This is a genomic window from Streptococcus sp. k-402 (assembly GCF_013277515.1).
In the GTDB taxonomy this organism is placed as follows: Bacteria; Bacillota; Bacilli; order Lactobacillales; family Streptococcaceae; genus Streptococcus.
This window is the reverse complement of the sequence record NZ_VMNB01000003.1, coordinates 78,437-193,779: the sequence shown is the minus strand read 5'-3', so window position 1 is coordinate 193,779 and position 115,343 is coordinate 78,437. Positions and strand designations below refer to the sequence as shown.

The window sequence follows — 115,343 nt, the reverse complement described above, 5'->3', positions numbered from 1 at the left end:
GGAACCAGTATAACAAAAAAAGCGGGACTACCCACTTTTTTGTAATATATTTTTTTGAAAATAGAAACTCTAGCGCCTAGAAACTGCTAATTATCAATCCATCTACAAGCCTATTTATTTTTCATCAATAGATGTAACGAGAATATATTACAAATCTTCATTTGAAAGCTGATTTGCAAAATAGTTTTCATAATATCTTGCACCATCTACATACTCTAAATCTTGTAAGATTGTAATGCCTCTCTGAATTTTTTCAAGACCCTTATTTTTTACATTAAAAATAGTATCATAATACCCTTTAGCAATCATATAAATGATTTTAAGATAAGCTTGAGATTCTGGCAAGTCTCGTTTTTCAATCTGAAAGATAAAATAATCTGCTTTTAATTTATCCTTTTCCTCTATCGCTTTAAAAAGTCCATTCATCAAAATGGTATCAATACCAGCTTTGTTACTAGGTAAAGAGCCTAATAAATCCGTCTTTTGTAACATCTCCCTAGAATATTTAAAATAGAGGGGCAGAGGAAACAAAGTAGAAATCGTTGAAAATAGTTCCAATTCATAATTTCCCCAGATGTCAATAGTAAAAAAATAGTCATAGAGAAAAGTCAGTTCTTCATCCGTTGCCCTTATTTCTGAATCAAAAAACACAAGAAGGCTTTTGATACGAATCATTTGTAAAAGATAGCTTGTTTCACCACTTGATCTATACTTTTGAGTCATCTCTTCATACAAGGAATGGAGAGAATCAATCCCTTCTCTGTCATATAAATCCCAAAGATTTTCTTGAAAAGCCAAAACCTTTTTCTGAGAAAAACCACGTACCAAGTACATAAATTCATTCAAATCAGAGTGGATGTTATCTAAGGCAGTAATCAATTTCATAGATGATAAGTCTGCTTCTCCACGCTCAAATTTGCTCAGCATGGAATAAGTAAACTCTCCTCCCGTCGCCTCCTGTAGAGATACATTCCGACTCTTTCTCAATTCTTTAAAAACTTCTCCCAGATTTTGCATATTGACTCCCCACAATGCTTAACTCTCTTACTCATAAAAGTAACGGTTGATAGCAACCAGTACAGAAAATTTCAAGTCTTGACGATAACGACAACTCCTATGAATGATGTACAGATTTCCTAGCTCTTTTTTATTTATGGCTCAATTTCTTGGTCAAGAAGTCTCCCAAGAATTGGATTGCAAAGATAATCAAAATGATAATGATTGTTGCCAAGATGGTCACATCGTGATTGTAGCGGTTAAATCCATAAGCGATGGCTACGTTACCGATACCACCAGCTCCAACCGCACCAGCCATAGCTGTTTCCCCAACAAGGGAAATCAAGGTCACAGTCGTCACGCGAATCAAATCTGGAAGACCTTCTGATAGGTAAACACCCACGATGTCCCAGAAAGTCGCTCCGCTCGCTTGAGCCGCCTCAATGACACCACCATCTAGCTCAGCCAAGACAACCTGCACTTGACGGGCAAAGAAGGCAAAGACTGCAAAAGATAGCGGTACGATAGCCGCATTTGGACCAATGCTTGTTCCTACGATTAGATGAGAGAAGGGTGACAAGACTGCCAAGAGAATGATAAATGGTACCGCACGGAAAATAGAGGTAATCTTATCCAAAATCCAAAAAACAACTTTATTTTCCAAAACACCACCCGGCGCTGTCAAGACAAGGAAGAGACCTGCCACCAGTCCCAAGAGCCCTCCGATGATAAAGGAAAGAACTGTCATATAAAGGGTTAGGTAGATGGCTGTTCCCCAGCCTGCTTGACCAGCCCAGCCCATCTTATAGACATTTGGTAAATAGGTTTGAATCAATGATTCCATCTTACTGTCCTCCCTTCAATACTTTTAGTTGTACACCTGCTTGACGAATGGCTTCTTGGGCACCTGCCAAGGCTGCTTTTTCACCTGACAAGACTACAACCAATTCTCCAACAGGAGTGCCATCGAGAATTTCGATATTTCCATAGAGAATATTAGCCGTTACTTGGTAATGCTTGTACAACTCATTCAAAAGTGGCTCGTCTGTTGAAGCCCCTGCGTACTTGAGCTGCACCAAAATGCTGTTTTCAGACAAGTGTTCCACAATTTCTTGCTTCTCGATTTTTACCATGGCTTCATCAATGCCTGTGGCTGTTGAGATAAAGTCTTGAGTCAAAGGCTGTTTAGGATCTGAGAAGATTTCAAGGACACTACCCTCTTCAATCAAATGCCCGTTCTGCATAACCGCCACACGGTTGGCAATGTCTTTGACAATCTGCATTTCATGCGTAATCAAGACAACAGTCAAGCCTAATTTTTGGTTCAAATCTTGCAACAAGGCCAAAATCTGCTTGGTTGTCTTAGGGTCAAGGGCAGACGTTGACTCATCTGAAATCAAGATTTTTGGATCATTGGCCAAGGCACGCGCAATGGCCACACGCTGTTTTTGCCCTCCAGATAATTGTGAAGGGTAGTTTTCAGCACGGTCTGCCAAGCCAACCAAGTCCAACAACTTAGCTACTTTAGCCTTCTTTTCTTCCTTGCTGAGTCCAGAGTGTTTGAGGGCAAAGGCTACATTCTCCTCTGCTGTCTTTTGGCTCATCAGGTTAAAATGCTGGAAAATCATCCCGATATCTTGACGTTTACGACGCAACTGCTCGGCCGTCAAGGTCACCTTATCATCAAAAATCACATCGTCGTCAATGGTAATTTTTCCTGCAGATGGTTTTTGCAAGAGGTTAATCACCCGTACAAGGGTTGATTTCCCTGCTCCAGAATATCCAACGATTCCGTAGATATCCCCTTCTTGGATATGAATGGTCACATCCTTGACCGCTGTGATAGTTCTCTTCTTTTGGTGAAAAGTCACATCGATCTGATCTAACTTGATAATATCTCTACTCATAGCTTCTAATCAGCTCCTCTACTAATTCAATATGGGTGTAATAATCGGCGATTCGCACATTTTCATCTCCACCGTGATCTCGGCTATTAGCGTTTCCTAGACCGAAGGCCACCATTGGTACCTCTAGGGCATCAAAGACCGTATGCATAGGCCCTGTCCCAGCTGTAGTCGGCAAGACTGAAACGCCCTGTGGATAGAATTTCTTGGCCAACTCGATTACATTGAGAATGGCTGGCGCGCTCATATCGCTTCGATAGCTCATCTCTCCCAAGGTATAGTATAATTCTACCTTATCAAAGCCATTTTTGTCTAGCTGTTTCCGAATTTTTTCCAGAACATCATGCGGTTCTAAGCCCGGAACCAGACGAACCTCTAGCTTGGCACTGGCTTCTGCTGGCAAAATCGTTTTAACTCCTTGTCCTTGATAACCTGACTGAATCCCTTCGATATTAAGGGCTGGCTCGAAAAAGAAACGTTTTAGAAAGGCCATCCGCTCCTCCTGTAAGAGAGGCAACTCCAAGCCATAAATCCGACTGACTTCCTCTGGGTTTCGTTGACCATAAGTTTCTAGCAAGGCCATTTCTCGTTCATTTGGCTCTTGCACTTCTTCGTACAAGCCTTCAACCAAGATACGGCCACCTGCGGCACGAAGAGACTGTAAGGCTTGAAGGAGGTACCAGGGAGCTGATTCCACAACCCCACCATAACTCGAATGGATATCCACATCGGCACTTTTTACCTTGGCATCAAAGGTCACAATCCCCTTATTTCCACCAGAAATTTCCAGCTGTTCCAAGGCATTTTTAGTTCCTTGTTCCCAGACCAACAAATCCGCCCCACGGAGTTTATCCGCATTCTTTTCCAAATACTTATCCAGGTCTGTCGAAGCCGATTCCTCCGCTCCCTCCATGATAAAACTGATATTGACAGGCAGGTCATCGTGGTGCTGCATGTATTTTCTCAAAGCACTCAAACGAGCTGTGATATGACCCTTGTCGTCATCAACCCCACGTCCATACATGAAACCATTGCGCACCGAAAGCGTAAAGGGATCCTCTGTCCAGACCTGATCTCCGTCCGCTGGCACAGTGTCATAGTGGTTATAGAAAATCAGGGTCTTGGCATCTGGACGTGAACTCTTGAAATGCGCCATGACAAAAGGCGCCGTGTAAGTCTCATCAATCTCCACTTCAGCCCCCACACGCTTGAAAATCTCACCCAGATAGTTTGCGACTTCCTTAAGTCCAACCTGCTGGGCAAAGACCGACTTCTTAGAAATCAAGGTACGCAAAACCTCAAAATAATGCTGGGCTACATGATCCTTTTCAAATTTTTCAATCTGTTCTTGTTCGCTAGGAAAAACCATATTCTCTCTACCTTTCTATGAACTACTCTTCCTGACAATCCATGCTCTATACAAAAGCAAGAGGTGGAATCTTCTCTCCCACCTCCCTGTTTCTTATTACCAAACTGGTTGATCCAAACCGTCTGATGTTTCTTCGATAACTTTTTTCACGTCATCTGTGTGGTAAGCTGCGATCACTTTCTTGATAGCATCAGCTTTTGGTGATGTTTCCCAATCTTTTTTCGCAACGATGATGTTGTACCATTGTTTTGAATTTTCATCAGCTTGTTCTTTGAAAAGTGCTTTCTTGTAGTCCAATTTTGCTTCTGTAACGAAGGTATTGTTTACAACGGCAGCGTCAACTGATGATAATGAACGAGCTGTTTGGCTAGCGTCCAATTCAGTGATTTTCAAGTTCTTTGGATTTTCTTTGATGTTAGCAACTGTTGCAAGAGCAGTTCCTGAAACGTCCAATTTAATCAAGCCAGCTGATTGAAGCAAGTAAAGCGCACGGCTTTCGTTTGTAGCGTCGTTCGGTACAGCGATTTCTCCGTTTGCTGGGATGTCTTCTACTTTAGTGTACTTGTTGTCACTTCCATTCAAACCTGAGTAAAGGCGGATTGGAGAGATGTAAGTATCTGCAATCGCTACAAGGTCTTTCCCGTTTTCCTTGTTCCAGTTGTTCAAGAAGTTATAGTGTTGGAAAGCGTTCAAGTCTACTTCGCCGTCAGCAGTTGCCTTGTTTGGTTGTGAGTAGTCTGTGAACTCTGTAAATTCCAAAGTGATACCGTCTTTTTTAACCAATTCTTGGACCTTATCCCAACGCGCTTCTTCAGAACCGCTACGGTTAACAGTTGCAATTTTGATAGTTGTTGCATTGTCTGCTTTCTTTTCTGAGTTTCCGCAAGCTGCAAGAGCCAAACCTGCGACTGTAGCAAGGGCTGCTAGGCCAAGCCATTTTTTAATTTTCATGATTCTTTCTCCTTAAAAATAATACCGTACTAGTATCTCATACTTTCTTCAATTGCACAAATTGTTATTAGATAATCAGATATATAGTTTAAAACTATATCCCTAAAAACTGAGAAATCACCCATCTTCATCAGAATGGATGATTTCAAGAAATTATTTAATATCAGCCTCTGCTGGTAGATAAGTATCTCCGAAGAATTGTTTAGACAATTTTTCAAGAGTGCCATCTTTGTAGAGTTCTTTAATGCGTTTGTCTACAAATGATTTCAACTCATCTTGACCTTGAGCAAGAAGTGGGTAAACGTACGGTTGTTGGTCGCTTGGAAGTTCAATGACTTTCAAGTTATCCAAACCTTGGTTCTTGATCACTGTTTCAACACCGATTTTATCAAAAATCTTGTAGTCAAATTGGCCATCGCTCAAACGTACCATGATTTGTTGGAAGTCTGCCTTAGTATAGTTAAGGATAGTTGGGTTGTCCGGGTGTTCAGCGTTGTATGCTTCTAACTGCTTAGCTGATGTAGTGGCTTGAACGACTTCCGTCGATTTTCCACCGATATCAGCGAGAGACTTGATGCTAGAGTCGTCTTTCTTCACTACAAGGACATTAGGGTTTTGGGCAATTGGTGCGGCATAAAGGTATTTCTCCGCACGTTCTTTAGTGTAGCTAAGATTGTTGACAGCCATATTGTAACGGTCAGCGTCAAGACCTGCAAAGACACCTGACCATTCTGTCTTTTCAAACTTGACATCATATTTGTCAGAATCTTTAAAGATAGCGCGAACGACTTCAATCTCGTAACCAGTCAATTCTCCATTTTCTTCATAGATAAATGGTTTTGGCGAGCCATTGGTTGCAACGATGATTTCTTTCTTGCTAGTCGCTTCTCCTTCTTTCTTAGCACCACCTGAGCAAGCCGCAAGCACACCTGCAGCAACAAGCGCAAGGGCCGCAAGAGATGAGTATTTAACGATTTTTTTCATGTCATTTCCTCCAAAATAGAATACCTTATAATCTTAACAGAAAAAGACCATTTACGCCATTATATGATATCTATCTCTGTGATAAGTTTTCTTTATAGCTAATTTAAAAGACCAAACGTAAAACTGCAATTAGGACCACTCCAAAGAGAACCGTACCGACTAGATTGCGGTAACGAAAGGCCACCCAAGCTGTTGGAAAGACGGCTAAGAAGTCTAGCCATTTAATTTGAGGAAGGCTCCCAACCTTACCTGTCACTACGCTTGAAAGAATCAAGGCAAAGATAATAGAAACAGGCAAGAATTTCAAAAAACGCTCAACGATCGCAGGCAAACCCTTATACTTGACCAAGATGAAGGGAATCATACGGGGAATCCAGGTCACCAAGCCAGAGAAAATAACTGCTAATAAAAGATACTTACTGACCATCTAAAACCACCCCCATTGTACAACCAAGTAGCGTCGCAAAGAGAACAGCTAGTGACTGAGACACCACTGTCAAGAGTAAAAAGAAGGACACCGCAACAACTGCTAGGATAATGAGCAGATTGCGGACAGGAATCCGTCTTTGCATAATCTGGAATTGCGAAGCAAAAATTCCGATAAACATCCCAACTAGGGCAAAATCTAAACCAAAGATTTCTGGATTTGGTAACAGACCACCCAGAGCCGTTCCGACAACTGTTCCCACAAACCAAGCCACATAGCTGTTGAGATTGTTTCCGTGCATCCACATCGGATTGACCTTGTCTGTATGGGCTAATTCACCCATCAAAACGCCGTAAGTCTCATCTGTCAAGATGCTAGACATACCGATATTGTGCCAGAGACTGGTATGACGGAAATAGGTCGACGCATGCAAACTCAACAAAAAGAGACGCAAATTGATCAAAAAAACCGTCATAGCAATAGCTGCCACAGGTGCTTGAACCGCAATCAGTGCCAGCATGGCAAACTGAGCACTCCCAGCATAAACAAAGAGGCTCATCAATCCCATCTCGACAGGTGTCACATAAGGCGCACCGATAATCCCACAGGCCAGACCGATACTGACATAACCAAGGGCTGTTGGCATAGCTGCCTGCGCCCCCTCCCAAAATCCTTTTTCTTTCATCTTTCTCCTCGTATTGTCTTAATAGGTGGGCTGAAAAGGCTCCAGCCACAGCATGGACTATTATAACACATTCAGGAAAGAGAAAAAAGTCTGCTGATTGTAATCAGACAGACTCCATTTTATTCCATCGTATCAAAAGCAAGACTTGGTTTGGCATTGAGATCCAAGTTTGCAAAGTTTTCTTTGTTCCACTCGCTGACGCTGGCATAGGCAATCATACCTGCATTGTCTCCGCAGAGGCGCAGAGGTGGAATGATGACCTTGACGTCAGTGATTTCAGTTGCTAGGCGTTCTCTGAGACCTTTATTGGCTGCCACACCACCTGCCACGACAAGGGTTTTAACAGGATATTTTTCCAAAGCCTTCTTGGTTTTTGCCATGAGAATATCCAGTACAGCTGCTTGGAAGGACGCACACAAATCCTCTGTGGACAAGCTTTCTCCCTTTTGCTCAGCATTGTGGTGAAGATTGATAAAGGCCGATTTCAAACCTGAGAATGAAAACTCCAGATTATCTTCCTTAATCATGGCACGAGGAAAATCATAAATATCCTGCCCCTGATGAGCTAGCTCGTCAATCTCACGACCGGCAGGATAGGTCAAGCCCATGACACGGCCGACCTTATCATAAGCCTCACCAACCGCGTCATCTCGCGTTTCTCCAACAATCTTGTAATCACCAGCCTCCGAAACATAAACCAACTCTGTGTGTCCACCGCTAACCAAAAGGGCTAGCAAGGGAAACTCCAAAGGCTTCACACTCTGAGCGGCCATGAGGTGGCCAGCCATGTGGTTAACGGGAATCAGCGGAAGTCCATGTGCCCAAGCAAAGGCCTTAGCAGCTGACAAGCCAACTAGCAAGGCTCCGACCAAGCCCGGTCCATAGGTAACCGCCACAGCTGTCACGTCCTCTTCCGTAATCCCTGCTTCTGCCAGTGCCTCCTCGATACAGGCTGTAATGACCTCGACATGGTGACGACTGGCTACTTCCGGCACTACGCCGCCAAAACGTTTGTGACTCTCAATTTGACTAGCAATGACATTGGACAAGAGCTCATCGTCGTTTTTCAAGACGGCGACACTGGTCTCATCACAGGATGTCTCAAATGCTAAAATATATCTATCCTTCATCTATTTCTCTCTTCATGATGATGGCGTCCTCGACTGGATCATGGTAGTAGGCTACTCTCTCCGCGATGACTGCCATCTTTTCTTTCTTGTAAAATGCTTGCGCTCGTTGATTTGACTTTCTGACTTCGAGGAAAATCTCCTTGTCTGTCGGCAATTGAGCAAACAAGGCTGACGCAATTCCCTGACCCTGATAGGCTCCTTTGACAGCGATTTGCAGGACTTCTGCCTCAAAGAGATTCTCCTGTACAGCTAGAAATCCAAGCACTTCTGCCCCATCATAAGCCAGAGCATACCAGGTCTGGTCTTGGGACAGGTCTGCTTGGATTTGCTCCAGCGTCCAAGGACTGACTGGGTAAACAGCTGCCATCACAGTGTAGATGGCTTGAGCCAAGTCAGGCTGCTGTTGGATTCGTTTGATTTCTATCATAGGCGTTTAATGTAAGACTCGCCAGATTCGGTGTGGTTCTTGAGCCAGTTCTCCTCAGCCTCGACACGCTTGAGGTAGTTCGGCACAAAATCATGCAAGGAGTCTGCTTCCTTATCCCAGGCCCAGAGAGCTAGATTAGCTGCATTTGGCAAGGTTTCTTTGAAATTAGTCCTTGGCAAGTGTTCTTGAATCTGCTCCACAAAGGGGCCAACTTCTCCGACAAAGGTTACCTGACTAGCCCCCTTGATTAGCTCAATCACTCGTTCAAAGGGCAGGTGTGCTTCTGGAATGACAGGTTTGGCATTTTCATAAAATCCTGCGTAAACATTGTTGCGACGCGCATCCATCAAAGGGACGAACAAGCCTTCTTGTTGGTAGGGCACCAGAGCCAAGAGGCTCGACATACCAACTAACTCGATGTTTAGAGTGTGAGCTAAGGTCTTGGCAGTTGCTACCGCAATTCGCAAACCTGTGTAGCTACCTGGCCCTTCCGCCACCACGATTCGGTCCAAGTCCTTGGGGGTCCAGTCCAAACTTGCTATCAAAAAATCGATGGCAGGCATGAGGGTAATACTGTGATTCTTCTTTATATTAATCGTCGTCTCGGCAAGAACCTGCTTGTCCTCTAAAATAGCGAGAGAAAGAGCCTTGCTGGACGTATCAAAAGCTAATACTTTCATAACACATTCCTATCTTTTTGTCTGCTTACTATTATACTACAAAAGCTGGCACATGGGAATTTTCTTTACCCCCACACAAGAGTGCCCACACTTAACTAAAAATAATTTAAAAAAATGCTCACTTTTCCTTTTCTTTTCCGAATATAAAAGTGAATAAGAAAATTGAAAGGATCTCCGTAAAAAGTTTGGTAAGTCATGCTAGATAAGAAACACATTTTTAGAAGGATAAATTTTATTGTCTTCATCTCTTACAGTTTTCTCAGCATTCTCAATGATTTAAACATTACTACTATCCCTTTACCAATTGGTTTATCTGTTTGTATTGTTTTATTTTTATGCTTCAACTCTATTTTTGAACAGAAGAATTATTAACATAAAACTAATAAGCTCTGGAAATTCCATTGTCATGTCATTTTAGAAAAATGCAAAGACCACCTCGTCTTGATAGATGGGGTGGAATTTTCGTGTCGTAAATCTACTATCTCTATATCCCCAAACAAAAATGCCCCAGCATGAGCAGGGCATCTAAGCATTTAATCCAAAGTAAAATACAAACCAAACGACATAGGTCACGAGGAGGAGAAAAAGCGAGTAGAGAGTCACAAAGATAATTTTCCACAAGAACTTGGTTTGTCGTTGTTCCAGTTTGGCAAATAGAAGATTTCCTCCATAAACGCAAGCAACAAAAACAATAAAAGCTACCAAGCGAACTCCGATAGCAAAAGCAAATAAGTTATACATAGGGCAACCTCCTTGACTTAAAATCTATATGGAATTATGACAAGCAATAAATTTCACTCCCATTATCAATATAACACATTTTCTTTATTTTTTGCAAGCGATTACTAAAGAAACCGACCTGTGACTTTCTCGTTTCCGTCTTTTACTAATTTTTCATTTTGTGGTATAATTGAAATAATTGTAACGAATCAAGGTCAATCTAGACACAAAATGGAATGAAATCAAGCAAATATCTGCTAAAAGTTTGGAATAAGCTGACCTGTAAATAGAAAGGAACTATATGATTTACAAAGTTTTTTACCAAGAAACAAAAGAACGTAGCCCACGTCGTGAAACTACACGCGCACTTTACCTAGACATCGATGCCAGCTCAGAACTTGAGGGCCGCATCGCTGCTCGCCAACTTGTCGAAGAAAATCGCCCAGAGTACAATATCGAATATATCGAACTCTTGTCTGACAAATTGCTAGATTACGAAAAAGAAACTGGCGCCTTCGAAATTACGGAGTTCTAATATGGCCTATACTCTTAAACCTGAAGAAGTCGGCGTTTTTGCCATCGGTGGTCTGGGAGAAATCGGGAAAAACACTTACGGAATTGAATACCAAGATGAGATTATCATCGTCGATGCTGGGATTAAATTCCCAGAAGATGACTTGCTGGGTATCGACTATGTCATTCCTGACTACTCTTACATCGTAGACAATATCGACCGCGTCAAGGCTGTCTTAATCACACACGGACACGAGGACCACATCGGTGGGATTCCATTCCTACTCAAGCAAGCAAATGTCCCTATCTACGCTGGGCCGCTTGCCTTGGCTTTGATCCGTGGGAAACTCGAAGAACACGGCCTCTTGCGCAACGCCAAACTTTACGAAATCAACCACAATACTGAGTTGACCTTTAAAAATCTCAAGGCAACTTTCTTTAGAACGACTCACTCTATTCCAGAACCTTTGGGGATTGTCATTCATACTCCTCAAGGGAAAATTGTCTGTACGGGTGACTTCAAGTTTGACTTAACACCAGTTGGTGAACCAGCAGATTTGCACCGTATGGCAGCTCTTGGTGAAGACGGTGTACTCTGTCTCCTGTCTGACTCGACAAATGCAGAAATTCCAACCTTTACCAACTCTGAAAAAGTCGTTGGCCAGTCCATCATGAAGATTATCCAAGGCATAGAGGGACGTATCATCTTTGCATCCTTTGCCTCAAATATCTTCCGTCTCCAGCAAGCAACAGAAGCTGCTGTTAAGACTGGGCGCAAGATCGCTGTCTTTGGTCGTTCTATGGAAAAGGCCATTGTCAACGGAATCGATCTTGGCTACATCAAAGCTCCTAAGGGAACCTTTATCGAGCCAAATGAAATCAAAGACTACCCTGCAGGAGAAATTCTGATCCTCTGTACAGGTAGCCAGGGTGAGCCGATGGCAGCCCTCTCTCGTATCGCCAACGGAACCCACCGTCAGGTACAACTCCAACCAGGTGATACAGTTATCTTCTCTTCTAGTCCAATCCCTGGAAATACGACTAGCGTCAACAAGCTGATTAACATCATTTCTGAAGCTGGTGTCGAAGTTATCCACGGTAAAGTGAATAATATCCATACATCTGGACACGGTGGCCAGCAAGAGCAAAAACTCATGCTCCGCTTGATTAAGCCAAAATACTTCATGCCTGTCCACGGTGAATACCGCATGCAAAAAATCCATGCTGGACTAGCGGTAGATACTGGTGTTGAGAAGGACAATATCTTTATCATGAGCAATGGTGATGTGCTTGCCCTTACTGCTAACTCTGCTCGTATCGCAGGTCATTTCAACGCCCAAGATATCTATGTCGATGGAAATCGTATCGGTGAAATCGGCGCAGCTGTCCTCAAAGATCGTCGTGATCTATCTGAAGACGGTGTCGTTCTGGCAGTCGCAACTGTTGACTTCAAATCGCAGATGATTCTATCTGGCCCAGACATCCTCAGCAGAGGCTTTGTCTACATGAGAGAGTCTGGAGACTTGATTCGCCAAAGCCAGCGTATCCTCTTCAATGCAATTCGTATCGCACTGAAAAACAAGGACGCTAGCGTGCAATCAGTCAATGGTGCCATTGTCAACGCTATTCGCCCCTTCCTCTATGAAAATACAGAACGTGAACCAATCATTATCCCGATGATCCTCACACCAGATGAAGAATAAATTATAAAACAGCCCCGTCTTAGGAGCTGTTTTTTCTATGCTTTCTTTTCTTGATTTTTAGAAATACTACGGTTTTTACCTTCCAGATACACCATCAAAATAGAAATATCTGCTGGGTTTACTCCCGAAATACGGCTGGCTTGGCCGATGGTTTCTGGATTGATGAGTTTGAACTTCTGACGGGCTTCCGTTGCGATAGAATCAATGTCATCCCAGTCTATATTGGATGGAATGCGTTTTTCTTCCATGCGTTTCATCTTAGCAACCTGGTCCATGGCTTTGGAAATATAGCCTTCATACTTGATTTCTGTTTCAATCAATTCGATAATCTTGTCATCCAAGTCCTCTGCAGCTGGTCCGATGAAGGCCACCACATCTTGGTAAGAAACTTCTGGACGGCGAAGGAATTCCTTAGCTGTCACTGCATCTGTCAACGGCTTGAAGCCCATCTCCTCAACCTTAGCATTGGTTTCCTTGACTGGCTTGAGTTTGATGCTGTCTAGGCGTTTCATCTCATTTTCAAATTGATTTTTCTTGATTTCAAAGCGAGTCCAGCGTTCATCATCCACAAGACCAATCTCACGGCCCATCTCAGTCAAACGCATATCAGCATTGTCATGGCGGAGAATGAGGCGGTATTCAGCACGACTGGTCAAAAGGCGATAAGGCTCAATCGTTCCCTTGGTCACCAAGTCATCAATCATCACCCCGATATAACCGTCACTGCGCTTCAAAATCAATTCAGGCTTGCCTTGGATTTTCAGAGCCGCATTGATCCCAGCGATAATCCCTTGGCCTGCTGCCTCTTCGTAACCTGACGTTCCATTAGTCTGACCAGCAGTGAAAAGTCCGGAGATTTTCTTGGTTTCCAGAGTCGCACGCAACTGGTGAGGCAAGACCATATCATACTCAATGGCATAACCTGTCCGCATCATCTCTGCATTTTCCAAACCTTTGATAGAATGAACCAAGTCACGTTGGACATCCTCAGGCAGACTGGTTGAAAGTCCTTGGACATAGACTTCCTCTGTATTGCGCCCTTCTGGCTCAAGGAAGAGTTGGTGGCGTTCCTTGTCCGCAAAGCGCACAATCTTGTCCTCAATCGATGGACAGTAACGAGGCCCCACTCCCTTGACCACACCTGTAAACATAGGCGCACGGTGGAGGTTATTTTGGATAATTTCATGACTGGTACCATTGGTATAGGTCAACCAGCATGGCACCTGATCCTTGACATAATCCTCATCACGTGAAGTGTAGGAGAAATGATTAGGCGCTTCGTCTCCTGGCTGAATCTCGGTCACATCGTAATTGATAGAAGAAGCCTTGACACGTGGGGGGGTTCCTGTCTTGAAACGACCCATTTCGAGGCCCAATTCCTTGAGATTATCAGCAAGGTTAATAGAAGCTAGGCTGTGGTTAGGACCTGATGAATACTTAAGATCTCCAATGATAATTTCCCCACGGAGGGCCGTCCCTGTCGTCACGATAACAGCCTTAGCAGCATACTCTTGATGGGTCGCTGTACGAACACCGACAACTTTGCCGTCTTCAACCAAAATCTCATCAATCATGGTCTGACGAAGAGTCAGATTTTCTTGATTTTCAACCGTCTTGCGCATCTCCTTAGAGTAAAGCTCCTTGTCAGCCTGCGCACGAAGGGCACGAACGGCAGGACCCTTACCTGTATTGAGCATCTTCATCTGGATGTAAGTCTTGTCAATGGTTTTGGCCATTTCACCACCGAGGGCATCAACTTCACGCACAACGATCCCCTTGGCAGAACCACCGATAGAGGGGTTACAAGGCATGAAAGCCAGCATTTCAATGTTGATGGTCGCAAGCAAGACCTTACAACCCATACGACTAGCAGCCAAGGAAGCCTCAACCCCAGCGTGTCCCGCACCAATTACAATAATATCGTATTCTTCAGTAAAATTATAAGTCATGTTTCTCTCCTATTCCTCAAGATGGATGTGTCTTAGTTGGCCGTCCCAATCTAGTAGGGCTGTTTTTAGAAAGGCTGGAACTAGCTGGATATTCTGGAGCTTATCCAAATCAATCCATTCGCAAGGTTGCGTCTTCTCATCTTCCTGCATGGTCAATGGGGCATCTTCAAGCAAATTCACCAGATAATGAAACTCAACGTTGTGATAGGAAATACCGTCCTGTTCAAAACAATTTTCAACCACAAAAGCTAGCTGTCCAGCTTGAGCTTTGACACCCAGTTCTTCCTTCACTTCACGGACTACCGCGTCTTCCGTGCTTTCATTGACTTGAATCGCACCGCCAATAGTATAATACTTGCCCTTATCTTTGGTAACTAGGAGCTTGCGATTTTGGACAATCAAGGCTGTCGCCCGAACTCCAAAAACTGTATTTCCTGTTTTTGTCCGAAAGTCTTGTTGAATCATTCTTGTCCTTTCCCTTAAACGACATAAAAACAGTCAAAACTCCAAAGAAGTGCAGGACAAAAAAGCCTGCAACATCCATGAGCTTTGACCATCATTTCTATTGCTTTTATTATTGTAGCAAATTGAGAAAATTTGTCAATCTAAATGTACTGACAAACTTGTCCATCTCGATAAGCATTGTCAATCAAACCGCCACCTAGACACTCTTCGCCATCGTAAAAGACAACTGCCTGTCCTGGTGTAATCGCGCGTTGTGGTTCCGCAAAGATAACCTCTGCCTTATCTCCTTTGACATGGACGGTCACCTTAGAATCAGGCTGACGGTAGCGGAATTTAGCCGTACATTCAAGCGTAAACTCCTCTGGCATCTCACGAGTAAAGTGGACTTGGCTAGCCTCTAGGCTGGTTGACATGAGCGAATCATGGTAGAATCCTTGTCCTACATAGAGAATATTCTTGCTCAGGTCTTTTCCGACAACGAACCAAGGTGCATTGTCACCACCGTGTTGCCCACCGATACCGAGACCGCCACGCTGACCAATCGTATAGTACATAAGTCCTGCATGCTCGCCCATATCGCGACCATCCACTGTCATCATGCGACCAGGCTGAGCTGGCAGGTAGTTACTGAGAAAGTTTTTAAAGTTCTTTTCTCCGATAAAACAAATCCCTGTCGAGTCTTTCTTCTTAGCAGTCGCAAGTCCTGCTTCTTCTGCTAGTCTGCGAACTTCAGGCTTCTCCAAATGTCCTAGTGGGAACATGGTTTTTTGAAGTTGTTCTTGCGAAAGTTGACTGAGGAAATAGGTCTGATCCTTGCCATTGTCCACGCCACGAAGCATGTGAACGATGCCATCCTCATCACGCGCCACTCGGGCATAATGCCCAGTCGCTACATAGTCTGCCCCCAAGGTCATGGCATAGTCCAAAAAGGCCTTAAACTTGATTTCCTTGTTGCACATAACATCTGGATTTGGCGTGCGTCCCGCACGGTATTCCGCTAGGAAATACTCAAAAACGCGGTCCCAGTACTCTTTTTCAAAGTTGACAGAGTAGTAGGGAATGCCGATCTGGTCTGCTACCGCAGCCACATCCTTGTAATCTTCGGTCGCCGTACAGACGCCGTTTTCATCTGTGTCGTCCCAGTTCTTCATGAAGATACCAATCACATCGTAACCCTGCTCCTTGAGCAAAAGAGCCGTCACCGACGAATCAACACCACCACTCATCCCCACAACAACACGTGTTTTAGAGTTATCACTCATGGTAAGTCTCCCATCTATTCGTTTATTCACGATTGAAGGTCGTGTGTGCTTTAACGATTGAAGGTCGCTTGAGCAGTATTCATTATAACATGCTTGGTTGGAGAAGACAAGAAAGAGGCTGTCAATAGACCAACCTCTTATTCTGAACCTATCACTCTAGCACTTTCTAGCTTCATTCGCTTTCTTAGCGACTGCAATTTGGTATCTCACTTGGTCAAACCCTGTACCTCCCAAGGAATTTCGTCTTTGAACAGCAGTTTTAGGTTGTAAGTAGACATAAATATCCTCGGCAATGAGGGAATGATAGGTTTGTAATTCCTCCAAAGTCCAATCTTGAATATTTTTAGCAGACTTGATAGAGTCTAGCACTAATCTTCCCACAACCTCATGAGCTTCTCTAAATGGCAAGCCTTTCCCTGCCAAATAATCTGCCAACTCAGTTGCATTTGAAAAGTCCTTCTCTGTAGACTCTTGCATTTTTTCCTTGTTTACCTGCAAGCTAGATAACATACCGGCCAACACATCAAGGGAATTTAAAATCGTTTCGACCGTATCAAACATCCCTTCCTTATCCTCTTGCAAATCCTTATTATAAGCTAAGGGCAAGGACTTCATGACTGTCAACAGTCCAAACAGATTCCCATAAACTCGACCAGTCTTTCCTCGAATCAACTCAGCCATATCTGGATTTTTCTTTTGGGGCATAATAGAGGAACCTGTTGTAAACGTATCTGACAAGGTAATGAATTGGTACTCAAAGCTACACCAATTGATCATTTCTTCGCAAAAACGGCTCATATGCATCATGAGTATACTGGCATTGGATAGAAATTCTAAGATAAAATCGCGGTCACTAACAGCATCCAAAGAATTTGTATAAGGTTGCTTAAACTCTAACAAATCGCTAGACAATTGGCGATCAATGGGGAAAGTCGTTCCTGCCAAAGCTGCCGCACCTAGAGGGCATAGATCTGTATGCTTCTGGTTAAATTCAAAACGTTCACTGTCTCTTTGAAACATATTGTAGTAAGCCATCAGATGGTGGGCAAAACTAATCGGCTGGGCATGTTGCAGATGGGTATAGCCCGGCATGATCGTCTCCACATGATTTTCCGCCAAGTCTAATAAAACACCCTTGAGATGAGCCAGTTTATCTAGGACATGGCCTAGTTGCTCCTTGAGATACAAGTGCATATCTGTCGCAACTTGGTCATTTCGAGAACGAGCTGTATGTAACTTCCCTGCAAGAGGACCAATTTTTTCTGTCAGCAACACTTCCATATTCATATGAATATCTTCGTTTGCGATATCAAAGACAAGTTGGTCTGCCTCTAGCTCTTCTAAAAGCTCTTTCAAACCTTCTTGAATCTTTTCTGACTCCTTCAAACTCAAAATGCCCGTCTGACCCAACATCTGAACGTGGGCTAAAGAACCAATCAAGTCAAATTTAGCTAATTTCTGGTCAAAAGATATACTCGCACCAAAGCGCTCTACCCAGTCTTCGACAGTACCTTCAAAGCGACCACCCCATAATTTTGTATTCTTAGCCATATCACATCCACCTCTCTAGTCAATCGTCCTATTTGGCGCTTTTTTGAACCTCAGAATGAACCTTGGTTGGAAGTCCCCACAACTTAATAAAGCCAACAGCTGCATCTTGGTCAAAGGTATCCGCACTGGTATACGTCGCCAAATTTTCATCGTAAAGTGAATTTGGTGATTTCCGAGCCACGACCTGAGCGCTTCCCTTATAGAGTTTGACTTTTGCAGTCCCATTGACAACTTTTTGAGTCTCTTTAATATAAGCAATCAAGGCTTGCGTAGCCGGACTAAACCACAAAGCATTATAAATGAGATTTGATAATTCATTTTCTATGATTGGTTTAAAATGAGCCACTTCTCTCACAAGCGTCAAGTCCTCAATTTCCTTATGAGCTGTCAGCAAGGTCACTGCACCTGGACACTCATAGATTTCTCTTGATTTAATCCCAACCAAACGATTTTCCACGTGGTCAATCCGTCCGACCCCATGTTTTCCAGCTATTTCATTGAGTTTTTGAATCAAATCTGCCAATTTTAACACTTCTCCATTGAGGGAAACTGGAACACCTTCACTAAACTCAATCTCAATGTATTCTGGCATATCTGGAGCTTGCTCTGGAGAAGTTGTGATGCCAAAGGCCTCTTCTGGAGCCTGATTCCATGGATTTTCCAAAATACCACACTCATTGGCACGTCCCCAAAGATTTTGGTCGACAGAGTAGGGATTGTCAAGGTCAGCAGGAACAGGCACCCCATTTTCCTTAGCATAATGAATTTCTTCCTCCCGAGACCATTTCCATTCACGAACTGGCGCAATCACTTTTAAATTGGGATCCAAGGCTGCAATGGATACTTCAAAACGCACTTGGTCATTCCCCTTACCTGTACAACCATGAGCAATTGTAGTCGCTCCTGTCTGATGCGCTATTTCAACCAATTTTTTAGAAATAAGAGGGCGGCTCAAGGCAGATACCAAAGGGTACTTTTGTTCATAGTAGGCATGTGACTGGAGAGCCACTAGCACATAATCTGTAGCAAATTCGTCCTTAACATCAATGACATAAGATTCGACTGCCCCAACCTTGAGAGCCTTATCATGGATGAAATCTAAGTCTTTCCCTTCACCCACATCCATACAAACTGCAACAACATCATAGTCTTTCTTTAACCAGGTAATAGCAACTGATGTATCCAAACCGCCAGAATAGGCCAAAATTACTTTTTCTTTACTCATGTTCTTTTCCTTCTTTCTATTTTTCAATGGACGCTTTAAAGGCATCCTCAATGAGTTTGTCTAATTCTCCAGACTCCTTCAACTTTTGAATAGTTTTATCAACTGCTTCTTTCAATTCCTTGCTATCTTTTTTCATGGCGACCGCGTAGGAATCATCTTGCTCTTTTTCAAAATTGAGGTCTGCGATTGCTAAATCAGGATTATTTTCCACAAATCCCTTGGCAACTGGTTCTTCAAAGATAACGGCATCCACTTGTCCTGATTTTAAATCTGTGATTAAATTCCCATTTTTAGGCAGAGATACGAGGGAAGAATTTTGTAGCAAATCTTTCGCCATCGTCTCTTGAATCGAACCTTTCTGTGCTCCGACCTTTTTCTGCGCCAAGTCGTTGACAGACTGATAAGTGGCCAAGTCAGATTTTTTGACAATGAGTTTATTTTTTGCAGTATAGTAGGGAATGGAAAAGTCAAACACCTTGCTCCGTTCATCTGTCTTAGAAACACCTGATATGGCAAGATCAGCTTTTCCTGATTGAACACTAGCCAGTACATTGTCAAAACTCATGGGAGATAGTTCCAATTCGACACCTAGTTCTGTTGCGATAGCCTTGGCTAATTCGATATCTGAACCCACAATCTGATTTTTCCCATCAACCACTTTTTGGTATTCAAATGGAGCAAAATCTGGATTGAGGGCTACAACCAATTTTCCTTTGGACTTGATGGCTTCAATTCCAGCCGATTGATTGTTACTACAAGCAAATAGTAGGGGGAGCATCACTAAACCAAACATCGTCATCAACACCTTCTTCATCTTATTCATAACAAAGCCTCCTTTATGTTTATTCCTTTTGCTTGTATAAATAATACACCTATCTTCATCCTTTGTCAAGCCTAAATTGTAATTTTTTTCAATTTAAAACAAAAAAACCTAGGAAAATTACATAAAAATTTCATTCCTAGGCGTATTTATGCTATTTCTCTTTGAAAAATATGAGTATTCAGTCAGTCAAATGAAGCTGAACGAACTCATTTTCCCTCGCCCAATTCAATGATCCGATGACATTGTTGGGCTACATAAGCATCGTGGGTCACGATAATGACTGTTTTCCCTTCTCGATTCATCTCTAAGAGAAACTTCAAGACCAAATCTCTATTTTCAGGATCCAGCGAACCTGTCGGCTCATCGGCTAAAATCAGCTGGCTAGGTTTTAAGATGGCTCTAGCAACTGCAATTCGTTGTTGTTCGCCCCCAGACAACTCGGAGACCTTTTGGTGCAACGTAGCTGACAAACCTACTCTCTCTAAAATCTCTTCCACCTTTTTGAGCTTGTCTTTCTTGGACAATTTCACATATTTCAGCGCCAGCATAAGATTGTACTCGACCGTTTCATCATCAATCAGGGCAAAATTTTGAAATAGATAAGAGATATGTTCACGGATTATTGTTTGCGACTTAGCAGAATTGACCGCTAGATTTGTCTGACCAAAAATCTCATACCGTCCGCTATAATCACCATCTATCAAACCTAATAAATTTAACAAGGTCGACTTACCACTGCCACTTTTTCCAACAATGGCTACCAAATCCCCCTGATCAATCCTGAGAGACAAGTGATCCAAAATCACTTTTCCCCCAATGGTTTTGGTAATATTTTCCAACTCAATCATAAGATGCCCCCTTTCAATAACTCTACTAGACTTCTTTTCTCCATCCTAGAAGCCAAGGCTAGCACAAATAGTATATCCAAACATGTAAAGCCTGCAAATAGCAGGAGTGGCAAGAGCGCATGGGCAAAGAAAATCAAGACTAGAAGAGGGAGACTATAGCCCAGCAAGAGCAGAACGAGGAGAGGACGGTAGCGATCGACCAGTTTCCACCCCATAAACTTCTTGGTAATGATATCCCTGCGCTTCAACAAGAAAGTGGTAACGAGTAAAAAGTAGGAGACAACCATACTGAGAAGAGCAAATAAGACAAAAAGAACGTTAAAATTGCGAACAGAATCCCGATAGGTATCAACCATCCCCTCTTGAATTGCTTGAATAGATGAAAATTTTAAATAATTTCCATCTGACAATTTCTCAACTAACTCTGTAATCTCTTTTTGATGTTGAACCGTATTTTCAATTTTAATCGGATTATTTAAGCCAGTTGTTGACAGGGAGGCTTTCTCATCCCACATCATATCAGAATCATTGACCAAGCTAATAATTGGATTGGAGAGATTTTTCTTTCGCTTATCACTATATGGGAAAAATGACCAATCTCCTTCATAATAGGCAATCTCGACATCCATCTCCTCTATCGTTCGTTTTTGCTGCTCTTCATACTTCATCGAATGAAAGGCAATTAACTTCCCCAAGAGCTGATTTTTATCTTCTTCACCTTTCGTACTTGCTGGCATCAAAATAACTTTTTTAATACCGGTATCTGGTAGCTTGAATCCCTTGCTCTTTAGAAAATTGCGATTGGCATAGTAAACATCCACCGTATCTGTTAACTGATATTGCTGAATCTGTTCTGATTGGACAAAATTTTTTACAGGAAGACTGCTACTCTGCACATAGCCCGCCTGCGTTTTTTCTACCAAATCCTGATAAAATCGATAGAAATAATCTGTAGATTTCCCTGACCCTGCTAGCTCTTCTTGCCACAGATTATCATTGAGTTTGAAGGTTTCTAAGGTCAGGTAATTACCTTGGCTTACCCACTGTTGCTGATAAGCAAGTTCTTTGTTTTCTTGTTCTAAACTTCTGCCCACCCCAATCAGTAAGGCCGTCAGTAAAATAGTTGTCCCTATTTTCATCACATAATTGAAAATGAGACCAAGTTTGACAGATGAAAAACCTTTCAACATGGAACTGACTGTCATTTTCTGAATCATCAGGTAGGTCAGCCAACTGATGAACAAATACAACTGTAAAAGCAGAAATTGGGATAAGAGTAAACTTGGGAACAGAAGTTTTGGTCTGTAGTCCAGCACTAAAAATAGTCCCAAGTCAATGATAAGACTTCCACCCAAGAGAAGATAAAAATTAGTCTTTACAAAACCAGCTAAAATCGCCCTGCTTTGGAAACCAAGTAACTTTTGAACCCCCACTCGTTTCATCTCCATCATCGGCTGATAAACTGTCATTAAAATCACAAGCAAGATTGCCAAGATAAAGATAATGATAGATAGTAACAACTCTTGATTTAGCACTCCAACCTGACTTCGGTAAGTGGGTTCTAATAAAATCGTCTTATCTATCTGGAAAAAATCACTCCACTTTTGTAGAATGGTATCGCGATCTATCTCTTTGCTGGAGGTAATCATGTAGCGCCCATTTACAGTATGGGATTTATCCTCAATATAGGATTGGAAGGTCTGGAGTCGAATGAGTTTCACCTTTAAAAAGGTGGGAATGGTTCCTAGATTATTGGGAAGATCCTGGTTGCTGTAGACCCCCTTCTCATTCTTTGAAAAATCAAGAGAAGTCAGACCGAACTCCTGATAGGGGAAGGTTTCCTTATTAAAAACACCAGCCTTGACGGCTTCATCGCCATTATCTACTTTGATAATAGAGACCTTGTCTTGATTTGCAACCTCTTCAAAAAACTGGAGAATAGTTTCTGTCGGTTTAGTGACATCTTTCAAGTACAAGTCAAATGAATAAGTTGTCTTGCCCATCTCCTGAATCCGCACTATTTCTCGTGTAACATTTACATTCAGGACAAAAAACGTAGTACACAGCAAGAGCAAGAGCATACAAAGATGACTGATTTTTTTCATAGAGATACCTCCCGTGAAGAGACGAAAGCGAGATAGGTGCAGGTACTTTTTATTTTTTACTAAATTTTAAATAGGTGTAAATAAATCCTGCACTTATAGCCAGAGTTGTCCACCATTTAAAATCAATATTCAAAAGTGAAAAGATTATAAAACTGATGATTAGCGAGGCTAAAAGATAGACAATGATTAAAATTTTATTTTTATTTTGCATAGGAATTGCCTTTCTGAATAGATTCTAGTGTTTACAGCTCATTTGTAAAGTTTACAATAAGCCACTAGGGCAATTGTCAATCAGAATGTTCTTTTATCTGTCAATAATCCGAGAAAATCTTGTCGTTTCAAGTCGGAGAAGTGTTTGGTAGAAAGACTTCCTTTTTGAAGTCCATCATCTCTAACCTGCAAATAATAGCTATGTTGGCTTGTTTTAATTGTCAAAAAATCGCCAAATATAAAAACTCTTTTCCAGTTGCGAATCTCAAATTCTTTCATCTCTAATTTTGGAATGCGGATAAGTCCTTGTCGCAAATCACGATGGTGCTCACTTGTGAAAGTCATCCCATTCCCAAGATTTCTTATCAGCAGTTCATCTGGAGTCACCATCACCAGCGCTATTTTAGTTAAGAAAATTTCAACTGTTGGTGGTAAAATCGCTAGATTAAACCAGGGATGCAGGTAGCGATAGGCTAAGAAATAATGAGGCTCCTCACCCAATCCTAGTTGTTTATATAAGGCCTTGACCTCACTATCTAACCTCGCTTCAAAAGACACATCCGAATGCTCTTCTTCCTTCCTCTGATTAAAATAACGCATCCAGACTAGGAAACCTATAAAGACTATAATAAATATTCCTGATAAGAGATATTTTAAATTGTAGTTCATTACTTAACCTCCTGATTCACACCTCTGCCTAAAACAGAGTCGTGTTTATTTTGAAAATAGTTCCATAACAACTTTAAATAAGACTGGTGTCATTAAAATTAGGATAGTTCCTATCACAAATATCATGACTACTCGAAAAAGCTCCTTATTTTTAAACATTTTTCCACCCCTTTTCTAGCTACATCATAGTACTATTAAGCCCATTTTAAAATTACACCAAACTTATTTTAGCTTTCTTTTTTACTATTCCTGTTATTATGATACAATATTTTTAATAGGATTTTATTATTTGTTAACTTTTTTCACAAAAAGGAGAAAGCCCATGCGTTATGATTTCGGAAAAGTCTATAAAGAAATACGTGAGTCAAAAGGATTGACCCAAGAAGAGGTCTGTGGAAATATCCTCTCAAGAACCAGCCTATCAAAGATTGAAAGTGGCAAAGCAACTCCCAAATATGAAAACATGGAATTTCTTCTCCGGCAAATCAATATGAGTTTTGAAGAGTTTGACTACATCTGCCATCTCTATCAACCGAGCCAACGAACAGAAATCATGCAAACTTATCTCAATATGACTTCCATCATTGGTAGTAATAGTCTAGTTGATTTTTTTGAAACATGCCAAGACTATCTCAAGACCCACCACGACCTGCCTATAGAAGAAATAAGGGATATGCTGGAAATTGTCATTCATATCCGTCAACATGGTACAGAGCAACTGTCAGACCAAGTGAAACAGACTGTCAAAAAACTTTGGGAAAAAATTGAAAAACAAGATACATGGTATGAAAATGACCTAAAAATCCTCAATACCATCCTTTTCAGCTTTCCCATTGATCACCTCCATCTCATTACTGGAAAAATCTTGCAACGCTTGGAAGTCTATAAAAACTACCAACATTTATATGACTTACGAATGGCAATCCTACTCAATCTGTCCACCATTTACTTATACCATCAAGACAAAAACATGTGTCAACAAATCTGCTATACTTTACTAGAGGATGCCAAGAAAAAGAAGCACTACGATAGACTCGCTATCTGCTATGTCCGTATCGGGATTTGTAGGGATGACGCTAGACTTATCCAAAAAGGTTTCTCACTTCTGGAGCTGACCGAGGAAACTTCTATGCTGTCTCATCTCAAAAAAGAAGTAGAGATCTATTCTCAACCGAAGGAAATATAAAAAAGTCGAGGGATTTCCTCGACCTTTTCATATTATTCTGTTCGTTAGTTCTTAATACCAGCCATTATTAAGCCAGAAGTTTTTAGCGGCTGTCCATGAACCATAACGTCCTGCAACATAGGCATCTGCTACACGTTCTTGGTTTTCAGCTGAGTAGTCACCGTTCAAGTATGAATCGGTCAATTGGTAACGTCCGATATAACGTCCATTTGTAGCTGTATAACTACCACCTGATTCTTTTTGAGCGATCCATTCTTTGGCTTCTGCTTCAGATCCGCTTACAGTTGAAACAACTGTTTCTTCTGCTACTGTTTCGCTTACTACTGGAGCTTCTTCTGCTACTTCGGTAGTTTCTGTCACTGTAGCTGAAACAGCCTCATCTTGAGCTGCTGGAGCTGCATAAGTCGTTGAAGCTGGTGCCACTGGCGCTGCTGGACCGTCGATAACCAACTCTTGACCAACATAAATCAAATGAATGTTGTCAATGTGATTGTTTTCTGCCAATTTTTCAACAGTTGTGTTGTGAGTTTCAGCGATTTCTGAAAGTGTATCACCTTCTTTAACAGTGTAAGTTGATGATTCTTGAGCAGATACAAATGATGGAGCAAATACTGCAAACAAGGCAGCTACTCCTGCAAGAGTTGTTTTAATCTTTTTAGTTGTTGATTTCATATTTGAAAATTCTCCTTCTTTCTATACTTCTATGATACCCTTTAAATATTACTGTTTCTTGACACTTTTATGTAGAAATATTACAAAATTATTTTTTATTTCCCTAAATAAGGTGTTTTTTGTCATAAAAGATACTATTTTTATGCTATTTGAGGTATTAGAAAGGTTTTCATCCGCAATTAAAGTCAAGACCCTCATTCTTTGATATAATAGAGATAAGAATTTTTATAAGGGGAAACTGATGAAATCACTTCGTTTTCAATCTGTCTTTGATATCATCGGACCAGTTATGATTGGCCCATCTAGTAGTCATACCGCTGGTGCTGTTCGTATTGGGAAGATTGTCTCTTCCATTTTTGATGATACTCCGACAGAAGTCGAATTCCAGCTATTTAACTCATTTGCCAAGACCTATCGTGGTCACGGAACAGACCTAGCCCTTGTTGCAGGTATTTTAGGCATGGATACAGATGATCCTGAAATCCCAAATAGTCTGGAGATTGCCCACAAGCGTGGCATCAAGATTGTCTGGACTATTCAGAAAGACAGTAATGCTCCTCATCCAAACACCACTAAAATTACCGTCAAAAATGCTCACAAGACCATCAGCGTAACTGGTATTTCTATCGGTGGAGGGAATATTCAGGTCACCGAACTCAATGGCTTTGCCGTCTCTCTCAATATGAATACACCGACTATCATCATTGTTCATCAAGATATTCCAGGTATGATTGCCCTCGTAACAGAAGCCCTTTCACGCTATGGTATCAATATCGCCCAGATGAATGTTACTCGTGAAAAAGCTGGTGAAAAAGCCATTATGATTATCGAAGTTGACAGTCGCAACTGTGATGAGGCTATCGAAGAAATTCGAAAAATCCCTCATCTCCACAATGTCAATTTCTTTAAATAGGAGGAAGCATGTTTTATTCTATCAAAGAATTGGTCGAGCAGGCAGAACTAGACTTTCAAGGAAATGTCGCAGAACTCATGATTACAACAGAGTTTGAATTGACAGGTCGTGAACGTGAAGAAGTCTTCCTTCTCATGGAACGCAATCTGGAAGTCATGAAAGCCTCTGTCCAACTTGGCCTCAATGAAAATAAATCTCGTAGTGGTCTGACAGGTGGAGATGCTGCCAAATTGGATCACTACATAAAAAATGGAAAAACTCTATCAGATTACACGATTCTCTCTGCTGCCCGAAATGCCATTGCAGTCAATGAACACAATGCCAAAATGGGCTTGGTTTGTGCCACTCCGACCGCAGGAAGTGCTGGCTGTCTGCCTTCCGTTCTAACAGCTGCTATTGAAAAATTAGACCTCAGCCACGAGCAACAGCTGGATTTCCTCTTTGCTGCCGGTGCCTTTGGACTAGTCATCGCAAACAATGCCTCTATCTCAGGTGCTGAGGGTGGCTGTCAGGCCGAGGTTGGTTCAGCCTCTGCTATGAGTGCTGCCGCCTTGACTCTGGCTGCCGGTGGAACACCTTATCAGGCCAGTCAGGCCATTGCCTTTGTCATTAAAAATATGCTGGGCCTCATCTGTGACCCTGTTGCCGGCTTGGTCGAAGTTCCCTGCGTCAAGCGCAATGCTATGGGAGCTAGCTTTGCCTTCATCGCAGCAGACATGGCCTTGGCAGGTATCGAATCTAAAATTCCTGTGGATGAAGTTATCGATGCCATGTACCAAGTAGGAGCAAGCATGCCAACTGCCTTTCGTGAAACAGCTGAAGGTGGACTCGCTGCCACCCCTACTGGTCGTCGCCTCCAAAAAGAAATTTTCGGAGAATAAGTTTATCAAATAGGAGAAACCATGACCTCTATCACAGCGATTTTTTTCGATCTGGATGGAACCCTCGTTGACAGTTCTATCGGGATTCACAATGCCTTTACCCATACCTTTAAGGAGCTGGGGGTGCCTAGCCCTGATGCCAAAACTATTCGTGGTTTTATGGGGCCGCCCCTTGAAAGTAGTTTTGCGACCTGCCTGCCTAAAGAACAAATTTCTGAGGCTGTGCAGATATACCGATCTTACTACAAGGAAAAAGGCATCCATGAAGCTCAGCTATTTCCCCAGATTATAGACTTGCTTAAGGAGCTATCAAGCAAATATCCTCTTTACATTACCACTACAAAGAATACTCCAACCGCTCAGGATATGACTAAAAACTTGGGAATCTATCATTTCTTTGATGGCATTTATGGTTCCAGCCCTGAAGCACCCCATAAGGCAGATGTCATTCGCCAAGCCTTGCAGACACATCAACTATCACCGGAACAAGCCATCATCATCGGAGATACCAAGTTTGATATGCTTGGAGCTCAAGAAACAGGCATTCAGAAATTGGCCGTCACTTGGGGATTTGGAGAACAAGCAGACTTGCTAAACTATCAGCCTAATTATATCGCTCACAAACCATTAGAGGTTTTGGCGTATGTTCAATAACATAGACTGGGCAACAACTTCATTTCAGAAGAAAATGAGGCAATCCATACATAACAAAACGCATATTACCAAGGTTCTTCAGACCTGATAATATGCGTTTTTCTGATTTTAAAGATTTTTTATTCAACGTGGGTTGTTTGATTGGCAAAGGCGATAATGGCTTGCTTCAACTCATCTCCACTAAGAGTGCGGAACTCTTCAATCTTTTGATCGATGGCTTCTAGAGGCATGACATTAACCTTACCAACGAAAATCTTATCCATAACTTGGTTATCAACAAGTTCGGTTGATACCAAGAGTTCTTCGTAAAGTTTTTCGCCTGGGCGGATTCCAACTTCAACGATTGGAATTTCGCTTTCGGTGTGTCCACTTAGAAGGACCATTTTCTTAGCCAAGTCATAAATCTTGACTGGTTTGCCCATATCAAGGATAAAGACTTCTCCATCCTTGGCGTAAGCACCAGCATGGATAACCAGACGGCTAGCTTCTGGAATAGTCATAAAGTAACGGGTCATGCGGAAGTCTGTCACCGTTACAGGCCCACCTTCAGCAATCTGGCGTTCAAAGACTGGAATCACACTACCACGGCTACCAAGAACATTTCCAAAACGAACCGCACAGTAGGTTGATTGACTACGTTGATTAAAGCCAGTGACAATCAACTCAGCCACGCGCTTGGTTGCTCCCATAACATTTGGTGGATTAACCGCCTTATCTGTCGAAATCATAACCATCTTAGGTACTTTGGCTTCATCAACAGCCTTAGCAACATTGTAAGTTCCACGGATATTGTTTTTGAAGGCTTCTTTTGGATTGCGCTCCATCATAGGAACGTGCTTGTGGGCAGCTGCATGATAAACAATAGCTGGCTTGTACTGCTCAAAGACTTGCAAGAGACGGTCGTAGTCTTGAATGTCCGCAATCACAGGTACATAATCAATCCCTTGGAACTTACGAATCAATTCATGATAAACAAGGTAGATTGAGTTTTCCCCATGACCGAGCAAGACAATGCGTTCAGGATTGAAGCGACTAACTTGACGACAGATTTCAGAACCGATTGAACCTCCAGCTCCTGTGACTAAGATGGTCTTACCTGTCAGTTCTGCACCCAGACGCGATTCGTCAAGACGAATTTCCTGACGACCCAAAAGGTCTGTGATATCAATCTTCTGGAAGCCTCCACCTGCTGGGTGAAGTCCTTGAACAACCGTTTCAACCTTAGGCATCTTGTAACATTTGACACCCAGCTTATTACACATCTGCAAGATACGCTCATACTCTGACGAATCAAGCGACGGAATCACAACGATGACACGCTCGATTTGATGGCGTTTGGCTAATTCAGGCAGATTGTCATAAGAGCCCAAAACAGGGATACCACCAAGTTTTTGACCCTTTTTCTTAGCATCCTTATCCAAGATACCGACCAGTTCTAATTCACTGGTTGGATGTTGGTAACTATCCATAAAGAGGGCCCCACCATCACCGGCACCAATCAAGAAGGTCCGACGGTGTTCTCCATCACCACTACCTTTTTTGCGTCTGGAGTAGAGTAACTGCCAAGTAATCCGTGGCAATAAAATCAAGAAGGTACTCAACAAGATAAAGAGAATGATGAAACGGATGGAGAAGAGTGGCAAGAAGGCATAGCAGATACTATATGACAAGACACTACTAGCAGTCACACCAAAAAAGATTTTCATGAAATCCGTAATCTTGCTGTAACGACTAATGCTCGCGTTCAAGCCCCAAAATGCAATCATCAATTGATAGAACAAGAAGGCCAAACTCGTATAGATAATGTAGTCAACAGGTGCTGGATTAATCAAGCCGTAGAATAAGATATAAGATACAATGATGGAAACCACCATACTCAAAATATCAAATATTCCCCAGAAAACCTGTTTTTGTTGTTTATTTAAAATTTCCACCAGATCAATCACATAATCTGTGAGTTTTTTATTCATAGAAATTTACTCCTCCTTAAAAGAGTTTTACTATATTGTTATTGTAGCATATTTTGATTTATTTGGCTTATTTTTCCAAATAAAGAACTGTTCCCTTGTACTCTTTCTTCCATTTAAATCCTCTAATTAAACCTACAATCGTTCCAAGGCCATAAGCAAAGTGAATGGAAAATAAAAGAAAGGGCATCACAATTAGAAATCCATTTTTATGTTTTAATAAAGTCAGCAAAGTGAGTAGTGATAAAAGTAAAAAATAGGCGCCTAATAGTAAAGTTATGAATACGAATGTGATCGGTAACAATGCTAGACTAAACACAAGACTCAAAACAAATAAACAAGGAACATAGTGAAATAATGATAAACACTTAAACTGAACATGACTTGTCAAGCCAATCCACAAACCATTTGAATACTTTTGATGCAGCATTTTCTTGAATGTTGGTCGAATATACTGATAAGATAGAATACTTGGGCTATAGCGGATTTTATAACCATGTTCTCGAATTCTATAATGAATATCATTATCTTCAGTTCGGCCAAGTTGCTCATTTACTAAACCAACCTTCTGGAAAACCTCTCGTTTATACATTCCATGAAAAATAGAAGAAACATATCTATCCTCAGAACTATTTCGATAATTGGCAATGCTACTGCCAAACATATTTTCCTCAACAAGATGCAAGGTCTCTGCCCATTTTCCTTTTCCTTCGACAATCGTCGGTCTAGGCCCCCCACAGACAAATTCACCTTGTTGAATAACAGCCACATTGTTCATTACAAAACTCTCAGTAACTTTTGAATGAGCATCAATTTTTAAAATAAGGTCCCCTACAGAATGTTTAACTCCCAGGTTAAAACCACTAGCTTGATTTTTCTTAGGATTGTTATACAATCTAATTGAGTTAAACTCTGTATCTTCCTTTATAAATTGCTGAATGATAGCTGTGGTCCCATCTGTGGACATAGCATTTATAAATAGAATTTCAATATTCTCTTTAGGATAGGTTTGATTTTTTAAGTCTTCAATTAGACCAGACAGATATTTTTCTTCATTGTATGCACTGATTACAATGGATACGAGAAGACTTTCAACATTTTGAGTCACTACTACTCTCCTGAATTTTTCCTTCCACCATTCTATCATAATTTTCAAGACTTTCCCATTTTTATCTTGAAAGCCAGAAACCTTACTTGACATTATAGTGAAAAAGCCTTAAAATAAGCTGTTATTAAAATCAGCTAGAAGAGGTATTTTATGAAAAAGCAATCACTCTTTTTTGTTCCAGGTATTATCCTGATTGGTGTTTCTTTGCGGGCTCCTTTTACTGTTTTACCCATTATTTTGGGAGATATTTCGCAAGGGCTGGGGGTAGAAGTTAGTTCGCTTGGTGTCTTGACCAGCCTGCCTCTCCTTATGTTTACCCTCTTTTCACCATTTTCTACCCGACTGGCTCAGAAAATCGGCTTGGAGCATCTCTTCACCTACAGCCTCTTCTTCTTGACCATCGGCTCACTTATTCGACTAATCAATCTGCCCCTGCTCTATCTAGGAACCTTGATGGTTGGGGCAAGTGTCGCAGTCATCAATGTCCTGCTTCCTAGTCTTATCCAAGCCAATCAACCAAAGAAGATTGGTTTTCTGACCACCTTATATGTAACCTCTATGGGGATTGCAACGGCTCTGGCCTCCTATCTAGCCGTGCCTATTACACAAGCCAGTTCTTGGAAAGGACTTATCATCCTCCTCACCCTGCTCTGCCTAGCAACTTTTTTGGTCTGGCTGCCTAATCACCGCTATAATCACAGACTGGCTCCACAAACCAAACAAAAAAGTCAAATAAAGGTCATGCGTAATAAACAGGTTTGGGCAATTATTATCTTTTCAGGTTTTCAATCCTTGATCTTTTACACCGTCATGACCTGGTTACCTACCATGTCTATCCATGCAGGTCTATCCAGTCACGAAGCTGGCTTGCTGACTTCTATCTTCTCTCTGATTAGCATTCCTTTTTCAATGACCATCCCAAGCCTGACAACCAGTTTATCTACTCGCAACCGTCAGCTCATGCTCACTCTGGTTTCACTAGCTGGTGTGGTCGGCATTTCCATGCTCTTTTTCCCAATCAATCATTTCATTTACTGGCTTACCATCCATCTCCTCATCGGAACCGCAACCAGCGCCCTCTTCCCTTATCTCATGGTCAACTTTTCACTCAAGACAAGCGCCCCTGAAAAGACAGCCCAATTGTCCGGCCTATCTCAAACAGGAGGCTATATCCTAGCAGCCTTTGGGCCAACCCTCTTTGGTTACAGTTTTGACCTGTTCCACTCTTGGGTACCAGCTGTAGCTGCCCTCTTGCTCATCTATATCCTGATGACTGTGGCCCTCTTTACAGTGGACAGAGCGGATAAGATCCTTTAAACGCCACATTTCAAGTGCAAGTTAACCAGTAAGAAGAGACCCTCTGGAAAACTTGTGTTGCGTGTTCTATGGATTGTTTCATAGGAAGTCTAATAAACCGCTAAGAAAACTTAGCGGTTGTTTTTTACTGTTTTTATAAGTATTTGAAAAGCTTCTAAAAGTTGTTCCTGTGTTGTTTGTGGAAGTTGGACTAATTGATCCGCTAATAATTCTAGTTGCGGATTTTGAGAAGTAATACGGCTCTCAAATAGTTCAGATGGCGGGATATCAAGAGCTGTAATGATTTTTTCCAAAGTATCAATTTTAATATTTGACCCCTTGGTTTCAAGATTAGAAATATAATCAATACCGACACCAGCTTTTTCGCTGAGATTTTGTTGGCTTAATTTTCTTTCTTTTCGTATGAGTCGTATTCGTTGACCTATATACTTTTGTAAATGAATGGATGTCATAACTTACCTCGTTTCAATACCATAATACAAGGAAGCTAACTATAAAATAACCCGTTTATAGACTAAAAAACGCAAATATGTTGCCTGTATAATGTAAAAATGATAAAATAGAAGTGTATAAGAAAATGATTAGCTCATAATCAATTATATTTTCTATCAACCATCAAAGGAGAAAATGATGAAGAAACTGAAAAAACTCACAACTTCAACAGCTATTGCGCTTGCGTCTGTTGGTGGAACTGCATTTGCTCAGGAAGCAACTGTTTCAGCACCAGTTGATGCAAATACTGTAACTGCTGTCAATGAACCAGCTCTTGTTTCAAAATCTGTAGCCGATACAAAACCAGAAGTGAAGAAATCTTCTGACGTCAAGCCTGCTCTTGATGCTCAAGAGTCTACTGTTAAGCAAGTTGAAGCTGAAAGTGAAACAGCAAAAGCTGAAGCTACTTCTGCTAACCAAGCTGTTACAACTACTGAAACTGCTTTGACAAGCGCTAAAGAGGACTTGAAGTCAGCTGAAGCTGTTAAAGCCAATGCTACAGAAGAAAATATCACTGCTACAAAAGCTAAACAAGACGCCAATGTAAAAGCTCAAGAAGCCAATCAAAAAGCAACTGAAGCGTCTACTGAAGCGATTAAAGCTCAAACTGAGACTGTAGCAACTGAAACAGCTAACGTTGCAAGCGCAACAAGTAAGAAAGCTGAAGCGGATAAAACAGTAACCGCTAAAGAAGCGAATGTAAAATCAGCTGAAGACGCGCTAAATGGTTCAGGACTTGGCGAAGCAAAAGCCTCTCTTGCCCAAGCTGAAAAAGATATTGAACAAGCCAATGCGAATATTTCAAGCGCAACAACAGCTGTCGAAACTGCTAAGAAAGCAGATAGCAACCGCGCAGAAGCCATCAAACAAGCTGAAAACAATGTGAATGTCAAAAATGACGCCTTGAAATTAGCTAAAGAAATGATGGACGCAGACCAAAACAAAGTTGAATCCATCCAAGAAAAAGCAGATGCTACAGCCTCTAAAGAAAAAGAAGCTCAAACTGCCTTGGATGCGGAAAAAGCTAAGTTGAATAAATCTGAAGGAATGAACATTCCAAATCCAACATTCACTATTCCAACAAATGTGTATAATGGATTTTCAGCAGATGTATTGAAATCAGCTGGTGTGTCTTCAAATGTTGTCACATTTGGACAACTATTAAAATTAGAAAAAGCTAACAAAAACAATGCAATTAAAAATGATTTAGATGATTTGATTCTCAATTCTGTAGCTGATATCGTTAAACAATCAAATGCTAACGTCAAATATGACAATGCTGACCTAAATCGTCCAGTTGATATTGACAATTTGACAGATGCTCAAAAACTTGAAGTCTCAGAATTTTACGTTAATGGATTGAAACAAATCCGAAATGCATTTAAAGATTCATTCAACGTAGAATCAGAAACAGGAACAACTAAAGAAGCTGTTACTTTAGCATCAACACAAGCTAAAAAATATGAAGAACGTGGATTAGACCCAATGGTTCATGGTCACGTACCTAATGCTGTTGAAAACGTTGCTTCAATGCGTTCTGATATTTCAAATATGTATGAACTAAAACAAGCTGTATACAATAATTTGATGTTTACAACATATCTTGATGGCGTTTCAAATGCTGATAAACGTCGCCCATGGGGACACCTTTATTCAAACCTAAACTTTGCAAAATATGTTGGTATTGATGTAGCTAATATCAATGGTCGTCATTACATGATTACAGCATTTTCAAATGAAGGAACTCCAGTAGCTAAATCAAATGAACTTGCCCAACTTGAAGCAAAACTAGCTGAAGCACAAAAACAAAACAGCCAAGCTCAAACTGCTCTTGCAAATGCTAAAGCAGAATTGGCAGCAGCTTCACGCAAATATGCTTCTGCACTTGAAGCTAAAACAGATGCTGAAAAAGAATTGTCAAGCAAATCAGCTAGTCCACTTCAAACAGAAGTCGCTGAAAAGAACTTGCAATTGGCAAACCTTACTTTGAAAAATGCACAAGAACGTAAAGCAACTGCTGAAAAAGCTATTGAAAACTTCTCAAGAAGCCAAGCAGAAAAAGAAACTGCTCTTGAAACAGCTAAAGCTGAACTAGCTACAGCTAAAACTGCCCAAAAAGATGCTGAAACTGCTCTTACAAGTGCACAAGCAAAATTGCAAGCTGAAGAAAACAAGTTGACTGCACTTCAAGCTGAACAAGCGAAACTACATGAAGAAAAAGACCAATTGGTGTCAGATGCAAAAGCAATTGCAACTGAATTGAGTGCTTATCTAAACGCAGATAAGAATCTTGCAGATGCGCAAGCAAAAGTAGCTGATTTAGAAACAAAATTAACTCAAGCAAAATCTGCTGCAAAATTGGCACAAGACAAAGTAGACGCAGTTACAGCTAAATTGAAAGCTGAACAAGCTAAATTAGTTGAAATCCAAGAAGAGTTTGATAAGTTGGTCAAGGCTGAAAGAAAGGACTACTACAATCTATCAGATTGGTATCTGAAGTATCTTGCAGGGAAACAAGCGGATAAGAAAACAGATACAGAACTCAAGAAAGTAGAAGATGAAAAACCTTCACAAGCTGGCAACTGGATTCAGTCAGCTGGTCGCTGGTGGTACAAACACGCTGACGGTTCATATACAACCAACGGCTGGGAACAAATCAAGGGTACTTGGTATTACTTTGACCACGCAGGTTGGATGCGAACTGGCTGGGTCAAAACTGGTGGCACATGGTATTACTTGAACAAGTCAGGCTCAATGGCTACAGGTTGGGTAAAAGACAACGGTACATGGTACTATTTGAACAAGTCAGGTTCACTGGCTACAGGCTGGGTTAAAGAAAATGGCTCATGGTATTATCTTGACCAGTCAGGTGCTATGAAAACAGGCTGGTTTACAGTTTCTGGTAAATGGTACTACGCCTATAGCTCTGGTGCCCTAGCAATCAATACAACGACCCCTGACGGCTACCGTGTCAATGCCAACGGTGAGTGGGTATAGAATAAAATTATTAAAAAATAAATAAAAAAAGGAAAATAATCATTATGAAAAAAATCGTTTTAACGACTACAGCAGTTTTATCACTCCTAGCAACAGGAGCTACAATTTCAAATGTCAATGCCTCAAGTGCTCCAGCACCTCAAACAAACAGTCAGTCAGATAGTATTATTGCGACAGATGTGACTCTTGTAGAGAAAAGAGAAGCAAAAATTCAAAGAGCAGTTGATGATTTATCTAAACAAGCTATTAGTATAGAATTGGTTGATGAAAATTATAGTAGCAATTTTAAAAATCAATTTCCAAACTTTTTTGAAAAACGTCCAGAAGGACAAGTGTACGTTGATGGAAAACAAGTTACATTTAAGGCAACAAATTTTGGAATCTATAGTATGAACTTTGAGTCAAAAGGGGTTCGATACAAAGCGACAGTAGATGTGAGAGAAAATGTAGGTAAAGGTCTTGCTTTCTACATTTACCTAACTAAACTAGAAGTTTTATCAACTAATCAAACTTCGGGGAACACAACTACTCCAGCATCTTCCCCTACAACTCCAACACCAACAAAAACAGACCGTTGGGTTCAAGCTGGTTCTCGCTGGTGGTTCAAGCACTCTGATGGTTCTTACACATCTAATGGCTGGGAAAAAATCAATGGTGTTTGGTATCGTTTTGATAACTCTGGTTGGATGCAAACTGGATGGGTAAAAGACGGTAATTGGTACTATCTCGATGGTTCAGGGGCTATGAAGACTGGTTGGCTCAAAGATAATGGTAGCTGGTACTATCTTCAAGACTCAGGCGCTATGAAAACAGGCTGGATGAAAGTATCTGGTAAATGGTACTATGCTTATAGCTCTGGTGCACTCGCAATCAATACAACGACCCCTGATGGTTACCGTGTCAATTACAATGGTGAGTGGGTAGAATAGACCGATTTACTAAATAGACTAAGAAATAAAAAAATCTTCTTGCGTTTGTAGGAAGATTTTTTGGATTCACAAAACTAGCTTCTATCATTTTTATATATAAAAATTTTACACATTTCTCTTGACAGGGCTTTCTTTTAGATGTACAATGTATGTGTAGAAAAATTATATATAAAAATCCTACACATTAGAAAAGGAGGTTTCCCATGTACTTTCCAACATCCTCTGCCTTGATTGAATTTCTCATCTTGGCCGTACTGGAAAAAGGGGATTCTTATGGTTATGAGATTAGCCAAACCATTAAGCTGATCGCTAATATCAAAGAATCCACACTCTATCCCATTCTCAAAAAATTGGAAGGCAATAGCTTTCTGACAACCTATTCTAGAGAGTTCCAAGGTCGCATGCGCAAATACTACTCCTTGACAAATGGTGGTATAGAACAGCTCTTGACCCTAAAAGATGAATGGGCACTCTATACAGACACCATCAATGGCATCATAGAAGGGAGTATCCGCCATGACAAGAACTGAATACCTGACTCAGCTAGAACTCTATCTCAAGAAACTACCTGAAGCTGACCAAATTGAAGCCATGGACTATTTCAGAGAGCTCTTTGACGATGCTGGAGTCGAAGGAGAGGAAGAACTCATCGCTAGCTTAGGAACTCCTAAGGAAGCAGCTCACGAAGTCCTCTCCAATCTTCTCGATAAAAAAATCAATGAGGCACCCGCTCAAAAAAATAACCGACAAATTTTGCATATCGCCTTGTTAGCCCTCCTTGCAGCACCCATCGGTATTCCTCTGGGAATCGCCATCCTCGTGACCCTGTTCGCAATCCTTGTAGCCGCTTTGACTGTTATTCTGGCTTTCTTTGCAGTTTCCATACTGGGTATCATCGGCGGATTCCTATTTTTAGTTGAAAGTTTCACTGTCTTAGCCCAAGCCAAATCAGCCTTTATCTTGATTTTCGGTTCTGGTTTACTGGCTATCGGTGCTTCTTCACTAGTCTTACTAGGTATTTCCTATGTAGCCCGCTTCTTCGGTCTACTCATTGTTCGCCTGGTGCAATTTGTTCTTAAAAAAGGAAAGAGAGGTGACCAGCATGCGTAAATTGACAAAAGGATTTCTCATTTTTGGTGTAGTGACTACCGTTATCGGCTTTATCCTGCTTTTTGTAGGTATCCAATCTGACGGGATTAAGAGCCTACTTTCCATGTCCAAAGAACCTGTCTATGATAGCCGTACGGAAGAACTAACCTTTGGCAAGGAAGTCGAAAACCTAGAAATCACTCTTCACCAGCACGCGCTGACCATCACAGACTCTTTCGATGATCAAATCCACATTTCTTACCATCCATCACTTTCTGCTCACCATGATCTTATCACCAATCAGAACGATAGAACTCTGAGTCTCACTGATAAGAAACTGTCTGAAAGTCCATTTCTCTCTTCTGGAATTGATGGGATTCTCCATATTGTAAGTAGTTCATCTAATCGTTTTAATGATGTCATCATCGGACTACCGAAAGGGAGAACTCTAAAAGGGATCAACATCTCAGCCAATCGCGGACAAACCACCATCATAAATGCTAGCCTTGAAAATGCGACCCTCAATACAAACGGCTATATCCTCCGAATTGAAGGAAGTCGTATCAAAAACAGTAAACTCACAACGCCCAATATCGTTAATATCTTTGATACAGATCTTACAGATAGTCAGCTAGAGTCAACAGAACATCACTTCCACGCTGAAAATATCCAAGTCCATGGTAAGGTTGAACTGACTGCCAAAGATTATCTCCGAATCATCCTAGACCAGAAAGAAAGCCAACGAATTAACTGGGACATCTCAAGCAACTATGGTTCTATCTTCCAATTCACAAGAGAAGAGCCTGAATCAAGAGGTACGGAATTAAGCAACCCTTACAAAACTGAAAAAACCGATGTCAAGGATCAACTCATTGCGAGATCTGATGATGATATTGAGCTAATATCCACACCAAGCAGGCGTTGACAAAAACGCTTACATCTGCTACTATAGAAGCATATTTATCTAACTAAAAAGGAGGTTCTACCATGAAACAAGAATGGTTTGAAAGTAATGATTTTGTAAAAACAACAAGCAAGAACAAGCCTGAAGAGCAAGCTCAAGAGGTTGCAGACAAGGCTGAAGAAATGATAGCCGATCTCGATACACCAATTGAAAAAAATACTCAAGTAGAGGAGGAAGTCTCTCAAGCTGCAGTCGAACTGGAAAGCCAGCAAGAAGAGACAATTGAAACACCTGAAGACAGTGAAGCGAGAACAGAAATAGAAGAAAAGAAAGCGTCTAATTCTAGTGAAGAAGAGCCAGATCTTTCTGGAGAAACAGAAAAAGTCACTATAGCTGAAGAAAGCCAAGAAGCTCGTCCTCAGCAAAAAGCAACCACAAAAGAGCCCCTTCTTATCAGTAAATCTTTAGAAAGTCCCTATATCCCCGACCAAGTTCCAAAATCTAGGGATAAATGGAAAGAGCAAGTGCTTGATTTTTGGTCTTGGCTAGTGGAAGCAATCAAATCTCCTACAAGCAAGCTTGAAACAAGTAGCACACACAGCTACACAGCCTTTCTCTTGCTCATTCTATTTTCTTCATCTTCCTTTTTCTTTAGTATCTACCACATCAAACATGCTTACTATGGACATATAGCAACCATAAACAGCCACTTCCCTGAGCAACTAGCACCTTTAACTCTCTTTTCAATCATCTCTATCCTAGTAGCAACCACACTCTTCTTCTTTTCATTCCTCTTGGGTAGTTTCGTTGTGAGACGATTTATCTACCAAGAAAAGGACTGGACGCTAGAAAAGGTTCTCCAACAATATAGTCAACTCTTGGCAATTCCAATCTTCCTCACTGCTACTGCTAGTTTCTTTGCCTTCTTTGACAGCCTACGATTTACAGCCCTTTTGTGTGTGATTAGCATTGGGATCATTCTGCTTGCTAGTCTCCATATTATTACAAGACCAAGTCAAGCAAGTGAAACCGACTCCTTTTATCAGTTATTCTTGTCTGTCCTTGTGAACGGAGTTATCATCCTCCTCTTCTTTGTAGCTGAAGTCGCACTGATTGGAGATTATCTTCGTATCTTGGCCCTTCTTTAAACTTCATACTCTTCGAAAATCTCTTCAAACCACGTCAGCTTCGCCTTACCGTAGATATATGTTCCTGACTTTGTCAGTCTTATCTACAACCTCAAAACAGTGTTTTGAGCAGCCTGCGGCTAGCTTCCTAGTTTGCTCTTTGATTTTCATTGAGTAGCAATCCTGTCTTTCACGGCAGGATTTTTTATATATCAAAAAGCAAGTCACTTGACCTGCTTCTGCTTTACTCTTCTTGTGCTAATGCTTTAAAATCTTTGTCTAAGATGGGTTGCACTTCTAATTGATTGGCGTCTAGTTGGTGGTAAAATGCTGATGGTAGCGACTCTAGGAATTTTGCATAGTCCAAGCGAGCGATAGCCTCATAGTCTTCTGGTTTAGAGCCGTCTCCTGTGATTTGAACCAAGTCAATCTCCCACTGGACTTCCTTATCCACCAATTGCTCCATATAGGCTGCAGGAACAAATGGTTCTCTCGGTAAAACTGTCTTGACTCCTTGAGCTAGATGGTAAACGCCATGCACTTGTCCCTCTCCATCCTGATAGAAGGAAACTCTTGCAAAGTAGGCATCTGTCTCTTGAACCGCACGCACACGCGCTTCAAACTGTGCCAAACCATCTTCCCCTAAAAAGCTTTTCAAATCCTCATGACTAAAGAAAACAGGATTAAAAATTCCTTGGCAAATCGTAAAACGGGCTGCAGTGTCTGCAAGATGGGCTTGAATACTTGCTTGGAAATAAGCTTCAAAATCAAAACCATCTAGTCCTTCAATCTCAGTTCCTGTGTAAGCAAGCAAAGCATCTAAAAATGACTTGATGATCTCCCAGTCTGTCTGCGTTAGTAGGTCAGGAAGATCGACACGGTAAGCCTTTTGATCATCAGCATAACTGACCTTAAAAAGAAATTGTGATTGCCCCACTATCGCACACTCGATATACTCGAGACGGTTAAGAGGCTGACGGAGATAGACAGCATCATAGCTATGTGACTCCAAACCATCTACCAATGCCAAGATGGACTTGGCAGTCAAAATTTCCTGTTCTCCTAAAATGCTCTGTTTATTTGGAATAAAAATTGTTTTCTCCATAACTGGACTCCTTTGAAATCGTTTACATACAGTATACCTTATTTTCCTGAAAGATACAGAAACAAACTTTAGATTTTTGAGTACAAAGCATAGAAAAACAGCCCCTGAGGACTGTTTGATCTTATACAGTAGCTGCTTGATCCAAGCTTTCACCGATAGCGGCTAGGCGCTCGATTACTTCAGCTTGTGTCAATTCATTTTTTGAAACATAGCGGTTACGTGGGTGAACACGGCACTCGTGTGAGCATCCACGAAGGTACTTGTCTTCATTTTCTTCTGATGTCAAGATACGACGGTTACAGAAGGGATTTCCACAGTTGACATAACGTTCACATGGTGTTCCATCAAACCAGTCTTTCCCTACGATGGTTGGGTTGACATGGTTGACATCAACAGCGATACGTTCGTCAAAGACGTACATTTTCCCATCCCAAAGCTCACCTTGAACTTCTGGGTCTTTACCGTAAGTTGCAATTCCTCCGTGCAATTGGCCGACATCTTTGTAGCCTTCACGAACCATCCAGCCTGAGAATTTCTCACAGCGAACCCCACCTGTACAGTAAACCACGACGCGCTTGTCCATGAATTTTTCCTTGTTATCACGGACCCATTGTGGTAACTCACGGAAGTTGCGAATATCTGGGCGAATAGCTCCACGGAAATGTCCTAGGTCGTACTCATAATCGTTACGTGTGTCAAGGACAACGGTATCTTTATCAAGAAGCGCTTCTTTGAACTCTTTTGGAGACAAGTAAGCACCTGTTGTTTCAAGTGGGTTGATGTCATTGTCAAAGTCGTTGTCTTCCAAACCAAGGTGGACAATTTCTTTCTTGTAGCGAACAAACATCTTCTTGAAGGCTTGTTCATTTTCTTCGTCAATCTTGAACCAGAGGTCTTCCATACCTGGGAGGCTGTGAACGTAGTCCATGTATTTTTGAGTTGTTTCATAGTCACCTGAAACTGTTCCGTTAATTCCCTCGTCAGCGACTAGGATACGGCCTTTAAGGCCGATTGATTTACAGAAAGCCAAGTGGTCTGCAGCAAATTGCTCTGCATTTTCAATTGGAGTATAGAGGTAGTAAAGTAAGACACGAATATCTTTTGCCATAAGATTTGTTCTCTTTTCTATTCTTAAATTTTCTAAATTTTTTATTTATCCATACCAGTATACCTGCTTGAGAAAACGAATGCAATTTATTTGACTGGAAATTGTAGAGGGTTCTCGAAATTTCCTGAATGGTTATACTCTTCGAAAATCTCTTCAAACTACGTCAGCTTCACCGTGCCGTAGGTATATGATACTGACTCTGTCAGTTATATCCACAACCTCAAAACTGTGTTTTGAGCAGCCTGCGGCTAGCTTCCTAGTTTACTCTTTGATTTTCATTGAGTATTAAAATGAAGATAAGAGAAAACAGGAATATCTATATCCTTGTGCCCAAAAAACCACTGCCTCCCCCAGATAAACCTGAGGAAAGCAGTGATTCTTATTTTAGGAGTTAGGTTAGGAATGAATACACGAAATCAATTTAGCTGATTATTTTTTGTTTTTCAAGAATTCATCGTATTGTTTTTGCATTTCGTTCAATACTTTTTCGTAGGAACCTTCAGATTTCAATTTTTCCATCAATTCTGGAATCGCTTTATCTGGGTCAAATATAATAAAATGAAATAAGAATCGAGCAATTTAATTTTGGAATCCAAATCAATTTATAACAATATTTTAGAAGAGATGCTGTACTATTCTAAATTCAATATAATAATTTAACCATATTTTATGAGATATGTAAATCTAATAACTTATTTTATAAAGACATTATCACATTCGAATTACAAATCACAAATACTTTATTTTGCGATTGACATTATAAAAAAAAAGTAGTACAATGTAAATGAAATCGATTTCACTGAAATACAAAGGAGGTATTGTGATGACAAATTTGAAAAAATGCATCGCATTAGGACTGGGAGTCGCTTGCTTACTCCCCTTAGCTAGTCAGACTGTTTCTGCTAAGATGGTGTATTTCAATCTTCATGTTACACGCGAAGACTATTCCGTTAGTAGCCGAAAAACTGAAAAAACAGACGGCTCCCCTGCTGTTGCTAATATCACAGGTGGTCTTGGTTGGGGAAAAAAGGTCAGAATTCGCGCTTGGACTGCTGCTGAGGATGAACCTGCAACTGAGATGAAAATAGCTGATTCAAATGGTCGCTATAATCTTCACTATAATGACGGTTATGGGACAATTGGACGTTATTATTATCTCAACGCCTCTAAATATGGTTGGCTCGACTCGAATATTACAGGACGTTTTGACCCTTAATTCCTCTCAAAACAAAAAGTAGCAAACATTGGGTTATTCGCTAGTTAATCATTTGAGCGCTCGCTAGCCTAAAGCCCCCTTCTAAGAGTGGAGGCCGCATCTTAAAAGTGTCATGCCTCTGCTCCTTTTTTAAAAGGAGTTTTTTACTATGAAAAAATACCTATTATTTCTACTTATTCTTCCCTTTATCTTTTTAACAGCTTGTCAATATAACAAAAAACAAATAACGGAGATAAATAAGGAAAACCTCCCCATAAAAGAAGGTTATAAAGAGATAACAGAGCAAATCTATCTATCAGACCAGATAGATACCTCCTATAAAGAAGAATTGCCTTTTTGGGACTCAAAAAAAGGAGACAAAAACACATTAGTAACAGCTATTCAAAATTTTATGGGAAATGATAGTGAAATTAGTGAGATTATTGCCGATAAGAATCCTTTAACCAGACTACAAAAAGGAAAGACCAGAGCAGATATTACCGTCAATAAAACTGGATCATGGATTCATTTAACATCTGATCAAATATCAGATCTATCAAGTGTTTTCCACAACCTACGATTAGACGCTATTGAAAATAATCTAAATCTAACCGACTTTAAAGAAGAACTTCCATTTTCAAAAGAAGATGGTGTTAACAAAGTTAAGCAATTTCTAAATACCCTCCAATTAGGATTTGACGATTATGATTATCTCATCTACGCTATCTCAAAAGAAACACTCCTTGAGTATCTCCCAACCTACGAAAGAAATGCCAAAGAATTAAAAGGAACAAAGATAGACAAAAACAATCTGACTGATATGTGCTATGTTACTGTTTTTCCAAAACTTTCTAGTAAAAGAGTTATTGATGGCGAAACTCAGCTAGGTTCATCCGGAGAGATTAGTTTTATTCATGGTCCTGACCTAAACTTTATCATCACCCAAGCAGGGATTCAAGGAATTGATTTATCTGGTGTTATCTTACCGACTCAAAAAATAGATAAAATGGCGACTCTTTCTGTCCAAAAAGGATTAGACGTCTTAAAAGAAAAATACGAAAATTTGATTTTGGACAGTCCAATTTATATTGAGTCATTTACAATTGAGTATATACCTATTCCCACTCAAGAAAAAGAACTCTATGGAGGAAATCTCTATCGTCCCTTCCTAATCTTTACAATCAAAGAAAAAGATCGTATAGATAAAGCAGTTATCGATCCCACAAACTGGAAAGAGGTAAGTTAGATGAAACTACTTCTCCCCTTTAAATATACGCTAAAAGATTGGAGGATTTGGATTGGACTACTCTTTTCCTTAGTAGTTGCATTGATGATGTCCTATACAGATCTAACAATAAAATTAGACGGAAGAAATTCACTTGCAGTCCCTGATTATTTCATGCTCTCCTTCTCTAGAAATCTAGCAATGTCATTATATATCTTAACAGCAGCTTCCACTGTAGTAACAGACTTTTCACAAGACTACCATCAAAATAGACTTCCTTTTTTACTTAGTCGTATGTCTCTGCGACAATACGCTTCTTCCTTCGTCAAACGGTTAATTTTCCGTTCTTATTTTGTAGGACTGACCTTAGGATTCTGTTTTTTAATTCTCCTCTCCTTTTATTTTCCCCTCACTAATTCTCACTACTCATCTACTTTTAGCAATCAGTGGTTGTTAAATCAAGGATTTATATTCCTTTTCTACTTCCTTCTCATTAGTCTAATTGGACTCTATTTTGCATTCTTTACTCTATTAGGTGGAGTTCTTTCCGTTTTTTACCCTAATGTGTTAATGGTCTATCTTCTTCCAAGTACAGCCTGGTTTGTCCTCACAACATTTGGTTTAGAGAGAGTTCTCCCTTTTTTTACTCTACCACATATCGTCTTAACGACAGATGATTATTTACGAGAAGGGCTAGCATATTTTCAAGTAGGTGACGAAAACTTTCGAAATATTTTTTCGTTGCTTTATCCTTATATTTTCTTAACTCTATGGGCACTTTTGTCAATAGAGATCATTCGACTAGCTCTTAAAAAACATTGGCATTTTTATGATAAGGAGTAATCTTATGGAGATTATACGTGTAGTAACTATTCTCTTAAAACAACAATTCACCTTTAAACGATTGTTGCCTATCTTAATTTTCTTTCACCTCTATACTTTGATTTTAATGCTACCTTTTTCTAATTTAGCTAATCACTTCAAAGAAACTTATCCTGTCAGCATTGTAACTGTTCTCTTCACGAGTCAATGGTTCACTGCAATTTCTATTTTATCTGTCATACTACTATTTAGCAATCTTCCTTTAAAAGATACTTTCCAGTTTTGGTTAATCTTAAAAATCGGACAGAAAAAGTGGATGCTCTCCCAGTTTATTTATCTGCTTATCGCGAGCTTAATCGCTTCGATTTACCAAATCATCAGCATTTTAATCACTTTTCTCCCTACACTACACCTTTCAAATCATTGGGGACGTCTCCTACCCTCCCTAGCTCAAGGACGCATTTCATTTCCGGAAGGTGTTGATAGCATGACGCATCTACGCTCCATTATACTGCAATATTATTCTCCCTATGGCGCTTTTTTTCAAATATTCTTATTGTTATTCCTTATGTTCATATTGATTGGGGGAGTGATTTTCGTTTTCAATAGTTATTATTCTAATTTAGGAAATACCTTAGCCTGTGGATTAGTTATTGTAGAATTATTTATTACAGAAGCTTCACGTTTCTGGATTAAATTTTTATCTCCTTTAACTTGGCTAGACTTCCATTATATTAAATACGAAGCCCATTCTGGCTTACTATCCCTACCAGAAATAATTACTCGTATCCTACTTTTATACCTTTTGCTCACCATAATCCTAGTTGTTATGAAAAAAATAAGGAGACAATAGATATGACAGACTTACATTTAAAATCTATTCGTAAAAACTATAAACACAATGTAATTTTTGAAGACCTTTCCTTTGAATTTTCCAGTGGAAATATATACGGAATTGTTGGATATAACGGTTCAGGAAAAACAGTTTTACTCAAGTGTTTAGCGGGATTAGAAGGTATAACTGAAGGAAAAATCGAATTAGATGGAAACATACTTGGAATAGATTTTCCCTTCTTACCAAGTGTAGGTGTTATTATTGAGACTCCAGGATTTCTGGAAGGTTATTCTGGTTTTGATAACTTACATCAACTAGCTCTAATCAAAAATAAAATAGGAGAGAAAGAAATCATTCAGAGTATGATAGATGTAGGACTCAATCCTAGTTCTTCTAAAAAAGTAAAACACTACTCTTTAGGAATGAAACAAAAATTAGCTCTAGCACAGGCTTTTATGGAAAATCCAGATATATTACTCTTAGATGAACCAATGAACGGACTTGATAAGCAATCTGTTCAAAAAATTCGAGAAAAATTACTCCACCTAAAAGAAAAGGGGAAACTTATTATTCTAGCTTCTCATATAGAGCAAGATATCGAATGTCTCTGTGATGAAGTTCTATACTTGGGATAAGAATGATTTATTACAGAGACAACACTCCTCATAAAATAGCAATTTTATACAAAAAGACCAACTATACCTGAATTATATTAGTTGGTTTATTTTTCATTCAAAAAAAACCACTGCCTCCCCCAGATAAACATGAGGAAAGCAGTGATTCTTATTTTAGGAGTTAGGAATGAATACACGAAATCAATTTAGCTGATTATTTTTTGTTTTTCAAGAATTCATCGTATTGTTTTTGCATTTCGTTCAATACTTTTTCGTAGGCACCTTCAGATTTCAATTTTTCCATCAATTCTGGAATCGCTTTATCTGGGTCTACAGTACCAGTGTTGATAGCTGTATCAAATTGTTGCATTGTGTTAGCGATAGCTGAGATTTCAGATTTCACATTGTCAGTATTGAAGATAAATCCAAGCGCTGGAGATTCTTTAGCTTCTGCCAATTCTTTCTTAGAATTTTCGATTTGTTGGTCTGTAACGTTTTCGTTGATGTAAAGGATCCAGTTGTTACCAGTGTTCCATCCACCCATGTGAGTGTTTCCTTTGTAGCCATCAAGAACGCGAACACGGTTTTCTTTACCTTCAATTTTTTCCCAGTTCTTGCCTTCTGGACCGTAAACAAGACCGTTCAAAAGTTCTGGGTTCGTATTCAAGAGGTTCAAGATTTCCATTGATTTTTCTTTGTTCTTAGAGTTGTTTGAGATGACAAAGTTAGCAACTTGGGTTGTTTGGTTTTTCTTGATGAAGTTAGTGATTGGTTTGATTTGGATATCTTTGTTGGCAACACGTGAAAGCAAGCTGTTACCGTAGTCAGCTGGTCCTACTGTTTCTTCACGAACGAACCAAGTATCTTGTTGAATGTCAAATGAAGTATCGCTTGTGGCTACGTCTTTTGGAATATATCCAGCTTCATAGAATTTGTGAAGAGTCTTCAAGTGTTCTTTGAAACGAGGAACGTCATAACGGTTTACAATCTTAGTAGTATCCCCTTCAAGGTCGATAACAAATGGAAGACCGTTTGCTACTGGGTAGTCAAAGTTCTCAGAAGGGATGAAGTTCTTAGTAGCTGCAAATGGTACTACGTCTGGAGCTTTTTCTTTGATTTGTTTCAAGACTGGCTCAAGAGTTTCGTAAGAAGTAACACCTGAAATATCGATACCATATTTGGCAAGGAGAGTTCCGTTGAAGGCAAAGTTTTGAGATGATGCAACGTTGGCCGCAACTGGAACAGCGTAAATTTTACCATTTACAGTATTACCCTTGATGTAGGCTGGGTCAAGTGCTTTGTAAAGGTCTTTACCTTCTTTTTTGTACAATTCTGTCAAGTCAGCGTAAGCACCTTTTTGAGCATTTACAATGTAGTTATCTGCAAAGGCAATATCATAGTTTTCACCAGATGATGTGATAACTGACATTTTCTTACCATAGTCACCCCAGCCAAGGTATTGGATATCCAATTTGGCACCAACTTTTTCTTCGATGATTTTGTTGGCATTTGCTAACAATTCATCCAAGTTGTCTGGTTTGTCACCGATTTGGTACATTTTGATAACAGGTTTGTCACCTGAATCAGCAGCTTTTTTGCTGTTACCTGTCAAATTTCCACAAGCAGCAAGACCTGCAGCCAAAGCGACTACACTAGCAGATGCAAAAGCATATTTTTTCCAGTTTTCCATGATAAAAACTCCTTTTTTTATTTTTAAACTTATAAACAATGTAATGATCTTAACTTCACTCAAGGGAAGTTTGGAAATGAGAAATGTTTTTCCTCAATAAGCACTATTCTTTCACACCACCGATAGTCAAACCTTTTACAAAGTAGCGTTGGAAGAATGGATACAAAATCGCGATTGGAAGGGTTGCGACCACAACCATGGCCATACGACCTGTTTCTTTCGGTAGAGCAACTCCCAGTTGACCAGTCAAGCCGACCGCTTTGGCAATGTAGTCCATATTTTGTTGGATTTGCATCAGCAAATATTGTAATGGATACAAGTTGTCACTCTTGATGTACAGAAGGGCGTTGAACCAGTCATTCCAGAAACCAAGAGCTGTCAAAAGCGTGATGGTTGCGATACCTGGTAGTGACAATGGCAAACAGATTTGGAAGAAAATCCTAGCCTCACTGGCACCATCGATACGAGCCGATTCGAGAATGGCTTCTGGAATGGTCTTCTTGAAGAAGGAACGCATCAAGATGATGTTAAATGGTGAGAGAAGCATTGGAACAATCAAGGCCCAAACAGTATCCCCAAGCTGAAGTACACGAGTTACCATGATATAACCTGGTACCAAACCAGCGTTGAACAACATACTGAGAAGTACGAAGATGGTAAAGAATCTGCGATACTTAAAGGTTGTCCGTGAAATAGCGTAGGCATAGGTTGTTGTGATAAAGACATTTGTAAATGTCCCAACTACGGTTACAAAGACAGAAATGAAGAGGGCCTGTAAGATTTTATCCTTAAACTGTGCCAAGAACTCAAAACCGTCTAATCCAAATTGGGATGGGAAGAAGCTATAGCCGTATTGGAGGAGGCTTTTCTCGTCCGTCACTGAAATAATGATAACGAATACGAAGGGTAGGATACAAGAGAGGGCAATCAAACCCGAAATGATACTGAAGAAGATATCTGCTTTCTTACTGAAGGAGTGAATGCCGACATTATCAATTTTTTCTTTTTTAATTTTCTTTTCTGCCATATTCTCCTCCTTTTAGAACAAGGCTGAGTTTGGATCAACTCGTCTTGCCAGTAAGTTTGATAGAACCACCAGAATCAATCCGACTACTGATTGGTAGAGACCTGCTGCTGAAGCCATCCCAATATCCGCTGTCTGGGTCAAACCATTATAAACATATACGTCCAAGACGTTGGTTACGTTATAAAGCTGACCAGCATTGTGAGGGATTTGATAGAAAAGACCGAAGTCTGCACGGAAGATATTTCCAACTGCAAGGATGGTCAATACAGTTACCAGCGGTGTCAACTGCGGAATGGTTACATTGCGAATTCGTTGCCATTTGCTGGCTCCGTCCACTGTCGCTGCTTCGTAGTAGGTTGGATCAATTCCCATGATTGTCGCATAGTACATGACACTGCTATATCCAAAACCTTTCCAAATACCTAAGAAAAGTAGGAGATAGGGCCAAATTCCCAAATCAGCGTAGAAGTTGACTTCTTTGAGACCAAGACTTTCCAATAAATGATTGAACACCCCTTTATCAATATTTAGGAAGGCATCTGTAAAGAAACTGATGATAACCCAAGACAAGAAGTAAGGGAACAACATAGAAGTTTGGAAAATCTTCACCATTCTCTTAGAACGGAGCTCGCTGAGGATAATGGCAATCCCTACAGATACAACTAAACCTAGAAAGATAAAGCCAAGATTGTAGAGGACCGTATTTCGTGTGATAATAAAGGCGTCTCTTGAACTAAATAAGAATCTGAAATTATCGAGTCCGACCCATTTACTATTTATGATACTATCTATGAAACCATTACTGGTCATGTGGTAGTCTTTGAAGGCAACCACGTTCCCAAATACTGGAATGTAGAAGAATAGAATCAACCAGAGTGCCCCTGGCAAAACCATCAAGAGAAAGATCCAGTTGTCTCTCAAGGTTTTTGAAAACTTATTCATAATTTCCTCCCTTTTTATTTTGATATCCATCTAAAAATTTTTTTAGACTTTTGATAACGATTACATTATTAGTATACTCCTATTTGCAGATTAGGTTAAACTCCTAATTATAGAAAAAACTCCACAAATTATTTTATGTGGAGTACTTTTGAAGAAAGGGATGTTTCACGCGAAACACCCTGCGCCAAGCAAGGTGTTCTTGTTTTTTATGTCGTATAAATCGTTGAAGCTGTCGCAATAGTATGCCATTGGTTGGCTGTTGTAGCTGCGAAATCCTTGTTTGCGTAGAAGTCGTTAAATGGCAGAATTTCTACTTCCAGCTCATCGATGCGGTCAAGCTGACCAGTCAGATAAGCCTCGATGCGGCTTTCTGATCGCTTGATGCGTTGCAAGAGTCCGCCCATACGGATGTCAACTGTATCCAAGCCAAAGACCTTGTTTTCCTTCAGCCATTGATGGCTAAAGAGGGCATGGAAGTGCTCTATTTGGCTTCTGAGTTCTGGTAATTCTTGTCTTGCGATTTCTTGCAGACTTTCCTTATCATCCGCTTGATAGGCTTGACGAATGCGTCTTCCTACATCCACTTTGCTACTTAAAATCTTGTTCAACTGAGCCTGAGTTTCAAAGAGGTAGGCATAGTTGCCAGCTTTTTCTTTAATGTTAGCAAGGGTCTCAGCAGCCTGAGAGAAGTGCGGTTTGTCCTGTTCAGGTGTCATGTGTTGATCAAGAATGGGACAGAGAACATCCTGATAAAAGACATAGCGGTTGGGATTGATACCACTGAGATTATCTGGCAGGTCTGGCAAGAGGTTGGCAAGGTCAATCTGCATAAAATCTTCAACCGATAAACCTGTATTGGTCTGGAAGTGTGCAGACAAACGGTCTAGGTCATTGCGATAGCTGAGTTCTGCCCAGATTTGCAAGCTTGGGAGGACAGAGAACTGGGCAGTTTCACCACCATTGTCCCCCCAACCCGTCACGATGACTTCTTTAATCTGATTGGCACGGCAGGCTTTATTTGCCTCGATAGCCACTAGACGGCTAAAATGGTTGTGAGGTGTAAAGCCAATCCACTTCCAAGCTCCCCCTGCAAATGCAAGGTCACGACTAATCTTATGATGATTGCGGAAATTGCGATTATATTTTTCCTCGCTATCCTGATAATAATCCCAGTAAACTAAGGTCACACGGTCTTTGAGGCGGTCTAGGTAGACACGCGTTTCCTCTGGAATTTCCACATCACGGTCGTACTGGCCATCCGCTGACATAAGTTTAAAGAACATATCGCTCCACATCTGGCAGTGAAAACCATATTTGTCAGCAATATCCAGCACGCGCTCCAAGTGTTGGCACATGAGGAGACTACGATCCACAACACCATTCAATATCAAGTAACGTCCCAAGCCAACCAAGTGGGCTTCGTCCATCCCGATATTGACCTTGCGAGTTTGTAGTTTAGATAGAGTAGCAAACATGCCATCAATCAGGTCATAAACCTTTTCTTCACCAATGAGAAGAATATCCTCCACATCACGGAGCTCCTGCACTTCTTTGACACCCCATTTGACGAAGGCTGACAAGTGGGCCAAAGTCTGGATGCAGGGCACAAAGGTCATGTCAAACTGCTGGGCATAGGCTTCGATCTCCTGCAACTCCTCAGCCGAGTAGGCACCACGGAAATAACCAAAGTAAGGTTGTCCCTCAATCTGGTAGGTATCTTCCATGTAAAGCTCAAAGGTTGAGTAGCCCATGAGAGCCAAGACCTCAATCATCTGCTTGGCAGAAGCCACATTCAGCACCGCATTTCGAGAACAGTCTGCCATGTAGGCCAACTCTTCATAAGCTGCCTGCTCCTCAATCTCTACTTTGTCACCTTCTGCTAGAGCTGTTACCAACAAGGACAAGGCACGATAAAGTTGGTGGGGTCTGCGGTAAGTTAGTTGATAGTGGCCACCCTCACCCTTGATAGAGATAGAGGCTTGGTCAGACTGAGCGACTGCTACCTCTACATCTGGTAGAGAAATGTGACCTTTTAAAACCTCAATAGCTTGCGTTTGTTTGGAACTAAGTCCTGTAAAAATTACCATTGATTTTCCTCCTGTAGCCAGTTGACAAGGGCACCGTAGAGATTAGCATCTGCATGATAGGTGCAGGCTTGGATAAGAGGTGCGACCGTATATTCTTCGTAGGCATCGACAAAGTTATCAACAGACTTCTTGACACCTTGGATGAAATCTGGATTTTGACTGATAGAACCTCCCAGACTGATGACATCTGGATCAATCAGATACTGGATATTAAGCAAACCTTGCGCCAGATTGCGGTTCATGCGCTCAATGGCTTCTTGACAAAGAACATTTCCAGCTGCGGCTTCTTGGTAAATCTTGCGGCCGTCCCAATCAGTCTGACCAGATTTTTCAATCACGTATCTCACCATATTGCCAGTTGACGCTAGTTGCGACCAGTTGTTGAGCTTTTCAGCAGGGGCAAGAGTTGTCATATAGCCAAATTCTCCACCCAAGCCGTGGCGACCTCGATGAAGTCTACCATTGATAATCATGGCTCCGCCAATCCCTGTCCCAATCACGACACAGGCTGCATTTTCAAGTTCTGGATGAGCTAGTAGTTCACTGAGTCCAACGCAGTTGGCATCATTTTCCAGATGGACAGGAATCTGATAAGAGCTAAGCGCCTCATACCAAGAAAATCCGTGAATGTAGGGCACCGCACTGAAGCCATCAATCACACCTGTCTCTTGATTGACCGCGCCCGGAACGCTCATAGCAATCCCGCTGTAATCCTGCTCTGACAAGCGCTGGTCTAACCAAGATAGTAAATCCTCCAAACTTTCAGGCGTTGGAATGCTTGTCTTATCCAATATTTTCCCATCAGGAGTCAGACTTGCAAACTTAATCCCAGTCCCTCCGATATCAATCGTTGCAATGGTCATTTTTTTACCATAAAAAGGGGCAAAGCAGCAGTTAATTCTTACCTTTTTGCCCCTCCTTTCTTTTTATGTTTACTTTTTGAAATTAGATTTCTTCTTTTTTAATCAATTCTGTACGAATTTCTTGTGGAGCCAATAGTCCTGAATGAACTGGATATGGTCGTTCAAGTAGGTCAAGGAAGAGATGTTGACTTTCCGGTACACATACATTTTCACTACACATATTGTAGTAACGAAGGACATAGCCTTCTTCATTTTCAGCTACCTTAAAGGCTGTTGGACAGATTTGCGGTAAGCTGAGGGCCGCATGACTCAAGAGGCTACCAGTCGCAGCCACGCTTCCTTCTTGTTTAGCAAGCTGAAGGCTGGTAAACGGTGTCTGCAAGGCTTTAGCACGACGATAGGCTGAGAAGCGTTCTTGGGCTTGGTGGCACTCAAGCGCAAACTCAACTTCAAACTCACGTAAGCATTGTGCTTCTGGTGTTGGGAAGTAGCCCCAGTCACCTAGCTCACCTGATGCACGCAAAATAGTCACTGCAATGGTGTCGTCTCCAAGGATTTCGTATTCATTCAATCCCTTGTTGGATACAGTCACACCTTTTTCATCGTCATACAGACTAACAAAGGCTTGTTGGTGTTGAGGATTTTCAGGATTTTCCCATGAAGCAGCTGGTTTGTTTGGTCGTGTCACCACCTCATAGATGCTTTCAGAATCATTGCTTGGACGCATGTTGTGAGTCTTGACCAAGAGACGGATACGATGATCTTTGGCAGTGTTGGTAAAGCGAGTCTTGCAACGGATTTGTGGATTATCAACGAAGATAGTCATCTCAGTTTCAAGAGGAATGCTTGTCAATTCTTCTGAACGTCCAGCTTCACGCTTCATAAACTCGATGATGCCTTTTTGCTCTTCTTCTAGCTTTTCATCTGCACTGACAGGCACGGTCAATTCATGTTTGAGCAAAATCTTAGCGTAGCGAGCTGTGTTTTCCAAGACCTCGTAGCCCTTTAATTCTGCATAGATTGGCTCTGTTCCTTTTGGTTGGAAATAGATATACTCGTTTCCGATGTCCCCACGATCTTCAAAGCGGATAAAATCTTCGTAGGCTTCGTGAGTTGTCTTGTCATAAACTGTGATGTTGTCATCCACACTCACCGTTACGAATGGTGTATCAATCACTCCGTTTTGGTAAATACCCTCACGGTGTTCTTGTTCTCCTTCCAGCAATTGGAAAGTTGTCCAAGAAAGTGGCGCTAGGTGAACTGGAATGGTCACGCGCACTTGACGAGCAATACGAGCTTGGCGGAACTTATCTTTTGGTAAATCGTACTCAAAATTAGCTCCGAGGTCTTCGATTTTAGCCTCTACAGGACGCCCATCCAAGTCCTCCACACGGTAGCTTGGCAAGATAAGAGCAGCCATCTTCTTGTATCCTTCTGTTGGGTGCAATTCCTTGAAATCACAAGTCGCAACATCAATCACTGTGCTGACAGTATCAACCTTATCATGCAAACCTGTGTTAATGACAGTAAAGAGATAATCACTTTGAGCCTTAGACGTAGCGATTTTACCCTTCCATTCGTTAAGAAGATTGCTCTTAACAAAGTTTCCTACTTGGTTGACCTTGGCAAAACGAGTTTCCATCTCTCGGTGAACTTCGTCCACGCTACAGCCACAGATGCTATCATGGGGCGCGTTCTGCAAAAGAGTTTTCCAAGCATAGGTCAACTGGTCCTTGTGGTTATGACCACCAGTGATAATCGTCAAGGGTTCTACAACTTGCTCCAGCAAATTACTGTTTTCTTGGAAGGCTTGTTTGAGGTAAATACGGGATGAAGAAGTGTTGGCAAGTGTGTACCAACCATCTGTTTCCTGACTGGTCAATTCACCTGTAACCGTTGATAATTGCTCTGGTAGGGCACTTCCCACGGCTTGAACATATTCATCAAAAGAACTATGAACAAAGGTTACATCTGGGAAGAGTTCATTTGCCACACGAATAGCTTCGCTCAGATTTTTCTGCACAGGCTGGTGGTCACATCCGTTCATCATCAACCATTGGTTGGTCGAAGCATAGGCACGCACATCTGACAATTTTTGTTTCCAGAAGGTCAAGGCCTCATCTTTATCAACTGGAATTTCATTCCCATTACTGTACCAGTTGGCAAAGAGGATACCGAGGACACGACTTCCGTCCGCACCCTGCCAGTACATTTCTGAAAACTGGGAAGTAAACTGCTCATCTTCGAGGACTTGGTTGTCAAATCCAATCGGCTTCACACCACGCCCAAAGGCTGCTACGTGAATCCCTGATTTTTGAAGGATTTGAGGTGCTTGCCCCATATTTCCAAAGGTATCTGGGAAGTAACCAATCTGGGTTGATTTGCCCCATTTTGCACATTCTGCTTGACCAATCAATGTATTACGGACATTGGCTTCACTTGAAATCAAGTAGTCATCTTGCAAGATGTAAAAAGGACCAATTTTCAATTTTCCTTTGTCAATGTACCGTTGGACTTTGTCGCGATTTTCAGGACGAATCTCCAAGTAGTCATCAAGGACAATAGTTTGTCCATCTAAATGGAAACTCTTGAACTCAGGATCATTTTCAAAGAGATCAAAAAGATTGTCAAACAATTCCACCAACTGCATACGGTGGCTTTCAAAAGGCAAGTACCACTCACGATCCCAGTGACTATGTGAGATAATATGTACAACAACATTTTCCATGAAGTAAAACCTCATTCTAAATTTAAATTTTAACGTTTTAAATGTAAATTTGTGATTCTTTCCAAGAATCAGTTGCGCTAAAGCGTGCTCCTTAGCGAATATCCAAGTAATCCAAGACCAATTCACAGAACATCATGTTGGCCCAAGAGAACCATTCACGAGAATAGAGAGTTGGGTCGTCCACGTGGAAGCTTTCGTGCATGACACCTGTACCTCCATCACAAGCAACCAGCTGATCCAGCAAGAATTTCTTCTCTGCCTTATCACTTGTTGTCAATCCTTGGATAGAAAGGGCGATGGGCCAGATATAGCGATAGAAGGTATGAGAACTTCCGAGACCGCTAGCGTATTCTCCTTGGTAGAAGTATGGATTTTCAGGGCTCAGAATGGTACGACGAGTTGCTTGATAAACTTCATCATCGACCGAACAGTAGCCCAGATAAGGTGCAGCCAACAAACTTGGTACGTTTGGATCATCCATGATGCTGGCATTTCCTAGACCATCCACTTCAAAGGCATAAATCTTTTCGCCCTTGCTGTTGCTTGTGTAGGCGTAGTTTTCAATTCCTTCTTGGATTTCAGACTGGAGGCGCTTGGCATCAGCAATAATTCTCTGGCTATCAGCTAGGTTTAATGCTGCAAAGATTTCTTGCACATAACCCAAGACTACTACAGCAAACATATTTGACGGAATCAAGTAACTATACTGGCAGCAGTCATCGCTCGGACGAAAAGCTGACCAAGTCATGCCTGTCACTGCAAAATCAGGGCCAAAGCCATCATTTACCAAGGTATCTTCCTTGCGGTCCGTATCTCGGACAAAACGATAAGGAGAGTTCTTGTGGTCTTGTTCCACCGTCCAAAGATGGAGAATTTCCTTAGTCGCTGCGACAAAAGTCTCATCAAACTGGCTAATCTCGCCAGTCTCTTTCCAGAGGAGATAAGCCAACTGCAAAGGATAGCAAAGCGAGTCTACCTCGTACTTGCGTTCCCAAATCCAGCCGTTAAGGTCGGTATGGTCAGTCTCATGGTGCCCCTTCCAGTTTTCCTCAATGTTAAAGGAATTGGCATAAGGATCCTTGAGTACCAAGGTCATCTGACGTTTGACCAAACCTGCAATGGTCTGACGCAGGAGGGAATCTCTTTTAGCCACATGCAGGTAGGGTCTGAGTTGGGCTGTCGAATCTCGAAGCCACATAGCAGGAATATCACCAGTGAGTACAAAGGTTGAACCATCTTCTAGAATTGCAACCGTATTGTCCAAGGTGTCGGTGTAGCAACGCTCAAAGACATCCACCCACTCTGGATGGTCCTTAGCCCGCTCTGCCACTTTATCTAGCCATTCTCTAACAATTTCTTTTGAATAAATCATCGTGCAGTATCCTCTTTCAAACAAGTTTCATTTTCAGTATATAGCTTTTGAGACAGAAAATACATACACAAATGATAGTCATTTTTCTACAAAATAGTTATCTTTGAAACTCCTTTTCTAAAGGCCCTATTTTTCTGATATAATGTAGAAAAACAGCTAAAGGAAAGACTATGAAACCACTACTTGAAAGCATCGATACCCGCTTTGGAACTGCCAGCAAGCATGCCTTTTCTCGGGGAAATACCCTGCCATACACAGGCCTTCCTTTTGGGATGAATTACTTTGTGCCCCAGACCAGTGACCAGGAGAGCTCTTGGTTTTTTGATCCACATCTGCCTATCTTTCAGGGGATTCGATTGACCCATCAACCAAGTCCTTGGATTGGGGACTACTCTTGGCTCCTTCTGACACCTGTCACCGGTCAACTGGGTGGAGACAGCCTCTTTCACCGCCAATCTTCCTATGACATAGATAAGGCCTCTTTCCAACCTCATTATCTGAAAATTTTCTCCCTGCGCTATCAGATTGAAAGCCAGCTTACACCGACTTGCTACGGTGCTTCTATTCGTTTGAAGCAAAAGCAAGGCAAAGCCCTCTCCCTCTATCTTCACGCAGCAGATGAACTGACAGTAGAACAAGTAGATAAGCGAACTCTCGCCCTGCGACAAGAAGGAAAAACTGAGACTAACAAAAATCCGCTAAAACTATTCACTGCCATGCAAATGAATACGGATATTCTTGCTGTCAGCCAAGAAGGGGGAGACTGGCGAATTGACCTGGAAGATAGCCATGCAGAGATTCAACTAGGCACTTCTTTCATCTCCCCTTCTCAAGCACTGCTTAATCTACCTCAAAAGAACTTTGATAGCTGTAAAGAAAATGCACAAGCGAACTGGGAAAATCTCCTCCATCGTTTTGACGTTATCGAGACAGGAGAGGCTGACCGAACCTTCTTTGATCACTGCCTTTACAGACTCTTCCTCTTCCCACAGACTTTTTATGAGGTTAATGAATCAGGGCAAGCCAGCCACATAGATCTGGCTACTGGTTCTGTCAAGCCCGGTGTCCTCTTTAGCAACAATGGTTTCTGGGATACCTTCCGTACCACATTCCCCCTCTTTGCCCTTGTCATACCGGAACACTATCGTCTCTTTTTAGAAGGTTTTCTCAATAGCTACCGCGATACTGGATTCCTTCCAAAATGGCTGGCCCCAGATGAACGTGGCATGATGCCAGGTACCCTGCTAGATGGCATTATCGCAGATAGCGCCTGCAAGAACATGGCTCCCGACTTGGAAGCAGAACTCCTCCAAGCCATGCTTGAAACAGCCAGCAAATCTGACCCTCTCGGCATCAATGGTCGCCACGGACTAACCCAATACCAAGAACTAGGCTACCTCTCTACTGACCACCACGAAAGCGTCAGCCATACTCTAGACTATGCCTATAGTGACTTTTGTATCGCCAGCTGTGCCGAAAAACTCGGAAAAACAAACATCGCAGAAACTTATAGAACTGCGTCACAAAATTACCGCCATCTATTTGATGCTGAGACAGGTTATATGCGAGCGCGAGACAATCGAGGCAACTTCCGCCCTGACTTCTCTCCTTATAGTTGGGGACGTGATTATGCCGAATGTTCAGCCATCCAAGCAACTTTAGGCGTTCTCCACGACATCCCAGACTTAAGCCAACTTATGGGTGGAAAAGAAGCCTTCAGCAACTATCTTTTGAAAACCTGTCAGGAGGCTCCCCTCTTTGAGACAATAGGCTATGGTTACGAGATTCACGAAATGAGCGAGATGGCTACTGCTCCTTTTGGGCAACTCGCCATTTCCAACCAGCCGAGCTTCCACATTCCTTATCTCTTCCGTTACAGCAACTACCCTGACTACACTGCCCTTCTTATCAAGACGCTCCGTCAGAAAGCTTTTCACCCAAGCTGGCAAGCCTATCCTGGCGATGAAGACAATGGTAGTCTCTCGGCCTGGTACATCTGGTCGGCCCTCGGATTTTATCCGACCTGTCCAGGCAAACCAAGCTATGACCTCGGAATTCCTCTCTTTGACCACCTCCGTATCTACCTAGCTAAAGAAAATAAATGGCTAGATATTCATACTGAGCAAAACCACAGCCATTTTAACTTTGTCAAAGAGTGCCGACTGGATAAGGTGCCCGTATCTAGCATTCAACACCGAGACCTCTTGAAAGCTGAGCAACTGACCTTCACCCTCAGCTGGTTGCCAAGTCATCCGTCCACTTCCTGAAATACAAAAATCTCCTAGCAGACTTTCCTGCTAGGAGATTTTCTTATGAGAGGTACTTATTTAAGCTTTGAAAATCGGATTTATTATTTGATGTTTATCAAACAATCTACCAATTAAGCTTCTTCGTCTTCTTTACGACGACGGCCTGCAAGACCAAGACCAAGTAAGGCACTTGCGGCAGCGGCTACCATAGCTACAGTAGAATCTGCTGTACCTGTATTTGGCAATTCTTTAGTTGCTTTACGCGCGTTTGTTGCTGCTTGGTTGGCATTTGCTGCTTGAGCAGTAGCTGGAGTTACATCTGATGTTTGAGCAGCTTGGTCCTTAGCTGGGCTTGTAGGGTCAGTTGATGGAGCAACTTTCGCCATAAAGTCTTCGATACGTTTAACCATTGCATCCACTTCTGCTTGAGTTGCGTCTGCATTAGCAAATACTTTCTTAGCGTCTGCTAATAAGTCATTCGCTTCTTTTGCAGTTTCTGCATCAAGCTTAGCCGATTCTTGGATGAACAATTCATCTAATTGATGGATAGCACCTTCCAACTTCGCTTTATCTGCTTTTGCGTCAGTGTTAGTAGCTCCGTTATTACCTCCACCATTTGATGGTACATAAGGACGTTGTTTGAATGCATCATCTCTTGGAATTGCTAATACTTGACCTTCTTTTGTAACAATCGTTACATTTCCTTCTTCGTCAATGTTAACCACTAAATCAGTCTTACCATCTTTAGTAACTTTCATATTACCATCTTTATCGATTGTAATTGTTACGTTAGAATCTTTTGAAGTATAAACTGTATTTCCTTGTGCATCTGTTTCTTTCAAGAAGGCATCAAGATCAAATTCATCTTTAGAGTTAATAAGATCTAAAACCATGAATTGGAATTTCTCTTTTTCTTTAGGAGTAATATTAGCAAGGTTTGCTACCGTTACTTTACTCAAGTCGAAATCAAGATTATTACCACCGTTTTTAGCTTTCGCTTCTTCTGCATTCTTCACTAGTTGTTCTTTAGAAATTGTTGCTGTAGAACCGTCTGGCATTGTTACTGTTGCGTTTCCTTTATCGTCTACTACTACAGTTGCACCTGGGTTAACTGCTTCAATTGCTTTCTTAACAGCGTCTTTTTCGTCTTTTGTTAAGTTTTCTTTATTTCCAACTAATGTACGGATAGCTGGTGTTTTCACTTTAGCGTTCTTAGCTTCGTCAGCTAATTTTTCTGCTGGGATGACTAAGTCTGAAGCTGGGATGTTAAGAACTGTTCCGTCACCTTTGGTTACTGTTGCGTCTCCTTTATCGTCTACGACTACAGTTGAATCTGGGTTGACTGCTTCAACAGCTTTCTTAACAGCTTCTTTCTCTTTGTCTGTAAGTTTAGTTGAATCTGCTACTACAGTCTTAGCTGCTGGTGTGTTCGCATCGTTACCACCATTAGCTTTATTAGCATCGTCTTCTACTTTAACTAAGTCTGTTGATGGGATAACTGAAACATTACCATCTTTCACTACTGTTGCATTTCCTTTGTCGTCTACTACTACAGTTGCGCCTGGATTTGCTGCTTTAACTTTGTCTTCGATGGCTTTCTTCTCAGCTTCAGTTAAGGCATTTGGATTTGCGACTTTTGTCTTAGAGGCTGGTGTAACTGCATTGTCTTTAGCATTTGCATCTTTTTCAGATTTTGTTAAATCTGATGCTGGGATAACTGCTGTATTTCCGTTTGGAAGAGTTACTGTTGCATTTCCTTGGTCGTCTACTACTACAGTTGAACCTGGATTGACGGCTGCTACTTTAGCTGCAATTGCTTCTTTCTCATCTTTTGTTAATGAGTCTGGATTTGCAACTTTTGTCTTAGAAGCTGGTTTAACAATGTCATTTCCTGCTTTTGGTGCCTTTTCTGCATCTGCATTCTTCGTTAAGTCTGCCGCTGGAATGACCGCTGTCTTACCATTTACTGTTACTGTTGCGTTTCCTTGGTCGTCCACTACAACTTCAGCACCTGGATTTACTGCTTTAACTTTAGCAACAATTGCATCTTTTTCGTCTTTTGTTAATGAGTCTGGATTTGCTACTACAGTCTTATCTGCTGGTTTAACGATGTCGTTTCCTGCGTTTGGTTTAGCTGCGTCTGATGCTGTCTTAGTTAAGTCTGATGCTGGAATTACAACTGGTTTTCCATCTTTAGGTGTAACTGTTGCATTTCCTTGGTCGTCTACTACTACAGTCGCATCTGGATTTACTGCTTTAACTTTAGCTGCAATTGCATCTTTTTCGTCTTTTGTTAACGATTCTGGATTTGCTACCACAGTCTTATCGGCTGGTTTAACTACGTCGTTTCCTGCGTTTGGCTCTTTAGCTGAATCTGCTGTCTTAGTTAAGTCTGATGCTGGAATGACTGCTACTTTACCATCTTTAGTTGTTACTGTTGCGTTTCCTTGGTCATCTACAACTACAGTTGCTCCTGGATTTACAGCTTTAACCTTGTCTTCGATTGCTTTCTTAGATGCTTCTAAGTCATTTGGATCCAAGACTGTCTTATCTGCTGGTGTGTTGACATCGTTTCCTGCGTTTGGCTTAGCGGCTTCTGCTGCTGTTTTCACTAAATCTTTCGCTGGGATAACCACTGTCTTACCATCTTTAGTTGTTACTGTTGCATTTCCTTGGTCATCAACAACTACAGTTTTAGCTTCTGGATTCACAGATTTAACTTTAGCTGCGATTGCATCTTGCTCATCTTTTGTTAATGATTCTGGATCTTCTACAACTGTCTTGTCAGCTGGTTTAACTACGTCGTTTCCTGCGTTTGGTTCTTTAGCTGAATCTGCTGTCTTAGTTAATGCCGCCGCTGGAATGACCGCTGTCTTACCATTCACTGTTACTGTTGCGTTTCCTTTGTCATCTACTGCTACAGTTGCACCCGGGTTAACTTCTGCTACTTTAGCTGCGATTGCTTTTTTCTCATCTTCCGTTAATGGTTTAGTAGAATCAACCGCTACTTTATCAGCTGGTGTATTGACATTGTTTCCTGCATTTGGTTTAGCTGCTTCTTCTGCTGTTTTCACTAAATCAGTAGCTGGAATTGTTGCAACTTCTCCATCTTTAGTTGTTACCGTTGCATTTCCTTTATCGTCAAATGCCACCTTAGCTTCTGGATTTACTGCTTTGATTGCTTCTGTAATCTTAGCTTTATCTTGGTCTGATAAATGATCTGGATCGCTTACAACTACTTTATCTGCTGGTGTGTTAACTTTGTTTCCTGCATTTGGTTGTTTAGCTTCTTCTGGACTTGTTACTAAATCTGCCGCTGGAATTGTTGCTGTTTCCGTATTACCATCTTTATCTTCTATAGTTACCGTTGCATTTCCTTTATCATCTACGAAGATCGCTTTTGCATCTGGATTTACTTCTTTAATCTTAGCTTCAATCGCTTTTTTCTCTTCTGGAGATAATGGTTTAGTTGGATCAGCTACTACTACTTTATCAGCTGGTTTGTTAATGTTGTTTCCTGCTTTTGCATTTTTAGATTCTTCTGGAGTTTTCACTAAATCTTTTGCTGGAATTACAAAGCTTCTACCATCTTCTGTAGTTATCGTTGCATTTCCATTGTCATCAACAACAACCGTTGAACCTGGGTTCACTTCCTCAACAGCTTTCTTAATAGCTTCTTTATCCACGTTAGCTGGATCTGTTACTAATACCTTATCAACAGGTTTCTTAATTAAATCTTGTTTCTCAGGTTTTAATAGATCTGCTTTTGGTTTCGCTAAAGCTTCTACAGGGATTGTTGCGATGTCTCCATTTGCATTCTTAACAGTCGCATTTCCTTTTGCGTCAAATACTACTGTTGCTCCTGGGTTAACTTCTAAGATGTTTTTCTCAATTTCTTGAATATCTTCCGCTGTTAATTTATCTCTATCTTTCACTAACACTCTGTCTGCTGGTGAATTGATTTTATTTCCTGCATTCACTTTAGCTTTATCAGCGTCAGTCTTCGTTAAATCAGCTACTGGAATTGTTGCAGTTTTACCTTCTGGTGTTGTTACTGTCGCATTTCCATTTTCATCTACGAATACTGTTGCTCCTGGATTTATACGTTGAACTTTAGCAGCGATTTTCGCTTTAACATCATCCGTGATTTGTCCATCTTTAACAAACACTCGATCTGCTGGTTTGTTAATAACGTTACCTGCTTTTGGATCGCTTAATACTTCATCATCAGTTTTCACTAAATCATCCGCTGGAATTACTGCTGTTTTTCCTGCTGGTGTTGTTACTGTTGCGTTTCCTTTTGCATCAACTACTACAGTTGCATCTGGGTTAACTTCTTGAACCTTAGCTTTAATAGCGTCTAAATCTGCTTTAGTTAATGCATCTTTATCAGCAACTACTGTTTGATCGATAGGTTTCTTAACCGCATCTTGTTTCGCTGCATTTTCCAAGTCTTCTTTAGCATTTGATTTCACTAAGTCACTTACAGGGATTGTCGCTGTAGCTGTAGTACCGTCTTGATTTGGTACTGTTACTGTTGCGTTTCCTGCTTCGTCAAATACGACTTTAGTCCCTTCAGGGTTTACCGCTTGAATCGCTGCAGTAATCTTAGCTTTTTCAGCATCAGTTAATTCAGCTGGATTTGCTACTACTGTTCTTTCTGCTGGAGTGTTTACTTTGTTTCCTGCTGATGGAGTTTCTTTAACTGCTGGATCTTTCAATAAATCATCTACAGAAATCGTTGCTGTGTTTCCTTCTGGAGTCGTTACTGTTGCGTTTCCTTGGTCATCAACAAAGACAGTAGCACCTGGGTTTACTGCTTCAACCGCTTTTTGGATTTTAGCTTTAACTTCATCTTTATTCGGTCCAACTAAATCTGCCGCCGCTGCTGCTACTTTATCCGCTGGCTTGTTGATGTTATTTCCTGCTTTTGCACCATCAACTTCTTGTGGAGATTTCACTAAGTCTTCTTTGGCGATTACTACAGTTTTTCCTTCTGGAGTTGTTACTGTTGCATTTCCTTCGTCATCAACTACGATAGTTGTCTTCGGATCTCTATTTACCTTAGCGATTTCTGCTTTGATTGCATCTTTTTCAGCTGGAGTTAATTTACCTGCTTTCTTAACAAGTGTTTTATCTGCTGGTTTCTTAACTGCATCTTGCTTGTCTGGGTTCCTTAAGTCAGCTGCATCTTTTGCTAAATCAGATGCTGGAATTGTTGCCACAGCTCCATCTTTCGTTGTTACTGTTGCGTTTCCTTTTTCGTCAAATACAACTGTTGCACCTGGATTCACTTTAAGGATTTCTGCTCTAATCTTATCTTCATCAGCCTTGATATTAGCAGGATCTGTTACAACAACCTTAGTTGCTGGAGTGTTTACTTTGTTTCCTGCATTTGGTTGAGTTGTATCTTTGATAAGATCTTCAACAGGGATTGTCGCTGTTTTACCATCTGGAGTTGTTACAGTCGCATTTCCTTGGTCGTCTACGAATACTTTTGAACCTTCTGGATTCACTGCTTCTACAGCCGCTTTGATTTTAGCTTTAACGTCTGCTTTCTTCGCATCATCAGCTAAATCAGCTTTTGTTGCTGCTACTTTATCGGCTGGTTTGTTGACGTTGTTTCCTGCTTTTTCATCTTTAGCTTCTTCTGGAGATTTCACTAAGTCAGTTACTGGAATTGTTGCTGTCTTACCGTCTGGTGTAACTACTGTTGTATTTCCTTTTGCATCAACTACTACTGTTGCATCTGGATTTACTGCTTGAACTTTAGCCTTGATTGCTGCGATATTTTCAGGAGTTAAGGCATCTTTATTAGCAACTACTTTGTCTGCTGGTTTGTTGATGTTGTTTCCTGCTTTAGCAGTTTCTTTGTCAGCTTCTTTCTTCACTAAGTCAGCTTTTGGAATAACGACAGTTTTACCTTCTGGTGTTGTTACTGTTGCATTTCCTTTGTCATCAACTACTACAGTAGAATCTGGATTTACTGCTTCAACTGCTGCTTTAATAGCGTCTTTAGCTTCTTGTGGTAAATCTTTATCAGCTGCTTCTAATTCTGGAACAACTACTACTTTATCTGCTGGTTTGTTTACAGCATCTTGTTTCGCTGGATCAGCTAAGTCAGCTTTAGGTTTTACTAAATCGCTTGCTGGAATTGTTGCTGTTTTTCCTGCTGGTGTTGTTACTGTTGCATTTCCTTTTTCGTCAAATACTACGTCAGCACCTGGGTTTACTGCTTGAATTTTAGCTTTAATTGCATTTTTATCATCTTCTGTTAATGCAGCTGGATTTTCTACCACTACTCTATCTGCTGGAGTGTTTACTTGGTTTCCACCAGTTACATTGTCTTTATCAGCATCTGATTTGACTAAATCTGCCACTGGAATTGTCGCAGTTTTACCATCTTTAGTTGTTACAGTCGCATTTCCTTGGTCATCGACTACTACTGTAGCATCTGGGTTCACTGCTTCAACTGCTGCTTTAATTCTAGCAAGTTCAGGGTCTGTTAATTGCTTACTGTTATCAACACGTACTCTGTCCGCTGGGTTGTTGATGTTGTTACCAGCTTTGGCAGTTGATGTTTCATTAGGTTTTTTAATTAAATCATCTGCGTCAATAACTGCTGTTTTACCTTCTGGTGTTGTTACAACTGCATTTCCTTGGTCGTCAACTACTACAACTGCACCTGGGTTTACTGCTTCAACTTTTGCCTTAATCACGTCTTTTACTTTAGTACGTTCTTCTGGGCTTAATGCTGCAATATCTTCTACAACTGTTTGGGCATTCGGTTTGTTGATGTCATCTCCACCGTTTGCTTTCTTAGCGTCTTCTTCTGTCTTGAATAAGTCACCTGCTGGAATTGTCGCAATTGTTCCATCTTTAAGAACTACTGTTGCATTTCCTTCTGTGTCATATTTAACAGCTTTAACTTTTTCGTCGCCACCATTTAATTTTTTCAGTTTTTCAGTTACTTCAGCTTGTGCTGCCGGGTCTGTCGCTAGTCCAACTTTTTTATCTGCTGGCTTACGAACTCCTGCATTACCTGAATCAGGATTTGCTGCATCAGCTAAAGTACGCACCAATTCTTTGGCTGTAAATCCTGCTGTATTTCCTTCTGGTGTTGAAACCGTTACTGTACCATTATCATCAATTGTCACAACAGCATTAGGGTTTACTTCACGAACAGCTTTTTTGATGTTTTCTTTATCTGCATCTGTCAAACTTTCAGGATTTCCAACAATCACTTTATCCGTTGGACGGTTGATGTTGTTGCCACCACCATCTTTTTCTAAATCGGCTTCAGATTTTGTTAAATCTTCTTGTTTTAATGTTTCAGGTGCTTGCTTCCCTGGTAAGGTTACTTCAGCACTTCCATCATCCTTAACAACTACCTTAGTTCCCGGAGGATTTACTGCTTTAATAGCATCTTCTAGTTTTTTCCGTTCATCCTCATTTAAGGCTGATGGATTTTCAGCAATTACCTTGTTCGCTGGTAAACGAGCAGAGTTAATGGCTTTAATCGCTGCTTCTGCTGATTTCTTAGCGTTATCAACATCGGCATTTTTCTTAGCACCATCGATTGCCTCTTCCGAAGCTTTCTTAACAGCATCTACCTCAGCTTGAAGTTTTGCTCTAGCTTCTTCAGTCAAGGCTGCGTCTTGAGCAATCTCTTGCTTTTTAGCAGCGGCTGTAGTTTCTACCGCTGTTTTAGCTTCTGGTTTTTTAGCAGCAGGTTTGGTAACACCCTCTACTTCTGTTTTTCCAGTATCGCCTGCTGTATCGATTTCACCTTGCTCTCGTGTAGCTGCTTCAGGCGTTTCTGCATTATCATTTTTCGCATTGATTTCAGCTTTCTTAGCATCAGCAAATTTTTTAGCTTCTGCCTTTGCGTCTGCCTTTTCTTCCTCTGTTAGGTCAGTGCGGGCATCCATTTCTGCTTCTTTAGCTTTTAAGGCTTCATCGATTTTGTCTAATGCTGCTTGTTTACCGATTGGGTTGATTTTAGCAACTTCTTTGGTTCCTTCAGCTTGTTTATCGTTTACAGTAGTTTGAGCTGCTGTTGCCGCATCTGCTGTTTCTGCTGTTGCTGGTTGTTTTTCGATTTCAGCAAGGGCTGCTGCTGCCTTGTCTTCAGCATCTTTTTTAGCTTTTTCCTTCTCGGCTTGTGTTAAGCTATCATTGTTCTCAATAGCCTCCTTCTTAGCTTCCAAAGTCTTAGCGATTTCTTCTTTAGCTTTTTCTTTACCGATTGGATTTACTTTCGCTACAGCACCAGTACCTTCATCTTTACCTGCAGTTACATCTGTTGCATTTGTAGCATCAGCGATTTTTTCTAATGCTGCTGCTTTATCTTTTTCTACATCAGCAATAGCTTTATCTTGCTCAGCTTTTGATAAGTTATCATTACCTTTAATAGCTGCAATTTTCGCATCTGCTTGGTTAGTTACTTCCTCGATTGCTGGTTGTTTATCTAATTTCACAACTTTATCGACAGGAATGGTGTCTTTAGAACCATCTTTATATGTTACTACTAAGTTTTCACCGTCTTGAACAAGGTCTTTTACAACCTTCTTAGCATTTTCTGCTTCGACTGCTTTTCCTTTTTTGTCTTCTAAGTTCTTATCTTCATTTTTCTTAGAGTATTCTAATGGAAGACTTTCTTTAAGCTTAGCTAATTCAGCCTCTGGAATATGAGCGATATCTGTTACCACCGGTTTATCAGCATCAGCTAATTCTCTAATGTCATATTTTGCTGTTTGAGCTTTTAATTTGATAGTGAATGAACCTGGGTCAGTTGCATATGAAGAACCTTTAGCAACATTATGGATTTCTTTACCATCTGTATCTGTCGCAGTTGCATAACGAGTTACAATTTTAAGTTCTTGATTTGCTTCTTTAGGGAATTTGCTCTCGGCAATTCCAGAGTTATCTTTTGAAATATTACCTTTAATTTTTACAATAGCAGGATTTTCTGCTGTTGCTACCGTTTCAGTAGAAATTTTTTCAACTGTTGTATTGTACTCATTATCTAAAACATCAGGATTAGATTCATCTTTAGCTGGCGAATCCTGATTCCCACCACGTTTAATTGTCGCAGATGCTATTTTCCCTGAATCATCTGTAAATTTAATAGGAATTTCAAAATCTTCGTTCGCATACACGTAAACATCTTTTTTACCGTCTACAGAGTAAGGAATTTTCACTTCTGGAGCATTGTTTGTACGTGCAAAATCAGTCAATGGTCTAGTATCTGTTGAACCATCTTTATAGGTTACAACTAGATTGTTATCAACTTTTTTAATGCTTGCGATACGGTCTGCTTGATTTTCTACAGCTTGACCTTTTTTATCAGCTAGACGAGCATCCATATTGTTTTTAGAGTACTCAATCTTAAGCTTTTCTTTGATTTTATTAAATTCTGCTTCAGTTACTTCCGATGCATTATCCACTGCTACTTTATCAGCTTCTGCTGGTGTTTGAATGTCGTATTTTTGAGTTTGAGGTTTAAGCATAACTCTAAGTGACATGTTATTAGCAGTTTCTTTTCCAGACCCTACAAATTCTTTTCCTTCAGAATCGACTACTTTTAAGTAACGCCATCCTAAAGCTACGCCTGGAGGGTTCTCTCCTTTGGTTGCAGCCTCTAATTTAGCTTGTGTAAATGACCCTTCTGGAGCTGGGGTACCTGAGTATGTAATAACTGCTGGCTTAGCTTCTGTGGCTGTTGTTTCAGAAGAAATAACATTAGCTGTATATCCATATTGTGTATTGACTTTATCTGTTTCACCTGCTACAGGTTTAAACGGATTACTTCCCCATTGTAATAAAGTCGCACTTTTAATCTTATCCGCATCGTCTTTAATTTTGATGTCGAATGAGTTTTCTTCTGCTCCGTACACATAAATTTCTCGTTTAGGTTCATCAGAGAACGGGAACTCCACTACAGGATCCAGATCCGTACGTGCCACATCTGCAACTGGAGTAGTGTCTACTGAACCATCTTTATAGGTTACAACAATATTTTGTCCATTTACTTCAATGTTTTCAACAACTTCAGCTCTATTATCTAAAGTTGTACCTTTTTTAGATTCTAGTCTAGCATCTTGGCTAGTTGTAGAATATCCAATCTTGATTTGGTCTTTAATTTTCTGAATATCATTTTCCGTTAAGTTGTTAATATCTGAAACAGCAATTTTATTAGCGTTATTTTCTGGTTGTTGAATGCTGTATTTGTATGTTTGAGATTTAACAACTAGTCTGAAATAACCCTCTCCGTTTGTACCTGCTCCTGCTTCAATCTTTCCTCCTGCTGCATCATAAATTTGCATAAACCTAGCACCTAATCCAGCATCTTGGTTTTCTTGTTTTGTATATGCAGGAAGTTCTTTGAACTTATCATTTGGTTTCCCTGTTACTCGAACTGTTACCGGTCCTTGAGCTGGTGTTAAAACAGAGTGATAAGTCCAACCCCAACCATCTGTTTCCTCTGGTTTAGGATCCGAATGTATATCTCGTTTATCTAAATACTGACCGCTTCCTCCCTTAACATAGGCTTTTACAATATTTCCAGCGGTTGAATTTACAGAAATACTAACATCCGCATTTTCTTCATTGTATAAGTAGATTTCTTTTTTAGATTGATTTGAATATTCCAGAGTATAGCTAATGTCGCCTTTAGTCTCAGTCGTCTCAGCTCTAAACGCATTCTCTTTATCAATCTCTTTATCGTTACGTGGGTCGTTTAAACCTGTGTTTTCGATTGCGTTAGATTCTGATTTTTTCTCAGTGTTTTCTGCTTTTTTACCTACAGTTGGTTGTCCGTTAGTAGTATCTACTTTCGGAGCGTCTTTTGAATCTTTTGGTTTGTTTTTTAATTTTGAGCTTACTGTAGTGACAAGGTTTCTGTAAGCTACGTTCAATTCATCTTGACTAGTTGCAGAAGCGAGTACAGACTCAGCAGAAGCCAATTCACCATTCAAAAGAGCAAGGCTCTCCTCTGTTTTATTAGCATACGTACCTGCAGAAAGTTTTGATTTAACTTCTGAAATGTAGTTTTCAAGTTGCTTTTTGTCCAAAGCTGGAGTTGTTACTTCTGGTGCAGCTGGTTTTGCTGGTTCTTCTACGACTGGTTGTGCTGCTGGAGTTGATTGGGCATCAGAAGCTGGTGCTACTACCGAAGCACTTTCTGCTTCTTGTGGTCCCTCATGTTCAGAGGCTAGCCCTGGAGCTGCTAGAGATGTCTCTTGTTTGCTTAACTCATTAGCTGATACAGCTCCATTTCCCAAGAACATGAACAGGGCAGCAACTGCTACACTGGCTGCTCCAAAACTATATTTACGGATTGAGTAACGTGTGACTTTTTCACGGTGCGAGCGTTCAACACGACTCATAGGCGATTTCTTCTCCACTTATTGTGTTCTCCTTAAAAATATTTTTTATGTCCATATCTACATGCAAAGATTCCTCGCCATGGACGAGGTTTTGCATGTGATACTTTACTTCTTCATTGTACATGATAAGTGATATATATGCAAACTAAATGCTTATCAAATTCGCAAAAAAAAAAAAACATTTTCAGACAATTTTCACAATTTGTTCGTTTTTATAACCAAAATTATGAATTTTTTAACTTCAAAATCAGGAAAATATTTTGATTTTCTTCATGTTATTATATTGTATTAAAACCTGAAATTCGGAAATGAATTTGGATAAAATCTTTTTATTTTGAAAAGCAGATAACTTTGATACCTAAAAGGAACTATTCTACTATTTTTAAACAAAACATTCGTAAAATAAATATACAAAAATTTTTAGGTTTTTAGCTTTTTTTCTTCCAAAAAAGAGAACCTGTCAGTTAAATGCCCAGATTCTCTGATAGCTTTCTAGCAGAGCCCGACAAAACCAGACCCTATCTCTCATATGCACTATTCTCTTAAAATTCAAAGGCTAAACACGCCAGAGTCGCCTCACCGTAGAAATATGACTGACTCCCACATCCTAATTACGACCTAAAAGTATTAGCATTCTCTGGCTGGTCTGCCTGTTGCAACTAACAACTAAAGCTAAAATAAAACATGCTACCTCATTTTGGCAACATGTCATCTGTTCCTATATTATAGTAATTCCTCAAACTCGGCGACGGTCATACCTAATTGCTGGCTGGCAACCTCGGAAGTCAGAAGACCTTGACGGACCATATCCAGGAAGGCAAAGAGTTTCCCACGCTCCAGTCCCTGTTCAAGGCCTTCCGCTCGTCCTTGTTCAAGACCTTCTGCCCTAGCTGTTTCCAAGGCATAGTCATGAGCTAGTAAAGCTTGTTCTTCTCGCATACGTAGTTGACTAAACATCTTCCTGTCCTCCTCAGACCAGCTCTTGTAGTCTAGCAGTTGGTCTGCTTAGCTGATGGCTCGCTCGGGTTCCTGAGTAAAGGGTTTATTCCCGAAAAACTCTAACCACGGCTTGCGAACCTCGTCTTTGCTGATTTCTCTGTATTTTTTAGGTCTTATTTATGATGGTCTTTCAGCAACGCTTCAAACTCCGCGACTGACATACCCAGTTGCTGACTCGCAACCTCCGAAGTCAGAAGACCTTGACGAACCATATCTAGGAAGGCAAAAAATTTCCCTTCCTCCCTAGCTGTTTCCAAGGCATAGTCCTGTGCTAACAAAGCTTGTTCTTCTCGCATACGTAGTTGACTAAACATCTTCCTGTCCTCCTCGGACCAGCTCTTGTAGTCTAGCAGTTGATCTGCTTGGCTGATAGCTCGCTCAGGTTGTTGAGTAAAGGGCTTGTTCCCGAAAAACTCCAACCATGGCTTGCGAACGCTATCCTTGCTGGTTTCTCTATATTTTTTTAATTCCAAGAATGCCATCTTGACCAGATGGTTTTCTTGTCCGTTATTGGTAATAGTTAAAACCTCACCTGTCGTATCCTCTCGCATACTAAAACTGTGAAAGGCAGAATCATCTTGGAAGTAGTTGCTATCCACAATGGCGATGGCATAGACTGGTGCAATGTGTTTATAGCTCTGGTGAGTATCACCTTCGCGTTGGCGAATTTTTTCAAGATTTTGATTGATCTGACTGCACAGATAAGCCCATAGGCGATTGATGAAAAAATTCTGATGATGAACTTGAATTTCAATGATTACTTGGGTTCCATTATCTAACTCCGCTAAAACATCTATACTGGTATAGAAATCCTGGGCCGAGTAGGGGAGGGAAGGCAAGACATGAATATTGCTTCCCTCCAAAATGATCACATTTTTGGCTGGTAAATCCAGCATATCGCGAATAAATTGACAAGTGATTTCTGGGTTACTAAAAATCTTCTTAGCAACCAAGTCGTTGGTTGGGCTAATGCCCGGATGTCTTAGAATCATCCTTTTCCTCCTTTTATTATACCACAGTTTTAAATCTAGGTTTGCTAGATTTACTGCTACTATCTATTTATTCGGAAAAGAAATGAATTATAAAGATATTTTATCTCGTTTCAACTAAAATATGAGCTTGATCAATCAGTTGTCCATCAACAGTCAGATTTAGATAAAAATCTAAAGTCTTATCAGCAGCAAAATACAGGGTTGGTATGGTCAAATCTTTTTTGATTTCCCCTGCTTGGAATTGAAGGACTTGAATATCGTCCTGATAGGCGACACCATGGACACCTGTCCCCGGTTGAATCGAAATCTTAGCTTCCAAAGGAATATTACTTTCGCTACGTTCAATCCTAAAATGAAGAGTCTCTCCCTTTGCTACAGCTAGGCTTTTTTCTGCCAATGCTAGTCCCTGAACAACTTCTTTTTTTGATAAGCTAGGAGTTTTATAGAGTGAAATCTTGGTCAATACAGGTAAATCCTGTGAGTCTGTAATCATCACGCGCACCTTCTGTGCCTCTACTAGCGAACCTCGCAAGAGGCGTTTATGACCAATTGTAAAGCCCCTACCAAATTCCTGCCAGACGCCGTCCACCTCTACTTGCACATGAAAAGCAGCGATTCGTTGCCCTAGCTTCAAATCTTCTCTTAACTCAATGACATCAAAAGTTTTAGGTGACCCTAAGTCGAATTCTAACTGGATTGGCAAGCCTACGTCGCTTGCCCAAGAGCTGGTCTCAAGGCCGTCTGTCAAGTGGTGACAGGCAAAGTCTACGGAAAGAGCAGGACCAGATACCTTAGCTCCCAGAGCCAAATCTTCTTTATAGAGCTCATTGCGATAGGCCGCAAATTCATAGAGGCGTTCAATATCCTTTGCATCAAAGAGCCCATCTTGATTCGGCGGAATATTGAGTAAGAGAGGTGTGCCCCTCCCCACCGAGTGAAAGTAGATTTCGACCAACTCCTCAAGAGACTTAGGATCCTGATCCTCATGGTAAAACCAGCCCGGCCGGATAGAAACATCTGCCTCACCGATTGAAAAAATCGTGCCCGAGGGATCTCCGTGCTGAAGATAGTCCAGCTCTGCTTCTGTTCCTAGTTTGTCAGGATTCACCTTTTGCCACAGGGGATCACCTGCATACCCTCGTTCATTGCCAATCCAGCGTATACTGGTGCCTTCTGTTGAAAAAATTAAGCAATCGCCCTGCAGTTCACGAATGGTTTCAAACCATTTTTCAAATTCATAATTGACCTTTTGAGCACCCTCTCCTCTGGCACCATCCATCCAGACCTCAGCAAATTTTCCTGCATTACCATAAGCAGGATTTGATAAGATTTCCTGCAGCTGAGCCAGATAATAGGCATTATAGTCCGCCTCTCGCTCCACATGATAGAGAGGACTGCGGGCATCCCAGGGTGATAGGTAGACCCCCATATCCATATCAAACTCTGTGGCAGCTTGGGATACTTCAAGGAGCAAGTCCCCTTCTCCATTCCTCCAAGGACTGGCCTTGACCGAATAATCTGTGTGAGCTGTCGGATAGAGGACAAAGCCGTCGTGGTGCTTGACCACCAAAATCAACTTCTTAAAGCCCGTTTCCTTGAGTACGCGAACCCACTCACGCGCGTCTAACTGTGTCGGATTAAAGCGTTCAGGATCCTCCTGACCTGTCCCCCATTCCTGATCATAAAAGGTATTGGGGCCAAAATGGATAAAGGCTGCTAGTTCATCCTCTAAATAAGCTAGCTGGGCCTGACTAGGCAAAGGGCCATGCGGTTTTATTTCTCTTACCATACTATTTCCTATCTACACTTTTCTTCACTTTTTTGGCATGTACTTGCAATTCTGTTAACGCTAGAGGGCTTGCCAATCCTTCAAATCGAAGACGAAGGGAATAAGTCTCTACCTTATCAAATTCAAAATGAAGCTCTTCATCCTTGTCGCTTGAAACTTTTCGGACAGCTGATACAGGGCGCCAATTCTCCTCTTGCTTGAGCAGGGAATCCTTATCCAAATGATTGGGAGTCCGAGGCAAGCTAGGCTCATTCCCTACATAATAATCAATATGGGTAGGATTCACCGCCACATAGTTTTGATTTTCAACATAATACAAGGTCACATTATCCACAAATCGCGGTTTCAAAATGCCTGCGTCTCCAAAAAGAATACCCACGCTGGCTTGATCTGACTTAGCAATCCAAGTATTGGCTGTCGATTTCTTCCGAGCAATGACCTTGTCATTGAGATATGAGGCTGGGTGATTCGGCTCTGAGTGGGAAGCAAAGACCAGAGGCAGATTGGACCCTGTCCATTGATTGGAAATGACTTCCCCATCTACACTAGCATCTGTCACATGAATGGTGACTGTTGCTGGCAATTCACAGCCCGCTACCTGTCCTGTAAGAATACATTCTCCTACCTGAGCATAGATTTGAGGATCTAGTTCATCCCAAGTCACCTTGGCCGTATCTCGTCTGCCATCTGATAAGACTAGCTTGACTCGGTCTGGTAAATGTGGGGCTTCCTTGACAAGCGTCCAAACCCTTTCAGGCTCAATAGCGCAAATCCCTTGAACACAAACCTGAGCCGAAGCCTTTAAATCCAGTCCCTCTAGCTGGCCAGATACCGTAAACTCATGAAATCTTGCCAAATCTTCTTCAGGAATCTCCTCCCAAACAACCTTGACTCCTTTTGCACTACCAGACTCATAGTCCACCAAGACTGAAGATGGCAGCTGTGGATAAGTACCCTTATCTGTATATAAGCGAAGAGATCGTACAGAAACTGCCTGCCCTAGTGAGGTATTTTCTGCAACCTGCAAATGAGTTTGATAGGTTTTCCCTTGATAAATAGCACTAATAACCAAGTCCCCTGCAGACAAGCAATGAAGCACTCCCTGCTTAATAATGGCGTGGGCACTACCACTCGTCTCCCAAATCACTTCACTATTCCCCACTTTGTTCACAGGGTTATCCACAGTTTGTGGATAAAGTCCAATGGCTGGGGAATCCCCTTCTTGTAATCCTGCCTGCTTGTCCACTCGAATCTCAAACAAGCGCTGATTTTTCACTGGCTGGCAATCAAAAGCCTCTCCCACTAAGAGATCAAAACTTGCTGGCTCTAGTCCTCTGGCACTGGCCTTTACTCTGACTTGGCCTGCCTGCTCCAAGCTCTGAACTAAGAGGACACCTCTGCCATGAAAGGCTTTCCTCTTAAAACAACCATTTTTCTGAGCCTTGTAACGTTCACGACTGGCCTGCCTGCCATTATCCACACCCACAATGCGAGCAGGGCCTTCAATTTCAAAATGAAGCTGATTGGAAGCAGTCGGAACCCAATTTCCATCCTTGTCCAATACATCAAAATAGAGATAGAGGAGGTCTTGCCCATCTGGCTCCAGTTTTGTTTTCTCGGCATGTAATCCGATTTTGGCTGGCTTACCTGCAGTCACCACCCTATCTTCTGCCACAAGCTGACCTTGACGGTCATAGGCTACAGCATGCAATTCTCCCGGTTGATAGGGCAAACTCCATTCAAGATAGAGCTGGTCATAACCTTCTCCCTCTTGGTATTTTCTACCATCTGAAGTCCATTTTTCCTGAAAAGTCTTCCTGCCTTTGGATTTTCCATTTAGAAATAGCTCTACAGAACGGGCATTTGAATACACTCGAACAGGGATACCCCCATACTTATCCACAACTTGTTGATAACTCTTGTGGATTTCCCAATTCCAGTGGGGCAGGATATGAACCATGGGAAGCTGATCTAGGTCCAACCACTGACTTTGATAGAGATAATAGTCATTTTTAGGAGTCCCTGCCGTATCCACGATCCCAAAATAGGAACTCTTTACAGGCGTGTCATTTTGATTGTGCCAAGGAGTCGGTTCACCGATATAGTCCACTCCTGTCCAGATAAACTGACCCGCATAGTCTAGCCGATTTCTATCTGCTATCCAAGAAGCCGTCGCTGTCTTCCCCCAAGGAACCCGATCATTGCCATAGTCTGACTGTTCAAAATTCCGCACGCGGCGATTATCCCCAACCCATTCCTTATCTGGACGAAAATAGCTGTCACGCGTCCTTGTAGCCGATGAGGTTTCAGACCCGTAAAGTCGCCACTTGGGATGTCTTTTGCGAATCCCATCAATATTGTCTTCCGAGTAATTCAAGCCCACCACATCCAACAAATCAGCAATCTTTTCATGGCCTCCAGATCCATCTCCAAAGCGGAACTGGTCCATTCCCATGGTCACAAAACGGCTATCATCCACTTCTTTGACTCTTCCTAGCAAACGTTTGATAGTCTTCAATGAATGAGCATCGCCATTTGCTTCGCTGACTTCATTTCCCAAGGACCACATAAAGACGGCTGGATTGTTCTTGCCACGCTCAATCATAGTACGCAAATCGTAATCTGACCAGAAATCGCCTGCTTTCGCTTCTGGATGAGTCGCTTCTTCCTCAAAAAACCGACCATAGTCATATTCTTTCTTGCCTCCATACCAGGTATCAAAGGCTTCTTCTTGGATGAGTAGGCCCATTTTGGTAGCTAGATCCAGCAAAATACTACTGGCTGGATTATGGGTAATTCGAATAGCATTGACGCCCATTTCCTTCATCTGGCGCAATCGTCTCTCAGCAGCGGACCTGTTTTCCACAGCTCCCAGCGCTCCGTAGTCATGGTGCAAACAAACCCCATGAATCTTCAACCAGCGACCATTTAGAAAGAAGCCCTTATCCGCTTGCCAATCCATATAGCGGTAACCAAAGGTCTCCTCTTCTTCATCAACCAAAATGCCATTTTTGTAAAGGCGAGTCTTCAATTGGTAAAGGTGAGGGTGATCAATATCCCAAAGCAAAGGTTGGAAAATTGATACGGCTTGTTGGAAAGAATATTTGTCCCCAGACTCAATCACTAGAGAGTCTGTCGCCTGCCAGTCTGACAGCTGTTGTCCATCATACCAGACACTCTGCTCCAAATACGCCGACACGGACTGAGGTCCGTCATTTGAAACCTTACTTGTAAGCTGAGTTTCCACCCATCCATCTCTTTGTTCCTTGAGCTTGGGACTTGCTATCTTAATCCCATATAAATCCAGATGCACCGAATCTGTCATCAACAATTTTACTTCTCGGTAAATACCGCTACCAGAGTACCAACGACTGCTAGGTTGCTGATTTTCCACAAAAACCGCAAGCTGGTTGGCTGTCCCATCGTTTCTTAGATAAGGGGTGATATCATAAGAAAAGGGTGTATAGCCATTGGGATAATAGCCCAGCACTTGCCCGTTGATATAGACTTGGGCATTCATGTAAACCCCATCAAAGAGCAAACGCACCGAAACAAGACTGGCATCTTCTTCCAAGTAAAACTGTGTCCGATACCAAGCCTGACCCCCGTTTAACTGGCCACCCTCATTTTGCGCTGGCGAATACTGGTCAAAATCATTGTAAATACTCCAGTCATGTGGCACTTGAATGGCCTGCCAATTTCCCCTCTGAAAATCCAACGCCAAGGCCTCTTCCTTCCCCATCTCTTGGCTAAAAAACCAGTGATTTCGTAAAACTTCTTCTCTTCTCATACAAGCATTCCTCTTTAAACGACTCGATTTACTTGACTATAGCACAAAACAAAAGCGCTTTCAATACTTCCTCCATCACTCCCTAAATCCTCAGAAAAGATTCTATAATTTGTGGAAAAGTCTGAAAATCACTCCATATTCAAGCAAACTGTCATTTTCAAGAAATAAGGTCAAACCTTACAAGAGAGCAAAAAACACCTCTCTGAATGTTCATTCCAGAGAGATGTCCCTTTTGTCTTAACTATTGTAAATCGACTGTCTAAAGTCATCTGAATCTTTGAGATAAGCTTTATAAATCGCTTTTTTCAGTTTTTGAACTGGGGTTTCGATAAACTCAAACTTTTTAGCCGTGGTATTGCCTGCTTTTATATGGGCTAGTTCAGCTAAAACAGCTTTATTCATAAGCTCTTGTAATTTTTCTTTACTATCAATCACTTCTTCTTTTCCATTGTAATTTATAGTAATTAGTTTTAACTTACCTAATTTCTCAACACGCTCAGTTATTTGCTCTTTTTTGAAAGCTGCGTAAGATTTTCCTAGAATTTTTTCAAAAATATACTTATCGGATAATGGTTTTCCTGCCGCTTCTGCTTCTACTTTAAACTGATTCGATACATAAGGTACGAATCCCTCATAATATCCTAGAGCACCCATAAGTTCAAAGGCTTGTTTTCTAAAGGTGATATCCCCACTCATACCAGAGTCATTTTGACTAACACCATAAATGGTATCAAACATATCCACTAAATAATACCCATTAGCTTGAATAGTACCTTTATCAGTAAATCCTTTTATAATGTAACGGTTCACTAAAATATTATTATCAATCAAGCTATTGATATCCGTTAGTTTTTCCGCTTCTGCCAGTGTGATTTCTGAGATTTTTTCACTCTTGTGCGTAGCTTGAACTGCTGGATTTGTGTATGTTACGGGTGTTCTAGTCCCAGTTGAAGTAATCGGAGTTATTTTCTTGAAGTATTTAGTTTTATCTGCCGCTGAAAGTTGTTTTGTTGCTTCCGCTTCTAAATAATCTAAACTATATAACACATCAAAACTTCCATGCATATAAGATTTCAAGTCTGCATCTGTTTTGAATCTATCTGGCGTTTTGTTGTAGAAGCCATTTTTCTTACTTTCGTCAAAAACAAAGTTTAGGTTAAAATACGTATCTTTTTCTGGTGTGTAAGAATTTTCAAAAATTCCTCTAGCATAAAACTCTGCCGCTGTACCATCTCGACGACCATGATTATTAAACAGTACTGTTCTGTCTAATAAATGCGTCATTTCATGAGAATAAGTAGCTGAACCTCTATCATCCAGAACTCTATCTATGAAGTAACGGACACCCACTCCATTGGCTTCTGCACCTACATTTTGCGATGGTGAATACAATCCTAGAGGTGTCATAAAGTCTTTAACCCCTTTATCTGCTGTTGGTCCTGATTCTTTAGACCATGTAGTATTTATTCTAGCATTTACGTCTGCAGTATATTGTTTCATCGTATCGACAATTACTCTATTTGTAATTAGTTTCGGACGATTTTCTTCTTTTGTTATTCTATATAAAGTATCAACATAATTAGCCTGCCTTGTAGCTGTTAATTCTATCAATTCTTTAACCTTATTAAGCTCTTCGGTATACTTAGCTTTATTGGTTTTCTCTAAAGAAGTATCCATATACGTTCCGATGTTTCCGTAGGTTACCGTCGCTATGTTAGTTATAGCATACACGCTTGGTTCTTTAATATTCACTAAACCTAATAATGTAGCTATATTGTGTTGTCTTCTATTTTTTATTTGAAGTTCTTCTGCTCCATATTTCTCAGGAGGCGTAGTTAATTTTGTATATAAGTCTACTTTTTCATCAGGTTTTTCTTTCGAAGCTTTTTCAACTACGATAGCTTTAGTCGCTTTCTTCAACCACGTATCGCCATCCATATTAGTGAATGTAGTTCTATTGTAATCTAGGAAATCTAATAGCGTTGGTTTATCTGTAATTTTACCAAAGTATTTCTCAAATGTTTTTGGACTATTCGTTAATCTTAATTCATCATAACTCATAGACCCAAGGTGTGTTAACCAATCTAATGAAGTAAGGTCTTTTTTACCGAACGAGCTTGGATTATAAGCTAGAATATCACGGATATTGGTATCTCCAAAATCAATATTATAAAAACGATTGATATAGGATAACCCTAGTAATATTTTCTCTTTATTAGCTTCAATATCACCTTTTACTTTTTCTCTATTTTGTTGATTATCACCTAAAATACTCAAGGTATGCGCCGCAACTTTTTTCAAACTAGCTTCTAAATCGGTTTTAGTCGCATCGAGTGTTTCTTTAATCGATAATTTTTCAAGATATTCTTTTCGTAGAATTTCTTTTACTTCATCATCCCTTATCTGCGGTTGCGTTTTTTTCAACTCACTGCGTTTTTTATAAAAATCGCGCTCTATTTCTAAAGCAGGTGGAGTTAGTTGCGCTTTTATTTTTTCATCTGTTAAGAAGTCTACAGACTTCATTTCTCTACTAGCTTCCATCACATCCACTGCATTTTCTAACTCACTATTTTCTGGCAGTAAATGCGGTTTGTCTTCTTTAGTACCAACCAAGATTACTTTTTGGCGCATAGCTTTAGTTGTTTCAGTTTTCTCTACTGGATTTGTTAACTCTCCTGTCTCAGAATTAACTTCATAAGTTTTAGTGACGGTTGTTTCCCCTTGCTCGCCTTCACTTTGAACCTCTTCTTTTCCTTTCGGAAGTTCAGGATCATCTTTTCTTTCCTCAGTAATATCAATAGGTGACACTATCTTTTCTACATTTCCAACTTTTACTATTTTGTCTTTAGCTGGAGTGTTTTCTGTTGTAGTTTCTTCTGAGATAGCTCCTGTTTCTTGATTTACTGTGTATTTTGTAGTTGATACTGTACGCCCTTTTTCACCTGGTGTTTCTACTTTTTCCTTATAACTTAGCGTCTCATCTGCTACATATCGTGTTTCAAACGGAGTATCCTTTATTTCAACCTTAGACTTAGTTCCTACTGCCGTTATTTTCGCTTGCATTGGCTTAGCGACTTTTGTCGTTACATCTGGCTCAGTCAAGTCTCCTGTTTGTTCATTTACTTTGTAAACTTTTATTGTTGTCGTTTCTTCGTCCTGACCTTGTTCTCTAACTACTTTAACCCCTTTATCAAGTGCCTCATCCGCAACAAACTGTTCACGTCTTTTGACTGTTGATCTTGTTTCTTCTACATTCCCAATCTTAACAATTCTATCCACCGGTTGTTTCTCTATTTTTGTTGAGGTGTGTTCTACTATTTTCCCAGTACTTTCATCAAAACTGTAAGAAGTAGTTGTCACTTCCTTACCATTTTCGCCTGCTACTTCTACTCGTTGCTCTTTGTAATTTAAAGCTGGTGAAGCTGTATAGATTGTTTTATAGTCCAGTATTTTTTCTTTCGTTACTGGACTTGGGACAGTTGGTTGCACTTGTGAATCTGACTGTTCTTGGGGAGATAAGGGTTCAGGCTGAACAGCTGATTCTGGTTCGTTTCCTTGACTTGGGTTGACCTCTGGAGATGAAGGCGTTTGTTCTGGTTGGTTTTGGGTTTCTTGTGGGGCAGATTCACCAACATCTTTTACCCCCTCAACTGGATTCTCCAGCTGGTTCTCCTCACCCTTTTGTCCCGCAGGAGATTGGTCTTCTTCTCTCCCTGATTCCACGGCTGGGGTTGCTGGATCAGAATCTTTGGTCTCAGCAGTTTCTTTAGATGGTGGCTGGGACTCAGTACCTTGTGGGGCATGAGTTAGATTTTCCTCGCCCCCTGATTCCACGGCTGGGCCTTCTGGCTCAGAATCTTTGGTCTCAGCAGTTTCTTTAGATGGTGGCTGGGACTCAGTACCTTGTTGGACAAGAGTTTGATTTTCCTCACCCCCTGATTCCACGGCTGAGGTTGCTGGTTCTGGTTGCTTCGGCTCGGCTTCGGGTTTGTCAGGTGTTTGTTTCTCGCCTGGTGTTGCTTCTGTACCCGGCGTTTCTTCTGCTCCTGGTCTTGGTTGTCCTATTCCATCAGCTGGTTTTGTCTCTGTTTCATTCTCTACTATTGGAGTTTTTTCAGGTTGAACTGGTCTACCTTCCTCAGATTTTGGTTCATCTTCTTCCTTAGTCCCAACTGCAATCACCTTGTCCACCGGCTCTTTTGTGATTATATTTTCTATAACTTTGCTAGATTTTTCCCCATTAACAACAGTGACTTCCGTATAGATGGTGCGTTCACCAACAACACCTTCTTGAACAACTTTAGTTTGCCCTTTAGCTAAGGTTGCATCTTCTTGTTCTATCGTTTGGAAAGCAACCTCCTCTGTAGTGGCTAGCAATTCTGGTTTCTCTACTGTGGCATTTAACACACCTTCCTCAGGACTTGTTTTATAATCACTATTATCTTCTGCTTTCGGTTGTTCTACTTGGGGATTTCCTGCAACTTCTTCCTTAGTACCTATAGATCCAATTTCAGCAGGAGCTTGTTTGCTTGCAGGAGCTTCAACAATTTTCTCAACTGCGTAGGATGGTTGAGGAGATTGCACAAGGTCTTCAGTCGAGCTAAAATGCGATGCAGTCTGTGGTACAATCTTCTTAGATTGAGGTTCTGAACTGCCCTCCTTTTGAGATAATGCTGGCGATTCTACCTTATCAACAGAAAGTTCCTTGCTAGCACTATCTCTTACCAAATAATATCCCGTAAATTCATATCCTTGGACTCTTTCAGGACTTGGTAAAAACTGACCTTCTACTCTCTTAACAAGGGCTGGTTGCAATTCTACCAGATTTTCGAAAGCAGAGATGGATGCTCCCCAACCACCAACAGCAAAGACTGTCACAAGGAAGTAAGACGCTCCCTTTTTTCTCTTGATTAAAGTGAAGGAAAGCAATAATAATCCTGCTCCCAAGATAAACATCCCATCATTAGAAAAAAGACCTGTTTCTGGTAATCTGGTAGCCAATTTTCGATAGATAAAATAGTATTCTTTTCCCTCTTTTACCTCAATCTTATTTTCTTCAAACCATTGCAACTCAGATTTCAGCTTTTCAGATAAATCCTGCTCATCCAAATAATGACTTGAAATTAGTGTTGAACTCGTTTCTGTAGCCTGTACAGATTGAGGATCCACACCAGCAAAAAATAAACTCGTTCCTAGCAAGACCGAACAAGCTCCTATTGCATATTTCCTCAAAGAAAAACGCTGCTTTCTCTCAAATTGAAATTCTTTCATCCCATCTCCCATCATTCATTATTACTGTATAGTTAGTATATCAGAAATAGTTTGTATTCACAAATCTTTCTAGTTATTCCCTTATCATTCCAAGTTAAGGGCAACAACATACAATAATGTTTAGTTAAATGTATATCAATGTTTTTTGCTTTTCTTAACAACCGCAATGTAAAAAGAGCCTGTTGCCAAGCTCTTTAGTCTATTATTTCTTCTCAGCACGGAGGGCTGACAAGATTTGTGTACGGATATCATCTACACCATTTGGAGTATTTGGTAAAAAGATAGTCTGATTTCCTTTAGAGGCAAAGGTATTCAAGGTATCCAAATACTGGTTGGTCAAGAGGATGGACATGATTTGTTCTTCTGTCATGCCAACATTGGCTTCCTTGAGTTCGGTGATAGACTCTGCCAATCCATCCACAATCGCCTTACGTTGTTGGGCAATCCCCACACCATGAAGGCGGTCTTTTTCTGCTTCGGCTTCAGCTGCAGTGACGATTTTAATCTTGTCAGCTTCTGCCAATTCTTGCGCTGCGACCCGCTTACGTTGCGCCGCATTGATTTCATTCATGGATTGCTTGACTTCTGCATCTGGTTCAACCTTGGTAATCAAGGTTTTCACGATAATGTAGCCGTAAGTGGTCATTTCTTCTGCTACTTGGTGTTGAACCTCAAGGGCAATCTCATCTTTTTTCTCAAACAGTTCATCCAAGGTTAATTTGGGAACAGAAGAGCGAAGAGCATCTTCGATATAAGATTTAATCTGAGATTCTGGACGCATGAGTTTATAGTAGGCATCTGTCACGCTCTGCTCATTGACACGGTACTGAGTCGCCACATTCATCATAACGAACACATTGTCCTTGGTCTTAGTCTCAACCACAATATCACTTTGCAACAAGCGCAACTGAATCCGAGCTGCAATCGAGTCAATTCCAAAAGGCAATCGAATATGAATACCGCTATTGGCAACCTTTTGGTATTTCCCAAAGCGTTCAATAATCGCCACCGACTGCTGACGAACCACATAAACTGTACTCAGTGTGACTATCACCAATAGAAGCACACAAACCACCACAAAAATCATCAAAAATGTTGCCATTATCGTGACCTCCATTATTATTTTTTCCTGTATTATAGCACATTTAAAGAAGTCTGTGCAGTTTTTACTGCGATTTTTCCTGAAATGTCAATAATTAGAGGTGAATTGTCACATTGTCGTCAAATCTCTTGCTAAAACAACTCTTTATAAAAGGCAATCGTTTCTTCTAAGGTTGGCATAAATGGATTTCCTGGTGCGCATGCATCAATCAAAGCATTCTTAGAAAGATATTCAAAGTCGAAATCTTTTTCTTCAATACCAAGTTCAGTCAATTTCTTAGGAATACCTACTGTCTCAGAAAACTTCTCAATCTCAGCAATTGCATAATCGGCACATTCTTGATCTGATTTACCTTCTACATGAAGGCCCAAGGCTTTAGCAACATTGCGAAAAGCTTCTGGTACACGTTTAGCATTTTCACGTTCTATAACTGGTAGCAACATAGCACAGCACACGCCATGAGGCAAATTATATACTGCGCCGAGTTGGTGAGCCATTGAGTGAACATAGCCAAGACCAGCATTATTAAAGCTCATACCACCAAGGAAGATGGCATTGACCATACCTTCACGCGCTTCAATGTCGTGTCCATTTGCTACAGCACGAGGAAGGTATTCCTTGATAAGCTCAATAGCTCCGATAGAGAGTTTCTTGGTCACATCATAAGCACCAGGTGTTACCAAAGCTTCAACTGCGTGGGTCAGAGCATCCATACCTGTCGCAGCAGTCAAAGCTTGAGGTTTTGAAATCATCAATTCAGGGTCATTGACAGAGATAAGAGCAAGGCTATTCTTATCAACCATGACCATCTTAACCTTGCGTTCTTCGTCGGTAATCACATAGTTAATAGTAATTTCTGCTGATGTACCTGCAGTAGTATTGATAGCTACAACAGGAAGGCCTTTTTTAGCAGATTTATGAAGTCCTTCATAATCCTGTGGTTTTCCACCATTTGTAGCCATGATAGAGATACAACTAGCTGCATCCTGTGGAGACCCACCACCAAGACTGATGATAAAGTCACAGCCATGTTCTTGCAAAACAGCTACCCCATCTGTGACATTCTTACAAGTAGGGTTTGGCTCTACATCACTAAAGATGACATATTCGATTTCTTCTGTATCTAGCGGTTTTAAAACCTTAGGCAAAATGTCACTGCCTTCGATGAACTTGTCTGTCACCAAAAGTGCCTTTTTATAGCCAAGTTCCTTGATATAAGGACCCACTTCATTTACAACACCTTTTCCAATAAGGTTGACTGCCGGAACATAAAATGTAGCCATATAATTTTCCTCCTGCGCCTTCGCGCCATCTATTTAACATCATTATATTACTTTTTGTATTCGCTTTCAATCATTTGTGAAATATCTAACAAATATTTTTAAAAGGATAGGAGGGACGCAAGCTCACCTCCTATATAAACAAGTTTTATTTATGTAGTGGTCCCAACAACTGACATGCACGATAGTCTGCTGATTCTAGATCCTCTGTTCCAAATAAGGACCAATTTTTAGGTCTAAAGATATCTTCCTCAGGTACATTATGCATATTGACAGGAATTCTCAACATAGAAGCCAAGGTAATCAAGTCTGCACCAATGTGTCCATATGTTATGGCTCCGTGATTAGCCCCCCAATTATTCATGACGTCATAGACAGACTTGAAAGCACCTTTTCCTGTCAAACGTGGAGCAAACCAAGTAGTTGGCCATCCTGGATCTGTACGATTATCTAAAGTATGGTGAACATCTTCAGGAAGTTCAAGTGTGTGACCTTCTGCAATTTGTAGCACTGGACCAACTCCTTTTAAAAGATTGAGACGTACCATTGTTACTGGCATATCCCCCTTCGTCAAGAAGCGAGTTGAGAATCCTCCTCCACGGAAGTATTCGCGGTTTGCTGGTGGGAAGTCTGTGTTTTCAAGCATAGCCTGCACTTCACTTTCTTCCAACTCCCAGAATGGTTTCATAACAGGTTTTCCATCACGACTAGCTTGACCTGTACCATCCAATGTACAAGAACCTGAGTTGATTAGATGTAAGAAGCCAGCTGCAGCACGACCCTCTAAAGTATGTCCCGTTACACGTTTAACAGCCTCTGGACTCCAATAAGTACGCACGTCAGCAAAGATTTGTGGAGTATTCGTCAATAAGTAATTAAAGAGCATAGATACACCATTTAGTGAATCATTTTCTGTCGCAAATACAAATGGTTTTCGAATACCATTCCAGTCAAACTGAGTATTGAGGAAAGTTTCCATAAAGTCCCCATTTGGAAAATGGTCTGTCCACTGGCGTTGACCTTGGAAACCAGCTACTAAAGCATGGTGACCAACTGCTTCTTCCTCAAAACCAAGTTCTGCTAAACGAGGATTTCCCTGCATAAGATCTCGACCAATCATGAACATTTTTACAACAAATTCCCATTGTTTTTCTTTTTCTTCTTTAGAAAGAATCAAATCCTCACGATTTCGGTCAACTCCCTCTTTGATATGTTCTTTTACCCAAACCATAGCACGTTCAAACTCTTCTGGGTCATAAATACCACGGTCAATACGACGTGTAAATTCCGTCATATCTACAGATTCATTTCTCATTCCTAGGTATTCTTGGAAGAAATCTGGATTTACAATAGAACCGCCAATCCCCATCGAAACACTACCCATTGATAGGTAAGCAGTGTCTTTCATCAAGCCAGTTGCAAGAGCTGCACGCGCATAACGTAAAAGTTTTTCTTTGACATCTTCTGGAATATCTGTATCATTAGCTTCCTGAACATCTCTACCATAAATCCCAAAGGCTGGAATCCCTTTTTGAGCATGTGAAGCTAGTACAGCTGCAAGATAGACAGCTCCTGGGCGTTCTGTCCCATTAAATCCCCAAATAGCATGAGGAATATCTGGAGACATATCCATAGTTTCACTACCATAACACCAGCATGGTGTGACTGTAATTGTTGCACAAACATTTGATTTTTTGAACAATTCATGTGAAGCTGCAGCCTCTGGAACACGACCAATAGTAGATGGAGAAATCACGCATTCCACAGGTTCTCCATCTGGATATTTCAATGTACTTGAAATAAGATCTGCCACACTTTTAGCCATGTTCATTGTTTGTACTTCAAGTGATTCGCGTACACCTTGACGACGACCATCAATAGTCGGACGAATACCAATACGTGGATGTTGGATCATAATACTTTCCTCTTATTTTTCTGTTTCTTTTATACTACCGATGATAATTTTTAAAATTACTTATAAGTATAAACCTCTACCTCTGCCAAACTTAAAGGAATTCCTGCGTTTCTCAAAGAAATTCTAACCTTTTTTCCCTTCAGTCCTTTTAAGCCTATGGATAGATTATTGCTTTCTAAACTGTCAATATGTTGTTTAAAAACTTCATGATTATTTGAATCATATATAATAATATCAAAATTTGATAATCTCTGAATTTCAGCATCTGTTCTATTATAAATAATTAACTTTTCTAATTCTTCGGTTTGTGCTAAATCTATCTCCCACCATGAAGGAGAATCTCCTTTGGTATGAGTCACCGAATGATGACCATAATCTCCGTTTTTATTTCCATCAACTGCTAGACGAGAAAAACCATTGTAATCCGTTGAACTCTGTCTAGTTTCTTTTGCTAACGCAATATTGGAAAGTTTCTTCGGAGTTCTCTTTGAACCATAGACTTCAACTTCCGCTAAACTTAACGGAATAGCTGATGATTTTAATTCTATTTTGACTAGCTTAGCCCCTACAGAAGGTACTTTTAAAGATAACAGACCATCAACTACTTTATCAAAATGTCTTCTAAAAACTTCTTCTCCTGATGAAGATAGAAAAATAACATCAAAATTAGATAAACGCTGAGGTTCGGCGTCTGTTCTATTATAAATATCAACTTTAGAAACTGTAAACTCTTCTCCCAGATCGACCTGCCACCAAGCATTAGAATCTGCCTTAGTATGAGTCACCGAATGATGTCCGTAATCTCCGTCTTTATTACCATCAACTGCTAAGGCAGCCACACCTTCATAATTAGTTGAACTTTGAGTAGCTACCTTATTTGTAGAAACTACTTTATCTTCTGTTATTTTATCTATATCTTCTTCAGATTGCTTACCATCTGATTCTCTAAAAACCTCTACTTCTGCTAAACTCAAAGGTACACCACTCGTTAGTAATTTAACTTTAATATACCTTGCTCCTTTTTCTTTGAAATCTAGACTAACAGATTCACCCGACAAGCTATTAACATGTTTCTTAGCAACTTCGTTTCTATTATTGTCATATAGAATCACATCAAAATTAGATAGTCGTTGAGTCTCAGCATCTGTGCGATTATAAATTTTAACAAGCCCAACTTTATCCATTTTTTTCAAATCGACTTCCCACCAAGAGGGATTATCTGCCCTAGTGTGTGTTACCGAACCAGAGTTAAAATTACCATTTCTGTTACCATCCACAGCTCTATTAGAGTCTCCATTGTAATCTACAGAACTTTGTGTTGTTGGTTTTGCATATGCTATATTCAAATTACCATCATTAAATTTATCTGGTGTTGGGAAAGAGACTGGGCCTGTCCCCTCAGTATTTATAGACATCTCTACCATTCCATTATGATTAACCGTAATGGTATAAACATGGGTATTCTCATCCCAATTTTCTGTATAAGTATAATGATTTTTATCGCCACTTATATTTATCTGAGGTTTATGACCAGTATGCCCTTTTAATGTAAGTGTTGTTGTCCTAAAGTCATTATCTACAGGATTGATGGAATAATTTTTGCTTATCCAGTTCGCTAACTCTAATTCTTCTTTCTTCCAACTTTTTGATGCATCAAAATTTCCTGATAATGCCCACATAGCTGTCTTATCTGTCCTGTAATTGTTCAATAAAATATGTAAATTATTTGGATTTTCTTTAACAACAGCGTAAGTATGAGGCGTCAAATCTAACGATAACGACTTTGTATTATTAGTATACATAGGCAACATTACTTGCTGATTTTTATTGATGTTAGCATTACTATTATAAATATACCAGGAATTACCTACACGCTGAGCATACCCATCTCCTTCATAAAGTTTTGGATAAAGCGAGTTTAAATAGTTGACTTTACTAGACAATTCCTCACTATTTTTAGTCAAAATTTTTGCATTAGGGAATATAGATGAAATCTTTTCCTTATCAATTTTCTCATGTATTACAGGAAGAATATGGTATCTCCCATTATTATATAAAGGCATTGTTTCATCATTCGAATAAAGTCCTTGATAAAATCCGTTTAAAGAACTAATCCTACCTTCTCCATTCCAAAATACAGCTTTTGTTCTATTTACAACTTCTTCCTTACTTGGAGCTGGATTTTGTATAGCATGTCTAAAGAAAGGAATAATACCTTTAGTAAATGCTGGAGTTGGTACATCATTTGTCATAAATGTATACGCGGCACATTCGAAATTATAAACTGTGCCTCCCCCAGTATATACATTCATCATTTCCATAGCAATCATTGATTCTGGTTCCGATGCATAGGATCTCATATCCCTAGCTCTTCCAGTTTCAAATGTGTTTGTATAATGTTTTTCCCACCATTTCCATGTATCTGTTGATGAGCCCCAGTTATCACATAAGCCACTCAACCAAAATCCACTAACGATAGAATCTGTACCCGCATCATCTCTTATTGGCGTATTTTTAGTTGCCAACACCAAATTTTTATGATATTTTTGACTCGCTTCAAAGAATGTCGGATCATTCATAATAGTTTCCCAGAACCATTTTTTATGATCATGCCAGATAAAATGCGCTCCATATTTGGCACAAACTTCCAAATATTTAGCACTATGCGGAGCTAACTGGTTATTGTAAATCCAATAATTCTCAATATTTAAAACACCTTTTAACACACTATACTTTTGGAATTGTTCATCTAACCACTCTGGAGGAACTGTATTACGCTCTCCAGCCGACATAATAACCAAGAAAACTGGAATGTTTAGACTTTGAGCTTCCTCCAACATCTTGACATACCATTCTCTCAATTCTTTCGTATCTCGTGGAATACAACTTGTTGGTTTACAGACTTTTGCAGGATGAAGTTCAATCGCTGCATATGGCTTTACATCTTCAGGAATAGCTTCCCATGCTCCCTTCAATGTGTTCCCCCACCATAATCCGTTACCATTATCATTGCCATACAACGGAGAAAGCAACAATGGCGATTCATTATTAATCGTCGTTCTCATTTGAACACGATTGTCAGCCTTAACTCCTGCTAACAATCCAAAACATAACATCCCAATACATACAAACAGTATTGTGATTAATTTTCTTTTTATTTTTTCTTTATTCATGACTTATACCTAAAAATTTAACTCAATAATTTTTTCTGAATTAAATACCAATTCAATATTTTGTACATCAGTATTTTTGCCATATATTCTTACTCTTACTTTTTGATCTTTGTTTCCTCCTTCCAATTTTAGGAATGTTATATCCCCATTTTTCCAAGCAAACGATACCTTATATCCTCCTCTTACTCTGAAACCTTTCACTTCTCCTTCTGACCAAGCAGAAGGTAAAGCTGGAATTAGGGATAACCAATTATGATGGCTCTGTACTAATAATTCACAAATTCCACTCACCAAACCTAAATTACCATCAATTTGAAATGGTGGATGGTCAAGAAATAAATTCCCAAGAGTCGCATTATTTAACAAACCATTAATCTGGTTATAAGCAGGCTCACCTTGATATAGTCTCGCAAAAAAATGAATCAACCATGCAGCGCTCCAACCTGTTTGTGTACTAGCATGCAAACCACTTACTAACCAATTATTAATCGCTTGTTCCCTATCCTGCGAAGATAAAAAGTTAGCATTTGATAATCTCCTATTTATAGTGATTTCCGCTGCTTCTGCTAATTCAGGAGTTTTATAAATATCAATCTCATTATAAGGATAAAGCCCAAATAGAGGTGAAATGTGTCTATGACCAGGCTCTACTTCTTCATAATCCTCTAGCCATTCTTGTATTTGCCCATTACTACCTATTTTTGTTTTAGGTAATTTCTTTTTTAACTCCTTCACACGACTAATAAAATCCGAATTGTCTCCTAATTGTTTTGCAATACCAATGCATGAATCACAAAAATATCTTAGAATTTGATTATCAATTGTAGATGATAGACAAGCATTTCCTTCAATACCACTTTTTAAGCGATATTTATTTTCCGGTGAGACACTTGGACCTGTCATCAAGTAGCCATCCACCTCAAATAAATAATCTTCAAAGAAAAGAAATGCTTCTTTTATCATTTCAAAATGTTCCGTAAGAATACGCTCATCTTGGAAATATAAATAGTGTTCCCAAATATGAGTACATAACCATGGAATAGTTAATACCCAAATTGCAGCCCCCATGGCATGAGATTGGGGAGCCGTATCGCCAAAACCATCCGTATTATGATGTGCTGTAAAACCTCTAGCTCCATACATTTTCTTAGCGGTTAGTCTTCCCGGCTCTCTCATTCTTTCGAGCATATCAAATAATGGATATTCTACTTCTGGTAAATCACATGGACCTACCATCCAATAATTCATTTGAGTATTAATATTAATCGTATATTTAGAACCCCAAATTGGATTTAATTCATCACACCATATTCCTTGAAGATTGGCAGGTAAACCATTCGGTTGACTAGACGATATTAACAGATATCTTCCATAATGAAATAACAAGTTAGTCAAGTAGTTACTATACTTTTTAGTGTTTTCAAGAAGTAGATTCGTTGGAATGCTAAGACAATCTTTACTATAGTCCAGTTTAAAATCAACTCTATTAAATTGCTCCTGATATTTTTTTACATGTTCATCTTTTTCTGTAAAGTAATCAATGCTACTAAATTCTCCCTGAAGAGAAGAAATATCTATGTCTCCCCAATAATCCGTCATTGATTTGAGATAAAGAAATACCTCTGTAGCATTCCGAATAACTATTGTCTCTCCCAATACACTTACTTCACCATCCGTAACCTTAGAATGACATACTACTTTAAACTGAACACCTTTTCTACCTCCAGCAGAGGCCGACATTAAAATTGTACTTGAATCCAGTTTAGATACTTCATCATTAAACCGTTTATTTCTACCCAAATTAATGTTTAAATTTAATGTGTTTTGAACTGATGACACTATACGGCAACATAAAATATTCTTATTAAAACTCGTAAAATATTCTCTTTTTATTTGTAAATTACAACTATTAGGCTCAAACACAACATTAGAAATAGCTGTATCTAAATCTAGCTCTCTTTCATACAATGAAAGAGCACAAGACTGAATATCTATATGCTCAATGTAAAGTTCCCCAAGTAATTCATAGTGGCTTTGATCTCTTGGGGTAGCAAACATTGTTAACTTTATCAATTCTTCGGCTTTCTGAATTTCTCCATCTAAAAGATATTCCCGAATTTTTTTAAGATGCAATAGTGAGTCTGGATTATTTCTATCTGACTTTCCTCTATACCAAATAGTCTCATCATTTAGTTGAATACATTCTTTTGTAGCTGAACCATAAATCATCCCACCTAAATGACCGTTCCCAATCGGCAAGGCTTCATTCCAATTTGAGGCAGCTTTCTTATACCATAATTTCACTCTTTACCTCTCTTCCAAAATGGAGGTGATATCCCAAGTACCACCTCCACACTTTCTACTACTTCAAAATTCCTAAAACAACTAGGATAACTCCAATAGCCATAACACTAAAGATTAGTACAACCGGATTCTTTCCTTTTCTAATTAATTTACACATTAATAAAGTCAAAGCCATAGGGATAAATCCTGGAATTAATTTTGTAATCATTTCTTGAACAGAAATAACAAGTTCCCCCTGCTTAAATTCTAATCCAAAATTAATACCAACCATTGATGGAATCAAACCACCCACTAGTACTAGCCCTAATGCTGTCGCCATACTCGTAACGCGATTCAATGTTCCTTTTGTATTATTTTCTTGGATAAGACTAGAACCCTTAGTATAGCCATATTTCAAACCGAAATATTTAACAGGAATATTAATAACATTAAACAATATTAAGGCGATAAAGATACCTAAAGCACCGCCGTCTTTAGAATAAGACGCACCAATACTAAAACAGATAGGAACTAGTGTCAGCCAGAACAAACTATCTCCTAGACCAGCCAGTGGCCCCATCAAGCCAACTTTAATACCAGTAATTGAATCTGCACCTTCATTTCCTTCTTGTTCTTCCATAGCGGAAGTAACTCCAAGAATAAATGGTGCCGCTGTTTGATGAGTATTGAAAAACTCAAGGTGACGTTTCATAGCAGGAGAAGCTGAATCTTTGTCTGGATATAGTTTTTTCAATACTGGAAGAATTGTATATAGAAAACCAAGGTTCTGCATTCTCTCATAGTTCCATGAAGAACCATACATAAAACTTCGTTTGAAAACTTTTTTAAGTTCAACTTTAGTTACTTTATTATTCATCATAGATCAAGGTCCTCCTCAACATCACTATTTGAAGTTGTTTCTTGTGGTTTACTTCCAATCATATCGTAGAAGTATGCTACCGCAATACCAACTAGTGAGATTCCAATGGTTGACATTCCTCCATACACAGAACAAATGAAGCCAATCAACAAGAATACCCACATATTTTTCTTGAGCATCATATTTAAAAGCATACCAAAACCAATTGAAGGTAGTAAAGCACCTGCAGAGTTAAGTCCCTGCATAACGATTGGTGGAACCTTAGCAAACAAGTCTGCCACATATTCCCCTCCAAGCATAATAGCTAGGAAAATTGGCACAACTTTAAACAACGTGATTAAAATCAAACTTGAATAATGATAAAAACCAATCTTTGAGTAATCTCCGTTTTTAGCATCATTATCAGCTTTTTTCACAAAATAAACATCTAAAGTTTTTGCAAGAACATCCAACTGTTGGGTAGCAACTGCAATTGGAACCGCTATAGCGATACCAGCAGTTTCTCCTTGCCCAGATAAAATACCAAATGCAGTACCAATAATCGCACCTGAAATAGTATCTGGTGGAGTGTAGCCTCCAATACCTGTTACACCGAGCCAAGTTAATTCAAGAGCTGAACCAATAAGAACACCTTGGGTGAAATCTCCTAAGACTAAGCCAACCATTGCACTTGTAACTAACGGACGGTGAATCATAAATAACGGTCCATTATAGTCAATAGTGGCAATAATCCCAACTAATGTCACCAGTAATGCTTGTGTGAATAGCATATACTGTACCTCCTTAAATTATTTTTATAAAAATTTTTCCAACATTGTAACTTTATCATTGGGAACCATTTGAATTTCAACTCTCGTTCCCTTATCAACTATTTTCTTAAAATAATATTTGTCTTCTTCACCTAGAGCTACACCTCCAGTTACCTTTTCATTTTCCTCCGTTTTACTCATCTGTCCTACATTGAGGTACTCCAATTTTAAATTTCCTTCAATAGAGTCATACACATCTTTTGGATTGGTATATATCAGCATTGTTCTCTTTTTTATTGGCACAGAGTTTAAAACTTCCACAAACCGTTTTACACTAAAGAAAACAATTTTTAAACCTACCGGTGCAGAAATCTTTAAAATAGATTGTCGTGTTTTATCTTCTGAGATGCGATCATTAACAATGATAACTTGCTCAATATCATACTTTTTTAGCCACGTAGTGACAACTTGACCATGTACCAGACGGTCATCAATACGAACAAACTCTATAGACATAAATCTTCTTCCTCCTCTACGTTAAGTTGTTGTTTAACATTAAACAAACTATTTTGAGCATTGTGAACAATTTCTTCTAAATTGATTTTTGAATCATAACTTGATATTAATTCCACTAGGAGAGGAATATTAAAACCTGTTACAATATCAACTGAATCCAAATTTAAAAACTGTGACAAAGCCACATTATTAGGACTTCCTCCAATCAAGTCAGTCAAAACGATAACCTCTTGATTTGAGTCTAACAGTTCATCCACTTGATTTTTAAAATAATGCTCAAACTCTACAATATTCTCTCCAGGCATCAAACCTAATGTCCTAACTCTATCATTTGTTGTCTCACCAACAAACATTTCTGCGGTCATGAGAGCTCCGCTAGCAAAATCACCATGACTGGCAACTAAAATTCCTCTATTAAACATTTTCTCTTTCAACAACTACTCCTTTCTTAAGGATAATATTAGCATAAAGTGAAGTTTCTCCTGTAGCAACAATAGCATAAGCTTTCTTACTACGCTCATAAAAGTCTTCTCTTCTAAGATAAGTAATCGTTTTAAGATCTGTACCATGATCTTCAATCATCTGTCTATAGGTACCCCATATCTTAGGAATATCATCCCCCGAAACAACATTCATAAACTGAATTGCACTATCGACGTAACCATCTAATGGCATTAAATACAGAATAGAATCTAATAATTCGGGAATATTTACACCATCACAACGAATTAGTTTATTTGCACATGAGGCAGAAGGATAATTCGCGTCAGCTAATACTATTTCATCTCCATGTCCCATTTCCATTAAAGTCTTCAATAAATCTGGAGAAATATTTTTCGGTATATGTTTTAACATTAATATCCTCCCTATTTTCTCTGACCGTATGTTTTAAATTTTTCTGCCATTAAATCCATCTCCTCATCAGGAAGAACTACTGGATCTCCAAAATTCTTAGCTAAACAATAAATTTTTGCACAATATTCAACTTCTTCAACAACATTAAATGCATTCAATAAATTTTGTGCACCTGCTAAAATTCCATGATTCGCTAGTAAAACTGCTCTACGGCCTTCCATTGCTTTAGCTGCATTCACAGCTAATTCTTTCGTACCATATGTTGCATACTCAGCTACCCGAACATCTTTCCCTGCCACTGCAATCATATAATGACTCGCCGGAAGTGGTTCTCTGAGACAAGCTAATACTGTTGCATAAGTTGTATGAGCATGGATAATTGCATCGATATCATCACGAGTTTGATATTGAATCAAATGCATATACCACTCGCTAGATGGCATGCGTTCTCCCTCTACAACATTTCCATTAATGTCCATCACTACAATATCGGATTCTTTGATTTCAAAGAAATCAATACCCGACGGGGTAATTGCCATCAATTGTTTTTCACGATCGAAAACACTGAGATTTCCACCTGCTCCTTTCGTCAAATCTGTTTCTACTAGCTTCTTGCCATATTTAATTAATTCTTGTTTTACGTCTGACATTCTTGTCCTCCTCATATCAAAACACTAAAGATTTTTCAATTCACCAATTATCCCCCCTTCTTATACAAAACTTAAGAAGGGGGAGGGAGGCAAATTTACAAACTCTCAATCTTTTTAATTCTTTTGGGAGTAATAACTCTCTAATTTTAGGAACTCCTCAATAACATGGTGAGCTTCTTCCATCCCTTTTAATTGTCCCATAGCTATGAGCTGCACAACAATATTCCCCACAGCTGTAGCTTCAGTCGAACCTGTAAGAACCTCTTTACCAGTTCTATCAGCAATCATTTGATTAAAGTAACTGGCTCTAGCACCTCCTCCAATCACATATATCCTTTTATAAGACTTATGAGTTAGTTCTTCTAGTAACTCTATCGTTTTCTTATACGTTTCAGCTAGGCTTTCATAAACGATCTTAAATAGTTGTCCATCTGTCCACTCTCTAGTTTCATGATGATAAGCTAGATATTCTGTCAAAGTCTTGTACATATCAGATTCTGTTGCAAATTCAGTTGATTCAGTATCAATCAGAGGAAGATTTTCTTTTTCTTTCTCCACCATTGTCCTAATATCATCAAAAGAATAGGCTTTCCCTCTTCGTTCAAATGAACGTCTTAGTTCCTCTATGATCCATAGCCCTGTACAATTCTTCAGAAATGTAATCACTCCATCTTTACCGACTTCATTTGTAAATCCATAACTGAAGGATTCGGTACTAAGAACAGGTGAAGAAAGCTCCACTCCAACCAAAGACCAAGTCCCTGATGAAATAAATAAACTATCTTCTGTCTTAGGTACTGAGACAATCGCGCTTGCTGTATCATGACTACAAACATTCACAACAGGAATATCGCCTAAACCATACTCCTCTTTTATCCTTCCAAGGACATTTCCCTCTGAAACAATTTCAGGAAGTAAAGATGACTCCAATTCAAATAGTTTTAAAATATTCTGATTCCATTTTTGACTTCTCGGATCAAAGAGTTGGGTTGTTGAAGCAATGCTTTTTTCTGAAGCAAACTTACCTGTCAACAGATAATTAAACAAATCTGGCATTAAAAGAATCTTATTGGTCTTATAGAAAGAGTCAGGAGATTCTTGACGTGCCTTAAAGAGTTGAAACAAGGTATTTATCTCCATAATCTGATTTCCTGTCTCTGAATACAGTTTTTCTAATTCAGTAATTTCAGATATTTCCTTTAACACTCCCTTTGTTCTTTCATCACGATAATGAACAGGTTGTGATAACAGCTTACCTTCATTATCAATAAGTCCAAAATCAACTCCCCATGTATCAATACCGATAGATAAAATCTTGTAACTAGTATTAGCCAAGCGGATGCTTTCAAGAATTTTAGCTAGTAGAAAGTCAGCATCCCAAGATAAATGCCCTTTTACTCTAATAGGTAGATTAGAAAAGCGATTTATTTCTTCCATTACTAGTTTATTTTCAGAAAGGTAACCAACGATTGCTCTTCCAGAAGTCGCACCTAAATCTATTGCTAAAACCGCTTCCATTTTTCTTCTCTCTTCGTCCTTGATTAAGTTTATTATAATCCCCACATTTTATTTTTTCAATATGTGAACGCTTACTTGAATAAAATTCATACGTTTGCGCCATAAACATAAAAATAATTCAAATTCCTTCAATTTGTGCTATAATATAGTTGAGATGATAAATTAGGAGGAGCTTATGATAAAAGATGAACGTATACTTGAATTGATTGAAATCATCAAAAAGAAAAAAAGAATTGCCGTAAAAGAGCTGGCAGAAATCACTTTCTCCAGCACAAGTACCTTACGTCGTGATTTAATTTTCTTAGAAAATCAAGGTCTTATCAAAAGAAAGCACGGATACGTGACCCTGTCCTCTATGAACACAATTGAACTTTCTCATCAAATACGTGAAGGAGAAAGCACTAGGCAAAAAAGACTAATCGCTAGTCTCGCTAAAGACTTTATTCGGTCAGGTATGTGTATCTATCTAGATTCTAGTACTACTATCTACGAACTTTGTCCCTATCTTTCTGAACTTGATAATTTGATTATTTTTACAAATGGTTTACATACTGCACAAACCCTATCTGAAACTGTTAAAGATAGCTCAAAAATCTTTATCACATCTGGAGAAGTCAAACATCAATCCTGTTCCGTGGTAAACTATGAAAAGGAAAATTCTTTATTAGATCATTTTAATATCGATTTAGCATTTTGTTCAGCAAGAGGTATTGATGATCAATATGTTTATGAAGCTTCTCTCAGCCAAGCTATTTCAAAAAAGAATATTATTGACAAAGCCCATGAAACCATCTTACTGATTGATAGTTCTAAATTTTACAAGACTGGATTTTTTAAAATTAATCCCCTCTCCAAATACACAACCTTTATTTCTGACACCTTGCCAGATCAAAAATTATTAGACGCAGTAGAATTATTTGATGGAGAATGGGTTTCTGATATTCAATGAAAATCAAATAGGAAGCTAGTCTCAGGTTGCTCAAAGTACAGATTTGAAAATTGATCAAGTCAGCTCGAAACACTGTTTTGAGGTTGTAGATAGAACTGATGAAGTCAGTCACATATATACGGAAAGACGAAGGTGACATGGTTTGAAGAGATTTTCGAAGAATATTCGTTCTGTCTGCTGACTTATCTACAAATACTCGCCATATGACATTATTTTCTCAGCAACCCCAAAAACAGAAGCTGGGCAAATACCCAATTTCAGGAGAAAATGGAGTAAACCTTCCCACAATAAAACGCATAGTATCAAGTTTTTGCACACCTGATATTATGCGTTTTTCTGATTTTAAAGACTTTGTCGCCTAGACCTTTCAGATACCTAATGAATTTCAAAAATATGAGGTGAAACTGCATTTCAAGTTAGCAATCGCTTTTTTCATTATATTAACTTCTATAGAATCTACATCCATAGTCAGAGAATGACTTGCCTTAACTTTTCTCTCGTGCTATACTATTTATTGAAATTAATGAATAGGAGATATTTCATGAAAACAGCAAAAACTACTGTTACAATCCTTTCTGCACTTGCTTCTGTCGTCTTATTGGCTAGTTGTACAACAAAGTCTACAGAAACACAGACAAGCAATAATAGCTCATCTGATAATCAGATTACAATGACATATGACCAACTACGGTCAAGAGAAAACACTATGTCAACCCTTTGGTACCAAAAATCAGCTGAAACTAAAGCTTTATACATACAAGGTTATAACGTTGCAACAAATCACCTAAAGGAATTGCTCAAAACAGAATCAGACAAACCTTACTCTATCGTTTTAGACTTGGATGAAACTGTCCTAGATAATAGCCCTTATCAAGTACAAAATGTCAAAGACGGTACAGCATTTACACCCGAAAATTGGGATATTTGGGTTCAAAAAGCTGCAGCAAAAGCTGTCCCAGGTGCCAAGGATTTTCTTCAGTTTGCTGATCAAAACGGTGTCCAAATCTACTATATTTCTGACCGCTCAGCTAATCAAGTAGATGCTACCATTAAAAATCTTGAAAGTGAAGGAATTCCTGTTCAAGGACGTGATCATCTCATGTTCTTAGAAAGTGGTGTAAAATCCAAAGAGGGTCGTCGCCAAAAAGTTCAAGAAAAAACAAATCTTATCTTATTGTTTGGTGATAACCTCGTAGACTTTGCAGATTTTTCTAAGACTTCTGAATCTGACCGTGATAAACAACTTGAAGAATTGCAAAAAGAATTCGGTGAAAAATTCATCATCTTCCCAAATCCAATGTACGGATCATGGGAATCAGCTGTATACGGTGGTAACAAACTAGATGCTAAAGGTCAAGTAGAAGAACGCCAAAAAGCCTTGCAAGGTTTTGATAAATAAAACAAATAAGCTGATTCTACATAAAATTAGGCTAACTTACAATCTTCAAAAAGTGGATAGGAAGGAATTCTGATAATCAGAAAACTTTCCTATCCACTTTTTTAATTGATATAACATCAAGCTTTTATACATCTGATACTATACATTTTTTGATTTTAAAGACTTTTTGCCTATCCCCTATATTTCAAGAATTAAGTGACCTTGATGATCTAAATGTATTGTGGTATACTATTTTTGTCATCGGTTACCGATTACGTTCCTATGGGTTCGTGAGAGGAGGTGAAACTAATGAGCCTTATCATAGAGCTCTTACTATTATAGCGGATGTTATAGCTGGAATTATCTTGTATTTCGTCTGCAGATGGCTAGATAGTAAGGAGTAGACCGACTGACTAGCCTATAAACACCCGTTAAATCGCTAAGATACGTCAAAAAAGCCCTTAACTATCGCACTAGTTAGGGGCTTTGGTGTTCTAATGAACCTTATCAATTAACTATATTCTAGCATATAAGTCCTAATATTTCAAGAGTTTTATTTATTTTTTTAAGTTCCTTAGGTATCCGAAAGGTCTAAAGTGAAACGGAATAAGTAATGTCTAATCCCTTTAAAAGACTCACAAAAACATCATTACAGTGAACCGCACTCCAATAGTTCAAGCGTTAAGCAATGTTGATGATATAAATTTATTGTGGTATACTATTTTTGTCATCGGTTACCGATTACGTTCCTATGGGTTCGTGAAAGGAGGTGAAACTAATGAGCCTTATCCCAGAGTTCGCTCTTACTATTATAGCAGACGTCATAGCTGGAATCATCTTGTATTTTGTTTGCAAATGGCTAGATGGTAAGAAGTAGACCGAATGACTAGCCTATCAACACCCGTTAAATCGCTAAGATACGTCAAAAAATCCCTTAACTACGGCCATAGTTAAGGGATTTGGTGTTCTAATGAACCTTACCCGATAAAATTATTCTAACACACAAGCGCTAAGATTTCAAGAGTTTTATTTATTTTTTTAAGTTCCTTAGGTATCTGAAAGGTATTTGATTTTTCATCAATTCATTTAAAAATACTATACAAATTTCTTACATTTTCCATAAGTGTGATATAATGGACTCAATAAGATAGCTTGTGAAGGATAAACGCTGGGTCTCAGAATGGGGTAGACTGAAAGGTTGAGCATTCCTATGTGCCTGGGGTTATCTTTTTATTTTGATTTGTTAAGGCTCTCTACAAAGTTTAGAGGGTCTTTTTCTATTCCTGTAGAATATACCAAAACACCCCTTAACTACTGGCATAGTTAGGGGCTTTGGTGTTCTAATGAACCTTATACACTAGCTACATTCTAGCATATAAGCCCAGATATTTCAAGAGTTTTATTTATTTTTTCAGGTTCCCTTAGTTCTGAAAGGTCTATAATGAAGTTAGCCATCTAGTATCAAAAAACCGACTAGCTCTTATGAACTAGTCGATTTCTCATCAATGCGCCAACATTTCTTGGGCGATTTCTTGGCCAGATAGGTTATCTGGGTAGTAGGTTGGCCAATTATCCATTTCTTCAAATAGAGCTTCTTGGCTTGTACCTCCAAAAAAGATATGGAAATGTTCTGCCTTAACTGGGGCGATATTGTGGTCACTAAACTGAACATACTTGAATTGTCCAGCGTCAGCATCTGTGGCTTCAAAGAGGAAACGCACGCCACGATTGCCTTTCTTGTAAGTCAAAATTTTCTTACCGACATACTTGTAAGTGTATTTCTTGCTTTGTCCACCTTGAACAAATTCCATAGTATTATCAGTAATGTTAATCTTAGTCACATCTGTCTGATAGCCTTTTGTATAGTAAGCCTTGTACTCAGCCTGGGTCATCTTACCAGTCAACTTAGCCTTGTAGTCAAAGACTTGGTCAAACGTGCCGTCTTCAAGGAAAGGATAAACTGATTGCCAGTTACCTGCATAGTCACTCAAGGTGCGGTCCTTGACAGCTGCATCCTCGAAGTAACCATTTTGGACTGTCTTGGTATCCTCTGCCTTTTCAGGTTCGATTGCTGGGCCTTCTTGGTCTGTTGTTTGTTTCAAAGCCTTGAGGTTTTTCTCCATCACGGAAATGTAGTTTTCTCCAGCCTTGGTGTCCTCTTCTGTCAGACTTTCTAAAGGATTGAGGACATCAGTTTTGACACCTGCTTCTTTTGAAAGTGTGTTAGCAAGGGCTTGTGAGGCATTTTCTTCAAAATAGATATAGGCGATTTTATTTTTCTTGACATACTCTGTCAATTCTGCCAAGCGAGCAGCTGATGGCTCTGCATCTGGAGAAAGTCCTGAGATTGCGACTTGTTTGAGTCCATAGTCCAAGGCGAGATAGTTAAAGGCTGCGTGTTGCGTTACAAAGCTCTTTTGTTTGGCTTTGGATAAGCCTTCTGCATAAGCCTTATCCAAGGCTTGCAATTTTTCGATATAGGCAGCCGCATTCTTCTCAAAGGTCTCTTTTTTATCAGGATAATCTGCTGACAAGCTGTCGCGGATATGCTCTACTAGTTTAATGGCACGGACTGGTGATAACCAAACATGGGGGTCAAACTCATGGTGATGGCCTTCTTCTCCATGGTCATGGTCTCCCTCTTCTTCCTCACCACCTGGCAAGAGCAACATATCACCTGTCGCCTTGATGGTTTTCACCTTTTTCTTATCCAAAGTATCTAGCAATTTAGGGACCCATGTTTCCATGTTTTCATTTTCATAAACGAAGGTATCTGCGTCTTGAATTTTGGCAACTGCCTTGGCAGACGGTTCATATTCATGGGGTTCTGTACCAGCACCGATGAGGAGTTCTACATTAGCAGTATCTCCTGCGACTTGCTTGGTAAATTCATAGACAGGGTAAAAGGTTGTCACGATATTTAGTTTGCCATCTGCCTGCTTTTGATTGGAACAAGCCACTAAAAACAGGGCACACAGACTGGCTAGCAATAAGCTAATTTTTTTCATGTTGGTCTCCTATTTGATAAAACGTCTTACTAAACTAATTAGCAAGAAAACAGTTACAAAAATAATAGTAATACTTGCACTTGCAGGCGTTTCTGCATAGTAGGAAATGTAAAGTCCTGCTACCATTCCCAAAAATCCAATCGCACTGGCAAGTAGCATAACCGATTTAAAGTTTTTCCCCAGACGAAGGGCAATACTAGCTGGTAAAACCATGATAGTCGATACCAAAAGAGCTCCTGCTGCAGGAATCATAAGGGCAATAGCCACTCCTGTAACCATGTTAAAAAGAATGGACATGGTACGAACTGGCAAGCCATCCACAAAGGCCGTATCTTCGTCAAAAGTTAAGATATACATAGGACGAAGAAAGAGAAAGGTCAAAATCAAAACAACCGCCGCAATGACAAAGAGGGAAATGACCTGCTCTTCGCTGATAGTCACGATCGAACCAAAGAGATATTGGTCCAAACTCATTGAACTAGAGCTTTTACCCTTACTCATGACAATCAGAGAAACAGCCAGACCTGTTGACATGAGAATAGCTGTCCCGATTTCCATAAAGCTCTTGTAAACCGTACGGAGATACTCCAGAAAGACCGCCGCAATCAAGACAATAGCAATCGTAGAAACAGTTGGCGAAATCCCCAAAACCAACCCAAAAGCTACACCTGAAAGTGAGACATGACTGAGGGTATCACTCATCAAACTCTGACGACGCAAGATGAGGAAGGTTCCAAGAACTGGCGAGAAAAGACTCATGGCAATAACAGCCAGAAAGGCACGCTGCATAAAGTCATAAGATAATAAACTAAGCATGGCCCACCTCCTGATCATTCTCATGAACGTTGAAACAACGCCATGGCGAGTCTTGGTTACGAACTAGATGAATATTGCGATCCGCATAGTCCTTCACTTCTTCAGGGTCATGGGTAATCATCAAAACAGCCTTGCCATGATGATGGGCGCTGTGGTGCATGAGTTCGTAAAATTCATTTTTACTTCCTGCATCCATACCCGTTGTCGGCTCATCTAGGATAAACACATCTGGGTCAGAAGCAAACATACGCGCAATCACCGCTCGCTGCTTTTGCCCTCCAGAAAGAGACCCCAAGCGTTTGTCTCGATGTTCCCACATGCCAACTGAGTCCAGACTGGCCTTGATATGCTCCTCATCATGAGCATTCAAACGACGGAACCATCCTTTTCTCGGATAGCGACCCGACTTGACAAATTCATAGACCGTACTTGGAAAACCAGCATTAAAACTGGCAATTTGTTGAGGAAGATAGGCTATTCTCAATTTCTTACCTTGCGTATTTGTCTTTGAAATAGTCACCTTTCCAATGCGTGGTTGCAGAATTCCAAGACTGGCCTTGATGAGCGTCGTCTTAGCCGCTCCATTTTCCCCAGTCAAGGTAACAAATTCCCCACTATCAACACTATAATTGATATGTTCAAGAACGGGCTCCTTATCATAATAGAAGGATAAATCCTCTACCGTAATGTATCTCATTATTTGATTTCTCCTACTAAAGCAGTCAAAAACCGCTGGATCACTTTCTGTTCATTTGGAGTAAACTGAGTCGCCACTTGTTCATAGGTTAAAAGCGTATGCTCATGGTGATGATGGTGCTCCTCAGCAATTGGACGAGCCAAGTCAGTCAACTGATAAAAAATCACACGCGCATCCTTAGGATCTTTAGATGTTTCCAACATCCCTTCCTTGACCAAAGACTTAATGGCCTTGGTAACTGCCGCCTGACTGACATTGAGGCGACGCGCCAATTCTGAATTGGTTAAAGATTCCTCTGACAAGAGCATGAGGATATGCTCCTGGGTATTGGTCAGAGCCACCTCGCTAGTGCAATGACCTATTAGGATTTCATGCTGATTTTCTGCCTGTAAAATCACCTCATTCAAAAAGCCATCGATATCCTTCGCTAGCTGTCTCATATCTGACTCCTTTCCTTTTGAACTTCTCTTTTTTAAGAGAAAAATACTATTCTTTGACATTTTATTTACCAGTTAATTATATCACAAGCAAAAAAAGAGTCAAGAAAAAACGTGAAAATAGGCTTCATTCTTGAACTCTTCATAGGATGGTCAATCTTTGTGCGCAAGTTTATTATAGTAACAATGAGGCATTTTATCTTATTTTCTTACCTAGGTAGTGGCGTTGTAACAAAGTCTCCACGACTTCAAAATCCAACTCATCATCGATATCATACGAATAGAGCTTTGGCATTTCATAAGCTACTGTCTTATCTGTATAAAAGCTCTCATCCCGTAGGTAAAGACTCTTACGAGAAATCTAAATACTTCCGTTGGGATAGTAGTAAAGAGGCTCTTTCTGACGAGCATAGTGCTTGGAAACTTGAAGTGGACGGATAAATGGCGACTCTTCCAACTGCAAGTAAAGACTACGACTCTTGTCTGCCTTGACACAGGAAATCAAATGATCTGCTCCAGACTTGCAGTAGAGTTGATAGGATTCGGTAAGGTGATCTACCTCTCTCAAGGGTGAAGTCACCTGTAAATTAACGAATACTTGATTCTCTTCAAAGGGTTGTAAAAAATCGCATAAAGTTGCTAGACTAGAGGTTGTTGACAAGGCCAGTTCTTTTGGTCTGTGGGCACAGCAAATCTCTGGATAGACTTGACGACAGAGTTCCAGATAGGTGGGAGAATCTGACGATACCCATATTTCACTAAATAACTTGGAGGCTAGAGCGACCTCTATCGTATAGAAAACCAAAGGTTTGCCTGCAAGTGATTTAATATTTTTATCCACTAAGCATCGAGATCCAGAACGAATCAGAATAATGGCTATCGGTTTAGATTTTTCTTTCATCTAACCTTCCTAGAAATAAGATAAAAACGGATAGAGTAATGATAGGATTAGCAACACTTTTCAATCACCTTATTACAACACCAAATCAGAAAATACTAACAATCTCATCAAGCACAAGTCCTCTTATTTTATCCCTCTTAACATAAAAAGTGGAGAAGACAACGATTGTCCTCTCCAAATTTTAGCTAACACCAACCTGCTACAGTTGATAAATCAATATTTTGAGCAAATACTATTCACTATCCTTCTTACGTAGAACAAGCCTTAATCCACTCAAAATGCCAACAAATCCAAATGCTGCTAAGGTTGCATTTGACTCAGTACCTGTATTTGGCAATTGAGATACTTCCCTTGATGGAGCTGGATAAGTATTTCCACCAGAATGATAAGTTGATGGAACTGAGTTATTCGGAACTTTAGGTGTTTCCGGATTTTCGTTTTGTTGAGGGGTAGGAGTAGGTGTTGGTGTTGGTGTTGGAGTCGGTTCTGGCTTAGGCTCTGGTTTCGGTTCCGGTTTTGGCTCTGGCTTAGGCTCTTCAGGAATCTTCAACTCTGGAATGTCCACAACTGGAGGATCTAACGGAACCACTCCACCGTCAAACTCAGGAACTTCTACTTTTGGAGCATCCATTTGCATTACATATTGGTAAACAATAGTAGTAACACCTTCTTTAACCAGTCCTTTTTCCTCAATCGTATTGTTGAACTTATCAGAAGCTGGAAGAACACGTTTCAATCGGAATGTCACTCCATCCACTTCAATCGTTTGTGGTGGTGTCACCGCATACTCTTCACCAGTCGCAGTGTATGTAGTCTCTGCCTTATCGCCCGTAATTGTAGTACTTGCTTTAGCTACAACTACATTATCTTTTACAACAACATCTGATGCAAGGAAGTTTTCATTAACATCTACAAATTTAACGATTACTGTTCCTTTTTTATCTTTTTCAGCATCATCTACTTTTCCATTGTATTCTGGCACTTCCTCTTTTGGTGGGAATGGCGGAATAAATGGTTCTACTTCTTCTGCGTATTGATAAATAACCGTTGTTGTTCCTTCTGGAATTTTACCTGATTCTTTATCTGAGTTTCCTAGAGTTGTTGACACTGGTAGTACTCGTCGGTAAATATATTTCTTACCGTTAAATTCTATTGTTTCTTTACGATTTTCTACTGTGCTATATTCTTCATTTGTTACTGTATATGTTGTTTCAGCATCACGATTAGCATAGACTTTTGTCGTAGCTTTTTCTACTACTACATTATCTTTAACAGTAACTGCAGTGTCAATTTCATTTCCTTGAGCGTCTACATACTTAACAACTACAGAACCTTTTTTATCTTTCGCTACATCGTGTTCGATGACATCAGGATTTTCACGGTATTTAACAATTTCGCTACTGTCAGTTGATTCGTGTGTTACTGGTAATTCTGCTACTTTTTCTTTGTCTACAGAGTATTTATCGATTTTTGGTGATACTACTTCAGCAAGTTTTTGTTCTTTAGTCCATTCGCTTGTGTATACTACTTCACCGGTTCTACTATTGATTTCTGCACTTCTTGTGAAACGTGCATTTTGGTTAGCAGGCGCACTTGCTTCTTGTCCTACTTTTGGTCCATTTTCGTAAACGTAAGTGATATTACGTTTCACTTCTTTTAATACTCCTAATTGTTCATAGGTACGATTTTGTGGATCTTTTGGAACTTTATCTCCTGGTTTAGTTGGATCAACTGGAATGATTTCATCGTATTGATAAACAACTGTTGTAGTTCCTTCTTTCACCTTACCAGTTTCTTCTACTACGTTGTTGAAATTAGTATCTACTGGTAATACGCGATAGAATGTGTATTTCTTACCACCCACTGTTATGATTGTTTGTACTTTATTGTTTTCAGTACTGTAATCTACATCGTTATTTGTTACTTCATCACGCGTTGATAGAACTACATCACCTGACTTAGTCGCGTATGTTTTCGTTGTTTTAATAACTGCATCTGTTACTACATTTTCAGCATTTTTGATTTCATTACCATTAGCATCAACGAATTTAACAACTACAGAACCTTTAGTATCAACTACTTTAGATGGTGTTATTTCTTCTTGTTTATCTAACGTATAGCTATAAATAACGTGTTTTTCACCTTCAGTCACATCACCAGTTGCTGAAGCTGAGTCAGACATTAAACCGACATATCTATAAACTAAGCCCGTAGCTTCATCTTTTAGCGTTGGGTATTGTTTAGCCGTTGTATCATAGTTTTCTGTTACTGTGCGTCTTTCTGTACGCTCTGAAACCTTCACTCCTTTTGAGTATGTTACATAAGTATCTTCATACTCTAGAGGAACATTATTCTTCACTACTTCTGTTTCTTTTAATGTTTTCAAGCTTCCATCTTCGTTAATAACAACGTGTTTCACATCGACAGAACCTGTTTTTGTAACTTCTGATTTAGATGGGGTTTTCTCTTCTTCACTTACTAGACGGTATTCGTAAACAACTTCTGTTGTTCCTTCTACTACTTTTCCACTAGCTGCTGGTGAATCTTGTTTGAGACCTACATACTTATATGTGAATCCAGTTTCAGCATCTACTAGCGTTGGGTATTGTTTATCAGTAGTGTCGTATTTTTCAGCAACTGCGCGTTTTTCTGTACGTTCAGAAACCTTCACTCCTTTTGAGTATGTTACGTAAGTATCTTCATACTCCAGAGGAACATTATTCTTCACTACTTCTGTTTCTTTTAATGTTTTCAAGCTTCCATCTTCGTTAATAACAACGTGTTTCACATCAACAGAACCTGTTTTTGTAACTTCTGATTTAGATGGAGTTTTTTCTTCTTCACTTACTAGACGGTATTCGTAAACAACTTCTGTTGTTCCTTCTACTACTTTTCCACTAGCTGCTGGTGATCCTTGTTTGAGACCTACATACTCATATGTATATCCCGTTTCAGCATCTACTAGCGTTGGATATTGTTTATCAGTAGTGTCGTAGTTTTGTTCTACAGTTGCAACATCTGTACGTTCACCAACTTTTGTTTCACCTGAGTACAAGCTTACGATAGTTTTTGTTTCTAATGTAACATTATCTTTATCAGTTTCTGATTTTAATTGTTTTCCATCAGTTGTGACATACTTGATAACTACGCTACCTTGTTTAGAAGCTGTTGCTTCTCCAGCTTCTTCTTTTGTGATTTTTTCCCTATAATAATGAGTTACGACTGGTTTTGCTTCACTCATTACTTTATAAGCACGAATCGGAGTAATCACTTCTTTTGTAGTGTAGGTTGTTTCATTATGAGTTGTTATGTCTTTGGTACTAAAGAAGTTAATATCATCATTATCAGTTATAGTGTAACGTTCGTTTGTCCCTTTTATTTCCTCATCTGTATTACCTTTATACACCTTAACTTCCACAGATTCTTCAGGTGATACTACTGTAACTGTTCCATCTTCTTCAACTGTTACAGTTCCTTTTTTAGTTAATTCATTAAATTCTTGGTCTCTTACAAGTGTTTCAATAAGCTCTCCCTTCATATTTTCTTTTGTGACAATTGCTGCATATTGTAATTTAATTTCTTCGCTATTAAAATATTCTGTAGCATAATCTTCCGATGAGTCAGCAGTTACAAATGTGAACATTCTTCTACTTATTGTGGTTTTTTCAATAATACCATTTACTTCTTTAGTCGTATTCTCTCCTTTAATTGTGAAGTCTCCGATTATATTTTCAATATCCTTCTTATAAGATTTCCTTTCTGGATCATTATCAAAAAAACTATTTTCTAAATTATAACCATATTCAACACTATTGTCCTCTTTTTTTATATAACCTATATCGATACTTTTACTTTTTTCTTCAATAAAATTATCTAATCTTTCTTTAGCAGCTATTACCTTCGCTAAACCTGCTTCATCTCCAAAATCTCTAGCTTTTTCTTCGGCATATTTCAGCAATTCGTAATAAAAGTGATAATCATTCTTTAAAATGTCAGCTGGCCTAGCATTTTTTAATTCTGAATTATCTTTCTTTTTTCCTTTGAAGTAGTCTTGGTGGTAGTCTATATTATCTCCTTCGGAAGCATTCAGTTTATAAAGTCTATCTATTTCGCCCACTTTCTCATCATCCGCGGTTCCAAATACCCCATCAGCACCCGCTTTATAGAATTCACTTGATACATCCTCTTTCACATCTAACAAGTACGTTTCCGTCTCATATTTTGTTACAGCATATGTTACAAAATTATTTTCAACTACAAACGATGGCGAACGATATTTTTTAGTAGTTGTTACTTTCTTATTATCACCCACCGCATACGTGTCTTTATCCATTACAAGGACTGTATCTCCTTCTTGAAGGGTTACATTTTCTTTAGTGAAGTCTTTGGCATTTGCTTGACCATCTTTCCATTTAGCTACTGCATCTTCATCGCTAGATACGCCATTAGCTTCGACGAATTTTCCGTATTGTCCATCGGCAGTTTCTTCAACTAGGTAAACTTTCCCTGCTGTTTTTGTATAATCGATTTCCCCTAGTTTATTGTGCATTCCTTCTGGAGATACTCTTGCTTCGATATTGTTGAAGCTTGTTTTTTCATAAGTTGCTTTATCAGCACCCTCTACTTCAGAACGAACGTATTCATAAACCTTGTTATTTGCTTCTACTGTATCTTTTTTACCCGTTTCAGCTGTTACCTCAGCTCCTGTTTTGGCTACAGTTGATTCACGATAGTCTTTACCATCAGTATCATAAGCAATCCCTTTTTTATCATAAGGAGTTGTTACTGTACCTTTTTCACCTTCTACTGTTTCTGTTTTTAGTAATGATTTGTCAGACTCAAGTTTGTAGTTGACCGTTGCTTCTGTTTTGAAGTTTACTGTATCATTACCGTCCACATCACCTGTGTTTTGATTCGCTTTTGTTGGTTCAGCTACATCTTTTCCTAATACTGCATCCACTTTTACAGTTTTAGAATTTTTATCATCTGTGAATGTTGTAGCTGATGTAGAGGCTACTTTTGAAGTATCACTCACTACTGTTGCTGTGTCTGTACCATTTGATAAAACAGCTGCAAATACTGGACTTGCACCAACAGATAAAGCCACACCTGTCGCTAAAATTGTTGCCCCAATAAGTTTAGAATCTGTACGTCCATCTTTATACTTACGAAGGGAAAATTTTTCTTGTTTATTATGAAACATAAAATACTATTCTCCAAAAAATTCATTGTTTTTCGACGATTTAATATATATATATATTAAATCGATGTATTATCATCTATTATAGCATTTTACAGAGATAATGTAAACTTATATAACTCCAAAGTTTCCCTCTTTTGATAGTCTTTAGCAAAGGTTGCCGATGCATAACGGCCTTCTTTTTGATAAGCATTTAACCACAAGATTAACTCTCCAATGTCACCAAATGTTGTGACAACTTTAGATTGATTCTTGTAGTATCTGTGAGCTAAATCTGTGTCCGACAAGAGACAGACCAAGCCCTTGGCAGATGCTTCCACAGCCGAATTAGCAAAACATTCACTCATAGAACACGATAGATAGCCTCGGTGTTTCTCATAAGGAACTTCTTCTAGAAAACCTGCATAATGGACATTCAGCGGTAAGTCTTCCTGTCTATAACCTTTAGGTAGGTTTCCATAAATCGTTAGCTGACTATCAGGAACTTGTCTAAAGGCCTCGATAGCCCATGCACAACGTTTCACCATGGTCATATTACCAACGATACACCAATCGGTAACTGTTGCATATTCTTTTTCCAAAACTTCCTCCACAAACATTGGAGGTAAAAAGCGAACCTTATCTTTCCCTATCATCTGCTCTAAAACAGGACTTGCAACGATATTCTGACACCAGCCTTGTAAGACAAACTTCATCATCGGGTCTAAAATATTGTAATGGGTGTAAGCAAATAATTTCCGGCCTGTATTTTGGAAAAATTTTCTCAATTGAAGAGGATATTCATTTACCATATCAATGATAAATCGATCATCTATCGTAGAATGATTAGCTAGATAGAGACTGACCAATTGCCATTGCGTATAGGTTTCTCCACTTCTTAGGTTTTGATAAGAATGGTAATTTTCACTCACATCACCCCTCAGAAATTCTCCATTACTATCATAAAGGGTAAATTGTTCGTCTTGACAATGGAAGCGATAAAGCAATTGAGAAGTATAACATTCAATATCGCCATTTTCATAGCGGACCAAACCTACATATCCTTCATTTGTATACTCTACTTCGGTAACATTGCTTAGCTCTTGCACAAATTCTTTTGGGACACTCGGTTTTTGTCTAGCCAGGTCTGACTGATCAAAAATAACATGATAGAAGTTTTCAAAGCCAAGCTTTTCCAATGTTTCTACAAAATTCGCTACAAAATTCCCCAAATTTGTTAAAATAATTTCTTGCTCTACTTGCAGACTTTTAAAAATTTCTTGACGTGCCAATTGACTTCTTTCAAAGCCATAGATATTGATAGGAAGATGTTCCTTTATAGTAAACACTTTAGTCATGTTTCAATACCTCCTCTAACGACAGCCCTCGACTTTTAGCCAATCGTGATCTAAAAGCCATTTCTCGTCTATGCTGATTTGATAAGCGATAATAGGTTGTAACAGTATTGAGAATGAGAGCATTATCCTTTGTGACCAATCTCGCCCATAAGTGCCAATCTTCCATTCCATCAAAGTCAGAATGATAACCTCCTGCTTCATCATATGCAGAACGCTTAAAAATGACAGTTGAATGGTTAAATATATTTCGGTAAGCAAGGTATAACCATAACAACTCTCCTGATAATTCATTAAATTTGTTGTATATAAGCTTATCAGATAGTTTATCCTCTTCAGCAATCACTTTAGCTCCAATAATATCTAAATGACTTTCTTTTTCTAGTCTATATAATAGTAAGCCTAAATGCCATGGAGCCCACAAATCATCAGCATCCTGTCTAGCTATATACATACTATCGCTTTTAGAAATTCCAAAATTCAAAGCTTTTGAAATTCCACCGTGTTCTTTTTTGAAATATTTGATTCTTGGCTCCCAATGATAGGATTTACAAATTTCTTCTGTTCTATCTGTAGAACCATCATCAACGATAATTAAATTGAAATTTTCATGAGTCTGATTTAAAACAGATTCAATTGAGAGTTGAATAGTCTCTTCATTATTGTACGTAGGCATAACAATATCAACCTGTGTACCTGATTGAGATACATTTTGATAGGGTACACCCAATTTTGCAAAAACATCTGATTCATGAGTTGTTAAAAAAGTACGATAACCATGAACCGATACTCCTTCTATATCTTTTATCAATAAAAGTGCTGTCGAATAAAAACTATGAACCTCAACGAACTCATATTCTTCTAGCAAAAGATAAATTTCTTCTTCAAAACAGAACCTAGTTTCCTTGAATTTATCTGGTGAGACATTCAAAGGAATTCTAGGGTGAGGATAGTAGTAATCAATCTTCTTTTCATCTAAAATTTTTGAAGTCAATTGTCTAGTGATTTCAAAAGATTCCTGATAAGGGAGAGAGGCTAAAAATTGCCCCAAAAAAACACTTATTTTTTTACCATTCTTAGCTCTATGAAAATCAATTGGTTTAATATCAAGCTTTAAAAAGACCTGTTTCTCTTTTGGAAAGAGAATGCAATCCTCAAATACCGTATAATGTCTAGTTGAAAATGACAGGACCTCCCTCATAGTAAAATGTGTAGCTTGAATCGTCCTGTCAAGACCTTGTGTATAGAAATTAAGCGGCACAATTGAAGTACTACCATCATCAAAGCTATACAAATTCATCGTACTGGGATTAAATAGATTAAGCGCTACAGGATTATCTAAGCTCGCTAAATAGATATTACTGACAGACTTCCCTTTTAAAGCTTCCTGCATATCGTCTAAAACAGTTTTTCCTTCTAAAACAATGACTTCCTTACAAAATTCCTTCATCCGTTCAGCATAGTAAGTCTGTCTCTGATCATCTGACATCTTTAGATAAATCCCAATAAAATCTTCTGAAACAGTCTGAACGACTTCTTTTGCGACTAAAACTTGAAATGGGGACGTGCAAAAGATTATATTTTTCAAATTTATCTCCTTAAAATTTTTTACAAGTAGATTTTTTTGTCTAACAGGACTTAGAAACATTCGCTTCATAATCATAGAATCATACAAAATCAATCATTTCAACTTATACTCAATGAAAATCAAATAGCAAACTAGGAAGCTAGCCGTAGGTTGCTCAAAGCACTGCTTTGAGGTTGCAGATAGAACTGA

At 39.8% G+C, this 115,343-nt stretch carries 80 protein-coding genes and 2 pseudogenes; 21 read left to right on the top strand and 61 right to left on the bottom strand.

Annotation, left to right across the window (positions count from 1 at the left end; translation table 11 throughout):
• Positions 1-147: 147 nt before the first annotated feature.
• The 12 genes from HT724_RS01980 to HT724_RS01925 form a co-directional block, all read right to left on the bottom strand.
• Positions 148-834, bottom strand: coding sequence for an Rgg/GadR/MutR family transcriptional regulator (locus tag HT724_RS01980; protein WP_240156748.1), 687 nt, complete (start codon positions 832-834; stop codon positions 148-150).
• A gap of 313 nt (positions 835-1,147) precedes the next feature.
• Positions 1,148-1,840, bottom strand: coding sequence for a methionine ABC transporter permease (locus tag HT724_RS01975; protein WP_000444652.1), 693 nt, complete (start codon positions 1,838-1,840; stop codon positions 1,148-1,150).
• 1 nt (position 1,841) lies between these two features.
• Positions 1,842-2,903 carry a methionine ABC transporter ATP-binding protein gene (locus HT724_RS01970; protein ID WP_050261254.1) on the bottom strand — a complete coding sequence of 354 codons (1,062 nt, stop codon included), beginning with the start codon at positions 2,901-2,903 and terminating at the stop codon, positions 1,842-1,844.
• Positions 2,896-4,269, bottom strand: a complete 1,374-nt coding sequence (locus tag HT724_RS01965; protein ID WP_173276105.1) for a M20/M25/M40 family metallo-hydrolase — start codon at positions 4,267-4,269, stop codon at positions 2,896-2,898. The genes HT724_RS01970 and HT724_RS01965 overlap by 8 nt, the downstream gene beginning before the upstream one ends.
• 96 nt (positions 4,270-4,365) lie before the next feature.
• Entirely contained in the window at positions 4,366-5,220 is an 855-nt protein-coding gene (locus HT724_RS01960) for a MetQ/NlpA family ABC transporter substrate-binding protein (protein WP_050207619.1), read from the bottom strand.
• 153 nt (positions 5,221-5,373) lie between these two features.
• On the bottom strand, positions 5,374-6,204 hold the full coding sequence (locus HT724_RS01955; RefSeq protein ID WP_000724933.1) for an amino acid ABC transporter substrate-binding protein: 831 nt from the start codon (positions 6,202-6,204) through the stop codon (positions 5,374-5,376).
• A gap of 103 nt (positions 6,205-6,307) precedes the next feature.
• Positions 6,308-6,631 (bottom strand): AzlD domain-containing protein, encoded by a 324-nt coding sequence (locus HT724_RS01950; RefSeq protein WP_000253936.1) that lies wholly within the window; start codon positions 6,629-6,631, stop codon positions 6,308-6,310.
• Entirely contained in the window at positions 6,621-7,316 is a 696-nt protein-coding gene (locus HT724_RS01945; RefSeq protein WP_000659737.1) for an AzlC family ABC transporter permease, read from the bottom strand. Before HT724_RS01945 ends, HT724_RS01950 begins: the two co-directional genes overlap by 11 nt.
• Positions 7,317-7,435: 119 nt before the next feature.
• Entirely contained in the window at positions 7,436-8,446 is a 1,011-nt protein-coding gene (gene tsaD, locus HT724_RS01940; RefSeq protein ID WP_173276104.1) for a tRNA (adenosine(37)-N6)-threonylcarbamoyltransferase complex transferase subunit TsaD, read from the bottom strand.
• Positions 8,436-8,873: a ribosomal protein S18-alanine N-acetyltransferase gene (rimI, locus tag HT724_RS01935; RefSeq protein WP_173276103.1), complete on the bottom strand. Its 438-nt coding sequence runs from the start codon at positions 8,871-8,873 to the stop codon at positions 8,436-8,438. The genes tsaD and rimI overlap by 11 nt, the downstream gene beginning before the upstream one ends.
• On the bottom strand, positions 8,870-9,553 hold the full coding sequence (gene tsaB, locus HT724_RS01930) for a tRNA (adenosine(37)-N6)-threonylcarbamoyltransferase complex dimerization subunit type 1 TsaB (RefSeq protein ID WP_173276102.1): 684 nt from the start codon (positions 9,551-9,553) through the stop codon (positions 8,870-8,872). The genes rimI and tsaB overlap by 4 nt, the downstream gene beginning before the upstream one ends.
• Before the next feature lie 525 nt (positions 9,554-10,078).
• Positions 10,079-10,294 carry a hypothetical protein gene (locus HT724_RS01925; protein ID WP_173276101.1) on the bottom strand — a complete coding sequence of 72 codons (216 nt, stop codon included), beginning with the start codon at positions 10,292-10,294 and terminating at the stop codon, positions 10,079-10,081.
• Between the two features lie 280 nt (positions 10,295-10,574).
• On the opposite strand from HT724_RS01925, the gene HT724_RS01920 reads away from it, so the two are divergent.
• Both HT724_RS01920 and HT724_RS01915 read left to right on the top strand, forming a co-directional pair.
• A complete protein-coding gene (locus HT724_RS01920) occupies positions 10,575-10,808 on the top strand; it encodes a DNA-dependent RNA polymerase subunit epsilon (RefSeq protein WP_000639572.1) in 234 nt (77 codons plus the stop codon).
• Position 10,809: 1 nt separating this feature from the next.
• The gene (locus tag HT724_RS01915; RefSeq protein ID WP_173276100.1) at positions 10,810-12,489 is read left to right on the top strand and encodes a ribonuclease J; all 1,680 of its coding nucleotides are present in this window, start codon (positions 10,810-10,812) and stop codon (positions 12,487-12,489) included.
• A 35-nt stretch (positions 12,490-12,524) separates the two neighbouring features.
• Here the strand turns inward: HT724_RS01915 and mnmG are convergent, their stop codons facing one another.
• The 9 genes from mnmG to HT724_RS01870 form a co-directional block, all read right to left on the bottom strand.
• On the bottom strand, positions 12,525-14,438 hold the full coding sequence (gene mnmG, locus HT724_RS01910; RefSeq protein ID WP_173276099.1) for a tRNA uridine-5-carboxymethylaminomethyl(34) synthesis enzyme MnmG: 1,914 nt from the start codon (positions 14,436-14,438) through the stop codon (positions 12,525-12,527).
• Between the two features lie 9 nt (positions 14,439-14,447).
• Positions 14,448-14,903 carry an NUDIX hydrolase gene (locus HT724_RS01905; protein ID WP_173276098.1) on the bottom strand — a complete coding sequence of 152 codons (456 nt, stop codon included), beginning with the start codon at positions 14,901-14,903 and terminating at the stop codon, positions 14,448-14,450.
• Positions 14,904-15,043: 140 nt separating this feature from the next.
• A complete protein-coding gene (gene mnmA / locus HT724_RS01900; protein WP_001282946.1) occupies positions 15,044-16,165 on the bottom strand; it encodes a tRNA 2-thiouridine(34) synthase MnmA in 1,122 nt (373 codons plus the stop codon).
• Positions 16,166-16,321: 156 nt separating this feature from the next.
• Positions 16,322-17,716: an argininosuccinate lyase gene (gene argH, locus HT724_RS01895; RefSeq protein ID WP_173276097.1), complete on the bottom strand. Its 1,395-nt coding sequence runs from the start codon at positions 17,714-17,716 to the stop codon at positions 16,322-16,324.
• Positions 17,717-17,744: 28 nt separating this feature from the next.
• Positions 17,745-18,941 (bottom strand): argininosuccinate synthase, encoded by a 1,197-nt coding sequence (locus tag HT724_RS01890; RefSeq protein ID WP_050242660.1) that lies wholly within the window; start codon positions 18,939-18,941, stop codon positions 17,745-17,747.
• Between the two features lie 16 nt (positions 18,942-18,957).
• Complete coding sequence (locus HT724_RS01885) at positions 18,958-19,764, bottom strand: ABC transporter substrate-binding protein (RefSeq protein WP_050223629.1); 807 nt, start codon at positions 19,762-19,764, stop codon at positions 18,958-18,960.
• Between the two features lie 206 nt (positions 19,765-19,970).
• Positions 19,971-20,612, bottom strand: a complete 642-nt coding sequence (locus HT724_RS01880) for an ABC transporter ATP-binding protein (RefSeq protein ID WP_000571036.1) — start codon at positions 20,610-20,612, stop codon at positions 19,971-19,973.
• Positions 20,609-22,717 carry a bacteriocin-associated integral membrane family protein gene (locus HT724_RS01875; RefSeq protein ID WP_173276096.1) on the bottom strand — a complete coding sequence of 703 codons (2,109 nt, stop codon included), beginning with the start codon at positions 22,715-22,717 and terminating at the stop codon, positions 20,609-20,611. The genes HT724_RS01880 and HT724_RS01875 overlap by 4 nt, the downstream gene beginning before the upstream one ends.
• A 291-nt stretch (positions 22,718-23,008) precedes the next feature.
• Positions 23,009-23,596 (bottom strand): hypothetical protein, encoded by a 588-nt coding sequence (locus tag HT724_RS01870; protein ID WP_173276095.1) that lies wholly within the window; start codon positions 23,594-23,596, stop codon positions 23,009-23,011.
• 322 nt (positions 23,597-23,918) lie between these two features.
• Here HT724_RS01870 and HT724_RS01865 point away from each other — a divergent pair, with 322 nt between their 5' ends.
• Positions 23,919-24,782 (top strand): helix-turn-helix transcriptional regulator, encoded by an 864-nt coding sequence (locus tag HT724_RS01865; protein ID WP_173276094.1) that lies wholly within the window; start codon positions 23,919-23,921, stop codon positions 24,780-24,782.
• Between the two features lie 51 nt (positions 24,783-24,833).
• Here the strand turns inward: HT724_RS01865 and HT724_RS01860 are convergent, their stop codons facing one another.
• A complete protein-coding gene (locus tag HT724_RS01860; RefSeq protein ID WP_173276093.1) occupies positions 24,834-25,454 on the bottom strand; it encodes a LysM domain-containing protein in 621 nt (206 codons plus the stop codon).
• 241 nt (positions 25,455-25,695) lie between these two features.
• Here HT724_RS01860 and sdaAB point away from each other — a divergent pair, with 241 nt between their 5' ends.
• From sdaAB to HT724_RS01845, 3 genes are read left to right on the top strand one after another with little or no spacing between them, the layout of a single operon-like run.
• On the top strand, positions 25,696-26,367 hold the full coding sequence (sdaAB, locus tag HT724_RS01855; RefSeq protein WP_000838912.1) for an L-serine ammonia-lyase, iron-sulfur-dependent subunit beta: 672 nt from the start codon (positions 25,696-25,698) through the stop codon (positions 26,365-26,367).
• Between the two features lie 8 nt (positions 26,368-26,375).
• A complete protein-coding gene (gene sdaAA / locus HT724_RS01850; RefSeq protein ID WP_000500050.1) occupies positions 26,376-27,248 on the top strand; it encodes an L-serine ammonia-lyase, iron-sulfur-dependent, subunit alpha in 873 nt (290 codons plus the stop codon).
• Positions 27,249-27,269: 21 nt separating this feature from the next.
• The gene (locus HT724_RS01845) at positions 27,270-27,902 is read left to right on the top strand and encodes an HAD family hydrolase (RefSeq protein ID WP_173276092.1); all 633 of its coding nucleotides are present in this window, start codon (positions 27,270-27,272) and stop codon (positions 27,900-27,902) included.
• Between the two features lie 119 nt (positions 27,903-28,021).
• Here HT724_RS01845 and HT724_RS01840 read toward each other — a convergent pair whose 3' ends face one another.
• Both HT724_RS01840 and HT724_RS01835 read right to left on the bottom strand, forming a co-directional pair.
• Positions 28,022-29,872 (bottom strand): nucleoside-diphosphate sugar epimerase/dehydratase, encoded by a 1,851-nt coding sequence (locus HT724_RS01840; RefSeq protein WP_173276091.1) that lies wholly within the window; start codon positions 29,870-29,872, stop codon positions 28,022-28,024.
• Positions 29,873-29,910: 38 nt separating this feature from the next.
• Positions 29,911-31,070 (bottom strand): annotated as a pseudogene (locus HT724_RS01835) (glycosyltransferase family 2 protein).
• Between the two features lie 57 nt (positions 31,071-31,127).
• Here HT724_RS01835 and HT724_RS01830 point away from each other — a divergent pair.
• Entirely contained in the window at positions 31,128-32,294 is a 1,167-nt protein-coding gene (locus HT724_RS01830; protein ID WP_173276090.1) for a CynX/NimT family MFS transporter, read from the top strand.
• 110 nt (positions 32,295-32,404) lie between these two features.
• On the opposite strand, the gene HT724_RS01825 is transcribed toward HT724_RS01830, so the two are convergent.
• The gene (locus HT724_RS01825) at positions 32,405-32,746 is read right to left on the bottom strand and encodes a helix-turn-helix transcriptional regulator (protein ID WP_050261213.1); all 342 of its coding nucleotides are present in this window, start codon (positions 32,744-32,746) and stop codon (positions 32,405-32,407) included.
• Positions 32,747-32,924: 178 nt separating this feature from the next.
• Between HT724_RS01825 and HT724_RS10455 the strand changes: the two genes are divergently transcribed.
• The 6 genes from HT724_RS10455 to HT724_RS01795 all read left to right on the top strand — a co-directional run bounded on the left by HT724_RS10455 (position 32,925) and on the right by HT724_RS01795 (position 39,853).
• Positions 32,925-35,783 (top strand): SEC10/PgrA surface exclusion domain-containing protein, encoded by a 2,859-nt coding sequence (locus HT724_RS10455; protein ID WP_173276089.1) that lies wholly within the window; start codon positions 32,925-32,927, stop codon positions 35,781-35,783.
• Between the two features lie 44 nt (positions 35,784-35,827).
• The gene (locus tag HT724_RS01815; protein WP_173276088.1) at positions 35,828-36,712 is read left to right on the top strand and encodes an N-acetylmuramoyl-L-alanine amidase family protein; all 885 of its coding nucleotides are present in this window, start codon (positions 35,828-35,830) and stop codon (positions 36,710-36,712) included.
• Positions 36,713-36,915: 203 nt separating this feature from the next.
• Complete coding sequence (locus HT724_RS01810; protein WP_000273854.1) at positions 36,916-37,242, top strand: PadR family transcriptional regulator; 327 nt, start codon at positions 36,916-36,918, stop codon at positions 37,240-37,242.
• Positions 37,229-37,822: a DUF1700 domain-containing protein gene (locus HT724_RS01805; RefSeq protein ID WP_050281786.1), complete on the top strand. Its 594-nt coding sequence runs from the start codon at positions 37,229-37,231 to the stop codon at positions 37,820-37,822. The genes HT724_RS01810 and HT724_RS01805 overlap by 14 nt, the downstream gene beginning before the upstream one ends.
• A complete protein-coding gene (locus tag HT724_RS01800; protein ID WP_173276087.1) occupies positions 37,815-38,726 on the top strand; it encodes a DUF4097 domain-containing protein in 912 nt (303 codons plus the stop codon). The genes HT724_RS01805 and HT724_RS01800 overlap by 8 nt, the downstream gene beginning before the upstream one ends.
• A gap of 62 nt (positions 38,727-38,788) precedes the next feature.
• Positions 38,789-39,853, top strand: a complete 1,065-nt coding sequence (locus HT724_RS01795; protein ID WP_173276086.1) for a DUF6574 domain-containing protein — start codon at positions 38,789-38,791, stop codon at positions 39,851-39,853.
• Between the two features lie 223 nt (positions 39,854-40,076).
• Here the strand turns inward: HT724_RS01795 and HT724_RS01790 are convergent, their stop codons facing one another.
• The 3 genes from HT724_RS01790 to HT724_RS01780 form a co-directional block, all read right to left on the bottom strand.
• Positions 40,077-40,937, bottom strand: a complete 861-nt coding sequence (locus HT724_RS01790) for a DUF4299 family protein (RefSeq protein WP_023937448.1) — start codon at positions 40,935-40,937, stop codon at positions 40,077-40,079.
• Positions 40,938-41,058: 121 nt separating this feature from the next.
• Positions 41,059-42,045, bottom strand: a complete 987-nt coding sequence (locus HT724_RS01785; RefSeq protein WP_001030014.1) for a rhodanese-related sulfurtransferase — start codon at positions 42,043-42,045, stop codon at positions 41,059-41,061.
• 429 nt (positions 42,046-42,474) lie between these two features.
• Complete coding sequence (locus tag HT724_RS01780; protein ID WP_337456848.1) at positions 42,475-42,597, bottom strand: DUF3502 domain-containing protein; 123 nt, start codon at positions 42,595-42,597, stop codon at positions 42,475-42,477.
• 271 nt (positions 42,598-42,868) lie between these two features.
• Here HT724_RS01780 and HT724_RS01775 point away from each other — a divergent pair, with 271 nt between their 5' ends.
• From HT724_RS01775 to HT724_RS01755, 5 genes are all read left to right on the top strand, one after another.
• Positions 42,869-43,261 (top strand): hypothetical protein, encoded by a 393-nt coding sequence (locus HT724_RS01775; protein ID WP_000183090.1) that lies wholly within the window; start codon positions 42,869-42,871, stop codon positions 43,259-43,261.
• Positions 43,262-43,409: 148 nt separating this feature from the next.
• On the top strand, positions 43,410-44,486 hold the full coding sequence (locus tag HT724_RS01770) for a hypothetical protein (RefSeq protein WP_000760376.1): 1,077 nt from the start codon (positions 43,410-43,412) through the stop codon (positions 44,484-44,486).
• Positions 44,487-45,308 (top strand): hypothetical protein, encoded by an 822-nt coding sequence (locus tag HT724_RS01765; protein WP_000771482.1) that lies wholly within the window; start codon positions 44,487-44,489, stop codon positions 45,306-45,308.
• 4 nt (positions 45,309-45,312) lie between these two features.
• On the top strand, positions 45,313-46,140 hold the full coding sequence (locus HT724_RS01760) for a hypothetical protein (RefSeq protein WP_000402862.1): 828 nt from the start codon (positions 45,313-45,315) through the stop codon (positions 46,138-46,140).
• 2 nt (positions 46,141-46,142) lie between these two features.
• Positions 46,143-46,757, top strand: a complete 615-nt coding sequence (locus HT724_RS01755; RefSeq protein WP_000130638.1) for an ATP-binding cassette domain-containing protein — start codon at positions 46,143-46,145, stop codon at positions 46,755-46,757.
• Positions 46,758-46,950: 193 nt separating this feature from the next.
• Here the strand turns inward: HT724_RS01755 and HT724_RS01750 are convergent, their stop codons facing one another.
• From HT724_RS01750 to HT724_RS01720, 7 genes are all read right to left on the bottom strand, one after another.
• Positions 46,951-48,426, bottom strand: a complete 1,476-nt coding sequence (locus tag HT724_RS01750; protein WP_173276085.1) for an ABC transporter substrate-binding protein — start codon at positions 48,424-48,426, stop codon at positions 46,951-46,953.
• Between the two features lie 103 nt (positions 48,427-48,529).
• Positions 48,530-49,453: a carbohydrate ABC transporter permease gene (locus tag HT724_RS01745; RefSeq protein ID WP_000818348.1), complete on the bottom strand. Its 924-nt coding sequence runs from the start codon at positions 49,451-49,453 to the stop codon at positions 48,530-48,532.
• Positions 49,454-49,465: 12 nt separating this feature from the next.
• On the bottom strand, positions 49,466-50,395 hold the full coding sequence (locus HT724_RS01740) for a sugar ABC transporter permease (RefSeq protein ID WP_007284784.1): 930 nt from the start codon (positions 50,393-50,395) through the stop codon (positions 49,466-49,468).
• A 206-nt stretch (positions 50,396-50,601) separates the two neighbouring features.
• A complete protein-coding gene (locus HT724_RS01735; RefSeq protein WP_173276084.1) occupies positions 50,602-52,482 on the bottom strand; it encodes a beta-N-acetylhexosaminidase in 1,881 nt (626 codons plus the stop codon).
• On the bottom strand, positions 52,476-53,345 hold the full coding sequence (locus HT724_RS01730; protein WP_173276082.1) for an ROK family protein: 870 nt from the start codon (positions 53,343-53,345) through the stop codon (positions 52,476-52,478). The genes HT724_RS01735 and HT724_RS01730 overlap by 7 nt, the downstream gene beginning before the upstream one ends.
• Before the next feature lie 82 nt (positions 53,346-53,427).
• Positions 53,428-56,073, bottom strand: a complete 2,646-nt coding sequence (locus tag HT724_RS01725) for an alpha-mannosidase (RefSeq protein ID WP_173276080.1) — start codon at positions 56,071-56,073, stop codon at positions 53,428-53,430.
• 91 nt (positions 56,074-56,164) lie between these two features.
• Complete coding sequence (locus tag HT724_RS01720; RefSeq protein WP_173276079.1) at positions 56,165-57,445, bottom strand: glycoside hydrolase family 125 protein; 1,281 nt, start codon at positions 57,443-57,445, stop codon at positions 56,165-56,167.
• Between the two features lie 170 nt (positions 57,446-57,615).
• Here HT724_RS01720 and HT724_RS01715 point away from each other — a divergent pair, with 170 nt between their 5' ends.
• On the top strand, positions 57,616-59,712 hold the full coding sequence (locus HT724_RS01715) for a GH92 family glycosyl hydrolase (RefSeq protein ID WP_173276077.1): 2,097 nt from the start codon (positions 57,616-57,618) through the stop codon (positions 59,710-59,712).
• Between the two features lie 113 nt (positions 59,713-59,825).
• On the opposite strand, the gene HT724_RS01710 is transcribed toward HT724_RS01715, so the two are convergent.
• The 18 genes and pseudogenes from HT724_RS01710 to HT724_RS01625 form a co-directional block, all read right to left on the bottom strand.
• Complete coding sequence (locus HT724_RS01710; RefSeq protein WP_173276075.1) at positions 59,826-71,084, bottom strand: DUF1542 domain-containing protein; 11,259 nt, start codon at positions 71,082-71,084, stop codon at positions 59,826-59,828.
• 723 nt (positions 71,085-71,807) lie between these two features.
• Positions 71,808-72,191 (bottom strand): annotated as a pseudogene (locus HT724_RS01705) (flagellar assembly protein H domain protein); the annotation flags it as partial.
• A 5-nt stretch (positions 72,192-72,196) separates the two neighbouring features.
• Complete coding sequence (locus HT724_RS01700) at positions 72,197-73,075, bottom strand: Rpn family recombination-promoting nuclease/putative transposase (protein ID WP_173276073.1); 879 nt, start codon at positions 73,073-73,075, stop codon at positions 72,197-72,199.
• A gap of 100 nt (positions 73,076-73,175) precedes the next feature.
• On the bottom strand, positions 73,176-74,864 hold the full coding sequence (locus tag HT724_RS01695) for an alpha-L-fucosidase (protein WP_173276071.1): 1,689 nt from the start codon (positions 74,862-74,864) through the stop codon (positions 73,176-73,178).
• A 1-nt stretch (position 74,865) separates the two neighbouring features.
• The gene (locus tag HT724_RS01690; RefSeq protein WP_173276069.1) at positions 74,866-78,654 is read right to left on the bottom strand and encodes a sugar-binding domain-containing protein; all 3,789 of its coding nucleotides are present in this window, start codon (positions 78,652-78,654) and stop codon (positions 74,866-74,868) included.
• Positions 78,655-78,891: 237 nt separating this feature from the next.
• Positions 78,892-83,925: a ZmpA/ZmpB/ZmpC family metallo-endopeptidase gene (locus HT724_RS01685; RefSeq protein ID WP_173276067.1), complete on the bottom strand. Its 5,034-nt coding sequence runs from the start codon at positions 83,923-83,925 to the stop codon at positions 78,892-78,894.
• Positions 83,926-84,127: 202 nt separating this feature from the next.
• The gene (locus HT724_RS01680) at positions 84,128-85,012 is read right to left on the bottom strand and encodes an SPFH domain-containing protein (protein ID WP_004235732.1); all 885 of its coding nucleotides are present in this window, start codon (positions 85,010-85,012) and stop codon (positions 84,128-84,130) included.
• A gap of 146 nt (positions 85,013-85,158) precedes the next feature.
• Positions 85,159-86,310, bottom strand: a complete 1,152-nt coding sequence (locus tag HT724_RS01675) for an iron-containing alcohol dehydrogenase (RefSeq protein ID WP_173276065.1) — start codon at positions 86,308-86,310, stop codon at positions 85,159-85,161.
• 145 nt (positions 86,311-86,455) lie between these two features.
• Complete coding sequence (locus HT724_RS01670) at positions 86,456-88,222, bottom strand: L-fucose isomerase (RefSeq protein ID WP_173276063.1); 1,767 nt, start codon at positions 88,220-88,222, stop codon at positions 86,456-86,458.
• A gap of 56 nt (positions 88,223-88,278) precedes the next feature.
• Positions 88,279-91,395, bottom strand: coding sequence for a glycosyl hydrolase family 98 C-terminal domain-containing protein (locus HT724_RS01665; protein ID WP_173276061.1), 3,117 nt, complete (start codon positions 91,393-91,395; stop codon positions 88,279-88,281).
• A 9-nt stretch (positions 91,396-91,404) separates the two neighbouring features.
• Positions 91,405-93,699: a glycoside hydrolase N-terminal domain-containing protein gene (locus tag HT724_RS01660; RefSeq protein WP_173276059.1), complete on the bottom strand. Its 2,295-nt coding sequence runs from the start codon at positions 93,697-93,699 to the stop codon at positions 91,405-91,407.
• 58 nt (positions 93,700-93,757) lie between these two features.
• On the bottom strand, positions 93,758-94,558 hold the full coding sequence (locus HT724_RS01655; RefSeq protein WP_000981723.1) for a PTS system mannose/fructose/sorbose family transporter subunit IID: 801 nt from the start codon (positions 94,556-94,558) through the stop codon (positions 93,758-93,760).
• The gene (locus tag HT724_RS01650; protein ID WP_173276057.1) at positions 94,555-95,328 is read right to left on the bottom strand and encodes a PTS mannose/fructose/sorbose/N-acetylgalactosamine transporter subunit IIC; all 774 of its coding nucleotides are present in this window, start codon (positions 95,326-95,328) and stop codon (positions 94,555-94,557) included. The genes HT724_RS01655 and HT724_RS01650 overlap by 4 nt, the downstream gene beginning before the upstream one ends.
• A gap of 24 nt (positions 95,329-95,352) precedes the next feature.
• Entirely contained in the window at positions 95,353-95,823 is a 471-nt protein-coding gene (locus tag HT724_RS01645) for a PTS sugar transporter subunit IIB (protein ID WP_000020992.1), read from the bottom strand.
• Positions 95,814-96,245: a PTS sugar transporter subunit IIA gene (locus HT724_RS01640; protein ID WP_033678738.1), complete on the bottom strand. Its 432-nt coding sequence runs from the start codon at positions 96,243-96,245 to the stop codon at positions 95,814-95,816. The genes HT724_RS01645 and HT724_RS01640 overlap by 10 nt, the downstream gene beginning before the upstream one ends.
• The gene (locus tag HT724_RS01635; protein WP_173276055.1) at positions 96,238-96,678 is read right to left on the bottom strand and encodes an RbsD/FucU family protein; all 441 of its coding nucleotides are present in this window, start codon (positions 96,676-96,678) and stop codon (positions 96,238-96,240) included. The genes HT724_RS01640 and HT724_RS01635 overlap by 8 nt, the downstream gene beginning before the upstream one ends.
• An 11-nt stretch (positions 96,679-96,689) precedes the next feature.
• The gene (locus HT724_RS01630; RefSeq protein WP_173276053.1) at positions 96,690-97,328 is read right to left on the bottom strand and encodes an L-fuculose-phosphate aldolase; all 639 of its coding nucleotides are present in this window, start codon (positions 97,326-97,328) and stop codon (positions 96,690-96,692) included.
• A gap of 114 nt (positions 97,329-97,442) precedes the next feature.
• The gene (locus HT724_RS01625) at positions 97,443-98,846 is read right to left on the bottom strand and encodes a rhamnulokinase family protein (RefSeq protein WP_173276051.1); all 1,404 of its coding nucleotides are present in this window, start codon (positions 98,844-98,846) and stop codon (positions 97,443-97,445) included.
• A 175-nt stretch (positions 98,847-99,021) separates the two neighbouring features.
• Between HT724_RS01625 and HT724_RS01620 the strand changes: the two genes are divergently transcribed.
• Both HT724_RS01620 and HT724_RS01615 read left to right on the top strand, forming a co-directional pair.
• Positions 99,022-99,795: a DeoR/GlpR family DNA-binding transcription regulator gene (locus HT724_RS01620; protein ID WP_173276049.1), complete on the top strand. Its 774-nt coding sequence runs from the start codon at positions 99,022-99,024 to the stop codon at positions 99,793-99,795.
• 541 nt (positions 99,796-100,336) lie between these two features.
• Positions 100,337-101,194 (top strand): 5'-nucleotidase, lipoprotein e(P4) family, encoded by an 858-nt coding sequence (locus tag HT724_RS01615; protein WP_173276047.1) that lies wholly within the window; start codon positions 100,337-100,339, stop codon positions 101,192-101,194.
• A 1,481-nt stretch (positions 101,195-102,675) separates the two neighbouring features.
• On the opposite strand, the gene adcA is transcribed toward HT724_RS01615, so the two are convergent.
• From adcA to HT724_RS01575, 8 genes are all read right to left on the bottom strand, one after another.
• Positions 102,676-104,181, bottom strand: coding sequence for a zinc ABC transporter substrate-binding lipoprotein AdcA (gene adcA, locus HT724_RS01610; protein WP_173276045.1), 1,506 nt, complete (start codon positions 104,179-104,181; stop codon positions 102,676-102,678).
• A gap of 9 nt (positions 104,182-104,190) precedes the next feature.
• On the bottom strand, positions 104,191-104,997 hold the full coding sequence (locus HT724_RS01605; protein ID WP_000950038.1) for a metal ABC transporter permease: 807 nt from the start codon (positions 104,995-104,997) through the stop codon (positions 104,191-104,193).
• Positions 104,990-105,694: a metal ABC transporter ATP-binding protein gene (locus HT724_RS01600; RefSeq protein WP_001269496.1), complete on the bottom strand. Its 705-nt coding sequence runs from the start codon at positions 105,692-105,694 to the stop codon at positions 104,990-104,992. The genes HT724_RS01605 and HT724_RS01600 overlap by 8 nt, the downstream gene beginning before the upstream one ends.
• Positions 105,694-106,134 (bottom strand): zinc-dependent transcriptional regulator AdcR, encoded by a 441-nt coding sequence (gene adcR, locus HT724_RS01595; RefSeq protein WP_001249314.1) that lies wholly within the window; start codon positions 106,132-106,134, stop codon positions 105,694-105,696. Before adcR ends, HT724_RS01600 begins: the two co-directional genes overlap by 1 nt.
• Before the next feature lie 358 nt (positions 106,135-106,492).
• Positions 106,493-107,032, bottom strand: coding sequence for an acylneuraminate cytidylyltransferase family protein (locus HT724_RS01590; RefSeq protein WP_240156707.1), 540 nt, complete (start codon positions 107,030-107,032; stop codon positions 106,493-106,495).
• A gap of 232 nt (positions 107,033-107,264) precedes the next feature.
• Positions 107,265-112,235, bottom strand: coding sequence for an SIALI-17 repeat-containing surface protein (locus HT724_RS01585; protein WP_173276042.1), 4,971 nt, complete (start codon positions 112,233-112,235; stop codon positions 107,265-107,267).
• A gap of 89 nt (positions 112,236-112,324) precedes the next feature.
• Complete coding sequence (locus HT724_RS01580) at positions 112,325-113,569, bottom strand: glycosyltransferase (RefSeq protein WP_173276040.1); 1,245 nt, start codon at positions 113,567-113,569, stop codon at positions 112,325-112,327.
• Complete coding sequence (locus tag HT724_RS01575; protein WP_173276039.1) at positions 113,562-115,154, bottom strand: glycosyltransferase family 52; 1,593 nt, start codon at positions 115,152-115,154, stop codon at positions 113,562-113,564. Before HT724_RS01575 ends, HT724_RS01580 begins: the two co-directional genes overlap by 8 nt.
• Positions 115,155-115,343 lie beyond the last annotated feature (189 nt).

Bases quoted from the DNA above. Each gene is read 5' to 3' on its own strand.
- HT724_RS01980 (WP_240156748.1), bottom strand. From the start codon at position 834: ATGTACTTGGTACGTGGTTTTTCTCAGAAAAAGGTTTTGGCTTTTCAA.
- HT724_RS01975 (WP_000444652.1), bottom strand. From the start codon at position 1,840: ATGGAATCATTGATTCAAACCTATTTACCAAATGTCTATAAGATGGGC.
- HT724_RS01970 (WP_050261254.1), bottom strand. From the start codon at position 2,903: ATGAGTAGAGATATTATCAAGTTAGATCAGATCGATGTGACTTTTCAC.
- HT724_RS01965 (WP_173276105.1), bottom strand. From the start codon at position 4,269: ATGGTTTTTCCTAGCGAACAAGAACAGATTGAAAAATTTGAAAAGGAT.
- HT724_RS01960 (WP_050207619.1), bottom strand. From the start codon at position 5,220: ATGAAAATTAAAAAATGGCTTGGCCTAGCAGCCCTTGCTACAGTCGCA.
- HT724_RS01955 (WP_000724933.1), bottom strand. From the start codon at position 6,204: ATGAAAAAAATCGTTAAATACTCATCTCTTGCGGCCCTTGCGCTTGTT.
- HT724_RS01950 (WP_000253936.1), bottom strand. From the start codon at position 6,631: ATGGTCAGTAAGTATCTTTTATTAGCAGTTATTTTCTCTGGCTTGGTG.
- HT724_RS01945 (WP_000659737.1), bottom strand. From the start codon at position 7,316: ATGAAAGAAAAAGGATTTTGGGAGGGGGCGCAGGCAGCTATGCCAACA.
- tsaD (WP_173276104.1), bottom strand. From the start codon at position 8,446: ATGAAGGATAGATATATTTTAGCATTTGAGACATCCTGTGATGAGACC.
- rimI (WP_173276103.1), bottom strand. From the start codon at position 8,873: ATGATAGAAATCAAACGAATCCAACAGCAGCCTGACTTGGCTCAAGCC.
- tsaB (WP_173276102.1), bottom strand. From the start codon at position 9,553: ATGAAAGTATTAGCTTTTGATACGTCCAGCAAGGCTCTTTCTCTCGCT.
- HT724_RS01925 (WP_173276101.1), bottom strand. From the start codon at position 10,294: ATGTATAACTTATTTGCTTTTGCTATCGGAGTTCGCTTGGTAGCTTTT.
- HT724_RS01920 (WP_000639572.1), top strand. From the start codon at position 10,575: ATGATTTACAAAGTTTTTTACCAAGAAACAAAAGAACGTAGCCCACGT.
- HT724_RS01915 (WP_173276100.1), top strand. From the start codon at position 10,810: ATGGCCTATACTCTTAAACCTGAAGAAGTCGGCGTTTTTGCCATCGGT.
- mnmG (WP_173276099.1), bottom strand. From the start codon at position 14,438: ATGACTTATAATTTTACTGAAGAATACGATATTATTGTAATTGGTGCG.
- HT724_RS01905 (WP_173276098.1), bottom strand. From the start codon at position 14,903: ATGATTCAACAAGACTTTCGGACAAAAACAGGAAATACAGTTTTTGGA.
- mnmA (WP_001282946.1), bottom strand. From the start codon at position 16,165: ATGAGTGATAACTCTAAAACACGTGTTGTTGTGGGGATGAGTGGTGGT.
- argH (WP_173276097.1), bottom strand. From the start codon at position 17,716: ATGGCTAAGAATACAAAATTATGGGGTGGTCGCTTTGAAGGTACTGTC.
- HT724_RS01890 (WP_050242660.1), bottom strand. From the start codon at position 18,941: ATGAGTAAAGAAAAAGTAATTTTGGCCTATTCTGGCGGTTTGGATACA.
- HT724_RS01885 (WP_050223629.1), bottom strand. From the start codon at position 19,764: ATGAATAAGATGAAGAAGGTGTTGATGACGATGTTTGGTTTAGTGATG.
- HT724_RS01880 (WP_000571036.1), bottom strand. From the start codon at position 20,612: ATGATTGAGTTGGAAAATATTACCAAAACCATTGGGGGAAAAGTGATT.
- HT724_RS01875 (WP_173276096.1), bottom strand. From the start codon at position 22,717: ATGAAAAAAATCAGTCATCTTTGTATGCTCTTGCTCTTGCTGTGTACT.
- HT724_RS01870 (WP_173276095.1), bottom strand. From the start codon at position 23,596: ATGAACTACAATTTAAAATATCTCTTATCAGGAATATTTATTATAGTC.
- HT724_RS01865 (WP_173276094.1), top strand. From the start codon at position 23,919: ATGCGTTATGATTTCGGAAAAGTCTATAAAGAAATACGTGAGTCAAAA.
- HT724_RS01860 (WP_173276093.1), bottom strand. From the start codon at position 25,454: ATGAAATCAACAACTAAAAAGATTAAAACAACTCTTGCAGGAGTAGCT.
- sdaAB (WP_000838912.1), top strand. From the start codon at position 25,696: ATGAAATCACTTCGTTTTCAATCTGTCTTTGATATCATCGGACCAGTT.
- sdaAA (WP_000500050.1), top strand. From the start codon at position 26,376: ATGTTTTATTCTATCAAAGAATTGGTCGAGCAGGCAGAACTAGACTTT.
- HT724_RS01845 (WP_173276092.1), top strand. From the start codon at position 27,270: ATGACCTCTATCACAGCGATTTTTTTCGATCTGGATGGAACCCTCGTT.
- HT724_RS01840 (WP_173276091.1), bottom strand. From the start codon at position 29,872: ATGAATAAAAAACTCACAGATTATGTGATTGATCTGGTGGAAATTTTA.
- HT724_RS01830 (WP_173276090.1), top strand. From the start codon at position 31,128: ATGAAAAAGCAATCACTCTTTTTTGTTCCAGGTATTATCCTGATTGGT.
- HT724_RS01825 (WP_050261213.1), bottom strand. From the start codon at position 32,746: ATGACATCCATTCATTTACAAAAGTATATAGGTCAACGAATACGACTC.
- HT724_RS10455 (WP_173276089.1), top strand. From the start codon at position 32,925: ATGAAGAAACTGAAAAAACTCACAACTTCAACAGCTATTGCGCTTGCG.
- HT724_RS01815 (WP_173276088.1), top strand. From the start codon at position 35,828: ATGAAAAAAATCGTTTTAACGACTACAGCAGTTTTATCACTCCTAGCA.
- HT724_RS01810 (WP_000273854.1), top strand. From the start codon at position 36,916: ATGTACTTTCCAACATCCTCTGCCTTGATTGAATTTCTCATCTTGGCC.
- HT724_RS01805 (WP_050281786.1), top strand. From the start codon at position 37,229: ATGACAAGAACTGAATACCTGACTCAGCTAGAACTCTATCTCAAGAAA.
- HT724_RS01800 (WP_173276087.1), top strand. From the start codon at position 37,815: ATGCGTAAATTGACAAAAGGATTTCTCATTTTTGGTGTAGTGACTACC.
- HT724_RS01795 (WP_173276086.1), top strand. From the start codon at position 38,789: ATGAAACAAGAATGGTTTGAAAGTAATGATTTTGTAAAAACAACAAGC.
- HT724_RS01790 (WP_023937448.1), bottom strand. From the start codon at position 40,937: ATGGAGAAAACAATTTTTATTCCAAATAAACAGAGCATTTTAGGAGAA.
- HT724_RS01785 (WP_001030014.1), bottom strand. From the start codon at position 42,045: ATGGCAAAAGATATTCGTGTCTTACTTTACTACCTCTATACTCCAATT.
- HT724_RS01775 (WP_000183090.1), top strand. From the start codon at position 42,869: ATGACAAATTTGAAAAAATGCATCGCATTAGGACTGGGAGTCGCTTGC.
- HT724_RS01770 (WP_000760376.1), top strand. From the start codon at position 43,410: ATGAAAAAATACCTATTATTTCTACTTATTCTTCCCTTTATCTTTTTA.
- HT724_RS01765 (WP_000771482.1), top strand. From the start codon at position 44,487: ATGAAACTACTTCTCCCCTTTAAATATACGCTAAAAGATTGGAGGATT.
- HT724_RS01760 (WP_000402862.1), top strand. From the start codon at position 45,313: ATGGAGATTATACGTGTAGTAACTATTCTCTTAAAACAACAATTCACC.
- HT724_RS01755 (WP_000130638.1), top strand. From the start codon at position 46,143: ATGACAGACTTACATTTAAAATCTATTCGTAAAAACTATAAACACAAT.
- HT724_RS01750 (WP_173276085.1), bottom strand. From the start codon at position 48,426: ATGGAAAACTGGAAAAAATATGCTTTTGCATCTGCTAGTGTAGTCGCT.
- HT724_RS01745 (WP_000818348.1), bottom strand. From the start codon at position 49,453: ATGGCAGAAAAGAAAATTAAAAAAGAAAAAATTGATAATGTCGGCATT.
- HT724_RS01740 (WP_007284784.1), bottom strand. From the start codon at position 50,395: ATGAATAAGTTTTCAAAAACCTTGAGAGACAACTGGATCTTTCTCTTG.
- HT724_RS01735 (WP_173276084.1), bottom strand. From the start codon at position 52,482: ATGGTAATTTTTACAGGACTTAGTTCCAAACAAACGCAAGCTATTGAG.
- HT724_RS01730 (WP_173276082.1), bottom strand. From the start codon at position 53,345: ATGACCATTGCAACGATTGATATCGGAGGGACTGGGATTAAGTTTGCA.
- HT724_RS01725 (WP_173276080.1), bottom strand. From the start codon at position 56,073: ATGGAAAATGTTGTTGTACATATTATCTCACATAGTCACTGGGATCGT.
- HT724_RS01720 (WP_173276079.1), bottom strand. From the start codon at position 57,445: ATGATTTATTCAAAAGAAATTGTTAGAGAATGGCTAGATAAAGTGGCA.
- HT724_RS01715 (WP_173276077.1), top strand. From the start codon at position 57,616: ATGAAACCACTACTTGAAAGCATCGATACCCGCTTTGGAACTGCCAGC.
- HT724_RS01710 (WP_173276075.1), bottom strand. From the start codon at position 71,084: ATGAGTCGTGTTGAACGCTCGCACCGTGAAAAAGTCACACGTTACTCA.
- HT724_RS01700 (WP_173276073.1), bottom strand. From the start codon at position 73,075: ATGATTCTAAGACATCCGGGCATTAGCCCAACCAACGACTTGGTTGCT.
- HT724_RS01695 (WP_173276071.1), bottom strand. From the start codon at position 74,864: ATGGTAAGAGAAATAAAACCGCATGGCCCTTTGCCTAGTCAGGCCCAG.
- HT724_RS01690 (WP_173276069.1), bottom strand. From the start codon at position 78,654: ATGAGAAGAGAAGAAGTTTTACGAAATCACTGGTTTTTTAGCCAAGAG.
- HT724_RS01685 (WP_173276067.1), bottom strand. From the start codon at position 83,925: ATGAAAGAATTTCAATTTGAGAGAAAGCAGCGTTTTTCTTTGAGGAAA.
- HT724_RS01680 (WP_004235732.1), bottom strand. From the start codon at position 85,012: ATGATTTTTGTGGTGGTTTGTGTGCTTCTATTGGTGATAGTCACACTG.
- HT724_RS01675 (WP_173276065.1), bottom strand. From the start codon at position 86,310: ATGGCTACATTTTATGTTCCGGCAGTCAACCTTATTGGAAAAGGTGTT.
- HT724_RS01670 (WP_173276063.1), bottom strand. From the start codon at position 88,222: ATGATCCAACATCCACGTATTGGTATTCGTCCGACTATTGATGGTCGT.
- HT724_RS01665 (WP_173276061.1), bottom strand. From the start codon at position 91,395: ATGAATAAAGAAAAAATAAAAAGAAAATTAATCACAATACTGTTTGTA.
- HT724_RS01655 (WP_000981723.1), bottom strand. From the start codon at position 94,558: ATGATGAATAATAAAGTAACTAAAGTTGAACTTAAAAAAGTTTTCAAA.
- HT724_RS01650 (WP_173276057.1), bottom strand. From the start codon at position 95,328: ATGCTATTCACACAAGCATTACTGGTGACATTAGTTGGGATTATTGCC.
- HT724_RS01645 (WP_000020992.1), bottom strand. From the start codon at position 95,823: ATGTCTATAGAGTTTGTTCGTATTGATGACCGTCTGGTACATGGTCAA.
- HT724_RS01640 (WP_033678738.1), bottom strand. From the start codon at position 96,245: ATGTTTAATAGAGGAATTTTAGTTGCCAGTCATGGTGATTTTGCTAGC.
- HT724_RS01635 (WP_173276055.1), bottom strand. From the start codon at position 96,678: ATGTTAAAACATATACCGAAAAATATTTCTCCAGATTTATTGAAGACT.
- HT724_RS01630 (WP_173276053.1), bottom strand. From the start codon at position 97,328: ATGTCAGACGTAAAACAAGAATTAATTAAATATGGCAAGAAGCTAGTA.
- HT724_RS01625 (WP_173276051.1), bottom strand. From the start codon at position 98,846: ATGGAAGCGGTTTTAGCAATAGATTTAGGTGCGACTTCTGGAAGAGCA.
- HT724_RS01620 (WP_173276049.1), top strand. From the start codon at position 99,022: ATGATAAAAGATGAACGTATACTTGAATTGATTGAAATCATCAAAAAG.
- HT724_RS01615 (WP_173276047.1), top strand. From the start codon at position 100,337: ATGAAAACAGCAAAAACTACTGTTACAATCCTTTCTGCACTTGCTTCT.
- adcA (WP_173276045.1), bottom strand. From the start codon at position 104,181: ATGAAAAAAATTAGCTTATTGCTAGCCAGTCTGTGTGCCCTGTTTTTA.
- HT724_RS01605 (WP_000950038.1), bottom strand. From the start codon at position 104,997: ATGCTTAGTTTATTATCTTATGACTTTATGCAGCGTGCCTTTCTGGCT.
- HT724_RS01600 (WP_001269496.1), bottom strand. From the start codon at position 105,694: ATGAGATACATTACGGTAGAGGATTTATCCTTCTATTATGATAAGGAG.
- adcR (WP_001249314.1), bottom strand. From the start codon at position 106,134: ATGAGACAGCTAGCGAAGGATATCGATGGCTTTTTGAATGAGGTGATT.
- HT724_RS01590 (WP_240156707.1), bottom strand. From the start codon at position 107,032: ATGAAAGAAAAATCTAAACCGATAGCCATTATTCTGATTCGTTCTGGA.
- HT724_RS01585 (WP_173276042.1), bottom strand. From the start codon at position 112,235: ATGTTTCATAATAAACAAGAAAAATTTTCCCTTCGTAAGTATAAAGAT.
- HT724_RS01580 (WP_173276040.1), bottom strand. From the start codon at position 113,569: ATGACTAAAGTGTTTACTATAAAGGAACATCTTCCTATCAATATCTAT.